The following is a 115,343-nucleotide window of genomic DNA, read 5'->3' as shown; positions in this document are numbered from 1 at the left end:
GCGATGGGCGTGCGGCGGAAGCTCACCCTGGGCCCGTGGTTCCGGCCGGCGCTGGTGGCCCTGCGCGGCCTGCGCCGCCTGCGCGGGACCGCCTTAGACCCGTTCGGCCGTACGAGGGTGCGCCGGGTCGAGCGTGAGCTGGTGCGGGAGTACGCCGGCCTGGTGGAGCGCCTCGCCGGCCGCCTCTCCCCGGACAACCTCGCGCTCGCGGTCCAGCTGGCGGAGCTGCCCGACCTGGTGCGCGGGTACGAGGACGTGAAGCTGCGCAACGTCGAGAGATACCACGAGGAGCTGGCGAGACTGCTCGCCCGGTTCGAGAACGGAGTTCAGGAGCTGTGATCAAGCAGGTTCGGCAGCTCGATCGGGTGATCATCCGGTTCGCCGGTGACTCCGGTGACGGCATGCAACTCACCGGTGACCGGTTCACCGCGGGCACCGCCGAGTTCGGCAACGACCTGTCCACGCTGCCCAACTTCCCCGCCGAGATCCGCGCCCCGGCCGGCACCCTGCCCGGCGTGTCCAGCTTCCAGCTGCACTTCGCCGACCACGACATCCTCACCCCCGGCGACGCCCCCAACGTGCTCGTGGCGATGAACCCCGCCGCGCTCAAGGCCAACCTGTCCGACCTGCCGCGCGGCGCCGACATCATCGCCAACACCGACGAGTTCACCAAACGCAACCTGGCCAAGGTCGGGTATGCCGCCAGCCCGCTGGAAGACGGGTCGCTGGCCGAATGGCGGGTGCACTCCGTGCCTTTGACGTCGTTGACGGTCAAGGCGCTGGAAGACGTCGACATCAGCAAGAAGGACGCCGAACGCGCCAAGAACATGTTCGCGCTCGGCCTGCTGTCCTGGCTCTACCACCGGCCCACCGAGCAGACCATCAGCTTCCTGGAGACCAAGTTCGCGCGGAAGCCGGAGATCGCCAAGGCCAACATCGCCGCCTTCCAGGCCGGCTGGAACTTCGGCGAGACCACCGAGTCGTTCTCGGTCTCCTATGAGGTGAAGCCGGCCCGGCTGGCGCCGGGCGTGTACCGCAACATCTCCGGCAACCAAGCTTTGGCCTACGGATTGATCGCCGCCGCCGTCCAAGCCCGGCTGCCCCTGTTCCTCGGCTCCTACCCGATCACCCCGGCCTCCGACATCCTGCACGAACTGTCCAAGCACAAGCAGTTCGGCATCCGCACCTTCCAGGCCGAGGACGAGATCGCCGGTGTCGGTGCGGCGCTCGGGGCGGCGTTCGGCGGCGCGCTCGGCGTGACTACCACCAGCGGCCCGGGGGTGGCGTTGAAGGCCGAGACGGTCGGGCTGGCGGTCACCACGGAGTTGCCGTTGATCGTGGTGGACGTGCAGCGGGCGGGCCCGTCGACGGGGATGCCGACCAAGACCGAGCAGACCGACCTGCTGATGGCGTTGTTCGGCCGCAACGGCGAGTCGCCGGTGCCGGTCATCGCGCCGATGTCGCCTTCGGATTGTTTCGACGCGGCGGTGGAAGCGGCTCGTATCGCGGTGGCCTATCGGACGCCGGTGATGTTGTTGTCGGATGGGTATCTGGCCAACGGTTCGGAGCCGTGGCGGCTGCCGGAGGTGTCCGCGCTGCCGGACATCAGTGTGCCGTTCACGACCGAGCCGAACGGCCAGGACGGGGCGTTCTTGCCGTTCCAGCGGGATCCGGAGACTCTGGCGCGGCCGTGGGCGATCCCGGGCACGCCCGGTCTGGAGCACCGTATCGGTGGTATCGAGAAGGCCGACGGCACCGGGAACATCTCCTACGATCCGGACAATCATGACCGGATGGTGCGGTTGCGCGCGGCCAAGGTGGCCGGCATCGACGTGCCGGATCTCCAGGTCGACGACCCCCACGACCCGCACAATCTCGACGTCACCGACAACCCCGACGACCCTCACGACCCCGATGTCCCAGGCGGGCCCGGCGGTCCTGGCGGGCCCGGCAGGTCCCGCGCTCACGCCGGGTCTGGCCGGTCTGGGTCTGGTGGTGCGCGGGTGCTGGTGCTCGGGTGGGGTTCCACCTACGGGGCGATCGCCGCTGGGGTGCGGCGGGTGCGGGCTGCGGGCGGGAAGGTGGCCCAGGCGCATCTGCGGCATCTGAACCCGCTGCCGGCCAACATCGGTGACGTCCTGGCGCGCTACGAGAAGGTGTTGCTGCCGGAGATCAACCTGGGTCAGCTGGCGTTGCTGCTGCGGGCCCGGTTCCTGGTCGACGTCATCAGCTACAACCGGGTGCGGGGGCTTCCGTTCAAGGCCGAGGAACTGGCCGCAGTGATCCAGGGCGTGATCGACCGTGATGATCAGCAGGTGATCGGCAGTGACTGACATGAACGGGCTCGTCAACGGCAAGGGCTTGTCGCTGGTGCCCAAGACCGACGCCAAGCAGAGCCTGAAGGACTTCAAGTCCGACCAGGAGGTGCGCTGGTGCCCGGGCTGCGGTGACTACGCCATCCTGGCCGCGGTGCAGTCGTTCCTGCCCGAGCTGGGGCTCAAGCGCGAGAACATCGTGTTCGTCTCCGGGATCGGCTGCTCCTCCAGGTTCCCGTACTACCTCAACACCTACGGCGTGCACTCCATCCACGGCCGCGCCCCTGCGATCGCCACCGGGCTGGCGGCCTCGCGGCCGGATCTGAGCGTGTGGGTGATCACCGGTGACGGGGACGCCCTGTCGATCGGCGGCAACCACCTGATCCACGCGCTGCGCCGCAACGTCAACCTCAACATCCTGCTGTTCAACAACCGGATCTACGGGCTGACCAAGGGCCAGTACTCGCCCACCTCCGAGGTCGGCAAGGTCACCAAGTCCACCCCGATGGGATCGCTGGACAAGCCGTTCAACCCGATCTCCCTCGCCCTCGGCGCGGAGGCGTCGTTCGTGGCCCGCACCCTGGACTCGGACCGCAAGCACCTACAGAGCGTGTTGCGGGAGGCGACCGCGCACCGGGGCGCGTCCCTGGTGGAGATCTACCAGAACTGCAACATCTTCAACGACAACGCCTTCGAGCCGTTGAAGGACCCGGAGCTGCGTGACGACATCACGTTGAAGCTGGAACACGGCCGGCCGATCGCCTCGGCCTCCAAGGCGGTCATCCGGGCGGCGAACGGCAGCCTGGAGGTCGTCCCCCGCGACAGCGTCGAGCAGGACCGGGTGCTGGTGCACGACGCGCACAACCCCGACCCGTCGGTGGCGTTCGCGCTGTCCCGGCTGGACGAACCCGCGTTCGACCACGTCCCGATCGGGATCTTCCGCAGCGTGGACCGGCCGGCCTACGACACGCTGATGACCAGCCAGCTCGACGAAGCGGTGGCGCAGAAGGGCCGGGGCGACCTCACGCGCCTGTTCGACTCCGGCGACACCTGGCGCGTCCCCTGAGCGACCGGCGTACCGGCGCCGCACGCCGGGCGCCGTACCGGCGCCGACGGCGCGCGGGCGCCCACGCTCACGCGGCCAGCCCCGGCAGGTCGGGCCGGACCAGTTCCTGCTCGATCGCCTCCAGCAGCTCCCGAGCAGTCCTGATCTTGCCGGCGGGCGCGGCCCGGTCGTCGACCCGGCCCGCCTCGACCGCCTTGGTGTGGGCGATCCGTTCCGCCATCCGCTTGTCGACCTTGTCCGCGATCTCCGCGCTGCCTCCGGCGGTCGTGAACACCATCCGCAGCTCCGACCTCGATACCCCGTCGAACTCGCCGAACCAGTTGCCGGGCAGCCGCCCGCAGTGCCGGTGCAGCAGCGCCAGCCGGACCAGCCCGTACCGGCGCAGCGTCGGCGTCCGCTCCGCCAGCAGGAGAGTGCGCACGATCAGCGCCTCGATGTCGCGGCGCTGCGTGGCCAGATCGCGGCCGGACCAGCGCACACCGCGCAGGGCCACCCATCGCGCGTCCAGCCAGCCGGACGGCCCCCCGGACCGCCCGGCCCGGCGCGGCGGCTGCGGCCTGGCCGACGAGTTGGCCGCGACGGCGCGCGCCGACTCGTCCCACAGGTCCGCGAAGCGGTCGGCCAGGTCCTGGTCGCGCCCCTTCCACGTGTCCTTGCGCGTGCGGGTGATACGGCCGCGCAGCAGCTCCAGTTCGCGGGTGGACGACAGACGCAGATAGCGCTCCAGCCGCCGGAACGTCCGGTGGAACCAGCTCGACCCCATCCGCTGCGACCACAGCGACTTCGCCGTCACGCCCAGCACGATCGCGGTCAGCAGGCCGAGGACGCCCCACACCATCACGTGCAGCCGGCGGTCCGCCATGAACAGGTCGTCCACGACCTGCTTGTGTTCGATCTCCATGAAAAAGTCCATAAAGGTGAGGACCGCGAAGGCGCCTATCGTCATGCTCAGCCAGAAGCCCGCCCGTTGCAGCACCTCCAGCTCCCTGACCCGGCGCTCGTCGAAGGCGTGCGCCATCGACTCGAGCAGATTCTTGTACTGCTCGGTGGCGCGGTCGGCGACGTCCCGCGCCCGCGAGCCGAACCGTTTGAGTTCGGTGAAGTGGCTGGCGTCGGCCAGCGCCTCCCGCAGCCCGCGGCCCGCCCAGCCGAGCGTCTCGGCGAACCGCTCGTCGGCGAGGTGCTCCAGCCGTTCGATCCGGCTCACCCGTTCGTCGACGTGGCTGGCCACGTCGGCGAGGTCCGCCATGCCCTGCAGCAGCATCAGGTGGATCAGCTCCACCGCCCGGTGCGCGCGGTTCAGCCGCCACCAGCGCCGGATCGGCAGGTGGGTGGCCACCCCGTCCCACAGGGCCCCGGCCGTGCGGGCGGCGTGCTGGTAGATCATCGCGTGCTCGCGCCAGACCTGGAGCTGCTCGCGGATGTCGTTGCCGGAGGCGGCCAGCGCCTCCAAGGTCAGAAGCCCCGCCACCGCGGGACGTAATCGCTCCCCCACGACCGTGCCGTTGAGATGCGGCGTGTCGGGCAGCACCACGTAGCATTCGCGTACCGTGCGCTCGTCGCGCCGGGCGGGCTCCACACACACGTCCGCGCTGCTCAGCTCCGTGGCGCCGGCGCCACCGAGCAGCCGGCGCAGCGGGAAGCGCTTGCGCGCCCCACCGGACGTGGCACCTCCGTGCACCACCTCGTACAGGTCACGCGCGTTCTTCAGGCTCGGCCGGTCCCCCGTGCCGTTGTCCTCCAGCGCGATCCAGAACTCCGGGGCCTCGTACTCCCTGATGTCCTGCTTCGCCTTGCGGAAGTGGGCTCTCACGTGGGTGCGGGCCTGCCGCTCGCAGCGCATGAACCATTCGTGCCGCCGGTGGGCGCTCGTCTCCCGCGGTGCGCGGCCCAGGGCCTCATCGGGGATCCAGTTCGGATCGCCGACCCAGAAGCTGACGCCGATGAACATCATCCGCGAGCTCCAGCGGTTGCGGAACTGGATGTCGAACAGGATCCACGGCTTCCCGCCCCCGCCCTCCCGCTTGAACGGCCCCACTTCGTGGTCGGGGTGGATCAGGACGTGGTACCAGTGGAGGCTGTCGGCCGCGTCCAGGTAACCGGCCTCGATCTCCCGGTACGCCTGGTCGACCTTCTCGTTGCCCCGGTCGAGCTCCCGCAGCGCGGCGTCGCCGGTGCGCCAGGTGACCTGGTCGAGCAGGCCGTCGGGCGACGTCGCCAGCCACACCCCGGGTTCGGCGCCCCCGTTCGACTCGAGCAGCTCCCTGATGATGCGGTCGTCCGCCTCGCCGCCCCCGGGCCCCCACGCCCGCCACTCCCGCCAGTACGTCACCAGATAGACCAGATGTGTGGACGATTCCGACGACCCCACCGAGAACCCCCCTTCACTCCCCCCTCATGTGATGATCGGTGGAGTGAAGGGACTAACGCGACACATCGTCACGATCCGATTACAGGTAGAGCCCGGGGTCGCTCCGGTCGCGGCGTTCCTCGGGGGAACGCGGCTCGGGCTTGGCCAGGACCTGCGGCTCGGTGTCCGGGCCCATCTCGGCGCCGGCGTCGAGGACGGTGATGGCCAGGTCGCCGTTCCTGACGCCGATGTGGGCGTGCTGTTCCGGCTTGAGCGTGCCGTCCAGCAGCAGCCGCGACAGCGTGTTGTCGAGCTTGCGCTGGATGGTGCGGCGCAGCGGCCGGGCTCCGTACTGCGGCTGGTAGCCCTCCTTGGCGAGCCAGTCGACGGCCGCCGGCTCGATCTCCATGACGACCTTCTGCGCGTGCAGCCGCCGCCGGGTCTCCTCCAGCAGCAGGACGGTGATCTGGCGGAGCTGCTCGGCGTCGAGGCCGCGGAAGATGATGATCTCGTCGACGCGGTTGAGGAACTCCGGCCTGAACTGCATCTGCAGCAGCCGCGAGAGCTGGCCGCGCAGCGCCTGCGGGTCCTCGCCGGCGTGCGCCATGATGAGGTCGGCGCCGAGGTTCGACGTCATGATCAGCACGGTGTTCCTGAAGTCCACCGTCCGGCCCTGCCCGTCGGTCAGCCGCCCGTCCTCCAGCACCTGCAGCAGCAGGTTGAACACGTCCGCGTGGGCCTTCTCGATCTCGTCCAGCAGGACCACCGCGTACGGCTTGCGCCGGACCTGCTCGGTGAGCTGGCCCGCCTCCTCGTAGCCCACGTAACCGGGGGGCGCCCCCACGAGCCGTGAGACGGTGTGCCGTTCCTGGAATTCGCTCATGTCCAGCCGGATCATCCGGTCCTGCTCGCCGAACAGCGCTTCGGCCAGGGCCCTGGCCAGCTCGGTCTTGCCCACGCCGGTGGGCCCGAGGAACAGGAAGGAGCCGATCGGCCGGTTGGGATCGCTCAGGCCGGCGCGGGAGCGGCGCACGGCCTCGGCGACCGCCTCCACCGCCTGGTCCTGGCCGATGACGCGCTGGTGCAGGTGTTCCTCCAGGCCCAGGAGCCGGTCCCGCTCCTCCTCGGTGAGCTGGGCGACCGGGATGCCGGTGGCGCGGGAGACCACGGCGGCGATGTCGTCCGGGGTCACCTCGGCGACTCTCCCGCGGCCGTCGCGGGTCTGCTCGATCCTGGACTGGAGATCGGAGATCTCGTCGCGGAGCTCGCGGGCGCGTTCGTAGTCCTCGCGCGTCACCGCCTGCTCCTTCTCCCGCTGCCGGTGGCCGAGCTCCTCCTCCAGCTCGCGGGTGCCGGTCGGGGCGGTGCCGGTGCGCAGGGCCACCCGGGCGCCCGCCTCGTCCATCAGGTCGATCGCCTTGTCGGGCAGGAAACGGCTGGAGATGTAGCGGTCGGACAGGTCGGCCGCCGCCACCAGCGCCTCGTCGGTGAACTTGACCTGGTGGTGGGCCTCGTACCGGTCACGCAGGCCGCGCAGGATCTCGATGGTGTCCGCGACGTCCGGCTCGGGGATCAGGATGGGCTGGAAGCGCCGTTCGAGCGCGGCGTCCTTCTCCACGTGCCTGCGGTACTCGTCCAGCGTGGTGGCGCCGATCACGTGCAGCTCGCCGCGGGCCAGGGCGGGTTTGAGCATGTTGGAGGCGTCGATGGCGCCCTCGGCGCCGCCCGCGCCGACGACGGTGTGCAGCTCGTCGATGAAGATGATGAGCTCCTCGCTGTGCGCGCGGATCTCCTCCATGACCTTGCTCAGGCGTTCCTCGAACTCGCCGCGGAACTTCGTCCCCGCGACCAGGCCGGCCAGATCCAGCTGGACCACGCGCTTGCGCTTGAGCGTCTCGGGCACCTCGCCGTCCGCGATGCGCTGCGCCAGCCCTTCGACGACCGCCGTCTTGCCGACGCCCGGCTCGCCGATCAGCGCGGGGTTGTTCTTGGTCCGCCTCGACAGCACCTCGACCGCCCGGAGGATCTCCTGGTCCCGGCCCACCACCGGGTCGATGCCGCCCTCGCGGGCCTCGCCGGTCAGGTCCCGGCCGTACTGGTCGAGCGTCGGGGTGCTGCTGGGCGGCGCCTGCTGGCCCGTCAGCGTCTCCCCGTTGCCGGCGCCTTCCTGGACGAACGACTGCGGGGTGACGTGCGCCTCCCGGAGCAGCCGCCCCGCCATCGACCGGGGGTTCGCCGACATGGCGAGCAGCAGGTGATGCGGGTCGATGTAGGAGGCGCCGGTGGCGTGCGCCACCTGCCTGGCGTCCAGCAGGGCCCGTTTGGCCGCCGGTGCGAGCGACATCGGGTCCTGCCGGGGCTCACGCTTCTCGACGGCCTGCTCGACCTCACGGGCCAGCGCGGCCGGGTCGGCCCCGGCCCGCTCCAGGAACTGCCGGGCCGTGTCCACCTGGGCGGCCGCCCACAACATGTGCTCGGTGTCCACGTAGTCGGCGCCCCACTCGGCCGCCTTCTCCGTCGCCACGCGCAGGAGGTCGATCGCGTCCTCGCTGAGCAGCCTCCCGATGTCGACGCGGCGGGGCATCGCCGGCTGGCCGTACCCGAAGAACCTGGCCAGGAGATCGTCCATGGGGCCGTAGCCGTAGTTCCAGAAATCACCCGTTGTCATGGTCCCCTCCCCCGAAGGTGACGTCGGTTACGCCCGCCTACCCCCGACGTCAGGAGGTAACCAACACCTCCCACCCAGGCGACCACGACGCTACCGGTTGCGGAACACGGGATCCCGCTTCTCCAGGAAGGCCCGGATCGCCTCGCGGGTGTCCTCGGTGGTCCCGTTGATGTTCTGGGCGGCCGCCTCACGCAGGACGCTGTCGTGGAAGCTTCCCGAGGCGGCGAGGTTGAGCATCTCCTTGGTCTGCGACAGGGCGAGGGGCGCGAGGGCCAGCAGCTCACGGGCCCACTCGTACGCCTGCGCCAGGGCCTCCCCCTCGGGCACGACCTTGTTGAGCAGCCCGAGGGCGTGGACGTCGGCGGCGGGGAGCATCCGGCCGAAGAAGGCGAGTTCCTTGGCTCGGTGGAGCCCCAGCATGTGCGTCAGGAACCAGGTCCCGCCGAAGTCGACGGAGAGCCCGCGCCTGGCGAAGATCTGCGAGAACCTCGCCGTCTCCTCGGCGACCGCCAGGTCGCAGGCGAGCGCCAGGTTGAAGCCGCCGCCCGCCGCGACCCCGGAGACCGCGGCGATCGTGGGCTGCGGCAGGTCGCGGACGGCGAGCAGCGCCGCGTTGACGATCCGCATCGCGCGGCGCGGCGAGTCCGCGGAGTCGCCACCGCGCAGGTCGGAACCGGAGCAGAAGTCGCCGCCCGCGCCGGTGAGCACCACCACGCGGTCGTCCGCCCGGCCCGCGATGTCGCCGAACACCTCGGCGAGCTCGATCCAGCCGGCGCGCGGCACGCTGTTCTTGGTGTCGGGCCGGTCGAGCGTGACGGTGACGATGCCGCTCCCGTCACGCTCCACCAGGACGACAGGGTTGTCGGACACGGATGCCGTTCCTCTCTCCCGCCGGTCAACGGACGCCGGACGCCTGGTTCTTCAGCGACACCAGCGCCGCGCGGATCTCCGGCGCGGGCGTGCCGGCCGGCGGCTGGATGTGGACCTGGTCGACCAGCCCGCCGAACCGGCGGGAGACCTCCGCCGTCACCTCCGCGAGGGAGCCGCTGACGCAGAACGTGTCGAGCACCTCGTCGTCGACGAGGTCGGCCATCCGGTCCCAGCGGTCCTCGTCGGGGGTGACCGACAGGGCGTGCAGCCGCTCGTGCAGCTCCTGCCAGCCGTGCAGGTCCAGCACGCCGCGGTAGGCCGGTGTGGAGCCGTAGAAGGCGACCCGCCCGCGCAGCATCCGCCGCTGCGCGTCGACGTCGTCGCCGGGGGCGTGGACGTGCACGAACCCCGGGCAGTGGACGGTCACCTCCGAGCGGTCGCGGCCGGCCCGCGCCAGGCCCTCCTCCAGGGCCGGGAGGGTCACCTCGCGGAAGTAGCGCTCGGTGCTGAAGCCGTGCGGGATCAGCCCGTCGGCCACCTCTCCGGCCAGCCGGGTCATGAGCGGCCCGACCGCGGCGAGGTGGATCGGCGGGTTGCCGTGACCGTGCGGCGCCGGGCGGAAGGTCGCCGTCATCAGCGTGTGCCGGTAGTGCTCCCCTTCGTGCCGGACCGGGCGGCCGGTGTTCCAGTCGTCCCAGATCGCGCGCAGGGCGGTGATGTACTCGCGCATCCGCGCCGCCGGCCGGCCCCACGGCATGCCGAACCGGCGGGTGATGTGGGGCTTGGTCTGGGTGCCGAGCCCGAGGACGAACCTGCCTCCGGACAGCGCCTGCAGGTCGTTGGCGACGTACGCCATCGTCATCGGCGTGCGGGCGAAGGCGACCGCGATCGTGGTCGCCAGCCGCACCCGGCTGGTGTCACGGGCGGCCAGCGCCAGCGGCAGGAACGGGTCGTGGTCGACCTCGGCGCTGGCCACGACGTCGTAGCCGGCCTCCTCGGCCCACGCGGCGCAGGCGGCGACGTCGGCGATGCCGGCCTCGAAGGCGTGCACGCCGGTCTTCACGGCTTCTCCCCCTCACCCGCGTAGTGGTCGCGGAGCTTGCGGCGCTGCAGCTTGCCGGTCTCCGTCCGGGGGAAGTCGGCCCGGAACTCGAAACGCCGGGGGATCTTGAACGAGGCCAGGCGCTCGGCGCAGTGGGCGCGCAGCGCGGCGGCGAGCTCGTCACCGGGGACCGCGTCCTCGGCCGGCTGGACGACGGCCAGCACGTTCTGGCCCCAGTCCGGGTCGGGGACTCCGATGACGGCGACGTCGGCGACGGCGGGATGCGTGATCAGGGCCTGCTCGATCTCCGCCGGGTAGATGTTGACGCCGCCGGAGATGATGAGGTCGGTGCGCCGGTCGAGCAGGAACACGTAGCCGTCCTCGTCGAAGTAGCCGTAGTCGCCGACGGTGGCCAGCCCTCCCTTCCGGCTTGCGGCGGTCTTGGCCGGGTCGTTGTTGTACTCGAAGAGCGCCTCGCGGCCGGGGATGCCGAAGTAGATCGTGCCCGCCGTCCCGGCCGGCACCTCCTCGCCGTCCTCGCCGAGGATCTTGACGATGGTGTTCGGCGTCGGGCGTCCCACGGTGCCGGGCTTGCGCAGCCACTCCCGCGGGCTCACCAGGGAGACGCCGCCCTCGGTCGAGGCGAGGTACTCCCACACCACCGGCCCCAGCCAGTCGAGCATCCGCTGCTTGATCGGCACCGGGCACGGCGCGCCCGCGTGGATCACCGCTTCCAGGCTGGACAGGTCGTACCTGGCCCGGACCTCCTCCGGCAGGCGCAGCATCCGGTTGAAGTGGGTGGGGACCATGTGCACGCTGGTCACCCGGTGCCGCTCGATCGCCTCCAGCACGCCCTCGGCGTCGAACTTGCCCTGGATCACCACGGTGTGCCCGAGCTGGAGGAACGCGTAGGCGTGCCCGGTCGGGGCGGCGTGGTAGATCGGCGAGCACACCAGGTGCACGCCCTTGTCCAGGGTGACCTCGTAGCGGGCGGCGAGTCCCCCGTACAGGGCGCTGATGACCGGCTCCGGCTCGGAGTCGGGGTAGAGGAGCGACCGCACGCCCTTGGGGTTGCCGGTGGTGCCGGAGGTGTAGCCCATGGTGCCGCCGAACCGGCGGTCCGGCGGCGCGTCGGACGGCTCGCCCTCGCCCAGCTCGGGGTACGGGCGCCAGCCGGCCGCCTGCCCGCCGATCACGAACCGGTGCTCGGGCAGCGACTCCTCCGGCAGCGTACGGGCCTGCTCGACGTCGGCGACGACGACCCTGGCTCCGGAGTCCTTGATGATGTAGAGCATCTCCGCAGGGGTCAGCCGCCAGTTGACCGGGACGAGGAACATGCCGACCTGCCCGGTGGCCAGCATCAGCTCCAGATACTCGTGGCCGTTGTGCACCGCCACCGCCACGCTGTCACCGGCCGACAGGCCGTGGGAGCGCAGCGCGCGCGAGACGCGGTTGACCCGCGCCAGCAGGTCGCCACAGGTGATCGTCGATCCGTCGGGGTCGATGATGGCGGGTCGGCCGGGGTCGGCGGCGGCGATCTCGTAGAAGCCGGTGGGTGCCGTGGTCGAGTGAGTGGCAGAGGACATGGTGCGTCTCTCTCCTGTCGGCGTGACGTAGCTAGACGATCCCCCGTGGCCCCCCGTGGCCCCGTGCCCCGTGTCGTGGCGGCCGGGCGGGATCGCGGCCCGCCCGGCCGGTGCGTCCCGGTGAGCGGCTGCCCGGCCGCTTCACCTGGACGCGGCCCTCACTTGGGAAGCTGCCCCATGAAGATCGACGGGTGCAGGCCGTCCGCCTTGGGCCGGAACGACGTGGTGAGCTTGGCGGCGAGGTCCTGCAGGTCCCACGGCCCGTCGGAGCTGATGGTCTCGACGACCTCGGGGTTGTTCCACAGCCGGACCTCGTGGCCGGCCGCGCCGATGGTGCGGCCCGACAGCCAGTCGGACTCGGTGCCGGCGAGGTAGGTGACGATCGGCGCGATGTTGTCCGGCGACATGAGCTGCTCCTCGCCGGGGTCCTCGCCGAGCTTCTTGTCGTCGGGGACCGTGGCGGTCAGGCGGGTGGCCGCGCCGGGGGCGATCGCGTTCGCCGTCACGCCGTACCGGGCCAGGCCGTTGGCGAGGGAGGCGGTCAGGCCGATGATGCCCATCTTCGCGGCGGCGTAGTTGGGCTGGCCCGGGGAGCCCTGGAGGGCGGAGTCGGAGGTGAAGTTGATGATGCGGTAGTGCCCGTCCGGGTTGCGCTGCTGGCGCCAGTAGGCGGCGGCGGGCTTGATCGTGCTGAAGTGGCCGCGCAGGTGGACCCGGATGACCTCGTCCCAGTCCTCCTCGGGCAGGTTGAAGATCATTTTGTCGCGGAGGATGCCGGCGACGTTGACGACGACGTCGAGGCGCCCGTAGGACTCGACGGCCATCTCGACGAGACGCCGGCCGGTCGCGGTGTCGCCGATGTCGCCGCCGTCGGAGACCGCCTCGCCGCCGAGGTCGGTGACCTCCTTGGCGATGTCCTGCGCGGGCCCGGCGTCGCCGCCGCTGCCGTCCGGGCCGGCGCCGAGGTCGTTGAGCACGAGCCGCGCGCCCTGCTGGGCGAACGCGCGGCTGATGGAGGCTCCGATGCCGCGGCCGGCACCGGTGATGATGGCGACTCTGCCGTCAAGAGATCCCATGGGACGCCCTTCCGATGTGGAGGAGTTGGAGGTGTTCGCGCGGCAGGGCCGCGCCTGTCAGAAGCCGGTCAGCGGATGACCGCGGTTCCGTGGTCGATCACTACGGCCCCGGTCTCGTCGGTCGTCCGGAACCGGACGTCGGCGCCGTCGGCCCAGATCGACACCGTGATCGTCTGCCCGGGGAGTATCGGCTTGGTGAAACGGCCGGACATGGCGCGGAAGCGCCCGGGGTCGGATCCGGCGGCGGCGTGCAGCAGCGCGCGGCCGGTGAAGCCGTAGGTGCACATGCCGTGCAGGATCGGCCTCGGGAAGCCGCCCCTGCCGCTGAAGGACGGGTCGGTGTGCAGCGGGTTCCGGTCGCCGGTCAGCCGGTAGAGGAGCGCCTGATCGGGCCGGGTCGCGTAGGTCACGACGTGGTCGGGGGCGCCGGTCGGCAGCTCCCACGACGTGCCCGGCCCCCGCTCGCCGCCGAAGCCGCCGTACCCGCGGAAGAAGAGCGAGGTACGGATCCTGGCGAGCGGTTGGCCGGCGGAGTCGCGGGCGAGCGTCTCACTGGCGACGATGGCGCCGGATCCCTTGTCGTAGACGCCGACGATCTCGCCCGTCGCCTCGACCTCGCCCGCGGCCGGGACCGTGCCCAGCAGCTCGAAGGCCTGCTCGGCGTGGAGCATCCTGGTGAGGTCGAGATCGTCAGGCAGGGACATGCCGCCGCCCATCGCCACGTTGCAGAAGGTCGGCAGGACCCGCTGCGGCTTGCCCTCGGTGTTCTCGGTGGTGAACTCCAGCTCGGTCAGCGGGTCCTCCTGGCCGGCGCCGACAGCGATCGCGTAGAGCAGCGCGTCGGCGGACGTCCAGGACCTCGTGAGGGGCTCGCTCTTGCGGCCGACCAGAGATGCGTCGATTGGCATGATCCTCATTCCCCGCGAACGCTCGGCGGACATGACCACGGGATCCGTCCAGGTCCCACAACTGACGACAAGTAGAACACGTTACGGCAAACAGAACAAGAGTCCGTACCCCCTTGACAAGGGCCGCTCCGGCTTCAACCCTGCTATAAGCAGAACATGTTGTCTTTAACTCGGCCGGGCTCGGCCCGCCGACCGTCGTCCCGCGCCGTCGAAAGGAACCGCCATGCCCGGCCCGGCCCCCGCGCCCATCCCGGAGACGCTCCCGTTCTGGGAGGGCGCCGCGGACAAGGAGCTGCGCGTCCAGCGCTGCACCCCCTGCTCGCGGCACTACTTCTACCCTCGCCCGTTCTGTCCCCGGTGCGGCTCGGAGGAGGTGGAGTGGACGACGGTCAGCGGCGACGCGCGGCTGGTGTCGTACATCATCAACTACCGGCCGTTCCCGCCCTTCGACCCCGCGACGCCGGTCGTCGTGGCGCTGGTGGAGCTGGCCGAGGGGCCGCGCATGATGACGAACATCGTCGGCGTCGCGCCCGAGCCCGAGAACCTGGAGCTGGACATGCCGCTGAAGGCCGAATTCATCGAGTACGAGGACTACACGCTCCCGGTGTTCGCCCCGGCGGTGGCCCGATGACGTCGATGCACCGCGGCGGCATCGCCGTCGTCGGCGCCGCGGAGACCACCGGCATCGGCGTCCGCCCCGAGATGTCCGTCCTCGGCCTGCACGCGGAGGCGGCCAGGAACGCCCTCGCCGACGCGGGGCTCACCGCCGCCGACGTGGACGGCGTGGCCACCGCCGGGCCGCTGGCCATGGAGGTCTCCCACCACCTCGGCATCGAGCCGCGCTGGCTCGACGGGACCCTCGTCGGCGGCTGCAGCTTCATGCTGCACGTCCGCCACGCCGCGGCCGCCATCGCGGCGGGCGCCGCCGACGTCGTGCTCGTCACGCACGGCGAGTCCGGCCGCTCGCGCGTCGGCGTCGCGCCCTGGGCGCCCGACCCGGCCTCCGCGAGCGGGCAGTTCGAGACCGTGTACGGAGCCCAGGCCCCGTACTCCACCTTCACCCTCCCCGCGCTGCGCTTCCTGCACGAGCGCGGCATGACCCGCGAGCACCTGGCCCAGGTCGTGGTGGCGCAGAGGTCGTGGGCGCTGAACAACCCGCGCGCCTTCCGGCGCAAGCCCGTCACCGTCGAGGAGGTCCTGGCCGGGCCGCCGATCGCGTACCCGTTCACCAGGGACATGTGCTGCGTGGTGACCGACGGCGGCGGCGCGCTCGTGCTCACCTCGGCCGAGCGGGCGAAGGACCTGCCGAGCGGCGACCGGGCGGTGTACCTCCTCGGCTCGGGAGAGGCGGCCGAGGGCCCCCTGGTGTCGCAGATGGCCGACCCCGGATCGTTCGCGGCCTTCCGCAAGGCGGGCGCGGAGGCGTTCAGGACCGCGGGCATCACGCACGCCGACGTGGACCATCTCATGGCCTACGACGCCTTCGCGCACGTCCCGCTCTACATGCTGGAGGACCTCGGGTTCGTCGGCCGGGGCGAGTCGGGCGACTTCGTCGCGGAGGGCAACACGGTCAAGGGCGGCTCGCTGCCGATGAACACCAACGGCGGCGGCCTGTCCTACACCCACACCGGCATGTACGGCATGTTCGCCATCCAGGAGGCGGTGCGCCAGCTCCGGGGCGAGGCCGTGGAGCAGGTCCAGGACGTCGACGTCAGCTTCGTGCAGGGCGTCGGGATGTTCTTCGCCGCGGCCGGCAGCCTCGTGCTCTCCCGCCACCGCGGCTGAGCCCGGCGGGGCGGCGCCGGGGAAGGCGCCGCCCCACTTGATAACCTGTACTCTTTGTTTCCGGCTTTCAGCCGTCGACGCCGTACCACGCGGGGTGGCCGTCGCGTTCTCCACCGGCCGGAAAGGGGGCTCTTCGTGGGCCGTGTCAGCAGGAAGGGCCGGACGCCCGAGGCCCGGGCCTTCAGAGCGGAACGCGTTTTGGATGCCGGGATGGCCCTGGCCACCAGAGGCGGCTACGAAGCGGTCCAGATGCGCGAGGTCGCCCGCATCGCGGACGTCGCCCTGTCGACCCTCTACCGCTACTACCCGTCGAAGGACGCGCTGATCAGCGCCGCCATCATGGTGCAGCTCGAAGAGCTGCGGCAGGACATCATCCGGCGCCCGCCACGGCAGCGCACCCCCGAGGGACGGGCCGCTGAGGTGCTCAACCGCGCCTTCCGGGCCATGCAGTACAACCGGGGCTGGGCACACGCCGCGCTCAGCGCCTACCACATCCCCAAGCCGCTGGGGCAGCAGCCGGAGGACGCCTCGCCGCTGGTGGAGAAGTCAGACCCGACCGCGCTCACCGACCTCCTCGCGCTCGCGGCCTGGGGCCCGTCACACCGCACCACGACGGCCGAGTACCGCGTGCTGCACATGCTGGAGTCGCTCTGGAACAGCAGCGTCATCGGCTGGCTCAACGACCAGATGACCCCCGAGTACGTCGAGGAACGGCTGAAGTTCGCCGCCAAGCGCCTGCTCGCCCCGGAGCCCGAGGCGGGCAGGTGATCCGCGTCAGCGCGCGCCCTGGCCGTCGTCGACCTTGACCACCGTCCCGGTGACGAACTCGGAGTGCGGCGAGACCAGGTAGAGCAGCGTGCTGTCGAGCTGCCGCGGGTCGCCCATGCGGGCCCGGGGGAAGTAGCCCGTCGGGTCGGCGCCGGTCCGCTCCACCATGCCGTCCATCATCTCCGAGGCGAAGGCCCCCGGCGCGATGGCGTTGACGTTGATGTGGAACCTGGCCCACTCGACGGCGAGCACCTCCGTCATCCTGGACAGGGCGGCCTTGGTCACCGAGTACAGCGCCGCTCCCCCGCCTCTGTACTCGTAGGCGCCCATGGAGGAGATGTTCACCACCCGGCCGCCGGTGCCCGCCTTGATCAGCCGGCGCGCGAAGTCGCAGGACAGGAGCCAGGGCGCGCGCAGGTTCGTGCCCAGCACGCGGTCGACGAGCTCCACGGGCATCTTCGTGGCGTACTGGGCGTCGGGGACGCCGGCGTTGTTGACCAGGATGGTGGCGGTGCCGAACCGCTCCTCGGCCGCGTCGAGCAGGCCGCCGAGCTGGGCGTCGTCGGTGAGGTCGGCGCCGAGCGGCAGGCAGGAGCCGCCGGCCGCCTCGATCTCGTCGGCGAGGTCCTTGAGCCGGTCGGCCCGCCGCGCCACCGCGACCACGTGGGCCCCGTGCTCCGCCAGGGTGACGGCGAACCGCCGCCCGAGGCCCGAGGAGCAGCCGGTCACGACGGCGGTCTGGCCCGTGAGGTCGACGATCTGAGGGGACATGGCGGTCACCTTCCGTTGCGGGTGGGTCAGTCGAGGACCTGCTCCAGAGTGCCCGACGCGGCGAGTTCCGCCACCTCGGCCCGGCTGAAGCCCAGCAGTGCGGTGAGGACCTTCTCGTTGTCCTCGCCGAGCAGCGGGGCCGCCTTGGTGACGCGGTGCGGCGTCAGCGACATCTCCGCCTGGGCGCCCTCGTAGGGCATCTCGCCCATGACGGGGTGCGGGTGCCGCCGGAAGTAGCGCCGGTGCGCCACCTGCGGGTCGGCCTGGAGCCCCCGGGCGTCGTGCACCGGCCCGGCCGGCACGCCCGGCTGGAGCGCGCCGGCCACCTCGGCGGCGGTGCGGGCGCGCGTCCAGGCGGCGAGCTCCGCTTCGAGCCGGTCCTCCTGCTCCTTGCGCCCGGCCAGGGTGCCGAGGCGGGCATCCGCCGCCCATCCGGGGTCGCCCAGCGCCCGGCGCAGGGCCGCCCACTCGGCGTCGGACGTCACCGCGATGGCGACCCACCGCTCGCGGCCGTCCTCGGGCAGGCATGGGAAGACGCCGTGCGGCGCCGCCTCGCGGCTCCGGTTGCCGTCGCGCGTCGCGACGCGCCCGGTCCGCTGGTAGTCCACCAGCTCCGGCGCCAGGAACATCAGGGCCGTCTCCATCTGCGACAGGTCGATGTACTGTCCCTCGCCGGTCCGGTCGCGGTGCTCCAGCGCGGCGATGACGGCCGCGGCCGCGAACCGCTGGGCGATGAAGTCGGTGTACGCGCCGTACGGGGAGCCCGGGTCGCGGTCGGGCCACCCGGTGAGCTCGCAGAAGCCGCTCATGGCGGCGAGCACCGTGCCGAAGCCGGCGAAGTGGCGGCGCGGGCCGGTCTGGCCGATCATGGACGTCGAGATCATGATCAGCGCGGGGTTGACCTGCCGCAGCCGGTCGTAGCCGAGCCCGAGCCGGTCCATCACGCCGGGCGTGAACGCCTCGATGACGACGTCGGCCCAGGCCGTCAGCCGGTTCGCGACCCGCTTGCCGCCTTCGGTGGACAGGTTCACCCCCAGCCCCAGCTTGGAGGCGTTGTAGTCGGCGAAGAACTGCGAGCGGTTGACGCCCGGCACGCCGTCCTTGAACGGCGGCGCCATCCGCAGCACGTCCACCGACCGGAGGCTTTCCGTGCGCACCACCGTGGCACCGTACTCCGCCAGGTATCTCGCCGTCAGCGGGCCGACGCCCACCCACGACGCGTCCCACACCTTGACGCCGCCGAGCGGCCCGGTCATCAGATCACCCCTTCGTCGCGGTGACGGCGCAGCTCCAGGGCGGAGAGCCCGGCCTCGTCCCGCCACACCGTCTCGTTGTCGGCCCCGGCCTCGGCGACCTGCCCGCCGCCCGCCAGCGGGGTCGCGGACAGGCGGGCCCACGTGCCGGGCACGCGCAGGGTCTCGCCGCCCGCGCGGACCGTGCGGAAGTAGTCGCGCCCGGCCAGCTGCTCGTCCTCCATCAGGTCGGCCACCGTGTTGACGGGAGCCACCATGAGCCGGCGCTCCAGCGCCTTGCGGGTCAGCGTCGCCTTGGTCTCGGTGCGGAAGTACGCCGCCAGCGCGCCGGCCAGCAGCTCGGGGAACCCGGGATCGCCGTCGGCCGGAGCCTCCAGCCCGGGGGTGAGGTGCCCCTCGTCGCGCAGCCAGGCGAGATACCCCTCCGGTCCTGGCCCGAAGGGGACGGTCGCCAGGACGTGCCCGTCGCGGCAGGCGTACAGCTGGCGGTAGGGCAGGCCGGAGACCGGCTCCCCGAAGGAGGCCCGGTCCACGACCGAGCCGTCCGTGTACGGGCCGGGCACCGCGTTCATGAGCGAGCGGATCGTCGCCAGCTGCGCCGACACGTCGACGTGCTGGCCCCGCCCGGTGAGCCTGGCGTGCCGGACCGCCACGAGCGTGTGCACCACGGCCTCGGCCGCGGCGTGCAGGAAGTACTGGTCGGAGCTGATGCGGACCGGCGGGCGGTCAGGGTCGCCGCTGAGCCACACCGCGCCGCCGGTGGCCGCGACGACGAGGTCGCCGGCCGCGTGGCGGGCGTACGGGCCGGTCTGGCCGAAGGGGGTGACGCCGGCCAGCACGACGCGCGGGTTCACCGCCGCGAGCGCGTCGTGGCCGAGGCCCAGCTCCTGGAGCGTTCCCGGCGCGTACGACTCGACCACGACGTCGGCGGCGGCCACCAGCCGCAGGAACAGGTCGCGGCCACGGCACAGGTCCAGGGTCACCGAGCGCTTCCCCCGGTTGAAGGCGAGCCACGCGGGACCGGACCGGGCGGGATGCCCGCCGGGCGGCTCCACCAGGGTGACGAGTGCTCCGAGGTCGGCCAGCACGCGCCCGCTCAGCCAGGCGCGCTCGGTGGTCAGGTCGAGCACCCGCAGCCCCGCGAGCGCACCGGGCGGGCCTTCACTGCCGCCGTGACCGGTCATCGCCGCACCCCGGAGGCCAGGGCCAGCATCGCCTCGGCCGCTTCCCCGTACTCGCGGGCGAGCCGGTCCACCAGCTCGGCGACGGACGGCACGTCGCGGACGCCCGAGACGGAGTGGCCGGCGCTCCAGATGTCGCGCCACCGTTTCGGGGCTCCGCCTTCGCGGCCTTCCAGCGCCGTCATGGAGAAGCGTTTCGGCCCGATGCCGAACTCGGCGGGGTCGAGCCCCTGGGCCGGCAGGGACCGGCGCAGCAGGTTGGTCTCCAGGCCGGACAGGGCGTTGGTCAGGTGGATGTCGTCGAGCTCGCTCTCGACGATGAGGTCCTTGTAGCGCGCCTCGGCGCGGGCCTCCCGCGTGGCGATGAAGCGGGTGCCCATATAGCCGAGGTCGCAGCCCAGCGCCTGCGCGGCGAGCAGGGCCGCGCCGTCCGCCTGCCCGCCGGACAGCGCGATGATGCCGTCGAACCTCTCCCGTACGGCGCGTACGAAGGCGAACGGGTTGGCGTTGCCGGTCTGGCCGCCCGCTCCCGCCGTGAGCAGGATCAGCCCGTCGGCGCCCGCGTCGGCGGCCCGCTGGGCGTGGTGGACCGTGGCCACGTCGCACCAGACCTGGATGCCGGCGTCGCGCAGCGCGGGGGCGACGGCGGCGGGTGAACCGACGGAGGTGATCACCGCGGCGGGGCGGTGGCGGATGATGACCTCCAGGTCCTGCCGCAGCCTGGGGTTCGAGCGGTGCACGATGAGGTTGGGGACGCAGGGGGCGGCGTCCGGCGTCTCGGCGCACTCTTCCCCGATGCGGCGCAGCCACTCGTCGAGCCGGCCCTCCTCACGGCAGTTCGCCGTCGGGAAGCTCCCGAAGACGCCCGCCCGGCAGGCGGCGATCACCAGTTCGGGACCGGAGACGAGCAGCATCGGGGCGGCGACGAGCGGCAGCCGCGCGCGGCGGAGTATCGCCCGTGGGTCCGTGTCGGCGGGGGCCTGCGGGTCAGCGGTCATGGTTCACCCCAGGTGGGAGGCGTGGGAAGGCGGGCGCCGTGCGGGCGCCCGCCCGTGGCCGCGTGTCAGACGCCGAGCTTGTCGGCGAGCCGGTCCTGCTGGTAGTCGGCGTCGCCGGCGAGCACGTTGCCGGCGATCGCGTTCTTGTAGAAGAAGTGGGCGTCGTGTTCCCAGGTGAAGCCGATGCCGCCGTGCAGGAGCATGGTCTCCTTGGCCGAGGTGAGGTAACCGGGAGAGGAGAGCGTCCGCGCGGCCGCGGCCGCCGTGCCGAGCTTCGCCGGCTCCTCGTCGGCCGCCCGCGTCGCCTCCCGCAGCGCCGCGTCGGCGAGCGCCCACAGGTTGTACATGTCGGCCAGCTTGTGCTTGACGCCCTGGTAGGCGCCGATGGGCTGGCCGAACGCGTAGCGGACCTTGGCGTACTCGGTGGTCATGGTGAGGCACGCGAGCATGGCTCCGCACTGCTCCGAGGCGATCGCCAGGTTCGCGAGGTCGGCCACGCGGTCGAGCGCGGCGACGGCGTCGCCCGCGACGAGCCGGGCCGGGGCGCCGTCGAGCGTCACGGTGGCCGAGCTGCGGGTCGGGTCCACGACCTCGTCCTTGGTCACGGTGAGGCCGCCGGCCGAGCGCTCGACGAGGTACAGGCCCACGCCCTGCGGGCCGCGGGCCTGCACGAGCAGGACGCCGGCCTCCGCGCCGTTCAGCACCGCCACCTTGGCGCCGGACAGGGTGACCGCGTCGCCGGAGCCGGTCGCCGTGGTCTCCGGCTCCGCGGGGATCCACCGGCGGTTCCCCGGCTCGCTGACGGCGAGCGCGCCGACGAGGGCGCCCTCGGCGATCCGCGGCAGCACCTCCCGTTTGGCCTCCTCGTCGTCCAGGGCGAGCAGGGCGCCGGCCGTCAGCACACAGGCCAGCAGCGGCGAGGGCACCAGCCCCGCGCCCAGCTCGCGCAGCGCCGCCGACAGGTCGGCCTGGGTGGCGCCGGCGCCGCCGTACTCCTCCGGGATGGTCAGACCGGCCAGGCCGAGGTCCCCGGCCAGCCGCGACCACACCTCCTGGTCGTAGGCCTGGTCGCCGCCGATGACCTCGCGGACCTTCGGCAGGGGCGTGCGCTGCGCGACGAAGCGCCTGACCGTCTCGGCGAGGCTCTTCTGGTCGTCGGTGAAGATGAGTGACACGTGAGCTCCTGAGGTGATGGCCCGGTCAGCGGGACAGCTTCAGCTGGTTGAAGGGCGTGTTCCGGTCGACGCCGGGATCCTTCGCCAGCCCGAGCACGCGCTCGCCGACGATGTTGCGCTGGATCTCGTTGGTGCCGCCCGCCACGGCGCCGCCGGGGGCGGCCACGATGGCCGAGACCACCCGCTCCAGGTCGGCGCCGCCGAGCGCGATGTCGCTGCCGATGATGTCCTGCGCCAGGTCGGCCGCCCAGAGGGCCAGCTCGGCGCCGGCGAGCTTCGCGGCGGACCCGCGGGCGCCGATCTCGACGCCGGCGGTGGTCTCCTCGTGCAGCACCCGCCCGTACGCGCCGAGCGCGGACTCCCGGGCGTACAGGACGGCGAGCCTGCGCCGGACGGCGGTGTCGGTCTCCAGGCCGCGAGCGCGGGCCAGCTCGACGAGCGAGTCGAAGCCCAGCGGGTTGGAGCGGGCGCGGCCCCCGGCGCCGATGGTGACGCGCTCGTTGCGGAGCATCACCACCGCGGCGCCCCAGCCCTCGCCGACCTCGCCGACGACCGCGTCCGCCGGCACCTCGACGTCGTCGAAGAACACCTCGTTGAACGGGGCGTGCCCGGTGGCCACGACGAGGGGCCGCACGGTGACGCCCGGGTGGTGCATGTCGACGATGAACATGGTGATGCCGCGGTGCTTGGCCACCGTCGGGTCGGTGCGGGCGATGATGGTGCCGAAGTCGCTGTACTGGGCGCCCGAGGTCCACACCTTCTGGCCGTTGATGAGCCAGCCGGTCTCGGTCCGCGTGGCCGTGGTCTGCAGGCCGGCGACGTCCGAGCCCGCGCCGGGCTCCGAGAAGAGCTGGCACCAGATCTCGTCGCCGCGCAGCAGCGGGGGCAGGTAGCGCTTCCTCTGCTCCTCCGTGCCGAGCTCCAGGATCGTCGGGCCGGGCATGCCGAGGCCGATGGTGAACGGCCCGGTGGGCAGGTCGAAGTCGGCCGCCTCCTCGTTGAAGGCGATCAGCTCCGCGGCGCCGAGGCCCTGCCCGCCGTACTCCTTCGGCCAGGTGATGCCGGCGAACCCGGCCTCCCACAGGGCCTTCTGGAACCGCTTCGACTCCTGGAGCGGGACGGCGCTCCCCTCCAGGTCGTATCCGGCCGCCTCGTCGAAGGGTTTGGCGTGCTGCTCCAGCCAGGCTCGCGCCCTGGCACGGAACTCATCGATCGACGTCATCCGCGTTCCTCTCGGAGATGGAGACGGCCGGACTGCCGGGCACATCACGACCGTTTGGTAACACGTTCTGTTTAGCGAAGGCTCACCCGTCCGGCGGCATCTGTCAAGAGTGCCGCCGAGATTCTGTTGGCAGCGGAGATATTGACAAGCCGTACTCGGCTGGTCACGCTACCTCCAACGGTAACGGGTTCTCTTTGCCAGGACGCCGGTCGGCGCTTGCGGTGGAGACGCGCCTCTCCGAGGAAGTGAGCACACATGAACCTTGCCCAAGCCGCCCATGCCCGCCCGCCCGGCGATCCCGGCGGCGCGAACGTTCTCCGCCTGGCGGACGTGACGGTGCGATTCGGCGGGATCACGGCGGTCGACGCGGTCACCCTGGACGTTCCCGGCGGCCAGGTGGTCGGCCTCATCGGCCCCAACGGCGCCGGCAAGACGACACTCCTGGACTCGGTCTCGGGGCTGCGCACCCCCACCGAAGGGCGCATCGTCCTCGACGGCGCGGACGTCACCGCCAGGACGGCCTCCTGGCTCTCCCGGCACGGCATCCGCCGGACCTTCCAGCGGCATCAGGCGTTCGGCTGGCTGACCGTCCGGCAGAACGTGCTCGTACCGCTGGAATGGCGCACCCGAGGGCGCGGGCTGCTGGGCGACCTGCTGGGCCTGCCGCACCGCAGGCGCGAGACCGAGGCCCTGCTCCAGCGGGTGGACGAGGTCGTCGAGCTGTGCGGGCTCTCCGACGTGCGCGACGTGAGCGCGGCGACGCTGCCGATCGGCCGGCTGCGGCTGCTGGAGTTCGCCAGGGCCATCGTGGACTCGCCCAGGCTGCTGCTGCTCGACGAGCCGACCTCGGGGCTGGGGCAGCGGGAGACCGAGCTGCTCCGCGAGGTCCTCCTCGGGCTGGTGCGGCGGCACGAGCTGACGGTGATCCTCGTGGAGCACGACGTCGACTTCGTGATGGGCCTGGCCGACCGCGTCGTCTGCCTGGTCCAGGGGGCGGTGCTGGCCGACGGCACGCCCGCCGGGATCCGCAGGAACCCTGAGGTCATCGCGGCCTACCTCGGCAACTGACGCTTCAGGCACGTGAGGAGTATCTGTGCAGTTCTTCAGCATCGCGATCAGCGGCGCGGTGTCGGGAGCGATCTACGCCCTGCTCGCGATCGGGCTCGTCCTGTCGCACTCGACGTCCCGCATCTTCAACTTCGGCCACGCGGCCACCGCCTTCGCCTCCGCCTACCTCTACCACCAGCTGCACGTCGCCCTGGGCTGGAACAAGTGGCTGACGCTGCTGTTCGTGGTGGTGCTGTTCGCCCCGCTCATGGGCTGGGCCTGGGACCGCCTGGTGTTCTCCCGGCTGACCGACGCCGAGGAGTCGACGAAGATCGTCGCGGGCGTCGGCGTCCTCATCGTCGTGCCTGCCTTCGTGCTGCTGGTCTGCGGTGCGCTGCGTGACCTGTTCGGGATCCCGTTCCAGGACGTGGCCGAGGTGTACCAGGTGCCCGGCGTGCTGCCCCCCGCCCAGCACGTGCTGGCCGAGGGGCTGGTCCTGAGCAACGACCAGCTCGTCGCCCTGGCCGCCAGCATCCTGCTCTTCCTCGCGATGTGGGCCTTCCTCCGCTTCACCTCCCTCGGCCTGCACATGCGGACCGCGGTGGACAGCCCGGTGCTGGCGCGGCTGCGCGGCATCGACACCGGCCGGGTCTCGACCCTCTCGTGGGTGATCAGCTTCTTCGTGGCCGCCATCGCGGGCGTGCTCGCCGCCCCGTTCCCCGGCCCGTTCGGGCTGGTCAACGACAACTACACGCTGGCCCTGTTCGTCGCCACGACGGCCGCCGTGGTGGCGGGACTGCGCTCGGTCCCGCTGGCCTTCCTCGCCGGCCTGCTCATCGGCGCCCTGCGGAACGTGGTCGTGGCGTACGTCAACGAGGACTACCTGGGCGCCGTCGGCGCCTGGGCGGCCAAGGTCTACGGCCTGACCGCCTCGGTGCCGTACGCCGTGCTGTTCATCGCGCTGATCTTCCTCGGGTACGACCGCAAGCGGCGCAAGGCGGGCACCAGCGCGTCGGCGGCCAAGCCGACCCCGGACTACCGCGACGACCTCACGCCGTTCAAGAAGGCCCTGCCGTGGATCATCAAGTCGGCGATCGTCCTGGTGCCGGCCCTGACCTTCGCCAACGGCATCTGGCGGCAGCTGATCATCTACGGGCTCGCGCTGGGCATCATCCTGCTGTCGTTCACCATCGTCACCGGGCTCGGCGGCATGGTGAGCCTGGCCCAGGGGGCGTTCGCCACCGCGGCGGGTCTCACCGTCGGCCTGCTGCTGGCCAACGGCTGGCACTACGTGCCGGCCGCCGTGGTCGGCGTCCTGGTGGCGGCCGTGCTCGGCGCGCTGACCGCGCTGCCGGCGCTGCGATTGTCCGGCCTCAGTCTCACCTTCGCCACGCTGGCTCTGGCGCTGCTCGCCACCAACGTGCTGTTCAAGATGGAGTGGTTCTCCAACGGCACGGCCGGCTGGTCGATCCCGAGGCCGCGGTTCGGGCCGATCGACCTCGGTGACGACCGGGTGCTGCTGGTCGTCTGCTTCCTCACCGTGCTGCTGATGGTCTGGATCGCCGGCAACCTCACCGACTCCGCGGCGGGACGCGCGATGATCGCGGTGCGTACGGCCGAGCCGGCCGCGTCGGCGTCGGCCGTCTCCCCGCCGGTCACCAAGCTCCTCATCTTCGTCATCTCCGCCGCCGTCGCGGGGCTGGGCGGCATCCTGGCCGTCACGGTGTACGGCACGATCCTCAACACCGCCAACCCTCCGCAGGCCACGTTCCTGTGGCTGGCGATCGTCGTGATCATCGGGATCCGCCAGCCCGGGGGCGCCATCGAGGCCGGCATCATCAGCGCCGTGCTGCCCTGGATCATGGCCCACGGCTTCACCCTCGGGCCGATCAGCTGGGGCGGCACCAGCAACGACCTCATCCCCCAGGTGCTCTTCGGGCTCGGCGCCATCCAGCTCGCGGCCCAGCCCAACGGCCTCCTCGCCGCACAGTCCAAGGCCGCCCGACACCGCCGCGACCGCAAACGAGCCGAACTCACCGCGACCGCAGCCAGCACGGCGGTGGCGGCCGAGGCGGCGGAGGAGCCGCCCCTCACGGTGCGGGAGCCGGACGCCGCCCCCGCGACCGCTGCGGCTGGGGCCGCCGCTGGGACCGCGGCCGGGAACGGTGGCGGGTCCGGACTGCTGGAGTTGGATGGGGTGCGGGCGGCGTACGGGGAGGTCGAGGTTCTGCATGGGATCGACCTGGCCGTGCGGGAGGGGACGATTCTGGCGCTGCTGGGCGCGAACGGGTCCGGAAAGACCACGCTGTGCTCTGCCATCGCCGGGCTGGTGCCGGCGACCGGCGGGCGGATCGTCTTCGACGGCGAGGACATCACGGCGCTGGGCGCGCTGGAGCGCGTGGAGCGCGGTCTCGTGCTCGTGCCCGAGTCCCGCGGTGTCTTCCCCTCGATCACCGTCGACGAGAACCTGAGCATCTGGCTCCCGTCCAAGGCCGACCGGGCCAAGGTCTACGAGCAGTTCGAATCGCTGGCCCGCCGGGCCGGGCAGCCGGCGGGCAACCTGTCCGGCGGCGAGCAGCAGATGCTCAGCCTGGCCCCCTTCCTCGTGCGCCGGCCGCGCCTGCTCATCAGCGACGAGCCGTCGCTCGGGCTGGCGCAGCTCGTCACGGCGGAGATCATGGCCGCCTTCCAGCGCCTCCAGCGGGAGGGCACCACTGTGGTGCTCGTCGAGGAGAAGGCTCGGGACGTCCTCACCGTCGCCGACCAGGTCGGCGCGCTCCAGACCGGCCACCTCCGCTGGGTGAACGACCGGTCGGAGGTCGACGAGCAGCAGGTCGCCGCCGCCTATCTCGGCATGTCGGCCGTCGTGCACTGACGCCCCCATGGGTGACCGAACCAGAAAGGCAACACCATGACCATTCCTCGTCCCCGCCGGTTCCGGCGGGTCACGTCAGCGGTGGCCGTGACCGCCCTCTTCTCCTTCACCACGGCATGCGGCGGGGGTTCAGGCACCGCCTCCTCCGGTTCGTCAGGCACGGGCGCCGCCAAGGCGGCCGCGACCGAGCCGCTGACCGCGCAGCAGGCCGGTGAGGAGATCGCCAAGCTCCTCGGCGACCTGCCGGAGCTCACCGGCGAGACGGTGCGCGGCGTCAACGGCAAGGTCATCACCGTGGGCGGGACCGGGACCAACACCAAGGCGGGCCAGCACACCCTGCCCGGCCTCGACGTGGGCGCGCGGGCCCGCTTCGAGCGGGCCAACCGCGAGGGCGGCGTGAACGGCTACACCTTCGAGTACGCCGGGTTCCAGGACGACAACGGCCAGCCGGCCGCCTCGCAGCACGCCACCCAGAACCTCGTCGAGTCCAAGCAGGTCTTCGCCCTGGTGCCGTACGTGCCGGCCTCCGGGGTGAACGGCGACTACATCGCCAAGCACAGGGTCCCGACGTTCGGCTGGCTGGGGCAGGACTTCTGCACCTGGAACGAGAACCCGTGGATGTACAGCAACCAGGGGCAGACCTCGTGCCCGGAGGTGCTGCCCGGCAAGGCGGTGGGCTCCTCCGCCTCGCTGGAGCAGTATCTCAAGGCGACCGGCAAGGACGCCGCCTCCATCAAGTTCGGCGTCTTCGCCTCCTCCGACCCCTACGGCAAGGCGGGCGTCATCTCGTCCCGGGCGACCGCCGAGAACCTCGGCCTCAGCGTCGTCTACGCCGAGGCGGACCTGCCCAGCGCCACCGAGCCGCCGCTGTCCGACTACACCCCGATCGCCTCGCGCATCATGGCGTCGGGCGCGAACGTGGTGGCGGCCAACGTCACCGCGCCGGCACTGCTGGGCGTGCTCGGCGCGCTGAAGTCGCTGGGCTGGACCGGCGACATGATCTACGGGCAGGCGGCGCAGGCGCTGCTCGAAAACCCCGGCACGGCGCAGACGGTCGACGGCATGATCGGCACCACGGCCCAGGGCGCCATGGCGTTCGGCGGGGACAGCTTCGCCCAGGTCAGCGAGGACCTCAAGGCGATCGGGTCGGACGCCCCGGCCGATGGCATCGGCACGGTGACGACGTACTGGGCGGCCGACCTGTTCCTGCAGGCGTTCGCCGAGATCGAGGGTGAGCCCACCGCGGAGAAGCTGGCCAACGTGCTCAACGGCGGCTCGTTCGGCTACGGGGCGATCCAGGGCGTCACCTGCTCGCAGTCCTGGCCCGCCGGACGGGTGCTCGCCGCCGCCTGCGCCGGTGTCGTGAAGTACGACGCCGCCGCCAAGAAGCTGACCCCGCTGGCTCCGCTGGAGAACACCGGCGGCTACTTCATCGTCGACGCCCAGTAGCGGCGGGCCCGCCGGCGGGGTGGCCGAGAGCACCCCGCCGGCGGGCGTCCACCCGGAGTCCGGCCGGATCGGGACAGCGCCTCCCGACGGGGGAATCGATTGCCGTTAGTCTTCCCCCAGACGATCCGAAACGAGGACGGGATGACGACGATCTACGACGTGGCACGCCACGCGGGGGTGTCCGCGGCGACGGTTTCGCGGGTGGTCAACGGGCGGTCGAGCGTGGATCCGGCGCTGGCCGAGCGGGTCCGGCAGGCCATGGGCGAGCTCAAGTACCGGCCCAACGCCGTGGCGCGCAACCTGCGCAGGAGCCAGACCACGCTGTGGGCCGTCATCATCTCCGACATCGGCAACCCGTTCTTCACCGCGATGGTCCGCGGCGTGGAGGACGTCGCGCAGAAGGCCGGCTTCTCGGTCGTCCTGTGCAACAGCGACGAGGATCCCGCCAAGGAGGGCAAGTACGTCACCGCCGCGCTCAACGACCAGATGGCCGGGGTGATCATCTCTCCTTCGGGCCGGGGCACGCACGTGAACCGGCTGGTGGAGGCCGGGGTCCCGGTGGTCGTCATCGACCGGCTGCCCCGCGGCGTCGCCGTCGACACCGTGATGGTGGACAACGAGCACGGCGCGCAGCTGGCCACCGGGCACCTCATCGAGGCGGGGTACGAGCGCATCGCCTGCGTCACCGGCCCGCGCCGGTTGTCGACGGCGGCCCAGCGCCTGCGCGGCTACCAGCGGGCACTGCGCGCCGCCGGCCGCAAGGTCAGGACGGAGCTGATCAGGTTCGCCGACTTCCGCGAGGAGGGCGGTTACGCGGCGATGGCGGACCTGCTGCGGCAGGATCCCCGGCCCGACGCCGTCTTCGCGGCCAACAACCTGATGACGGTCGGCGCCGTCGAATGCCTGGTCGACCAGGGGGTGCGCATCCCCCAGGAGGTCGGCGTGGCCGGGTTCGACAACATCCCGTGGGCCCACCTGGTCCGGCCCACGCTGACGACCGTGGACCAGCCCACCTACGAGCTGGGCCGTACCGCCGCCCTGCTGCTCGCCGAGCGGATCACCGAGCCGACCCGCCCGGCGAGCAGCGTCACCCTGCACACCCAGTTGCACGTACGGGAGAGCTCGCGCCGCTGAGCTGTTGACTCCGTCGGCGGGGTTCATTAGCGTCGGCGAAGTCAGCAATCGATTTCCCAGGGGTTGCTCGTGTACGTGCTCGGCGTCGACATCGGGACCTCCAGCAGCAAGGGCGTGCTGGTCGCCCCCGACGGCACGGTGCGGCGGTCGGCGGCACGCGAGCACACGGTGGACCGGCCGGGGCCGGGACGGTTCGAGATGGACGGCCGCCACTGGTGGCGGGAGTTCGCCGAGCTGGCCCGTGAGCTGGCGCGGGACGTGACGGTCGGCGCGGTCGGGGTGAGCGGCATGGGGCCGTGCGTCCTGCTCGCCGACGCCGGCGACGAGCCGGTGCGGCCCGCGATCCTCTACGGCGTCGACACCCGCGCCACCGCGCAGATCGACCGGCTCGAACGGGAGCTGGGGAAGGACGAGATCCGGCGGAGGGGCGGCTCGGACCTGTCGAGCCAGGCGGCCGGCGCGAAGATCGCGTGGATCGCCGACGAGGAGCCCGGACGGTACGCGAGGGCGCGGCGGCTGTACATGCCGAGCTCCTGGCTGGTGCGCAGGCTCACCGGCGCCTACGTGCTCGACCACCACTCGGCCAGCCAGTGCACGCCGCTCTACGACGTCGGCGGCCTCGGCTGGCACCGGCCCTGGGCCGACGCGGTCGCGCCGGGCATCGAGCTGCCCCCGCTGCGCTGGCCGGGCGAGCAGGCGGGCACGGTCACCGCCGGGGCCGCCCGGGAGACCGGCCTGCCGGCGGGCATCCCGGTGACCACCGGGACGATCGACGCCTGGGCCGAGGCGCTCAGCGTCGGCGCCCACGGCGCGGGCGACCTCATGCTCATGTACGGCACGACCATGTTCCTCGTCCACACCACCGCCGAGCACCTGACCTGGCCCGGCCTCTGGGGGACGGTCGGCGCGGTGCCCGGCACCTACAACCTGGCCGGCGGCATGGCGACCTCGGGCGCGATCACCACGTGGCTGAGCGACCTGTCCGGCGCCGGCTACGAGGAGCTCCTGGCGGAGGCCGGAGAGTCCGGCGCCGGCGCCAACGGCCTGCTCATGCTGCCCTACTTCGCCGGCGAGCGCACCCCGGTCATGGACCCGCGCGCCAGGGGCGTGATCGCCGGCCTGACCCTCTCGCACACCCGCGGCGACCTCTACCGGGCCGCCCTGGAGGCGACCGGCTTCGCCGTGCGCCACAACGTCGAGACCATCCGGGCGGCGGGTGGCGACGTGCGCCGCGCCGTCGCCGTCGGCGGCGGCACCCAGGGCGCCCTGTGGACCCAGATCGTCTCCGACATCACCGGCCTGCCGCAGGAGGTCCGGGTCACCTCCATCGGCGCCTCGTACGGCAGCGCGCTGCTCGCCGCCGGGCTCGTCGGCGAGGCCGGCGCCGACGCCTGGAACCCCGTGAGCCACGTGGTCACCCCGCGGCCGGAGTCGTCGGCCGCGTACGACGAGCTCTACCGCCTCTACCTGCGGCTCTACCCCAGCACGGCGAGCCTCGCGCACGAGCTCGCCGACCGTCAGCATCGTTGAAGGGCAGACATGTACGCATTCCCCCAGCTCATCGAGCCGCCCGCGGCGGAGCCCGGCGTGGTCTACACCGTCGCGAGCGGCGACCTGCGCCAGAGCGCCAACCAGACCTGCTGGCCGGTCCAGGAGAAGCTGGAAGCCGATCTCGCCCGGGCGCTCGGCGAGCTCGGCTGGTCGGTGCGGCGCGGGCACGAGGCCGACCCCGTCAAGGGTCACGGTTTCATCGACAGCCAGCGCGCCGGCATCGACGTCTTCAGGACCCTGCCGCCGGACGCGCCGCTCATCGTCGTCGAGGCGGTCTGGCAGTACAGCCACCACGTGCTGGCGGGGCTGCGCGGCCATCGCGGCCCGGTCCTGATCGTGGCCAACTGGAGCGGGCAGTGGCCCGGACTGGTCGGCCTGCTGAACCTGGCCGGGAGCCTGACCAAGGCGGGTCGCCCGTACTCGGTGCTGTGGAGCGAGGAGTTCACCGACGAGTGGTCGCGGCACGGGCTCAAGACCTGGCTGGAGACCGGAGAGATCACCCACGACACCAGCCATGTCACGAAATATCGGCCGGAAGGGGAGAGTCTGGAGATCGCCCTCGGCAAGGCCGTCGCCCGGCAGCTCGCCACCGAGAAGGCCATCATCGGCGTCTTCGACGAGGGCTGCATGGGCATGTACAACGCCATCATCGACGACGAGCTGCTCAACCCCCTCGGGATCTACAAGGAGCGCCTGTCGCAGAGCGCGCTCGTCGCCGAGATGCAACGGGTCGGCGACGAGGAGGCCGGGCGGGTCCGCGCCTGGCTCGACCGGGAGGGCCTGACCTTCCACCTCGGCACGGACGAGGCCACCGAGCTGACCGAGGCCCAGCTGACCAGCCAGTTCAAGATGTACGTCGCCGCGCTGCGGATCGCCGACGACTTCGGCCTCGACGCGGTCGGCATCCAGTACCAGCAGGGCCTGAAGGACGTGGTCCCGGCCAGCGACCTGGCGGAGGGCCTGCTCAACAACGTCTCCCGCCCGCCGGTGCTCAGCCGCGACGGTTCCCGTGAGCTGTACGCGGGACGGCCGCTGCCGCACTTCAACGAGGTCGACGAGGGCGTCGCCGTGGACTCTCTGATCACCAACCGCGTCTGGACCGCGATGGGCCTCGACCCGGCCACGACGCTGCACGACATCCGCTGGGGCGAGGAGTACGACGGACGGTTCGTCTGGGTCTTCGAGATCTCGGGTTCCGTACCCGCCTCGCACAACGGCGGCTACCGCGCCTCGTGGAGCATGCGGCAGCCCCCGATGTACTTCCCGCTCGGCGGCGGCACGCTCAGCGGCGTCTCCAAGCCGGGCGAGATCGTCTGGTCGCGCGTGTTCATCATGGACGGCGAGCTGCACGCCGACCTCGGCCGGGCGACCGTCGTCGAGCTGCCCGAGGAGGAGACCAGGCGCAGGCTCGACGCCACGACCCCGCAGTGGCCGATCATGCACGCCGTGCTGCACGGCGTCACCCGCGACCAGTTCATGGCCCGCCACCGGGCCAACCACCTCAACGTGGCCTACGCGGGCGACGCCGACGGCGCGGACCGCGCCCTCGCCGCCAAGGCCGCGGCCTTCGCCGAACTCGGCGTGCACGTGCACCTGTGCGGAATCTCCTTAGAAGGAGGGGCCCTGTGAAGCCCTTACGCATCGCACTGATCCCGCTCCTGGGCCTGGCGCTGACCGGGCCGGCCCAGGCCTCGACGACCCACTCCCCCGCCGTCGTGGTGAGCAAGATGACCGGTCCCGGCTCGGTCAGCGCCACCGACACCGCCTGGAAGGTCAAGGCGACCGACCTAGGCGTCATGTGGGACAACGGCCGCGGGGAGATCCTGGCCGCGTTCGGCGACACGTTCGGCGCCTCCTGGCAGCCGCCGGGCGCCAACGGCGACGACTGGCGCAGCCAGGTGCTGCTGCGCAGCACCGACCGGAACCTGGCCGACGGCATGTCCTTCAGCGGCGCGGCCACCGACCGGCCCGGCCACGCCAAGGAGCTCATCCCGAGCAGGAAGGCCGACGGCGACGAGATCACCGTGATCCCCACGGCCGGGGTGTCGGTGGGGACGCGGCAGTACCTCGCCTACATGTCGGTGCGGCACTGGGGCGAACCCGGCTACTGGGACACCAACTACTCCGCCATCGCCTACTCCGACGACAACGGCCAGACCTGGGTGACCAGCGGCGGCCCCCGCTGGGACAACCCCGGCGGCGCCGACCACTTCCAGATGGCGGCCTTCGTCCGCCGCGACGGCCACGTCTACATGTTCGGCACGCCGAACGGCCGCCAGGGCGCCGCCTACCTGGCCCGGGTGCCCGAGACCGCGGTCCTGACCAAGTCCGCCTACCAGTACTGGACGGGCAGCGCCTGGCAGTCCGGCGCCGACACGCTCGCCGCCCCGATCGTCGCGGCGCCGGTGTCGGAGCTGTCGGTCCAGTTCAACGCCCACACCGGCAAGTGGCTGATGACCTACCTCAAGGGCAGCGACGTCGTGCTGAGGAGCGCGAGCGCGCCCACCGGCCCGTGGAGCGGCCCGGCGGTGGTGGCGAGCTTCGCCGACTTCCCCGGGCTCTACGGCGGCTACATGCATCCCTGGTCGTCGGGGCCGGACCTCTATCTGGCGCTGTCGCAGTGGACGCCCTACAACGTCTACCTGATCCGCGTCCAGCTGAACCCGGACGGGACCATCGCCAACCCGAACCTCGTCCGCGACCCGAGCTTCGAACGCCAGGCCACGAACACGGTCGCGGCGCCCTGGAAGGTGCGCGGCAACGGCGGCGTCGACCAGGGCACCTGGGCCTTCACCGCCGACCGCAACGCCTTCGTCCGCTACAACCGCGGCTGGCATGACATCTACCAGACCGTCCAGGTCACGCCCCACACGAACTACACGCTGACCGGCTGGCTGCGCACCTCGCCCGACAACGACAACGGCTTCTTCGGCGTCCGCGCCCCCGGTGGCGCCCCGTTCGCGGAGCTCAACTTCCGCGCGCTCGGCGGCTGGACCAAGCGCACCGTCACCTTCAACAGCGGGAACCGCGGCTCGATCGAGGTCTTCGCGGGGATCTGGACGGACAACGGCGACATGTGGCTGCAGCTGGACGACTTCGCCCTGGTGAAGTCCTGATCGATGTGCGGGACCCGTACATCGATCGCGTAACGCTCATTGACCTGTCACCCGCGGGGCGATAGGAAGCGGCAATCGATTTCTCATATCCAGGAGGAACCGTGACGTATGGCCAGTACGGCAGCAGCCTGCGCGACCTGCCGCGGCTGCGCTCGCACCGCCGCAGGAGGGTGTCGAGCTGGGACCGTTCGGGCGGCAACGACGACCGCGTCACGGTGGCGCCGGGCGAGACCGTGACCCTCGCCGACATCCGCGGCGCCGGCTCGGTCAACCACATCTGGATGACCGTGGCGCCGCGCGACCCCGGCACGCCGGAGACGCACGACCGCGACTTCCTCCGCAAGCTCGTGCTGCGCGTCTTCTGGGACGACAACGAGCACCCCAGCGTGCTCGTGCCGCTGGGCGACTTCTTCGGCATGGGCCACGCCCGCACCGCGAACTTCGTCTCGGCGCCGCTGCAGATGAGCCCGCAGGACGGCAAGGCCTTCAACTGCTGGTTCCACATGCCGTTCGGCAGCCGGGCGAGGTTCGAGCTGACCAGCGAGTGCGAGGAAGAGGTGCTCTGGTTCTACTACTACATCGACTACGACGAGTTCGACGAGCTGGGTGACGGACTGGGCCGCTTCCACGCCCAGTGGCGGCGGGAGAACCCCGCCGACGGCGTCGACCAGGGGTCCATGACGAACGCCGAGTACCTGTTCGGCGGCACCAACCAGGACGGGGCGGGCAACTACCTCATCCTGGAGGCCGAGGGCCGCGGCCACTACGTGGGCTGCGTCCTGAACGTCACCAACCTGCGCCGCACCTCCGACTGGAACTGGTACGGCGAGGGCGACGACATGATCTTCATCGACGGCGAGGCCTTCCCGCCCAGCCTGCACGGCACCGGGACCGAGGACTACTTCAACACCGCCTGGTGCCCGAGCCAGTCCTACCACGCCCCGTACCACGGCCTGACGCTGCCCGGCGGGGAGAACTGGTCGGGGCAGATCTCGATGTACCGCTTCCACGTCGAGGACCCGGTGCCCTTCACCACCTCCATCAAGGTGACCATCGAGCACGGTCACGCCAACCGCCGCCAGGACGACCTGTCCTCGGTCGCGTACTGGTACCAAGAGCTCCCGCACCGGCCGTTCACGCTCCCGCCCGTCAGCGCCCGGCTGCCCATCCTGTGACGCGAGAGGAGACGACGTGCGCACACCACTCATCCGGCTGGTCGCGGCCGTGGCCGGCGCGACCGTGCTGGCCGCCGGCTGCGGATCGGGCGCCGGCCCGTCGGCGCCCGGCAAGTCCGAGATCACGCTCTGGCAGCAGAAGTTCACCGACCAGGAGGACGCCTGGTACAAGAAGGCCGTCGCGGCCTTCAACAAGTCCCAGGACGAGGTCGTGCTCAAGCATGTGATCGTCCCGGCGGACACCTGGGACCAGAAGATGAGGTCCGCCCAGGCCGCGGGCAAGGCACCCGACGTCTACACGGTCAACTACAGCAAGGTGCCCGGCTTCGCCCGCACCGGCGTGATCCAGGCGCTCGACCCGCTCATCCCGGCCGACAAGTGGACCGGGCTGCAGGAGCCGGTGCTCGCCTCGGTGGAGCACGACGGCAAGAAGTACGGGTACCCGATGCTGGTGGAGCCGTCGGCCGTGCTCTTCTACCGCAAGGACCTGTTCGCCCAGGCCGGGCTCGACCCCGAGCGGCCGCCGGCCACCTGGCAGGAGCTCATCGACTACGGCAGGAAGCTGACCACCAAGGACGTCGCGGGCGTCGTCACCGCCGCCAACCAGATCGACCTGGCCTGGTCGACGTGGGGCCTGCAGTGGAACGCGGCCGGGCACCTGCCGATCAGCGACGACTGGTCCGCGCCGCGCGCCGCCGACCCCGCCTACAAGCAGCTGCTGCAGGTCTACCAGACGCTCTACCAGCAGGGGATCATGCCCAAGCAGCCGCTGGCGCCGTACGCCGACGCCAACCCGCTGGGCCAGGGCAAGACCGCGATGATGGTGTGCGGCTCGTGGGCGGCCAGCGTGCTGCTGCAGGACTATCCGAAGCTGGTCGGCCAGATCGGAGTGGCGGCCCTGCCCTCCTTCGACGGCGACGCCACCAAGCCGACCGCGACGCTCGGCGGCTGGACGCTGGTCGTCGACGCCAAGTCCCGCGACGCCCGCGCCTCCGCCGGCTTCGTCTCCTGGCTGCTGGCCGAGGACACCACGCTGCTGGTCGAGTTCTTCAAGAACACCAAGTTCTCCAAGTACTCGCCGCGCGCCGCCGTCGCCGAGGCGATCGCCAAGGACCCGGCGGCGGCCGAGAACCCGTGGGCCAAGACGATCGAGGAGCGGGTCGTGCGGTACGCCAAGGCGGAGCCGGCCTATGACTGGGCCGTCAGCCTGGCCTTCGGCAAGGCCGTCGAGAAGGCGCTGCAGGGCAAGGACATCGACGAGGCCCTGCGAGCGGCCGACGCGGAGATCAAAGAGCTGATCGCCAAGAACGACCTGGCCGGACAGGGATCCTGATCCCGCACAGCCCGCCGCCGGTCCGCGCCGGACCGGCGGCGGAGAAAGGAGTGCCGGTGGCTGTCACGTCACTGCGGGCCACGCGCGCCCGGCCGCGCGCCGGCGCCCGCCCCCGGCCGAGGCGGGAGAACCGGGCCGCCTTCGTCATGCTGGCCCCGCTGCTGGTCCTGCTCGGCGTCTTTGTCGTCTGGCCGCTGCTGCACGCGGTCTACATCAGCTTCTTCACCTGGAGCTTCTACGACCCGGCCGTCTTCGTCGGGCTGCGCAACTACCTCAACGTGCTCACCGACGTGGAGTTCGTCAACTCGGTGACGCGCGGCCTGCTCTTCTCCGCCATCGTGGTGCCCGCGCAGGTCACGATCGCCTTCGTCTTCGCCAACCTGGTCAAGTCGGTCAGCCGGCGGATGGCGACCGTGATGAAGGTGACGATCTACGTGCCCGCGGTGATCTCCGAGGTGATCGCGGCCATCGTCTTCGCGCTCATCTACACCCACCGCGGCGGGCTGCTCAACTGGTTCCTCGACTTCTTCGGCATCGAGGCGATCCCCTGGCTCGGCGACACCGTCACCGCGCTGCCGGCCATCGCGGTCCCGGCGATCTGGATCGGCATGGGCGTGGCCTCCCTGATCATGCTGGCCGGGCTGCTCGACATCCCGGAGACCTACTACGAGTGCGCCTCGCTCGACGGCGCCGGCCCGTGGACGAAGATGTTCAGGATCACGCTGCCGCTCATGAAGAACGTCATCCTGTTCCTGCTGATCACCGGTTTCGCGGCGTCGCTGCAGTTCCTCATCCTGCCGTTGCTGATGACCCAGGGCGGCCCGGTGAACTCCACCAACCTGCCGAACCTGTTCATCCTTCAGCATTTCACCACCGACCTGTACGTCGGCTACTCGATCGCCGCCGCGCTGCTGCTGTTCGCCGTGCTCGGCACGGTGTCGGCGATCATCTTCCGGCTGGTCAGATCAGAGAAGGCGATGGACGCATGAGAGGCGCACCCGGCGCGATCCTGCGGTACGGCCTGGCCGCGGTCTTCGTCGTCGCCGCGTTGTTCCCGCTCGCGTGGCTGGCGATGGCGGGGTTCAAGGCCAAGACCGAGGTCGTGGCGACCCCGTTCCAGTTCTTCCCCGAGATGTGGCGCTGGGACAACTACGCGCGGCTCCTGGCCGACGAGGCGTTCCTGCGCTCGCTGGGCGTGACGTTCGCCGGCGCCGCCCTGTTCGCGGCGCTCAGCCTGGTGGTCAACGCGCTGGGCGCCTATGCCTTCGCCCGGCTGGAGTTCGCCTTCAAACGGACGATCTGGGTCATCGTGCTCACCACGATGTTCATCCCGGGGATCGCGATCATGCTGACCTCCTTCATCGTGGTGACCGAGCTGGGCATGCTCGACAGCCTGGCGGTGCTGGTGATCCCCGGCGCGGCGGCGGGCGTGCAGGTCTTCTTCCTGCGCCAGTTCTTCCTGTCGGTGCCGGCGGTGCTGGAGGAGGCCGCCCAGCTCGACGGGGCGGGGCCGTGGCGGATCTTCCGTCACATCTTCGTCCCGCTCTCGAAGGGCGCGTTCGTGGTGGTCGGGGCGACGTCGTTCCTGATGTTCTGGAACTCCTACATCTGGCCGGTGCTGACCATCACCGACCCTGAGCTCTTCCCGATCCAGCAGTATCTGGCGACCTTCCGCTCCGAGCGGACCAGCGAGCACGGCCTGCTGATGGCCGGTTCGACGCTGGCCGCCCTGCCCGTCATCGTGCTGTTCCTGATCTTCCAGCGGCACATCATCCGCGGCGTGCGCCTCTCGGGGCTCAAGTGAACGGCGCGGCCCGGCCCATCCCGCACGGGCAGGGCAGGCACGTGGCCATGCCGCTCGGCGGGATCGGCACCGGCAACCTCGCGATCGGCGCGGACGGCGGGCTGCGCCAGTGGCAGCTGCAGAACTGCGGCAACCATCGCGGCGTCCTGCCGTACACGTTCTTCGCGCTGCGCGTCAGCACGTGGGAGCCGCCCGCGAACGAGCTGTTCGTCCTTCAGGCGCGGTCACCGGACGCTCCGGCCACGCCGCTGGTGAACGACGACCACGTGCCCGCGTGGCAGCGCGATCTGCTGCGCACGCGCCGGGCGGTGAGCGGGACGACCTTCCGCGGCCTCTACCCCTTCGCCCACCTGGAGTACCACGGGCTGCCCGTCGAGGTCGGGCTGGAGGCGTTCAACCCGCTGGTCCCGCTCGACGTGGACGACAGCTCGCTGCCGGTCGCGCTGTTCACCTTCACGATCGCCAATCCGGGGCCGCTGCCGGCGCAGGTGTGGCTGGCGGCGGCCGCGCAGAACCCGGTCGGGCACGACGGGACCACGCCGATCGACGGCGTGCGCGGGCTCGGCTACGGCGGCAACGTCAACAGCGTGCGCCGCGCGGGCGGCTGGACCTCGCTGGTCATGGAGAACCCGCTGATCGACCCGGCGTCGCCCGGCGCCGGGCAGATGGTGCTGACCGTGGACGCGGCCGACGCGGCGGTGCTCCCGCAGTGGACGCATCCCGACGAGTTCCTCGCCTTCGTGGCCGGGCGCGCGGTCTACGGCGACGCCGAACGGGCGCGGCACGCGTCCTGGCAGGCCGACTACCAGGCGAGCGGGCCGCGGCAGGGGTTCGGGCCGAGCCCGGCGGGCCTGACGTGGAACGGCGGCGTGGTCGCCCCGATGGTGCTGACTCCCGGTGAGACCCGTGCCGTCCGGTTGTGCCTGGCGTGGTACTTCCCGAACCGCTACGCGAACTTCGTACAGTTCGGTCCGCCGAACCCGCAGTGGGGGCCGACCAGGTTCTGGCTCGGCAACGCCTACGCCACCCGCTTCGCCGACGCCCTCGACGTGGCGGCCCACGTGCGCGAGCGGTGGACGCCGCTCCGCGAGACCTCGCTGCGGTGGGTGGACGTCCTGGCGGACAGCAGCCTGCCCGCCCAGGCGGCCGAACACCTGGCCGCGCAGGCGTCGATCCCGCGCAGCCCGTCGTGCTTCCGGACGGCCGACGGGGCGTTCTTCGGCTTCGAGGGGGTGCTGGGCGCCTCGACCGTGATGTGGTCGGGCGACGTGGGGGGCTCCTGCCCGCTCAACTGCACCCACGTCTGGAACTACGCGCAGGCGGTGGCCAGGCTCTTCCCGTCGCTGGAGCGGAGCATGCGCGCCACCGAGTACGAGGTCATGCAGGCGCCGGAGGGTTACCTGCCGCACCGGGTGATCGCGCCGACCTACCTGCGCCAGCTCTGGGACGTGCCCGTCGGGGGGCCGGTCGAGCCCGCGCTCGACGGCATGCTCGGGGCCGTGCTGAAGACCTACCGCGAGGTACGGCACGGCGCCCCGCTGGAGCCCTGGTGGCTTGGGGTGAAGCGGCTGCTGGGGCACGTCCGGGCGACCTGGGACCCCGAGGGCAGCGGGGTGCTGCACGGCGTGCAGCCGTCCACCCACGACATCGACCTGTGCGGGCTCAACCCGTTCATGGGCACGCTCTGGCTGGCGGCGTTGCGGGCCGCCGAGGAGATGGCGGTGCCGGCCGGGGAGCCGGGCCTGGCCGCGGAGCTGCGCGAACTGTTCGACCGCGGCAGCGCCCGCTACGACGAGGCGCTGTTCAACGGCTCGTACTACGTGCAGGTCCTGGAGGAGGGCGACTCGGCCGAGTTCCAGTGGCTCGAAGGCTGCCTGGCCGACCAGCTCATCGGGCAGTGGTGGGCGCACCAGCTCGGCCTCGGCCACCTGCTGCCTCGCGAGCACGTCGTCTCGGCCCTCCGCGCGGTCGTCGGGCACAACCTGCGCACCGGTTTCCGCGACTTCGACCACCCCTACCGGGTCTTCGCCGACGAGGACGACACCGGGCTGCTCATGTGCACCTGGCCGCTCGGCGGCCGCCCGGCGGTGCCCACCCGCTACTGCGACGAGGTGTGGACCGGTAGCGAGTACCAGGTCGCGGCGCACTGCCTCTGGGAAGGGCTGGAGGAGGAGGCGCAGGCGATCCTCGCCGGGCTCTGGCGCCGCTACGACGGCGGCCGGCGCAACCCCTACAACGAGATCGAGTGCGGCGACCACTACGTGCGCGCCATGGCCGGCTGGTCGGTGCTCGACGCCCTGGCGGGAGCCTCCTATGACGCCACCAGCGGGCGCCTCACCCTGGCGCCGCGCGGGCACGGCCGATGGCCGCTGCTGCTCCCGACGGGCTGGGGAACCCTGATCCGGGACGCCGGCGGCGCCCGCGTGGTTCCCGCGCACGGCGAGCTGAGGATCAGCGAGATCATCTGTCACTGAACGCCCCGTCCTCGGCCGGACGCTGCTGACGGCATGGCAGATCGTGGAATGATCTATTCGTGATCGGTCTGTCATGCATGGTCCGCTATATTCGGCACGTCGCCGCCTCCGCGACATACGGCACCACTTCGGGGGTCATGGTCACCGCATGAGCCGCCTGGACGATTCCGGCCTGACCAGCGTCGGTCAGCTCGGAGGGCTTGGCCCGCCCCACCGCGGCCGGGGCGACGCCGACGTGGCCCTGGTCGACGCGCTGGACCCGCTGACCTGGCGCGCGGCCATGACCTGGCTCGCGGGCAGGCCCTCCACGGCCCGGCGGCGGACCTGCCTGCGGGTCCTCGCCTCATGGCTGCGCTGGCTGTACGCGGCCGAACAGGGCCTCGAACCGCTGGCCGCCTCCGCCGCCCATCTCGACGCCTACTGCTACGCCGCACTCACCACCGGCGACGGCGTCACCGCCAGGCCGCTGGCCCAGGCGACGGTGGCCGGCAGGCGCGCCGTCGTGGCCTCCTTCTACGCGCACGCCGAGCGGACCGGCGCCGTACGGGCGCAGCGCATCCTGAACGGCACGTCCCGCCTCACCCGGGACGAACGACGCCTGCTGCGCAGGGGGATCGCGCGGCTGGCCGGTGACGGCCGGCGCGCCGAGGCGCTCGCCGTCGCCCTGCTGGAGGCCACCGGCACGTCCGCGGACGCGCTCGCCTCGCTGTCGGCCCGCGACCTGCATGCGCTGCCCGGCGACGGCCCGCCCGTCGTGCTCGTCGTGCGCGACGAGCGGGACCCGGTCGCGTACCCGATCTCGCCGCAGATCCGCCGCCTGCTGGAGGCCGAGTCCGCCGGACGGGGCGCCGACGAGCCGCTGATCAGGCGGCCGGACGGCGGTCAGGTGGAGCCCGGCTGGATCGCCGACGCGCTCACGGGCGCCGCGCGGGCCGGCGGGCTGCCCCTGCAGCGGGCCGAACTCCTGCGCCCGCACCTGCTGCGGGCGACCGGGGTGCACGGGGACGCCGGGGGCGGGTAGAGGGCGGCCGGGCGCGGCGCGTGCCGGCCGCCCTGCCGCGTCAGTAGACGTACGGCCAGCCGGCCGCGTCATAGCCGATCTTGTTGATGCCCAGCCGGGACGAGTGTCCGCCGCGTACCAGTGGTAGAAGAGGACGTCGCCGTCGGTGTCGGCGAGGACCGCCTGATGGCCGGGGCCGTGGATGTCGCCGTGGCCGGCCAGGATCTGCGTGCCGCCGCCGGCGGTCAGCGCCACCCCGTTGCGGTCCACGTACGGGCCGGTCACCGAGGTGGAGCGGCCGGCCATGACGCGGTAGGTGCTGGCGGCGCCCCGGCAGCACGCGTCGAAGGAGACCAGCAGGTAGTAGTAGGCGCCGTGCCGGTAGACGGTCGGCGCCTCGATCGCGCCGCCGTTGCGGCCGGCGATCGAGTGGACGGCCGAGCCGAGCCGCCTGCCGGTGGCCGGGTCGAGCTGGATCATCTTGATGCCGGACCAGAACGAGCCGAAGCTCAGCCACCAGCGGCCCTGGTCGTCGACGACGAGGTTGGGGTCGATGGCGTTGAAGTCGTCCGAGGTCCGCGACTCGATGACCAGGCCCTGGTTGGTCCACGACCCCGACGCCCCGCTCGTGCTGGTGGCGAGGAAGATCGCCGAGCGGTTGGAGCCGAAGGTGGAGGCCGAGTAGTACATGACGTAGCGGCCGCCGGTGTAGGTGATGTCCGGCGCCCAGAGCGTGTTGCCGCCGTTCGTGTACGGATGCGCCCACGGCACGCCGCCGGGGAAGGCGGACCCGGCGTTGCGCCAGGCCGTCCGGTCGGCCGAGGTCTTCAGCTGGATGCCCTCGCCGGTGTGGGCCAGCAGGTAGCCGCCGGCGGGAGTCTTGGCCACCTCGGGATCGTGCACGTTGACGGAGCCGGTGACGGTGCCGGGGTCGGGGTAGGAGGGCGGCGGCGTGGACGAGTCGCCCAGCTTGACGAGCTGCCACTGCTGGTTGGCGCCGTTCAGGTCGGCGTACTGCGACAGCCGTCCGCCGTCGGCGGTCGACCACTCCCAGACCTCCAGGGCCTTGCCGCTGTTGCGGTTGATCAGCTTGACGAAGCCGTTGTCGGTGTCGGCGACGCGGAACTGCTGGTTGGCGCCGTTGCGGTCGCTCCACTGGACGATGTTCGCGCCGTCGGCGGTGGAGTTGTCGCGGACGTCGAGGACCTTGCCGCTGTGGCGGGAGCGCAGGCGGTAGTGGCCGCCTCCGGAGTCGACGAACTGCCACTGCTGCCAGGCGCCGTCGTTGCGGGCCCACTGGACGATGGGCGCGCCGTCGGCCGTGGCGCGCTCGTAGACGTCCATGACCTTGCCGCTGTGCCGGTTGACCAGCACGTACCAGGCGCTGGTGTCGATCGTCGCGGCGGCCGCCTGCCCGGCGGCCACGAGGGTCTGGCACATGGCCAGCAGCGCCACGACGGCTGCCGTGAGGGCGCGGCGGGGTCTCGGTCGTGAGGAAGCGGGTCTGTTCATAGAGCGCCTCTCGATGTTAGCGCTAACATATGGCTGGGCTGTCGAGAAAGGAAGGTCGATCGAGAACTACACCACCGAGGGCCGACGTCCGCGGTGCTGGTCATCCTGGTTGTGCGCCCAGTGTTAGCGCGAACACCCGGCCGGTCAAGGAATCGCGCGCAGCCCCGCCGTACCGCAGGAACGGCGCCCGCCGCCGCCCGCGGTCCCCGCCGCCGCCCGCCACCTGCCCGTGATCCCCACGGGGGATCGCCCCGCGCGGCTCCGGTCGCCCGGCGCGGCGCGCTGAAAGTTTCACCGCTCGCGACCGTCGCACGTCCGTGCCGCCGCGCCCGTGGCCGCTAGGTCGGACAGCTGACCCCTTTTTGAGGGTTGTGCGCCTCAACCAGGCATGGAGGCGAGCAAAGTCTCAACCGTATGTCCAACGATACCGTTGAGGGCATGACTAGTGGCATCAAGGACACCGCCCATGCCGTCGAGGCCGCCGCCGTCATGCGGCTGCTCCCGGCGCGGCCGCGGGTGCTCGCGCTGGGCGAGCCGACCCACGGCGAGGAGCTCCTGCTCGACGTCCGCAACGAGCTCTTCCGGCAGCTCGTCGAGCAGGAGGGCTACACGACGATCGCCATCGAGAGCGACTGCGTGATGGGCCTGGTCGTGGACGACTACGTCGCCACGGGCGAGGGCACCCTCGACGAGGTCATGGAGCGCGGCATCAGCCACGGCTGGGGCGCGGCGGCGGGCAACCGCGAGCTCGTGCGCTGGATGCGCGCCCACAACGAGGGCCGGCCCGCGCCGGAGCGGCTGCGCTTCGCCGGTGTCGACGGCCCGATGGAGATCACCGGCCCGGCGAGCCCCCGGGAGTCGCTCACCGCTCTTCACGGCTACCTCGCGGCCCTGGTGCACGAGAGCCTGCTCCCCTGCACCGCGGAGACGCTCGACCGCCTGCTCGGCGCCGACGAGCGGTGGACCGACGAGGCGGCGATGATGGATCCGTCCCGGTCCGTGGGACGGTCGGCCGAGGCCCGCGAGCTGCGGCTGCTCGCCGACGACCTGGCGGCGCTGCTCGACGAGCGGACGCCGCACCTGATCGCGGCGACCTCACGGGACGCCTGGGAACGCGCGCGCCAGTACGCCAGAGCCGCCACCGGCCTGATGCGCTACCACTTCTGGATGGCCGACGACTCGCCGGGCCGCATGGCGCGGCTGCTGGGCGTACGGGATTCGATCATGGCCGACAACCTCCTCGCGGCCGCACGGCGGGGTCCGGTGCTGGTCCACGCCCACAACCTCCACCTGCAGCGGCACGAGGCCGCGATGCGGATGGGCGACCTGCCGCTGGACTGGTGGGGCGCCGGCGCGCTGGTGAGCGCCCATCTGGGCGAGGAGTACGCCTTCGTGGCCGGGGCTCTCGGCACGATCCGGCACCAGGGGGTGGACACCCCGCCCCCGGGCACCGTCGAAGGGCTCCTGTACGCGCTCCCGGAGGACCGCTGCCTGGTCGACGCCCGCCGGCTGGCCGCCGTCCTCGCCGATGCGCCGCCCGGGCCCCGCGAGTCCTCCTGGTTCGGCTACTTCCCCCTCGATCCGGCCCACCTGGCTCAGAGCGACGGCATCGTGTACGTCAAGGACATGCCGCCGAGGTAGGTCAGCGCGACTGGACGTGTTCCCGGTCGACCAGGGCACGGGCGAAGACGACCGTGACGAGGCCCGCCAGCACGACGGAGAGCAGTCCGGCGCGGAGGCTGACGAGGTCGGCGACGAGCCCGACGAGGAGCGGGGACAGCAGGAGTCCCCCGCGCAGCAGCCAGCTGACGACGGTCAGGCCGGTGCCGGGAGGCAGCCCCGGCAGCTCGTCGGCGGTGTGCATGGCGGCGGGGACGAGCGTCGCGAAGCCGAGCCCGGCCAGGGCGAAGCCGATCAGCGCGGTCGCGATCGACGGCACGGCGAGCGCGCCGCCCATGCCGGCGGCGGCCAGCACCCCTCCCGCCCGCGCGACGGCGCGCCGGCCGAAGCGGTCCACCACGCGGTCGCCGGTGAGGCGGCCGACGGTCATGGCGGCCTGGAAGGCCACCACGGCCAGACCGGCGGTGGCGGCGTCGGCGTGCAGGCCGCTGAGGTAGAGGGCGCCCCAGGACGCGCCGGCGTCCTCGACGAGCGCGCCGCAGGCCGCCAGCACGCCGAGCGCGGCCAGCATCCGCACGGCGGGGCCGGCGAACGAGCGCCGCCCGCCGCGGACGGGCGAGGCGGCCGGATGGCCTTCGGCGGCGGCCGGGGCGGCTGGATGGCCGTCTGCGGCGGCCGGGTCCTGGGCCTCGGCGGTGCGCTCGGCGTCCTCCGGGCCGGACAGCAGGAACCGGTAGGCGACCACGGCGACGACGCTGAACAGCGCGGCGGAGATGGCCAGGTGGATCGCCAGGGGCAGCCGGAGACCGGCGGCGGCCGCGCCCATCAGGCCGCCCAGCACCGCGCCGACGCTCCACAGGCCGTGCAGCGAGTTGACGATGGAGCGCCGGTAGAGCCGCTGGACGCGCAGGCCGTGGGCGTTCTGGGCGACGTCGACGATCGCGTCGAGAGCGCCCACGACGAACAGCACGCCGCCGAACGCGACCCAGTTCGGCACGAAGGGCAGGACCAGCGTCGCGATCGTCGTCAGGACGATCCCGAACGCCGCCACCCGCGCGGAGCGGAAGCGGCGGATGGCGGCGCCGGCGAGCAGCCCGGCCAGCAGCGCGCCCAGCGGGTATCCCGCCAGCGCGGTGCCGAAGACGGCGTTGGTCACTCCGAGGTCGGCCTTGATCTGCGGGTAGCGGGGGACGATGTTGAAGAACACGGCGCCGTTGGTGAGGAACAGCGCCGCGACGGCGACGCGGGCCCGGCGGACGGGCGCGGTGACGGACATCGGCTTTCCGATCGGGGTAGAGGGGGTGGGGGTCAGCGCAGGTAGCGCTGGATGGCGTCGCGGATCTGCGCGGGCGTCATCGGCTCGGTCGACAGCGCGTTGTGCAGCGTGAGGCCCTCGATGAGCGCGTCGAGGCCCCGGGCGGTGTCGGCGTCGAAGTGGCGCTCCAGCGCCTGGCGGCTGCGGGCCATCCATTCCTGGGTGACGGCTCTCAGGACCGGGTTGCGGGCCGCGGCCACGTACAGCTCCACCGTGAGCACGAGGTCGCGCTGTGAGCCGAGCAGGTCGTCCGAGACCAGCGTGATGACGGCCTCGACCGCCGCGTCCCGGTCACGGGCGGCCGCCATCCGCTCGTCGAACACCCGGGCCACCGTGGCGGCGTACCGCTTGAACGCCTCGGCGAGCAGTTCCTCAAGAGAGGTGAAGTGGTAGGTCGTCGAGCCCAGCGGCACGTCCGCCACCCTGGCGATCTCCCGGTGGGTCGTCCCGGCGAGGCCGCGCTCGGCGATGACGGTGAGCGCGGCGTCGATCAGCCGGTCCCGCCGGCCGGGGTCATGGCGGCGGGCGCGCCGTGGCACGGCCCCGCCGTCCCCGCCGGAGACACGACTCACCCCGCGCCCGGTCCGGAGCCCGGACCAGCGCCCGGACCAGCGTCCGTCCCTGCGCTCGGTCCCGCGCCCGGTCCGGTGTGCTCGATCGTGCGGATCACCCGGGCCGGGTTGCCGGCCGCGACCACGTTGGGCGGGAGGTCGCGGGTGACCACCGCGCCGGCGCCGACGACCGCGTTCTCCCCGATCGTGACCCCTGCCAGGACGATCACGCCGCTGCCCAGCCAGACGTTGTCGCCGATGGTGATCGGCGCGGCGGACTCCCACTTCGCCCGGCGGAGGTCCGGGTCCACCGGATGGGTCGGGGTCATCAGCTGCACGTTCGTCCCGATCTGCACGTCGTCGCCGATGGTGATCGACGCGACGTCCAGGGCGACGAGGCCGAAGTTGGCGAAGGACCGGGCGCCGACGCGGATGTGGCTGCCGTAGTCGACCCGCAGCGGCGGCCGGATCTCCGTGCCCTCGCCGACCGCGCCGAGCAGCTTGGCGAGCAGCCGCCGCCGCGTCTGCGGGTCACGGGCCGACGTGGCGTTGTACGCGTCCATCAGATCCGCGGCCCGCCGCATGTGCTCGGCCAGCTCCGGGTCGTCGGCGATGTACAGGTCGCCGGCGAGCATCCGCTCACGCATCGAGCGGCCGTCCGAATCATGCGTCATAAGGACGAGTGTACACATTATATGTACATTCGTACGTAAAGGATGTTTTCCCCGGTGGAAACGCGTCGGCGGGGGTGATCTACGTGGTCGGCACGGTGACGTCGTCGTCCCGTTCGACCTCGCCGAGGCGCAGCTCCGGCGGGCGGCGGGTGAACATCCGGGTCAGGCCGAGCAGGTAGACGAATCCGGCGCCGACCCAGGACAGCCCGACGACGAACGTGAGGCCGGACAGGCTGGTCCACAGCCAGAGGCAGAGCAGCACGCCGACGGCGGGCGCCACGCCGTACTTGACCAGGTCAGGCGGAGTCCGCCGGCCCTCGTTCACGACGTAGTGCTTGATCACCGAGAGGTTGACGAAGGAGAAGGCCACGAGCGCGCCGAAGCTGACCATGGCGGACGCCAACTCCAGGTCGATGACCAGCGCCACCAGCGACAGCGCGCCGACCGCGAGCGTGGCCAGCACGGGGTTGCGGAACCTGGGGTGCACGTAGCCGAAGAACCGCCGCGGCAGCACGCCGTCGCGGCCCATCGCGTACAGGATGCGCGAGACGCTCGCCTGCGAGGTCATCGCCGAGGCGAACGCGCCGGAGATGTAGGAGGCGGTGAAGAAGGCGGCCAGCAGCGTCCCGCCGACGTGCCGCATGACGTCCAGGGCCGCCGAGTCCGGGTCGGTGAACGACTGCCAGTCAGGGAAGGCCAGGTGGCCGACGTAGGAGATGACGATGAAGAAGACGCCGCCGGCCAGGGTCGTCAGCATGATCGCCCGGGGGACCCGCCGCCGGGGGTCGTGCGTCTCCTCCGACAGCGTGGAGACCGCGTCGAAGCCCAGGAAGGACAGGCACAGGATCGCGGCGCCGCCGAGGATCATGGACAGGTCGGTGCCGTCGCCGAAGAACGGCTCGGTGATCGACGGCATCGGTTCACCGGCGATGGCGCGCAGGGCTCCGGCCAGGAACACCACGACGAACACGACCTGGATCCCGATGAGCACGACGTTCATCCGGCTGACCATCCGGATGCCCAGCACGTTCAGCCCGGTGACCAGGGCGATCGCGCCGACGACCCAGACCCAGGCCGGGATCGCCTCGAAGGCCGCGTTCAGGTAGATACCGATCACCAGGTAGTTGATCATCGGCAGGAACACGTAGTCCAGCAGCAGGGCCCAGCCCGCCATGAAGCCCAGGTGCGGGCCGAACGATTTCTGGGTGTAGGTGTAGGCCGAGCCGGCGTACGGATGCGCCCGGACCATCCGCCCGTAGCTGTAGGCGGTGAACAGCATCGCGACGAGGGTGACGACGTACGCGCCGGGCAGGTGGCCCTCGGTCATCTCGGTGACGATCCCGTACGTGGTGAACACCGTGAGCGGCACCATGTACGCCAGGCCGAACAGGACAAGCGAGGGCAGACCGAGCACCCGCCGCAGGTGTGGGGTGGGGGGTTGGCTGGACAAGGGTTCCTCCTCAGGGGCGTTCGTAGACGACGGACCCCTCGGTGATGGTGTAGTCGACGCGGGCGTCGGCGGCCGGGCCGGCGGCGCGGGCGAACAGGTTGCGGTCGAGGACGGCGAGGTCGGCGCGGTTGCCGACGGCGATGGTGCCGGCGTCGGCGTCGTGGTTGACGTACGCGGAGCCGGCGGTGAACGCGGCCAGCGCGACGGGCAACGGCAGCGCCTGTTCGGGCAGGAACGGCGCGTTGTCCCGGTTCTCCGGGTCGACGCGGGTGACGGCGACCTCGATCTCCTCCAGCGGGTTGGCGGTGGTCACCGACCAGTCGCTGCCCATCGCCAGGGTCGCGCCGGAGCGCAGCAGGTCGCCGAAGGGATACTGCAGGTCGGCGCGGTCGCGGCCGAGGAACGGCAGCGTCAGCTCCTCCATCTGCGGCTCCATCTGCGCCCAGTACGCCTGGCAGTTGGCCGTGACGCCGAGGGCGCGGAAGCGCGGGACGTCGTCGGGGTGCACGAGCTGCAGGTGCGCGATGTGGTGCCGGCGGTCGCCGGGGCCGTTGGCGGTCCTGGCGGCCTGCACGGCGTCGAGCGCGTTGCGCACGGCGCGGTCGCCGATCGCGTGCAGGTGCGTCTGGAAGCCGAGCCGGTCGAGCTCGGTGACCGCGGCGGCCAGCAGGTCGGGTTCGACGTAGGTCAGGCCGTGGTTGGCGGTGTGCCCGCCGCAGCCGTCGCAGTAGGGCTCCAGCAGCGCGCCCGTGTAGTTCTCCATCACCCCGTCGGTCATGATCTTCACGGTGGTGGGGCGGAACCGGGCGGTGCCCGTCTCCCTCTGGCCGAGGAACTCCGGGATCTGGTCCAGCCCGCGATGCCGGTCCCACCACAGCGCGCCCACGACGCGCGCGGTGAGCCGGCCGGCGGAGTCCAGGGAGCGGTAGGCGTCCAGGGTGGCCGGGGTGACCCAGGCGTCCTGCCAGCCGGTGATGCCGAGGGAGTGCAGGTGCGCCTGGGCGTCGAGGATGGCGTCCTCCCACTCCTCGCGGGAGGGCAACGGGACGTACCGGTCGTTGAAGGAGTAGGCCGCGCCCTCGTGCAGGGTGCCGGTGGGCTCGCCGGTCCGCGGGTCGCGTTCGATCCGGCCGTCGGGCGGGTCGGGGGTGGCTGCGGTGATCCCGGCCAGCGCGAGCGCGGCGGAGTTCACCCACGCGCCGTGCACGTCCCGGTTGAACAGGAACACCGGGCGGTCCGGCACGATCGCGTCGAGGTCCTCCTTGCGCGGGGTGCCGCCGGGGAAGTACTCCATCGCCCAGCCGCCGCCGACGATCCAGGGCCGGTCCGGCTCCCCCGTCGCGTAGGCGGCGACGCGGTCGAGGTAGGCCTGCCGGCCCACCAGCCCGTTGAGGTCCACGTTCAGCCGGTTGCGGCCGGCGAACGGCGCGTGGACATGCGCGTCCTGGAAGCCGGGCAGCACCATCCCGCCGCGCGCCTCGATCACCCGGGTGCGCGGGCCGACCAGCTCGCGGACGGCGGGCTCGCCCAGCGCGACGATCCGGTCCCCGCGCACGGCCACCGCGTCGGACCAGCTCCGGGCGGCGTCGACGGTGTAGACGTCGGCTCCGACGATCACGAGATCGGCGTGTGGGGTCACTCGGTGCACCTTCTTCGGGGTCAGAGGAAGTACAGGCGGGACAGGGACACCTGCTCGGCCGGTGCGGAACTGATGGGCTCGCCGTCCAGCCGGACGGCGCCGGTGCGCGGGTCGACGTGGACGTGGCCGGTGCGGGCGTTGCGCACCATGTCGGGCAGGCCGATGCCGCGCGTGCCGCGTACGGGGACGCGGCGGCGGCGGGTGGGCAGCAGATCCGACCCCGCCTCGGCGGCGGCCCGGCTGACGAAGGCGACGGCCAGCTCGGCGGGGGCGGCCCCGTACCCGCCGAACTGCGGGCCGAGGACGAGCGGCTGCGCCTCGTCCACCGCCGCGTTCGGGTCGCCGGTCACGCCCCAGGCGGGGAACCCGGCCTTGAGCACCAGTTGCGGGGTGGCGGCGAACCTGGCCGGCTCCCAGAGCACGAGGTCGGCGAGCAGGCCGGGCCGCAGCGAGCCGATCTCATGGCCGAGCCCGTGCGCGAGCGCCGGGTTGACGGTGAGCTTGGCCAGGTAGCGCAGGACCCGGGCGTTGTCGTGGCGGTCGTGCTCGGCCCCCCGCTCGGCCTTCATCTTCGCGGCCAGGGCGAAGGTCCGCCGGACCGTCTCACCGGCCCGGCCCATGCCCTGGGCGTCGGAGGAGGTGATGGGTATGACGCCGAGGTCGTGCAGCACGTCCTCGGCTCCCATGGTCTGCTCGCGGATCCGGTCGCGGGCCATCGCCTCGTCGCAGGGCAGGTCCGGAGAGAGCCCGTGACAGGAGACGATCATGTCGTAGTGCTCGGCGACGGCGTCCCGGCCGAACGGCAGCGTCGGGTTGGTGGAGGAGCCGATGACGTGCGGCTGCCCGGCCAGGCTGAGCACGTCGGGCACGTGACCGCCGCCGCAGCCCTCGATGTGGAAGGCGTGGATGGTGCGCCCGTCCAGCACCGCCAGCGTGTCACGTACAGACAGGCTCTCGTTCAGCCCGTCGGTGTGCAGCGCGACCTGCACGTCGTGCTCCTCGGCCACCCGGAGCGCGGTGTCCAGCGCGCGGGCGTGCGCGCCCATGTCCTCGTGCACCTTGAACCCGCAGGCGCCGCCCTCGGCCAGCGCCTCGACCAGCGGCTCGGGCCGCGACGAGGAGCCGCGGGCGAGGAACCCGACGTTGACCGGCCAGGCGTCGAACGTGGCGAAGGCGGTGCGCAGCGCCCACGGCGAGTTCACCCCGACGCCCCACACCGGGCCGAACTCCTGGCCGAGGATGGTGGTCACCCCGGAGGCGAGCGAGGCCTCCATCACCCGCGGCGACAGCAGGTGCACGTGCGTGTCGATCACTCCCGCGGTGGCGATCAGGCCTTCGCCGCTGATGATCGTGGTGCCGGTGCCGGCCACCACCTCGACGCCGTCGAGGGTGTCGGGGTTCCCCGCCCGCCCGATCGCGGAGATGCGGCCCTCCCGGATCCCGATGGAGGCCTTGCGCACCCCGAGCAGCGGGTCGAGGATCAGCACGTTGGACACGATGAGGTCGCACGTGTCGTGGGTCGAGGTGGCCTTCAGGTGCAGGCCGTCGCGGGCGGTCTTGCCGAAGCCGGCGAGGAACTCGTCCCCGCGCCGCTGCGCGTCCGCCTCGACCTCCACCACCAGCCCGGTGTCGCCGAGCACCAGCCTGTCCCCGGTGGCCGGCCCGTACACCGCCGCGTAGCCGCCGCCGTTCACGGTCACTCCGATCCCAGGTAGCCGCAGGCCCGAGCGCGTTCCAGCGCCGCCTCCCGGGCGCCCGGGGCGTCCAGCGGCCCGTCCACGAGGCCGGCGAAGCCGACCACCACGCGCGCGCCGCCGATCGGCGCCAGCCGCACCCCGGTGGTCTGGCCGGGGTCGAACCGCGTCGCCGTGCCCGCCGGCACGGCCAGGTGCCGCCCGTAGGCGGCGGCCCGGTCGAACCGCAGCCGCGGGTTCACCTCGAAGAAGTGGAAGTGCGAGGTGACGCTGATCGGCACCGCCGCCGTGTTGGTGACCAGGACCGTCACGACCTCGTCACCGTACGGCTCGGGACGGTCCGCCCCGGGCAGCAGGGCGCCCGGCCCGGCCGGGTCGGGCGCCGCCGGGCCGAACGGGGCGGTGACCACGGCCAGCCGGGTCCCGTCGTCGAAGACCGCCTCGACCTTCACCTCGGTGACCACGTTGATGACGCCGGGCAGCACGTCCTCGTGGGTCAGCACGGAGCGCCCGGCGGCGATCGCCTCGCTCAGCCGCCGGCCGTCACGGGCCGCCTCGCAGACCGTGTCCGCGATCAGCGCGGTGGCCTCGGGCACGTTCAGCCGCAGGCCCCTGGCCCGCCGCGCCCGCGCCAGCTCCGCCGCGGTGAACAGCAGCAGCCGGTCGCGTTCCGCAGGAGTGAGATGCACGACGACCGCCTCCATGACCTGTAGGAATCCGCCGAGGTGGGCATGATTAGAACACGTACAGGAACGTTCCTGCAATGGTCTGGAGAAACGTTCCTGCACAGGCGCGGGAACCACGGCCGCGACCGCCGTCGCGCGGGAGTACGGTTGCCCTTGATGAACGCGCCTCGACCGATCACCTTGCAGGACGTGGCCCGCGCGGCGGGGGTGTCGACGACGACCGTGTCCGACGCCCTGAGCGGCCGGGGCCGGCTGCCCGCCGCGACGCGCGAGCGGGTGGCCGCGGTCGCCCGCGACCTGGGCTACGTCGCCAACCGGAGCGCCCGCAATCTGCGCAGGGGCCGCACCGGCGCCATCGGCCTCTACTTCCCCGGCCGCACGATCGGTCTCGAGTACTACATGCACCTCGCGATCGGCGCCGCCGAGGAGGCGCTGGCCCACGATCTGGCGCTCACGCTCATCCCGGCGACGAAGGATCCGGGGCGCGCGCCGTCCCTCCACCTCGACGGCGTGGTGGTCTCCGACCCCGTGCTCGGCGACCCGATGCTGGAGACGCTGACCGGCCTGCGCGTGCCGATCGTCACCTGCGAGCGCGACCTGACGCCGGGCGCCCGGCACGCGGGCCGGGTCGAGTCCGACCACGCCGCGGCGACCCGCACGCTGCTCGGCCACCTGTCCCGTCACGGCGGCCAGATCGCGATGCTCTGCCCCGGCGAGGAGACCGCGTTCGGCCTGGACATCCGCACCGCCTACCAGAGGTGGTGCGCCGAGACCGGCCGGACGCCGCTGGTCTACGACGTGCCGCTGGTCTGCGAGCCGCAGGACGTCAGCCGCGCCGTGGCCGAGGCCCTGCGGGCGCCCGGCGGCGTCGAAGCGATCGTCTCCGTCCCCGACGGCGGCGCGAACAGCGCCGTGCAGGCCGCCTTCCAGCAGGGCCGCCACGTGCCCGGTGACCTGCGGGTGGCCTCGTACGTCGACAGCCCTTCCCTGCGCGGCCTGGCCACCCCCATCACCGCGATCGACATCGCGCCGCGCGAGATGGGCCGCCGGGCGGCGCGGATGCTCGCCGACCTTCTCACCGGCGCCGTCGCGCCGGGCGCGGTGGAGGTCCTGCCCACCCGGCTCATGGTGCGGGCCAGCACCTCACCGGCGGGCTGAACACGGCGCGGTACGGGCGAGCACGCCCAGCGGGTCGGCCAGCAGGCCGGAGAAGCCGAGTTCGGCGGCGCCGGCCAGCGTGGCGTCGTAGCCCAGGGCCGACGTGCGCAGCCGTACCCGCTCCCGGGCGACGGGCAGCGCGTTGGCGGCGATGCGGGCGCGCACCTGTGCCGCCATGCCCGGATAGATCTCGCGCAACGTACCGCCGAAGATGACCATGCCGGGGTTGAAGAGGTTGCACAGGTTCGCCACCCCGATGCCGAGCCAGTCGCCGATCCGGTGCAGCGCCTCCTGGGCCGCCGGATCGCCGCGGTCGGCGTCGTCCGCCACCGCCCGCACGGCGTCGCGGCCGAACAGTTCGGCCGGTCGCCCGGCGGCGTCGAGCAGGGCCCGCTCGCCGACCTCCGCCTCCAGGCAGCCGTGCGAGCCGCAGCCGCACGGGCGCCCGTCGTACGGGTTGACCACCATGTGCCCCAGCTCGCAGCCGTATCCGCTGTCGCCGTCGAGCAGCTTGCCGCCGACGATGATGCCGCCGCCCACGCCGACGTCACCGTGGAGGTAGATCAGGTTCTGGAAGTTCGCGCCGGCTCCGCGCTGCTGTTCGGCGAGCGCGCCGAGATGCGCCTCGTTCCCCACCGACACCGGCAGGCCGAGCCCGAGGCGGCGCCCGAGCTCGGCGCCGAACGCCTGGTCGACCCAGCCCAGGTCGGGCCCGAAGCGCACCATGCCGTCGCCGGGCCGGATCATCCCGCAGTAGGACGCGCCGACCCCGACGCACAGCGCGTCAGGAGGAGCCTCCCCGTGCAGCCGGCGACCGAACTCGGCGAGCACCTCGACCACGCGGTCGAGGTCCGCCCCGGCGCGCGGGCGGACCGCCTCCCTGCGGTCGAGCACGATCCCGCCCAGCGCGACCCTGGCGGCGACCAGTCTGTCCACCGCCACGTCGAAGGCCAGCACGTACGCCCGGCCCGACTCGGGCCGGACCACGAGCGACGGCCGCCCCGCCCGCCCGGTGCCCTGGGGAAGCTCCTCGCGCACCAGGCCGGCCCTGGTGAGCTCCGCTATCAGCGCCATGATGGTGCTGCGGTTGAGCCGCATCCGCTCGCTCAGCGCCGTACGGGAGACCGAACCGCCCAGGTGCACGTGTCGGAGCAGGGTGCCGACGTTGTTCCGGCGGATCTCCTCCTGAACCAACCTGACCTCCGCGATCGTCCGGCTTCCCAGTATCGCGGAGTATGCCCCGGAAGTGTGATCTTCGGCACCCGGACGGCCAGGGCGGCCGGTCCTCCGCCCGCCCCGCGGATACAGTGACCTGCCGTGGCCGGGGGCGCGACGGGACGCCGATCGTCGTCACCGTCCGGAGGGCACCGCGAACAAGAACGCCCGCATCGGGCAATCAGCGCCGACCCTCTTCTCGAGAAAGGCGCCGGATGCATGACCCTTCGTACCCCGCCACACGGCTGGCCGCGGAGCCGGACGACGCGTCGGTCATCGCGAACTCCCGGCACGAGCCGGAGTGGTTCTCGGTGATCTTCGACCGGTACTTCACCGCGATCCACCGCTACGCCGCCGCCCGGCTGGGGTCCGGCGCCGCCGACGACGTGGCAGCGGAGACGTTCCTGGCCGCGTTCGACCAGCGCGACCGCTACGACCTGACCCGCCCGGAGGCCAGGGCCTGGCTGTACGGCATCGCCACCAACCTCATCGGCCGCCATCGCCGCGGCGAGCTCCGCCTCTACCGGGCACTCAGCCGTTCGGCCGCCCGCGACGACGTGGAAGGCCACGCCGACCGCGTCACCGACCGGGTGACCGCCGAGCAGCTCAGCCCCCGGCTGGCGCGCGGCCTGCAGGGCCTGTCCCGGGGCGACCGCGACGCGCTGATGCTCGTGGCCTGCGCCGGCCTCAGCTACGCGGAGACCGCCTCGGCCCTGAACATCCCGATCGGCACCGTCAGCTCCCGGGTGAACCGGGCCAGGGCCAAGCTGCGCGAGGCACTGGGTCACGTGGCGAAGGAGGTCTGAATCATGGACGAGCTGCAGGAACTGCGCCGCTATCACGACGCGCTGCCGGAGACCTCCGCGGAGACCATCGGCGCGGCCCGGTCCCGCCTGGCGGATCACGCGCGAAGGCGTCCGCGGGCCCGCCGCCGGCCGGTGTGGGGGCTCGGACTGGCCGGGGCGGCCGCGCTGCTCGCCGTGGCCACGACCATGGTTCCTGGCGTCACCCAGGAGAAGGGCGGCGAGGTCGCCGGGGCGCGGCACTCCCCCGCCGTCACCGAGCTCCGGTTGCGACCGGTGGCGAACGCCCAGGATCTGGCCGACAACGCGGCGGTGCTGGCCTCCGGCGAGCCCGGATGGAGCGCCGGCCCCGAGCAGTGGGGCTACGTGAAGAGCCTGCGGGCCCGGACACGGCTGGACGGCGGGCGATGGCTGATCGGCAGGCCGGAGGTGACGAGCACCCACGAGCAGTGGCGGCGGCTCGACGACAAGGCGTTCGCCACCGTCGAGAAGGGCAGGCTCAAGGTCTCCAAGGGGTCGGAGTTCGAGGTGACCTACCCCTACCTGCTCTCCCTGCCGGCCGACGCCGGCCCCCTGCTGGCCCGCGTCTACCAGACCGTCGACACCGAGAACGCCAGGAATCGCGCCTCCTTCCTGCGCTCGGCCCGGGAACGTGCGGAGAACAGGGGCAAGACCCCCGAGGAGGCGAAGCGGCTGGCCGAGGAGTCGCTGCCCGCGTTCACCTCCCAGCACCGCGACCGGTGGGCGTTCCAGCTGATCGCGATGGGCATGAGGGAGACCGCGCTGCCGCCCAGGCTCCGTGCCGCCATGTACGGCGCGCTGGCGAAGATCCCGGGCGTCCGCTACGAAGCCGAGGCATCCGACCTGCTCAAGCGCCGAGGCGTCACCCTCTACCACGTCCTGGACGGCTACCTGCGCGACGAGATCTTCATCGATCCGAAGACCTACGAGTATCTGGGCTACCGCACCCTCCTGGTCCAGGACCACGAGGACAGGCCTTTCGGGACCATGAAGAAGGGCGAGATCCATGACTGGGACGCCCTGATCGCGGCGGCTGTCGTCGACAAGCCGGGGCAGCGGCCCGGCTGACTCCGCGTGGACCGTGGGGCTCGCCCTACATCCCCGGCGGACTCAGCCGATGCGCCAGGTGTCGCCGCCCATCAGCAGATCGGCCAGATCACCCTGGCCCTTCTGTGTCACCGCTTCGTCGAGCTGGCTGGTCATCAGGGTGTCGTAGGCCGGGCGGTCCACGCTGCGGAAGATCCCGATCGGGGCGTGGTCGAAGGCGGGTTCGTCCAGCCGGGACAGCGCGAACGCCACCGACGGGTCGGGGTTGTGCGCGTCGTGCACCAGGACCCGGTCCTCCTCCACGCTGTCGCGGGGGACCACGTCCAGGCTGCCGTTCGCGGCCCGGATGACCGCCTTGGAGGCCGAGGCGATCGGCCGGCCGTGTTCCAGCTTCAACGTGATGTCGTCGCGCAGCTCCGGGTCCTTCAACGGCTCGAAGGCGTTGTCGTTGAAGATGTTGCAGTTCTGGTAGATCTCCACCAGGGACGCGCCCCGGTGCGCGGTCGCCTCCCGCAGCACCGCCTGCAGGTGCTTGCGGTCCGAGTCCAGGGTGCGGGCCACGAACGACGCCTCGGCGCCGAGGGCGAGGGAGATCGGGTTGAACGGCTTGTCCAGCGATCCCATCGGGGTGGACTTGGTGATCTTGCCGACCTCGGAGGTGGGCGAGTACTGGCCCTTGGTCAGCCCGTAGATGCGGTTGTTGAACAGCAGGATGTTGAGGTTGACGTTGCGGCGCAGCGCGTGGATCAGGTGGTTGCCGCCGATCGACAGGGCGTCCCCGTCACCGGTGATCACCCACACGCTCAGGTCCGGCCTGGAGGCGGCCAGCCCGGTGGCGATCGCGGGGGCGCGGCCGTGGATGGAGTGCACGCCGTAGGTGTTGAGGTAGTACGGGAACCTGGAGGAGCAGCCGATCCCGGAGACGAACACGATGTTCTCGCGCTTGAGTCCGAGTTCGGGCAGGAAGCTCTGGACGGCGGCCAGGATGGCGTAGTCGCCGCAGCCCGGGCACCAGCGCACTTCCTGGTCGGACTTGAAGTCCTTCAGGCTCTGCTTGGTGTCGGTCTTGGGCACCAGCGACAGGCCCTTGCCGTTGACGAGCCCGTTCATGTCAGTCACTGCCGTTCACCTGCTGATCATCACGGTCGATCACGTCCTGGATCACTGCGGCCAGTTCCTCGGCCTTGAACGGAAGCCCGCGCACCCGGTTGTAGCTGATGACGTCGACCAGGAACCGGGCCCGCAGCAGCAACGCCAACTGGCCCAGGTTGATCTCCGGCAGCAACACCTTCTCGTAGCGCGCCAGGACGTCACCGATGTTGGCCGGCAGCGGGTTCAGATGCCGCAGATGCGCCTGGGCCACCTTCCCGCCCGCCGCCCGCACCCGCCGCACCCCAGCGGCGATCGCACCGTAGGTGGAACCCCACCCGAGCACCAGCACCCGTGCACCACCAGACCCAGACCCAGACCGGCCAGACCCGGCGTGAGCGCGGGACCTGCCGGGCCCGCCAGGACCGCCGGGCCCGCCGGGCCCGCCTGGGACATCGGGGTCGTGAGGGTCGTCGGGGTTGTCGGTGACGTCGAGATTGTGCGGGTCGTGGGGGTCGTCGACCTGGAGATCCGGCACGTCGATGCCGGCCACCTTGGCCGCACGCAACCGCACCATCCGGTCATGATTGTCCGGATCGTAGGAGATGTTCCCGGTGCCGTCGGCCTTCTCGATACCACCGATACGGTGCTCCAACCCCGGCGTGCCCGGGATCGCCCACGGCCGCGCCAAGGTGTCCGGGTCCCGCTGGAACGGCAAGAACGCCCCGTCCTCGCCGTTCGGCTCGGTCGTGAACGGCACACTGATGTCCGGCAGCGCGGACACCTCCGGCAGCCGCCACGGCTCCGAACCGTTGGCCAGATACCCGTCCGACAACAACATCACCGGCGTCCGATAGGCCACCGCGATGCGGGCGGCTTCCACCGCCGCGTCGAAACAATCGCTGGGCGACATCGGCGCGATGACCGGCACCGGCGACTCGCCGTTGCGGCCGAACAACGCCATCAGCAGGTCGGTCTGCTCGGTCTTGGTCGGCATCCCGGTGGAAGGGCCGGCCCGCTGCACGTCCACCACGATCAGCGGCAACTCCGTGGTCACCGCCAGCCCGACGGTCTCGGCCTTCAACGCCACGCCCGGCCCGGACGTCGTGGTCACCCCGAGCGCGCCGCCGAACGCCGCCCCCAGCGCCGCACCGACACCGGCGATCTCGTCCTCGGCCTGGAAGGTGCGGATGCCGAACTGCTTGTGCTTCGACAGCTCGTGCAGGATGTCCGAGGCCGGGGTGATCGGGTAGGAGCCGAGGAACAGGGGCAGCCGGGCTTGGACGGCGGCGGCGATCAGGCCGCAGGCCAGCGCCTGGTTGCCGGAGATGTTGCGGTACACGCCCGGCGCCAGCCGGGCCGGCTTCACCTCATACGAGACCGAGAACGACTCGGTGGTCTCGCCGAAGTTCCAGCCGGCCTGGAAGGCGGCGATGTTGGCCTTGGCGATCTCCGGCTTCCGCGCGAACTTGGTCTCCAGGAAGCTGATGGTCTGCTCGGTGGGCCGGTGGTAGAGCCAGGACAGCAGGCCGAGCGCGAACATGTTCTTGGCGCGTTCGGCGTCCTTCTTGCTGATGTCGACGTCTTCCAGCGCCTTGACCGTCAACGACGTCAAAGGCACCGCGTGCACCCGCCACTCGGCCAGCGACCCGTCCTCCAGCGGGCTGGCCGGATAGCCGACCTTGGCCAGGTTGCGTTTGGTGAACTCGTCGGTGTTGGCGATGATGTCGGCGCCGCGCGGCAGGTCGGACAGGTTGGCCTTGAGCGCGGCGGGGTTCATCGCGACCAGGACGTTGGGGGCGTCGCCGGGGGTGAGGATGTCGTGGTCGGCGAAGTGCAGCTGGAAGCTGGACACGCCGGGCAGGGTGCCGGCCGGGGCGCGGATCTCGGCGGGGAAGTTGGGCAGCGTGGACAGGTCGTTGCCGAACTCGGCGGTGCCCGCGGTGAACCGGTCACCGGTGAGTTGCATGCCGTCACCGGAGTCACCGGCGAACCGGATGATCACCCGATCGAGCTGCCGAACCTGCTTGATCACAGCTCAGACCGCCTCGATGATCGTGGCGTTGGCCATGCCGCCGCCCTCGCACATCGTCTGCAGGCCGTAACGCAGGCCGTTGCGGCGCAGGTGATGGACGAGCGTGGTCATCAGCCGCGCGCCGGTCGCGCCCAGCGGATGGCCGAGCGCGATCGCGCCGCCGAGCGGGTTGACGCGATCGGCCGGGGCGCCGGTCTCGCGCTGCCAGGCCAGGACGACCGAGGCGAAGGCCTCGTTCACCTCGAACGCGTCGATGTCGCCGAGCTTGAGCCCGGCCCGGCGCAGCACCGCCTCGGTGGCCGGGATCGGGCCCGTGAGCATGAGCACCGGGTCCGAGCCGACGACCGCCATGCTGTGCACGCGGGCCAGCGGCGTGAGCCCGAGCCTCCGTACCGCGTCGCCGGAGGCGATCGCCAGCGCGGCGGCGCCGTCGGAGATCTGGCTGGAGGTGGCGGCGGTCAGCCGGCCGTCGGGGACGAGCGGCTGGAGGGTCGCCATCTTCTCCAGGCTGGTCGCGGGGCGCGGGCCCTCGTCGGCCTCCAGCCCGGCGACCGGGACGATCTCGCCGGCGAAGAGCCCGGCGCCGGCCGCCGCGGCGGCCCGCTGGTGGCTGGTCAGCGCGAACTCCTCCATGGCCGCGCGGCTCACGTCCCACTTGGCGGCGATCGTCTCCGCGCCGCGGAACTGGCTGATCTCCTGGTCGCCGTAGCGTTCCGCCCACTTGCGGCCGCCCCGGGGCATGCCCATGCCGGCGTCGGCGCCCACGATGGCGGAGGAGGCGATCGGGATCAGGCTCATCACCTCGACGCCGCCCGCCACCACGAGATCCTGCGCGCCGGACGCGACCGCCTGCGCGGCGAAGTGGACCGCCTGCTGGGACGAGCCGCACTGCCGGTCGACGGTGGTGCCGGGCACCGACTCGGGCAGGCCGGCGGACAGCGCGACGACCCTGGCGATGTTGGTCGACTGGGCGCCGATCTGGCTGACGCAGCCGAAGACGACGTCGTCCACGTGCTCGCCGGCGATGCCGGCGCGGTCCAGCAGCGCGGCCACGACCTCGGCGCCGAGGTCAGCCGGGTGGACGCCGGACAGTCCGCCGCGGCGGCGGCCCACCGCGGACCGCACCGCGCCGACGATGAAGGCTTCTCGCATGGTTTCTCCTGTCAACGTCCCTGCCACACGGGAGCCCGCTTCTCGGTGAAGGCGCGGGCGCCTTCGCGGGCGTCCTCGGAGGCACGGACGGGTTCCGATATCTCGCGCTGACGGTCGAACGCCTGCTCGGGCGGCCAGTGCGCGGACTCGGTCATGATCTTCTTGCTCGCCGAGACGGCCAGAGGGCCGTTGGCGGCCACCGCCCGCGCCAGTTCGAGCGCGGACGCGACCGCCCCGCCCTCGGGGACGAGCCGGTTCAGCAGGCCGTGGGCGGCGGCGTCGGCGGCGCTCAGCCGCCTGCCGGTGATCGCCAGCTCCATGGCCAGGTGGTAGGGCAGCCGGTGCTGCAGCCGCAGCAGCGCGCCGCCGGCGGCGACGAGCCCGCGCTGGACCTCGGGCAAGGCGAACACGGCCGACTCCGCGGCCACGATGAGGTCGCAGGCCAGCACGATCTCGAACCCGCCGGCCAGCGCGTAGCCCTCGACCGCGGCGATGAGCGGCTTGCTCGGGGGGCGCTCGACCAGACCGGCGAACCCGCTCCTGGCCGTCGAGGGACGCTCGCCGCGCAGGAAGCCCTTCAGGTCCATGCCGGCGCAGAAGGTGCCGCCCGCGCCGGTGATGACGGCGGCACGCAGACTGGGCGCCTCCTCGTACGCGTCGAGGGCCTGTTCGATGCCCTCGGCGACGGCGAGGTCGACGGCGTTGCGGGCCTGCGGCCGGTTGATGGTGATGAGCCGCACCGGGCCTTCGTCGGCCACCAGGACGGGGGCGCTCATCGGGGAGCCATCCTGATCGCGCCGTCGAGCCGGATCGTCTCGCCGTTCAGCATCGGGTTGGCGATGATGTGCTCGGCCAGGGCCGCGTAGTCGGCGGGGTCGCCGAGCCTGCTGGGGTGCGGCACGGCCGCGCCGAGCGAGGCGCGCACCTCCTCCGGCAGCCGGCCGAGCATCGGGGTGTCGAACACGCCGGGGGCGATGCTGCACACGCGGATGAGCCGCCGCGACAGGTCGCGGGCCGCCACCAGGGTCATGCCCACCACGCCGGCCTTGGAGGAGGCGTAGGCGACCTGGCCGATCTGTCCCTCGTAGGCGGCGACGGAGGCGGTCAGCACGCACACGCCGCGCTCGCCGTCCACCGGCTCGGTGGCGGACATGCGGGCCGCGGCCAGCCGGATCACGTTGTACGAGCCGATCAGGTTGGTGGTGACGATGCGGGTGTAGTCCTCCAGCGAGCCCGGGGCGCCTTCCCTGTCGACGACGCGGACCGTGCCGCCGCGGCCGGCGCAGTGCACGAGCGCGCGCAGCGGGCCGAGTCCGGCGGCGGCGTCGAGGGCCGACGTCACCTGCTCGGGGTCGGTGACGTCGGCGGGCGCGAACCGGCAGCCGAGGTCCGCCGCCACCTGCTCGCCGGGCGAGCCGGGGAGGTCGGCGATGACGACCTTCGCGCCGCCCCGGGCGAGCCGGGTCGCGGTCGCCAGGCCGAGCCCGGACGCGCCGCCGGTGACGAGCGCGACGGATCCTTCCACTTTCACGGTGATGAACTCCTGTTCACAGACGTTCGACGATGGTCGCGTTGGCCATCCCGCCGGCCTCGCACATGGTCTGCAGGCCCCAGCGCCCGCCGGTGCGGCGCAGGTTCCACAGCATGCTGGTGAAGAGCCGGCTGCCGGACGCGCCGAGCGGATGCCCGAGCGCGATGGCGCCGCCGACCGGGTTCAGCACCTCGTCGGCGACCGGGTACTCGGCCTGCCAGGCCAGGGGCACCGGCGCGAACGCCTCGTTGACCTCGGCGTGGTCGATGTCCGCGAGGTCGAGCCCGGCCCGCTCCAGCACCATGGCGGTGGCGGGGATGGGGGCGGTGAGCATCGTCACCGGGTCGTCGCCGCACACCGAGAAGGCGTGGAAGCGCGCCAGCGGGGTCAGGCCGAGGCGCTCGGCCCGCTCCTCGCTCATCACCAGCACGGCGCTCGCGCCGTCGGTGATCTGCGAGGAGTTGCCGGCGGTGACCCGCCAGCCGATCTCCGGGAAGCGCCGGGCGGCCTCCTCGTCCTGGAAGGAGGGCTTGAGCCCGGCCAGCCGCTCGGTGGTGGTGCCCGGCCTGATGGTCTCGTCGCGGTCGACGACGGTCCCGCCGGGCACGGTGATCGGCACGATCTCGTCGCGGAAGTGTCCCGCGTCGGCCGCGGCGGCGGCCCGATGGTGGGAGCGGGCTGAGTAGGCGTCGAGCGTCTCGCGCTCCAGCGCCCACTTGGCGGCCACGAGCTCCGCCGCCACCCCCTGGGAGACCAGGCCGGGCGCGTACCGCTCGGTCACCGAGGGCCCGTACGGGTCGCGGCCCATCCGCGCCGACCCCATCGGCACCCGGCTCATCGACTCCACGCCGCCCGCGACGACCACGTCGTAGGCGCCGGCGAGCACGCCCTGGGCGGCGAAGTGCAGCGCCTGCTGGCTGGATCCGCAGCGGCGGTCGATGGTGGTGGCGGGCACGTGCTCGGGGAACCCTGCCGCGAGCCAGGCCATCCGGCCGGGGGTGACGGACTGGTCGGCCGCCTGGCTGACGCAGCCGACGATCACGTCCTCGACCGTGCCGGGGTCGATGCCGGTACGGTTCACGAGCCCGGCCAGCACCTGGGCGAGCAGCTCGACGGCGTGCAGCTCGGAGAGCGCGCCGCCGGGCTTGCCCTTCCCCATGGGGGAACGGACCGCGTCGACCACCACGGCTGTCCTCATGAGGTCTTCTCCAGCTCGTCGTCGGGGGTGGTCCAGCGGGGCGGGCGCCGGTCGAAGAACGCCTGGGTGCCCTCGCGCAGGTCGCCGCCGAGGAAGAACGGCAGGTTGAGGAACTGGGCGGCGTCCAGCGCCTGCCCGGCCGGCATGTCGGAGAGCAGGGTGAAGGCGCGCCTGCCGAGGCGGACGGCCGCCGGGCTGACCGCCTCGAACTTGGCCGCGTACGCGTCCAGCCCTTCCATCAGGCCGTCGCGGTCGGGGTAGACCTTGCTGACGAAGCCGAGCCGGTGCGCCTCGTCGGCGTCGATGCTCTCTCCGGTCAGCATCATCTCCAGCAGCCGCTTGCGGGGCAGCGACCTGGCCAGGTGCGCCACGATGATCATCGGGAAGAGCCCGATCTTCACCTCGGGCATCGCGAACCGGGCCTTCGGCGTGGCCAGGATGACGTCGCACATCCCGGCCAGGCCCATCCCGCCCGCGTAGGCGGGCCCGTGGACCGCGGCGATCACCGGCTTGGGCGCCTCCAGCATGAGCCGGTGCAGGTCGACGATGGCGCCGGGCCACAGGTACGCGTCCTCGACGTCGCCCTCGGCCAGCTCCCGCATCTGCCTCAGGTCGCCGCCTGCGCAGAACGCGTCCCCGTCGCCGGTCACGGCGACCGAACGCACCTGCGGGTCGGCGAACAGGCCGAGGAAGGCGTCGCGCAGCCCGGCCGCCGTCTCCTGGTCGAGGGGGTTGCGCTCTTTGGCGCGGTTCAGCGTGACGAGCCCGAGGCTGCCGCGCCGGGTCACCAGGATCTTCTCGCCGCTGCTCATCGGCTCTCCTCCGTCTCGCCGAGGACGATCAGTGCGTCGACCGCGACCGCGCCGTGGCCGGCGGGCCTGACGAGCACGGGGTTGAGGTCCAGCTCGGCGATCCGGTCCGCGTGGTCGGCGCCGAGCCGCGACAGGGCACTGACCGTGTCCGCCAGGGCGTCCACGTCGGCGGGCGGAGCGCCGCGGAAGCCGGTGAGCAGCTTCCGGCCGCGCAGCTCCGCGATCATGTCGCGGACCTCGCCGGGCTCCACCGGGGCGGGCCGCAGCACGGCGTCGGAGAGCAGCTCGGTGAGCACTCCCCCGCTGCCCAGCAGCACGAACGGGCCGAACTGGGGGTCGACCACGATGCCGGCGATCATCTCGACGCCGTCGGTGATCTGCTGCTGCACCAGCACGCCCTCGGGGGCGTCGCCGAGGTGTGCCCGCGCGCGGGCGTCGATCCCCTCGTACGCGGCGCGCACGGCGGCGGCGCCGGCCAGGCCGACCTCGACGCCGCCGATCTCGGTCTTGTGCGGGACGCGGGCGTCCGCGACCTTGAGCACGACCGGGTATCCGATCCGCTCGGCGTGCGCCACCGCGTCGTCCGCGCTCGTCGCCAGCGCCTCGGCGGGGACGGCGACCCCGTACTCGGCGAGCAGCGCCTTGGCGGCCACCTCGTCCAGCGGGCCGGCGCCGCCGGGCAGCGCGCGCGAGGCCGCCTGACCGGACTCCCCGGTGCGGGCCGCCGGGCCGGTTCCCGCCCCACCAGACTCCCCGGTGCGGATCGCCGGGACGGTTCCCGCCCCACCGGACTCCCCGGTCCGGGCCGCCGGGCCGGTCTTCCTGGTGCGGGCGCGCTCGGCGCCGCGCCGGTAGGCGGCCAGCGTGCGGACGGCGGTGAACAGCTCGCCCGCCGAGGTGAAGACGGGGATGTCCGCCTCGGCGAACGCCGCCTTCTCCTCGTCGTTGAGCTCCCCGTCCATGGAGTAGATCGCGAGCGGGGTGCGCTCCTTCGGCGCGGCGGCCGCGGCGATCCGCTCGGAGGCGCGCCGCCCGGCGTCGCCGGTCAGCTCCTTGCGCGCGTACACGACCGTGGAAATGGCCGGGTCGGCGTCGAAGGCGGTGTAGGCGGCGGTGGCCAGGCCGCTGTCCCTGGCCACCTCGCCGGTCAGGTCGCACGGGTTGATGGCGGTGCCGAAGGCCAGCAGCTCCTCCAGCTCGGCGGTGGCCGCCGGGCCGAGGTCGGGCACGGTGACGCCGGAGCGGGCGGCCCGGTCGGCGAGCGCGCCGGCCTGCCCGCCGGAGACGGACATGATGGCGACGCCGTCGTCCTGGGGCAGCCCGCGTGACAGGTAGAACTTGGCGACGGCGACGACCTCGCTGAGCTCGTCGACCCTGATGATGCCGAGCGAGTCGAAGACCGCCTGGTAGATCTCGTCGGCGCCGGCCAGCGCGCCGGTGTGCGCGGCGGCCCGGCGGGCGGCCTGCTCGGTCCTGCCGACCTTGATGAGCACGATCGGCTTGCCCAGCTCGGCGGCCAGCTCGGCGACCTTGACGAAGTCGCCGGGACGGCGGATGGCCTCGACGAACGAGACCACCATGGAGACCTCGGGGTCCTGCAGGGCGACGGACAGGTAGTCGGCCAGGCCCAGGTCGATCTCGTTGCCGGCGCTGGCGTACAGCCGGGTGCCGATGCCCTCCTCCTTGAGCCGCATGATCAGGGAGGCGGCGGTGGCGCCGCTCTGGGTGATCACCGCGACCCGGCCGGGCTCGACGCCCTGGCCGAAGATGGGCTGGATGGTGGCGAGCGCGCCGGTGGCCAGGTTGCCGACGCCGTCGGTGTTGGGGCCGACGATGCGCAGCCCGCTCTCGCGGGCGGCGGCCAGCATCTCGCGTTCCATGGCCCGGCCGTCCTCGCCGGTCTCGCCGAAGCCCTGCGAGGGCAGCACGGCCACCTTGACGCCGGCGGCGGCGCAGTCGCGTACGGCCTGGACGGTGTTCTTGGCGTTGAGCGCGATGACCGCCAGGTCGACGGGCCCGCCGACGTCGGCGAGCGAGGCGACGCAGGGCACGCCCTCGATCTCGCTGCGGGACGGGTTGACCGGGTGCACGCCGCCCGCGAAGCCGTACTGGACGAGCAGGCGCAGCGGCCACCAGCTGAGCGTGCCGGGCTTGCTCGACGCGCCGATCACGGCGACGGACCGGGGGTTGAAGAGCGTCTGGACGGCGGGTTCCGCGCCGGTGACGGTGATCACGCGACCGCCTCCGGCCGCGGTCCCGTCGGGTAGGTGGGGACGTCCTCGGCGGCGGTGATCTCCATGCGCAGCAGCCAGGCGTACATGGTCTTGCCCAGGTGGTCCGAGCGCAGCGAGCGGGTGCCGCCGCCGTCGAGCGCCCCGGTGAGCACGAAGTTGAGCGCCTTGATGCCGGGGATCTCGTAGCGGGTCACGGTGCCGCGTACGAGGGAGCCGTAGTGCTCCTTGACCCGCTCCTCGGTGAGCTCGCTCTTCAGCGTGGCGTAGCCCGCGTCGTCGTAGGCGACCAGGCCGACGTTGCACACGTCGCCCTTGTCGCCCGAGCGGCCGTGGGCGATGTCGGCGACCCTGATGTTCGCCATCTCAGACCTCCAGAATGTCGACGGCCGCGGTCACGTGCTCGCGGGGGATCAGGCAGGGCCAGAGCGAGAACAGCTCCTTCAGCGGCGGGCGGGTGCCGATGCCGCCCACGCCGGCCGGGCCGTTGTTGTAGAGGGGGACGCTCTCGGTGAAGACCTTGCGCGCCTCGGTCTCGTCCGGGCAGCGGGCGGCGTAGCGCACCACGAGCTCCAGCAGGTCGTCGTCCGCCGGGTCGGGCTCGGCCACCCGGTCGCCCCACATGGAGTTGCGTCCGACGTACTCGATCTGCACGTCGTCGGACTTGAAGCCGGCCCTGTCGAGCCGGTTCTCCAGGAACTCGATGCCGCGCCGGGCCTTGGCGTAGGCGTCGGGCCAGGTGTAGGTGAACTGGACCTCGCCGATGAAGCCGGCCCGGTAGCCCATGTTGACCTTGAGCGTGTCGGGGCGGGCGCGGCCGGTGCCGCCGGTGATGCGGACCTGGTCGGGGCCGACCTCGGTGAGGCGGACGCCGGAGAAGTCAGCCGTGACGTCGGCGGTGAGGTAGTTGGCCGGGTCGAGGATCTCGTACACGAGCTGCTCGCTCACCGTGCCGATGTCCACCCTGCCGCCGCTGCCGGGGGTCTTGGTGATGACCGCGGTGCCGTCCTCGCTGACGTCCGCGATGGGGTAGCCGAGGTTCTCCAGGCCGGGGGTCTTCCACCAGCCGCCGTCGTAGAGGCCGCCGGTGGCCTGGCCGCCGCACTCGATCGCGTGCGCGACAACGGTGGCCATGCCGAGCCGCTCCCAGTCGTCGGCGGCCCAGCCGAACTCGTGCCGCAACGGCCCCAGGTAGAGCGCGATGTCGGTGACCCGGCCGCAGATGACGATGTCGGCGCCCTGCTCCAGGGCCGTCACGATGCCGTCGGCGCCGGTGTAGACGTTGGCGTGGGTGAGCCGGTCGCGGACCGAGGAGAGAGGCTCCCCCGTGTCCATGTTGGTGAACGAGACGCCCTGCGCCATCAGCCGGTCGATGTCGCCGCTGATGTCGTCGCCGGTCACCACGGCGATGCGGACGCCGGTCAGGCCGAGGTCCTTGCACAGCTCGGCGACCCGCTCCGCGCAGGCGCGCGGGTTGGCGCCGCCGGCGTCGGTGATGACCTTGACGCCGTTGGTCACGCACTGGCGGATGCTCAGGCGCAGCAGGTCGAGCACGTCACGCGTGTAGCCGTACTCGGGGTTGCGGGACCTCTGCTTGCTCAGGATCGACATGGTCAGCTCGGCCAGATGGTCGCAGCAGAGGTAGTCGATCTCCCCGCGCTCCACCATCTGGACGGCGGGGAGCACGCTGTCCCCCCAGAAAGCCATTCCCGCACCCAGTCGGACTGTCTTCACTCGCTGCTCCCCATCACGATCTCACTTGATGCTAATCTTATGCATAGATTCGGCCGCGTCAATCGGTCAGCCTCAACGAACTTCTCCTGGTGGCGGGCTTGCGTGGCGCCGCCGCGGCCGGGGGACGCGCGGCGGCACCACGGTCATTGGAGGCCCAGGAGGCCCGCCAGGTTCCCGCCGAGGATCGCGGCCTCGTCCTCCGGCGGCAGGCCCAGCGCCCGCACCGCCGCGATCTCCGTGGCCGGGTCGGTCATCGGCCAGTCGGAGCCGAACACCACGCGATCGGCGCCGTGCCTCTCGATGATCTTCCGTACCCGCTCGGGCGGCAGGCTCCCGAGGCTGGGCGGCCAGGACGTCTCCAGCACCGCCCCGGAGCCGGCCACGACCTCCTCCGCCTCCTCCAGCCGGTGGTAGCCGCCGAAGTGGCAGGCGATCAGGGTCAGCCCCGGGATGCGCTCGGCCAGGGCGGGGATGTGCCGCGAGGCGCCCCGCTCGTTGGCCGCCTCGTCGCCGCCGGCGCCCACGTGGGTGATGACGGCGATGCCCTCCTCGGCCAGCGCGGACAGCAGCTCCACCACCCGGGAGTCGCCGAGCGACAGCTCCTGGAACAGCGGGTGCAGCTTCACGCCGGGGATCCCGTTGTCCTTCAGCGAGGCGAGGTTCTCCTCCACCGGCAGGTCCGGGTGGACGGTGCCGAACGGGATGAACCTGGTGCGGTCGATGCCGCCGATGAACCGGTTGGTGCCGGCCACGTGCCTGGCCACGTTGGCCACGGCCAGGCAGACGGCCAGGTCGATGCCGGCCGCGTCCATGGTGGCCCGCAGGCCGTCCAGGGTCCCGTCGTGCACCGGGTCCAGGCCGACCGGGCGGTCGGCCAGCACCTTGCGGGCGATCTCGTCCGGCCAGACGTGCGCGTGCGCGTCGATGATCATGTGGCGAGCTCCTTGACCAGCTTGCGGGAGAGCGAGTCGAAGATGACCTCGGTGGCGCCCTCGTAGACCCGCATCGGCCGGGCCGCACGGTAGAGCCGCTCGATCTTCGCCCCCCGGACCAGCCCGAACCGGCCCATCACCTGGACGCACCGGTCGACCACCCGGCCGGCCGTCTCGGTCGCCGCCACCTTGGCCATCGAGGACAGGTGCAGGCTGCCCAGCGGGTCGCGGGCGGCCGCCGCGGCGGCCCGGTAGGTGAACGCGCGGGCCATCTCGATCTCGGTCCACGACCTGGCGAGCTGGTCGGCCACGGCGCCGAGCTGGATGAGCGGCCGGCCGAACTGCTCGCGGTTCGCGGTGTGCACGGTGGCCTCCTTCAGCGCCGCCTGCGCGGTGCCGACCGCCGCGGCTGCCACCGACACCCGGAAGGTCGCCAGCGTGGCCAGGCCGAGCCGCATGCCCTTGCCGGGCTCGCCCAGCCGCCACGACCGGGGCACCCGGACCCCGTCCAGCACCACGTCGCCCAGGACGTGCGGGGCGATGATCTGGTGCGGGCGGGTGGTGGTCAGGCCGGGCGTGTCCGCGGGCACCAGCACCATGGACAGGCCCGCCTCCTCCTTGCCCAGCACGCAGTAGAAGTCGGCGTCGCCGCCGTTGGTGATGAACGACTTGTGACCGCCGACCACCAGCTCGTCGCCGTCCTCGGCGACGGTGGTGGCGGTGCCGCGCAGGTCGGAGCCGATGTCCGGCTCGGTCAGCCCGAGCGCGGCGATCGCGTCCAGCGCGGCCACCCGGGGCAGCCACCGCTCGCGCAGCTCGGGCGTGCCGCCCCTGGCCAGCGCGTAGCTGCCGATGCCCTGCATGGCGAAGAGCGAGTCCAGATGCGCGCTCTCGGCGGCCAGCTGCTCGCGGACGACGGCGACGGCCAGCGGGTCGATGTCCGCGTACCGGCCGCCGTACTCGGCGGGCACGCACACGGCGGCCAGCCCGCTCGCGGCCAGCGCCGCGCGCATCCCCGGGTCGATCGCGTCGGCCTCGTCCGCCTCGGCGGCCAGGTGCGCGACCGACGCGGCGAGCGCCGCGGCCTCCTCACGCAGCCCGTGGTAGCGCTCGGGCAGCTCGAACTCGGCGCCGCTCATCGGGCGGCCGCCGGACGCTGGTCGAAGCCGCGCCCGAACAGCTCGGAGGCGATCCTGACCCGCTGGATGGCGGGCGTGCCGCCGGCGATGGCCCAGCCGTGCGCGTCGCGGTGCAGCGCCTCCAGGCCGAACTCCTCGGTGTAGCCGTTGCCGCCGTGCATCTGCATGCCCAGGTCGGAGACCCGCTTGCCCATCTCGTTGGCGAAGCACTTGGCCAGCGACACCTCCAGCGGGTCCGGCAGGCCGCGGCCGGCGTTGCCCGCCGCCCGGTAGATGAGCAGCCGCGCGGCCTCGACCTGGAGCGCCATGTCGGCGACGGTCATCTGCACGTTCTGGAACTCGACCAGCGTCCGGCCGAACTGCTTGCGCTCCTGCACGTACGCGACGGCGCGGTCCAGCGCGGCCTGCCCGAGGGCCAGGCTCATGGTGGAGTTGCCGAGGCGCTCGATGGAGAAGACGCCGAACAGGTCGCGGAACCCGCCGGGCCCGACCACCAGGTTCTCGGCGGGCACCCGGGCGTCCTCGAAGATCAGGTCGGCGGACGGGATGGTGCGCCAGCCCATCAGCCGCTCCCGCTGCCCGAACGACAGGCCGGGCGTGTCGGCGGACACGATGATCGCGCCGATGCCCTTCGACCCGGGCGCGTCACTGAGCCTGCAGTAGAGCAGGTAGTGGTCGGCGTGGCCGCCGTTGGAGATCCACCGCTTGGTGCCGTTGATGACGTACTCGTCACCCTCCAGCCGCGCCCGGGTGGTCATGTCGGTGGCGGCGGAGCCGGCGTCGGGCTCGGAGATGCCGATGGCCATCGTCACCTCGCCGGTCACCACCTTCGGCAGGTACTTCTGGCGCTGCTCCTCGGTGCCGAAGAACTCCAGCACCCGGGCCGGGCCCACGTTCGCCTCGAACACCTGGAACGCGGCGGAGCGGCACTCCTTGGCCAGCTCCTCGATCACGATCAGGGCGTCCAGCAGGGTGCCGCCCGCGCCGCCGTACTCCTCGGGCAGGGCCAGGCCGAGGAAGCCCAGCTCGGCCAGGCGCGTCACCTCCTCGGCGGGCAGCGGCGCGCGCTCCAGGTCCCACTGCGCGGCCTTGGGCGCGTACACCTCCTTGGCCACCTTCGCGGCGACCTCGCGCAGGTGGAGTTGCTCATCACTGAGCCGAAAACCGTTCACAGCAGTCTCCTCAGATCTTGGCGGTCTCGCCGCCGTCGATGACGTACGTGGCCCCGCTGACGAAGCCGCTCAGCGGCGAGGCCAGGTAGCAGACCAGGGCGCCGATCTCCGCCGGGTCGGCGACCCGGCGGGCGGGGATCTTGGCGACCCGGCGGCGCAGCGTCTCGGGGTCGTCGAGCACCGCGCGCTGCGCCTCGGTGGCGAACGCGCCGGGGGCGATCGCGTTCACCTGGACGCCGTGCCTGGACCATTCGGCGGCCAGCGCCTCGGTGAGCCGGACCAGCGCGCCCTTGGACGCCGAGTAGACCGCGAGGCTGCCCTTGCCGCGCACGCCGGAGATGGAGGCGACGTTGACGACCTTCCCCGAGCCCTGCCCGACGAAGATCTCGCCACAGGCGCGGGCGAGCAGGGCGGGCGCCACCACGTTGACCGCGAAGACGTCCTCAAGCAGCTCGGCGGTGGCGTCCAGGAACTTCCCCGCGGGCGCGATGCCGGCGTTGTTGACCAGGATGTCCAGCCGGCCGAACTCCCGCAGCGCCCGCTCCGGCAGGGCCGCCAGCCCGGCCGCGTCGCGCATGTCGCACACGACGCCGGCGATGCGGCCCGGCGCCTCGGCCGCGAGCTTGTCCAGCTCGTCGCCGGAGCGGGCCGCGGCCACCACGTTCACGCCCTCGGCCACCAGGCTGCGCACGGCCGCGGCGCCGAGGCCGCGGCTGGCTCCGGTGACGATGGCGACCTTGCCGTCGAGTTCCAGGTTCACGCGCGCGCTCCCGGCTTGGATGGACGGCGGTGCCGGTCCATGGACTTCCAGCCCAGGGCGTCGTCGGCGATCAGGACGGCCTGGATGTTGGCCGAGCCCTCGCCGGTCTGCCAGAGCTTGGCGTAGTTGAGATAGGTGCTGATCGGCAGCTCGTCGCTGAAGGCGTAACCGCCGAAGATCTCGGCGGTGGCCTGGGCCGCCCGGTTGCACACCTCGCCGGCGTAGTACTTGGCGATGGAGCTCTCCCGGGTGGGGATGACGCCCTCGTCGTAGCGGGCGGCGGCGTCCTGGACCAGCGCCCTGGCGGCCGACACCTCGCAGGCCATGTCCGCGATCTGCTTCTTGACCATCTGGAAGGAGCCGATCCGCTGGCCGAACGCCTCGCGCTGGTTCGCGTACTCGACCGAGGCGTCCAGGCATGCCTGGGCGAGGCCGACCGAGCGGGCGGCGACGGAGAGCCTGCCGTAGTCCATGGCGCTCATGGCGACCTTGAAGCCCTCGCCCTCCTCGCCGAGCAGGTTGGCGGCCGGCACCCGGACCTCGCTGAGGATGACCTCGTTGGTGGGCATCAGCTTGCCGAGCACCCGGCAGGGCACCCGGCTGGTGGCGAAGCCCGGCGTGCCGGTGGGCACCACGAACGCGCTCACCCCGCGGTGGCCCAGCTCGGGATCGGTCTTGGCGTAGACCACGGCGACGTCGGCGACGTTCGCGTTGGTGATCCACATCTTGCTGCCGGTGATGACGTAGTGGTCGCCGTCGCGCACGGCCCTGGTCCGCATGGCGCCCAGCAGGTCGGAGCCGCCGTCGGGCTCGGTCATCGCGTTGCAGCCCAGCAGCGTGCCGGAGATCAGGCCGGGCACGTACCGCTCGACCAGCTCGGCGGCGCCCCAGTTGGCGATGGTCAGCGGCACGGTCGCGGCCTGGAGGTTCATCGCGGCGCTCAGCGGCGGGTAGGCCCAGGCGAGTTGCTCGGCGACCGCGGCCAGCGCCTGGTAGCCGGCGTCGGTCCCGCCCACCTGCTCGGGGAAGCAGCAGCCGAAGAAGCCCAGCTCGCCCATCTGCCGGTAGAGGTCGCGGGGGAACTCCCCGGCCTCCTCCAGCTCCCGGATCCGGGGGCGGATCTCCTTGAGACCGAAGTCGCGCACGAGCGCTCCGAGCTCCTGCGCCGCCTCGCCGGCCATGTCGGTGGCTGTCACCATCTGATCCTCTCTGCGTCTCAACCGGCCAGCTCGGGAAGCACCCGGGTGCCGAACAGCTCAAGCTGGCGCATCGCCTCGGCGTGCGGGAGCCCCTGCCAGTGCGACTTGTACATGAAGTGCGTCATCCCCAGCTCGTCGCGGAGGCGGCCGAGCTGGTCGACGATCTCGGCCGGTGAGCCGAGCAGGAACTGCCGCTCGACGTCGATGCCGGGCGCGTCCGCCTGGACCGGGGTGTTCTCGCCCGACAGGCCCCACGAGCGGTAGGTCTGGTAGCGCAGGGCGCTGCGCCGCCGGGCCAGCTCCTCGGCCTCGCGGCGGGAGGAGGCCACGATGAGCTCGCGGCGCAGCGGGAAGTCGCCGTCGAGGGACAGGCCGTGCGCGGCGCGCTCCTCCAGGAAGATCTCGCGCAGGCCGGCCAGCTCGTCGTGGCTGGGGAACGGCGGCGCGTACCAGGCGTCGCCCAGCCGTGCGGCGCGCCGCACGGCCGCCGCCGACTGGCCGCCGATCCAGACGGGCGGCCCGCCCGGCCGCGCCGGCTGGACGGCCGGGAGCACGTCCTCGACCTTCCAGTACGGGCTGTCGAAGTCGACCTTCTCCCCCGACCACAGGGCCTTGATGAGGGCGAGGCCGTGCTCGAACCGCTTGACCTTGGAGCGGGAGTCGATGCCGAAGGCGCGGAACTCCCGCTCGGAGTAGCCGAGCCCGGCGCCGAAGACGCAGCGGCCGTCGGTGACCACGTCGAGCGTGGCGATCTGCTCGGCCAGGTCGACCGGGTTGGCCATGGACAGCAGCATGATGCCGGTGACGGCGGTCATGCGGGGCGCGGCGCCGTGCAGGTATGTGAGGTACGGGACCGGCTGGTAGTAGCGCAGCTCGGTGCCGAGGAAGTGCTGACCCGCCACCATCATGTCGAAGCCGAGCTGGTCGGCGACCCTGACCAGCTCGCGGTGCTCTCTCAGTTGTTGCCCGTACGGCGTCTCGGCGCCGTGGATCGGCGTGGTGAGGATGCCGAACCGCACTCCAGAACCCATCCTGACTCCTCTGCAATCCCTCCTATTGATACACATGATTATCCTCGTCCTGCAACTCGGGTCCGGCTGCTGAGAAGGACGAGGGCCGCGGACACCGCCGTGCAGGCCGTCACGGTGAGCCAGGCGGCGGGCAGGCCCACGACCTCGGACACGGCGGCGAACAGCAGCGGCCCGGTGGCCGCGCCCAGGGCGGTGCCCAGCTGGAACCTGGCCCCGGCCACTCCCGGCCGGTCCGGATGCTGCGCCAGCACGCCCATCAGCAGCAACGCGGGCCAGCCCCACGCGCCGCAGAAGGCGACGACGGTGCCGGCCACGGTGAGCGCGGTGCCGCCCGAGGCCATCGCGAGCATCCCCAGGGCGCAGGCGGCGATCATCACGGCCGCGGGCCTGAACCCGTCCGACCCGCGCCGGTCCGCCAGCCGCCCCGCGCCGAGCCGCACGACGAGCGACACGAGACTGGTGACCGAGATCACCAGCCCCGCCGTACTGACATCGAGCCCGGCCCGCGTGAGCGTGCTCACAGCAAAGGTGGTGAGCGAACCAATAGACAACGTCCCAAGCCCGGCGACAACCGAAACCCGCACCAACGACGTCACCGCCCTCGGACCTGCGCTCCCGACCCGCACCTCCCCAGCAACCGCCGCGGACCCTGGACTCGCGGGCGCGGACCGCACGTCTCCAGCGGCCGCCGCAGGCCCCGCACTCGCCACAGGCCCCGGAGTCGCGCTTACGGACCGCACCTCCCCAGCGGCGCCCGCAGACCCCGCCCCCGCAGGCGCGGACCGCACGCCTCCAGCGGCCGCCGTCGGCCCCGCACTCGCCAGAGGCCCGGGCCCCGCAGGCGCGGGCCGCGCCTCCCCGACCGCCGCCACAGACCCCGAACTCGCCACAAGCCCCGAACCCGCGCTCTCAGACCGCGCCTCCCCGACCGCCGTCACAGACCCCGAACTCGCCGCAGGGCCCGGACCCGCAGGCATGGGCCGCGTCTCTTCTGCGGTCCCCGCCGAATCTTGATCTTTGCGTGCGGGTTGCGTCGTGGGCGTAGTCGTCGGCGGGGTTTGGTTCGCGTGAGAGGAGCTTGCGGCCGGTGACGTGGACGCGGGGGTGTGCTCCGGACGGGTGGCCCGAAGTGAGGGCCGGGTGCGGGGGAGGCTGGTTGCGGCTGCGGCCACGGTCAGGAGGGTGGCGAGGACGAAGGCCCATTGCCAGCCGATGGTCAGGGCCACCAGGGGGACGGCGAGCCCGGCCAGGAGGGCGACGACGGGGGTCGCCGACTGCTTGGCGCCCAGGGCCGTGCCGCGCAGCCGGGCGGGGATCTCCCGGACCACGACCAGGTTGCTGGCGGGCGCTACCACCCCGTACCCCGCGCCCGCGACGACCAGCCACGCCAGCAGCGCCGCGACCGACCCGCTCGTGGCGACGCCGAGCTGGCTCACCAGGCTGACCGCGAGCCCCGCCAGGGCCGCGCGCCGCCAGCCGGCGCGGTCGATCAGACGGCCGCCGGCCAGGGCGGTGAGCCCGGTGCACGCCCAGAACGCGGTCACGCACAGCCCGAGCGCGCCGTCGCCGATGCCCAGGTCGGCCTGGATCTCGACGGCCAGGACACCCACCAGGATCGGGGTGGACACCACCGCCGCCAGCATGAGGATGGCCGCCCACCACGCCCGCCCGCCGGCGGGCGCCGGCCGGGACGCCTGGACGGTCTCGGCCGGTTCCACCCGTTCCCGCTACAGGGTCACGGGCACGGTACGCGGCCCGCGCATCTTCAGCCCGACGTCACTCGCCGCCTCGGGGTCGGCCAGCCGCATCTCCGGGAACCGGTCCAGGAAGAGGTTCACGCCGATCTCCAGCTCCGCCTTCGCCAGCATGGCGCCCAGGCAGAAGTGCCGCCCGGAGCCGAACGCCAGGTGGTCGGCCGCTCCCGAGAACGCCTTGGTCGCGTCCAGGTCATCGCGTTCGAGCACGAACCGGTCGGGATCGGCGTAGCGCCGGTCGTCACGGTTGGCCGAGCCGATGAGCACCAGCACCGTGGACCCCGCCGGGATGAGCACGCCGCCGAGCTCGACGTCCTCCGTCGTCTCCCGCGTGTTGATCTGCGTCGGCGGGGAGAACCGCAGCGTCTCGGCGACCGCCTTGACGACCAGCGAGCGGTCGTGCCTGATCCGCTCGAACTGGCCGGGGTCGGCGAGCAGGTTGCGGAACAGGCTCGCGAAGGTCTTGTCGGTCGTCTCCGCCCCGGCCGTCAGCAGCAGGCTGACGTACGCCCTGATCTCGTCGTCGGCGAGCGGCTCACCGTCGATCTCGGCGGTGGCCAGGACCGACAGCAGGTCCTCTCCCGGGTTCGCCCGCCGTTCGGCGATGAACGGGGTGACGAACTCGCTGATCTCCGCCCGGATGGCGGCGGCCTCGGCGATGATCTCGGGGTCGCGGCCGAGGTTGGAGATGACCCGGATCACGGCGGTGTACCACCGCAGGAACCTCGGGTGGTCCTCCTTGTCGAAGCCGAGCAGGTCGGCGATCACGTACACCGGGAAGTAGTTGGCGAAGTCGCGCACCAGATCGACGTCACGCCGCCCGGCCAGCTCCCCGGCGAGGTCCGTCGCGGCGCGCAGCACGATCTCCTCCACCACGGCGCCCGCGTTGCGCATGAGCATCGGGTGCAGCCGGTCCAGGCTCTTGCCCCGGAAGGCGGGCGACACCAGGGCCCGGTGCCTGGCGTGCTCGGTGCCGTCCATCTGCAGGATCGTCTTGCCGTGCACCGGTTCGAGCTGCCACTCGTACGCCTTCGTACTGAAGACCGGGTTCTTGTACACCCGCGCGACGTCCTCGTACCTGCTGACCAGGTACGCCCGCACGCTCTCGTCCCAGACGACCGGCGCCTCGGCGCGCAGGCGGCGGTAGAAGGCGTGCGGGTCGGCGGCGACCTCCGGGGACAGCAGCTCCGGCAGACCACGATCAGTCATCACAACTCCTCACGACTCCAGCTCGGACCCGGTGGCCTTCCAGGCCGTGAACCCGCCGTCGACGCTCCACACCGCGCCGTTGACGAACGCGGCGGCGGGGCTCGCCAGGAAGCAGACGACCTCGGCCACGTCACGCGGCTTGCCGATGGAACGGCTGAGGTAGTTCGCCAGGACGTCCCGGCGGGTGGCCTCGGGGTCGGGGCGGGAGGCGATGTAGCGCGAGGCCATCTCGGTCTCGATCATCCCGGGCGCGTAGCAGTTGACCCGGATGCCGTCGGGGGCGAGCTCCAGCGCCAGGCTGCGGGTCAGCTGGGCCACTCCGGCCTTGCTGGCCGCGTACGCGAGGGTGTGCGGCCGGGCCAGGCCGGCGGCGATCGAGGCGGCGTTGATGATGGAGGGGTTCTCGCTGCGCCGCAGGTACGGCAGCGCGGCGCGAGCGGCGAGGTACGGGCCGCGCAGGTTGACGGCGTGCACCCGGTCCCACTCCTCCGAGCCGAAGTCCTCGATGCCGAGGGTGCGGCTCACCACGGCGTCGGCCACGCCGGCGTTGTTGTGCAGCACGTCGAGGCCGCCCATGAGAGCGGTGGCACGTTCCACCATCTCGGTGATCGAGGCGGGGTCGCTCATGTCACCGCGCACGTAGTCGGCGCGGGGGCCGATCTCGGCGGCCAGCCGTCTGCCCGCGTCGTCGGCGATGTCCGCGATGACCACCGTGGCGCCGCGGGCCGCGGCCAGGCGCGCCGTCTCGGCGCCGATGCCGCTGGCGCCGCCGGTGATGAGGAACCGCAGACCTGACACGTCTGACATCAGCCGGGGACCTTTCTGAAGTAGTTGGCGTGGCGGGGCCCGGTGAGCGCGTCGCTCACCGGGACCTCGGGCTCCCGGCCGGCGCGGGCGGCGCGCTCGCGCTCCTCCCCCACGGCGATCCGGCGCTCCTCGCACCGGCCGATCCCGCCTTCGGGCACCGCGTACAGGGTGAGGTAGCGGTAGGGCGGGCTCTGCCCGCCGACCGGCTCCAGGGCGAAGCGCTGGGCGCCCTCGAATCCCATGTGCTCGAAGGTGTGGGCGAGGTGCACCTGGTCGTACCAGCGGGCGTACTCGTCCTCCCGGCCCTGGACGGCGTTGTTGAAGACCACGAAGATCTCCCGATGGTCCTCGGGCAGGGACTCGGACGCCGAAGGGCTGACCCATCCGGTCTGCGGCACGGCCCGCCAGGCGACGTCACCGAACCCGGGGTCGAGCGCGCCGGGACCGGTCACGCGGGCGAGCGCCAGGACGGGGAAGACGGCGTCGTTCTCGCCGATGTCGCGCGCCAGCGACCAGACGGCGGCCCCGTCAGGGGCGGGCAGCCCGGCGGGGCCGAGCGCGATGAACGTCTCCATCAGGCCCGCCCGGTCGGCCGCTTGGGCTTCCAGCGGAGCAGCCACATCTCCATGAGCCGGATCAGCAGCATCAGGGCGATGCCCACGATCATGAGCACGAAGATCGCGGCGAACGTGCCGGCGGTGTCGAACTGGTTGGCCGACTGCACGAGCAGGTATCCGAGCCCGCGGTTGGACGACATCATCTCGGCCGTCACCGCGACCACGAGCGCGTACGGGGCCGACACGCTCAGGCCGGAGATGATGAACGTCATCGCCGAGGGCAGGGTGGCCTTCAGGTGCACCTGCAGGCGGCTGGCCCGCATGAGCCGGAGCTTGTCCACCAGCAGGTGGTCGACGTCCTTGACCCCCGCGTACGTGGAGTAGAAGACGAGGAAGGCGACCACGCTGATGACCAGGGCCAGCTTGGAGCCGATGCCGATGCCGAACCAGAGCATGAACAGCGGCACCAGGGCCAGCCGCGGGATCGCGTAGATCGCGTCCACGAAGGGCTGGCAGACGGAGGCGAGGAACGGGCTGACGCCGAGGACGAACCCGGCCACGAGGCCGGCGAGCGCGCCCAGCACGAACCCGATCACAGTCGTCTGCAGCGTGACCCACAGGCTCGGCCACAGCAGGTTCTGCGAGACCCAGAGGCCCATGGCCTCCCAGATGAGGGACGGCTTGCTGACGTAGTACTGGTCGATCAGGACGTGCGGCTCGCCGGGCTTGCCGGCGAAGTACTCCCAGGCCGCGAGCCCGGCGACGAGCAGCGCGACCTGGATCGCGGTGATCAGCAGGCGCCGGGTCAGCCTCGGGTTGAGCCCGCCGGAGACCGCCGGCGCGCCGACCGGCTTCGGGGCGGCCTCCGGCCGGCCGGCCTCGATCGTGTCGGACCTGGTCATCAGTGATCCTCCATCTGCGGGCTGAGCAGCGCCCACAGCCGTGACCAGACCGCGGCGAACTCGGGGTCCGTGCGCAGCGATCCGAAGTCGCGGGGCCGGGCGAAGGTGATGGGCTCGACGTGGATGATCCGCCCCGGGTTCGCGCCGAACACCACGACGCGGTCGGCCATGAGGATGGCCTCTTCGAGGTCGTGGGTCACGAACAGCACGGTCTTGCGCTCGCGTTCCCAGATCTCCAGGGTCTGCCGCTGCAGGTTGAGCCGCAGCTGCGCGTCGAGCGCGCCGAAGGGCTCGTCCATCAGCAGCGTGTTGGGACGGTAGACGAGGGTCTGCGCGAGGGCGGCGCGCTTGAGCATGCCGCCGGACAGCTGCGACGGGTACCTGTTGCCGTACTGGCCGAGGCCGACCAGGTCGAGCACCTGGGCGACCCGCTCCTTGCGCTCCCGGCGGGGCACCTTCTGCACCTCCAGCGGGAGCGAGACGTTCTTCTCCACGGTCCGCCAGGGCAGCAGGGTGTCCTTCTGGGTGACGTAGCCGACGTCGTTGTTGATGCCGTTGATGGGCTTGCCGTCGTAGAGCACCTCGCCCGTGCTCTGGGTGAGCAGGCCGGCGGCCATGTTGAGCAGGGTGCTCTTGCCGCAGCCGCTGGGGCCGATGATGCAGATGAACTCGCCCTTGCGGATCTCCAGGTCGATCCCCTGCACGGCGGTGAACGTGCGCTTGGCGGTGGTGAAGGTGCGCCCGACCTGGTGGTAGCTCACCGCGATCGGACGGTCGTCCGCCTGTGCCGCCGCGGCGGACGCGCGCTCGGTCGATGTTCCGATGCTGGACACGGGTCTCTCCCTCACTCAGGCGTCCGGCAGGGCCTTGACGAGCTCGGTGTCGTAGAGCTCCTCGAACGGCACGGAGACCGGGTCCGGCTTGCCGATGTTGTAGACCTTGATCAGGTTGTCGGCGAGCTCCTGGGTGGGCACGATGCTGCCGGTGAAGACGGGCAGGATCGCCTCGATGCCGGTCTTCCACGCGGCGTCGCTGGTGCTGGCGAAGAACTTCTGGTGCAGGGCGTCGCTGTGCTCCTGGCTGAAGTCCTTGGCGTCGTCGCGGGCCTGCGTCATCGCCTTGAGGAACTTCGTCACCGCGTCGGGCTGGTTCTTCAAGAAGTCAGGGTTGACGGCCACCACGATGTAGGGGATGTTCGCCGCTTCGGGGGCGTCCTTGACGATGTCGATGAACACCTTGCCCCAGCCGTCGGCCTCGGGGCCGGTCGTCTGGCTGGGGAACCCGGCGAGCCCGTCGGACGCGCCCTGCTTGACCGCGGCGGTGCCGGCGGCGGCGTCGCTGAACGGCTGGATCGTCACGTCGCTGTCCGGCTTGAGGCCGCCGAGGGTGAGGATCTGCCGGAACAGGAGGTCCGTCGTGGAGCCGGTCGCCGCTGAAGCGATCTTCAAACCCTTGAGCGCCGCGAGCTTCTCCTGGTACGGGGACTCAGGCGTGACGCCCTTCTGGGCGAGCTTCTCCAGCGTCTGGTTGTTGAGCGTGATCTGCTCGGGCGCCGGGGCGCCGAGCACCGCCACCACCTTGACCAGCTTGCCGGCCGCGGCCGAGGCCAGCGGAGCGGTCCCGCCGGTGAGCGCGATGTCGGCCTGACCTTGGGCGACGGCCTGGATCAGCTGGTTGGCGTTGAAGATGGAGGTCTTGTTGTCGATCTCGATGCCCTGCTGGGCGAAGTAGCCCTGGGCTTCCGCCTGCAGCCTGGGATAGCTGCACAGACAGGCCGAGCCGGCGTCGATGTAACTGATCGTGGTCAGCCCGCCATCGCCGGACGCGGCGCTCTCGCCACCCTCCGGCGAGGAGGATGCGCATCCGCTGACGAGAACCGTGAGCAGGACCGCGAGGGCCGAGGCAATGAGTTTTGTGGAACGAACCATAGGAGCGCTCATCTCCGGGGGGCGTGCAGGTAGGCCTCAATAATTCCTGATAACGATAGGGACAGTAGAGCACAACGTCAACGATTTCTCGGCGTCGACTTGGCGTCACCGGAACGTCTGCGAGCAGCCAGATCTTGCCGGTGACGGACTCGGCAGGCCCGGACGGACCCTCATGAGGGCAGGGTAAGCGACGGCCGGAGCGCGCCGCGCCCTGGCCCTGCACCCTCTGTGGATTCCGTACGATTGGTTATCACTGATAGCGCGGCAGGTCCCGCAGCGGGGACGCCCCGGCGACCGAGGCGCCCGGATCCCCGTCCGGAGACGCCTCGATCTGTTGACGTGATCTTCAACAGGCCCTCGGCGGGCCGTACTCAGGAGAGGGCGCCGTCGGCGCGCAGCCGGGCCGCGGCCTCGGTGATCCAGGAGGTGACCTCGCCGACCTCCGCCACGGCCCTGGGCAGGTTCAGCACCACCTCGTCCACGTCCCGTTCGGCCAGCGCCCGGACGCCGGCGAGCGGCTCGTCCTCCGGGGCCCGCGCCACGATGTGGAAGGAGGAGCGCTCGCGGCCCTGGCGCTCCAGCTCGGCCTGGAGCGCGGTGACGTAGGTAGCGGTCTGGTCCGCCGTGCCGGGAGGGCCGTACCAGCCTTCGCCGTGCTGGACGGCGCGGGCCAGGGCGCGCTCGCTGGCTCCGCCGATGAGCACCGGCACCGGCGCGGTCACCGGCGGGGCGACGGTGAGCTCGGGGAAGGAGTACCACCGGCCCTCGTGCCGCACCGGCTCTCCGGTCCACGCCCGGCGCATGACGTCCAGCATCTCCTCGGTGCGGCCGCCGCGGCCGGAGAACTCCTGGTCCAGGGACTCGAACTCGGTGCGCATCCAGCCCACGCCGACCCCGAGCACGAGCCGTCCGCCGGACAGCTCCTGGGCGGACATCACCGAGCGCGCGGCGATGAGCGGGTGGCGCAGCGGCAGCACGTAGACGCCGATGCCCAGCCGGATCCGGGAGGTCGCGGCCGCCAGGTGGCCCGCCATCACCAGCGGGTCCGCGAACGGCGTCGCCGGGTCGAAGCTCGGCCGGCCGTGCGCGCTGTACGGGTACTTGCCGTCGGTCATGGTCGGCGAGACGACGTGGTCGGGGATCCACAGCCCGTGGAACCCCTCCTGCTCGGCCGTCTCCGCGATGGGCCGGTACCACGTGAGCGGGAAGCCGAAACAGCGCACCGACACCTTCATGACGCTCTCACCTTTTCTTGACATGGCAACGTGGTCACCATACTAATCATGCATACCAATTATGACCCCGGGAGGGCACAACCATGACGAAGCGCCCAGGCGTGATGGTCGCCATGTTCGACATCCCCGACTCCTTGGACGAGGAGTTCAACACCTGGTACGAGGAGGAGCACATCCCCGAGAAGATCGGCCGGGTGCCGGGCTTCCTGAGCGCGCGCAGGTACAAGGCGCTGGACGGGCGGCCGAACTACCTGTGCATCTACGAGCTGGAGGACGTCTCCGTCGTCGACAACCCCGACTACCAGCAGAACTACCGTAACGGCACGGTGGCGACCGAGCGCATGAAGGCCAAGGCCAAGACCTTCTACCGCAACGTCTACGTCCAGATCCACGAGGCCGCGAACGGCCTGCCGCTGCCGGAGTGAGGACGGACATGAGCGACCTGGAGAGCCGGATCCGCCGGCTGGAGGACCTGGAGGAGATCCGCGGCCTGGCCGTCCGGTACGGGTTCGCGGTGGACGAGCGCGACCTGGACGGCGTCTGCGCGCTCTTCACCGAGGACGCCGAGCTGCGCACCATGAGCGGGCCAGGCAAGGGCAAGGGCGTCGCGGCGATCGCCGCCTACTTCGGCGGCCGGTTCGCCGCCCTCGGGCCGACGAACCACTTCACCCACGGCCACGTCGTGGACTTCGACGACGAGGACCCGGACGTGGCCACCGGGCTGGTCTCCTCGCACGCCGAGGTGTGGCGGGACGGCGCGCCGATGATCACCGCGCTCCGCTACCACGACCGCTACCGGCGCGGCCCTGACGGCTGGCGGTTCAGCGAGCGGGTGCAGGCCTACATGTACTTCGTCGACGTCCGCGAGTATCCGCAGGCGCTGGGCGACCGGCTGCGCATGCGGGCGGGCGACCCCTGGAAGAAGGCGGACTGGCCGGCCGGTCTGTGACCGGGTGGAGGGCCGCTCGCGGCCCTCCACCTCAGGACCGCGCGTCCCAGCGGATGGTCTGCTCCAGCAGCTTCGGATGCTTGCGCTCGACGTAGCGGACGTAGGCGTCGATGTGTTCCTGCATGCGGGCCTCCGCGCCCGCCGCGTCGCGGGCGGCGATCATGGCGTAGATCTCCTCGTGGGCCTTGAGGATGGCCTTGCGCCTGCGCTGCGGATAGTCGCTGCCCACGGCGCTGTAGTCGACGGCGGCGACGGTGCCGTCGAGGATGCCGAGCAGCGAGTCGACGATGTAGCCGAAGAGCGCGTTGCCCGACCCCCAGGCGATGATGTCGTGGAAGCGCTGGTTGGTGTCGAAGAAGATGTAGTCGTCGTCCATGTGGTCACGCATGTCGGCCAGGCACCGGCCCAGCTCGGCGATCTGGTCGTCGCTCATGCGCTCGGCGGCCAGGGCGCCCGTCTTGGGCTCCAGCGTGGCCCGCACCTCCATGATCGCCCGGAACGGGGCCTGCTTGACCTGCATGAGCAGCAGCATGGTGCTGGCCAGGTGGGACGGGTCGGGGTCGAGCAGCACCGGGCCGCCCTTGGGGCCGGGCTTGAGGGCGATGACGCCGTGGAACTCCAGCAGCCGCAGGGCCTCACGGAGCGTGCCGCGCCCGATCTCGTACTTCTCCAGCATGATGCGCTCGGGCAGGAGCATGTCGCCGGGGTGGAGGTCGTCCCGGCTGACGTCACGCATGATCCGCTGGGCCACCAGCATCGCGGCCTTGGGCGGCCGGGTACCGTTCGTCATGTCGCCCCTTCGTGGAGGTGATCGCCCGAGGTCCTGAATCTATGCTAACCATAGCGGTTGATACACCCCTGGTGGCGACGTCGGCGAAGCCGGTCCCGGCCGGGCGGGGTCAGCAGTCGCAGCCGATGGCGTGCGCGGGAGCGGTGAGCGGGTCCACCGCGCGGACGACCCGGCCGTGGTCGTCCTCGACAGGGTAGCCCTCGCGGGCCCAGTACTCGAACCCGCCGATCATCTCCTTCACCTGGTAGCCGAGCTTGGCGAACTCCAGCGCGGCGCGGGTGGCGCCGTTGCAGCCGGGTCCCCAGCAGTAGGTGACGACCGGCATGTCCAGGGGGATCTCCAGAGGCGCGCGACGGGCGATCCGCGCGGTCGGCAGGTGGACGGCGCCGGTGACGCGGCCCTGGGTCCAGGCGTCGTCCCCCCGGGAGTCGATCAGCACGAACCGGGCGCCGCGTTCCTGGTCGGCGTGCACGTCGGAGGGGTCCGTCTCGAACTGGAGCTTGCCGGCGAAGTGGGCCACGAGAGCGCTCGCGGCGGAAGTGACGGGTGACATGCCTCGACGATACTGACGGCTCCGGCCTCGGTTGAAGAGCCGATCACCGGCATTCCACCGCTATAGCGGGGAATTTGATGCAATATCTAGGACATGACCTTCAGTGTCCCTTACGAGCTCGACAAGGTCGACGCGAGCATCCTGCGGGCTCTCCAGGCGAACGGCCGGCAGAGCGTCGCGGACCTGGCGCGGAGCATCAACATGAGCCACAGCGCGACGGCGGAGCGCGTCCGGCGGCTCGAACAGGCGGGCGTGATCACCGGCTACGGCGCCCAGGTCGACCCGGAGCGGCTCGGGTTCACGATCATGGCCTTCCTGCGCCTGCGCTACCCGAGCAGCGCCTACGAGCCGCTGCACAGCCTGCTCGCCGAGCTCCCCGAGGTGATCGAGGCCCATCACGTCACGGGCGACGACTGCTTCGTGATGAAGGTCGTCGCCACGGACATGAAGCACCTGGAACGGGTGAGCGGCCGGATCGGCGCGCTCGGCGGCGTCACCACGAGCGTCGTCTACTCGTCCCCGCTCCCGCCGCGACCGCTGCTGCCGCCGGGACCACCCGCCGGGCCGGACGGTCCTCCGCTCAGCGGCGGGCGGGCGCCGGTGTGATCGGGTTCGCGGCCAGGTGGCGGCCTCGCGGGGTGGCGTCGGCGAGCACGCCGTCGTGGACCACCACCCGGCCGCCGACCAGGACGGTGCGCGGCCTGCCGGTGACCGTCATCCCCTCGTACGGCGTGTAGTCGGTCGCCATGTGCAGGTCGCCTGAGGTGATCGTCCAGCGGGCGGACGGGTCCCAGATCGCGATGTCGGCGTCGGCGCCCGGCATGAGGGTGCCCTTGCGGGGATACAGGCCGTTCGTCCGGGCGGGGTTGGCCGCGGTCAGCTCGACGAACCGGCTGACCGGCAGCGCGCCGCCCGCCACGAACTCCGAGAAGATCACCGGCAGCCGGGTCTCGACGCCGGGCAGCCCGTTCGGCATGGCGCGCACGTCGGACCGGCGTGACTCCTTCTGCGCCACGTCGTAACAGCAGTGGTCGCTGCCGATCGTGGTGATCTCGCCGGTGGCCAGGTGGCGGGCGAGACCGTCCACCACCGGGCGCGGGCGCAGCGGCGGGCAGCACACGAACCGCTCGGGGGCGGCCCCGGCGTAGAGCCCGTCGTCCAGCACCAGGTGGTGCGCGACGGACTCGGTGTAGGCCGCCAGGCCGCGCCGCCTGGCCGCGGCCACCAGCTCGACGGCCTCCGGCGTGGACTGGTGCACGAAGTAGACCGGCGCCTTCAGGGACTCGGCGATGGCCAGCACCTCGGCCACGGACGCGGTCTCGGCCAGCTCGGGCCGGGTCGCCGCCATGTGCTCGGCGCCGATCCGGCCGTCGTGCGAGCAGCGCGTCTGGGTGTCCTCGATGATGTGGTTGGCCTCGCAGTGGATCACCACCATGCCGCCCAGGTCACGCAGCGTGGACATGGTGCGCAGGATCGTGTCCTCGTCGGCCATCGTCTCGCCGCGGTAGGTGGTGAACATCTTCACCGTCGGCATGCCGTCGGCGACCAGTGAGCGGAGCTGGTCGGGCACCGTCTCGTCCCAGTCCACGACGCAGGCGTGCAGCGCGCTGTCGCACAGGCCGCCCGCCGCCTTGGCCCGCTGGGCGTGGGCGGCGTCGGCGGGGGCCTGGCCGGGGCGCGGGATGGCGAAGTCCACGATGGTGGTGGTGCCGCCGAACACCGCGGCCGTCGTGCACTGGGCGTAGTCGTCGAGTGAGGTGAAGTCACCCGAGGTGAAGCCGACGTGGCAGTGCGGGTCGACGCCGCCGGGCAGCACCAGCATGCCGCCGGCGTCGATCTCGGCGGTGCCGCGCGGCGCGGGCGTGCCCGGCTCGGCCAGCGCGGTCACCCGTCCGTCCACGACGAACACGTCGGCGGGGGCGCACCAGCTCGCCTCCGCCACCGTGCCGCCGCGGATCACCACGGGGTCGCTCATCCGCCGGCTCCGGCCAGGTGCGCGCGCCAGCCGCCGGCCTCGCTGATGTCCACGACGCCCGGCGCCTCCAGCGCCTCGGCGCGCATCCGCATCGACAGCGAGCCGCTGCCGTCGGCCAGCTCGATCACGCCGAGCTCCAGCTCGGGCGGCTCGCCCGGCAGCAGGTGGTCGCGCAGGATCTCGTACGTGACCTCGTACAGCTCGCCGGGCACCGCGTAGCCGTCGCCGACCGGGTGGAGGCCGGGAAACTCGTCGCGTACGGAGTAGAACCGGTAGCGGGGCGCCGTCGTCGCCGGCCCCAGGAACCGCGCGCCGGCCAGCGCGGCGTTCAGGCTGCCGCCCGACATCGCCTGGCCGTTGACGAACATGCGCAGATTCTCCACGTGGTGCTCCTTCATGCGGTGGTGTGGCGCCGCTTGGCGAGCGCCGGGTCGGGGACGGGCACGGCGTCGAGCAGCGAGCGGGTGTAGGGGTGGCTCGGCTCGCCGTAGATCTGCTCGCGGGTGCCGATCTCGGCCAGCTCGCCGTCGAGCATGACCGCCACCCGGTCGCAGAGGTAGTAGACGACCGCCAGGTCGTGGGCGATGAACAGGATGGACAGGCCCAGCCGCTCGCGCAGGTCGCGCAGCAGGTTCAGCACCTGGGCCTGGACCGACACGTCCAGCGACGAGACCGGCTCGTCGCAGATGAGCAGCCGCGGCTCCACCGCGAGGGCGCGGGCGATGGAGATGCGCTGGCGCTGCCCGCCGGAGAAGGAGCGCGGGTGGCGGTCCAGGTGCTCGGCCGACATGCCGACCGTCTCCAGCAGTTCCGCGGCCCGTTCGCGGCGCCGCCGGCGATCGGGTTCCAGCCCGTGCACGAGCAGCGGCTCGCCGACGAGCTCGGCCACGGTCATGCGCGGGTTCAGCGACGAGTACGGGTCCTGGAAGACCATCTGCATGTCCGCCCGCAGGGCGCGCAGCTCGCGCCGCCCGGCGGTGAGCACGTCGCGGCCGCCGAGGAGGACCCGGCCGCTGTCCGGGCGGGTGAGCCGGGTGACGCACCGCGCGGTGGTGGACTTGCCCGACCCGGACTCCCCGACCAGGCCGAGCACCTCGCCCGGCGCCACGTCGAAGGAGACGCCGCCCAGCACACGCCGCCCGCCGAAGGTCTTGACCAGGTCACGGACCTGGAGCAGCGGCTCGCTCACGATTCCTCCTCCTCGGGCGCGTTCCCGGCGGCGCCGATGACGGCCAGCGGCCGGGTGACGTCGCCGCCGATGCGCGGGACGGCGGCCAGCAGCGCCCTGGTGTAATCGTGCCGGGGCGCGTTGTAGATCTGGTCGACGGTGCCGGTCTCGACGGCCCGGCCGTGGCGCATCACCACCGCCCGCTCGGCGAACCCGGCGACGATGCCCAGGTCGTGGGTGATCAGCAGGATGGACATGCCGCGTTCGGCGGCCAGCTCGTGCAGCAGTTCCAGGACCCGTGCCTGCACCCGCACGTCCAGCGCGGTCGTGGGCTCGTCGGCGATGAGCAGCGCGGGCTCGGCGATGACCGCGATGGCGATCACCACGCGCTGCCGCATGCCGCCGGAGAACTGGTGCGGGTAGTCGTCGACGCGGTGCTCCGCGTCGCGCACGCCCAGCCGTTCCAGCAGCTCGATCGCCCGGCGGCGGGCCACCCGCCGGGACACGCCCCGGATGACGAGCGGCTGCATGACCTGGCGGCCGATGGTCATGACCGGGTTGAGCGAGGCCAGCGGGTCCTGGAAGACCAGGCCGACCCGGCCGCCGCGGATCTCGCGCATCCGGCGCTGCGGCAGCCCCAGCAGGTCGACGCCCTCCAGCTCGATCCCGCCGGACAGCCGGGCGTCCGGATCCAGCCGCAGCACGGCACGCGCCGTGACCGACTTGCCGGACCCCGACTCGCCGACCAGGGCGACCCGCTCGCCGGGCGCGAGGTCGAGGTCCACGCCGTGGACGACCTCGGCCATGCCTCCCGCGCCTCCCGCCGCCGGGTAGGACACCCGCAGGTCCCGGATGCGGAGCAGGGGGTCGGTGCTCATCGCGCCTCCTGACGGATCGTCGGGTCGTTGCGCACCCGCAGCCAGTCGCCCACCAGGTTGAACGCCAGGGCGGTCAGCAGCAGGGCGAGGCCCGGGAAGGCCACGGCCCACCAGGCGTTGGTGAGGTTGTTGGCCTCACCGGCGATCATCGCGCCCCACTCGGACGAGGGCACCTGGGCGCCCACGCCGATGAAGGACAGGCCGGAGATCACCAGCATCACCGCGCCCACGTCCACCGTGGTCTGCACGTAGAGCGTGTTGAGCGCGTTGGGCAGGATGTGCCGGAAGATCAGCCGTCCCTGCGGGACGCCCATGACGCGGGCCGCGTCGACGTACTCGGCGTCCTTGACCTCGCGGACGAGCGTGCGCACCAGCCGGGCGTAACCCGGCCACCAGGTGAGCGACAGCGCGATGACCGCGGAGGAGAGGCCGGGCCCGAGCGCGGCGGCCAGGCCGAGGGCCAGGATGATCGCCGGCAGCGACAGCCCGATGTCGGTGATCCGCATGAGCACCTCGTCGACGACCTTCCCGCCGAGCGCCGCGAGCGTGCCGATCAGCAGGCCGATCAGCGTGGAGGCGGCGATGACGACCAGGGTCGCCGGCAGGGTGACGCGGGCGCCGTACAGGACCCGGCTCAGCACATCCCGGCCGTTGGAGTCGGTGCCGAGCCAGTGCTCGGCCGACGGCGGCAGGAGCGACCGGGAGAGGTCCACCGCGTACGGGTCGTACGGGGCGAGCAGCGGCCCGGCGACGGCCATCAGCACCACGAGCGCCGCCACGGCGAGGGCGATCCCCTCCACGACGGGCACCCGGCGCCGGGTCCGCGGCTTGGCGGCGGCGTGCGCGCTCATGCCGGCACCTCCGTCGCGGGGGCCTCTGAAGGTACGGTCGTGCGCCGGGCGCGGGCGCCGGTGTGGCGCAGCCTCGGGTTCAGCCAGAGCTGGACGAGGTCGACGGCGATGTTCGCCAGCACGAAGACCACTCCGATCACGAGAACCGTGCCGATCACGGCGTAAAGGTCGTTCTGCAGCACCGCGGTCACCGCGTAGGAGCCGATGCCGGTCCTGCCGAAGACGGACTCGACCAGGACGGTGGAGCCGAGCATCCAGCCGAGCTGCATGCCGAGGATGGTGCTGGCGGGCACCAGCGCGTTACGCAGCCCGTGCCGCACCACCACGCGGAACTCCGACGCGCCGGTCGCCCGGGCCAGCGCGATGTAGTCGCGGCTCAGCGCGGTGAGCATGGAGGAGCGCACGGTCCTGGCCACCACCGCCACGAACGACGCGGCGAGCGTCACGGCCGGCAGCAGCAGGTGGGCCATGGCGTCGCCGAAGGCCGCCATGTCTCCGCTGAGCAGCGCGTCCACCGAGGTCATGCCGGTGATGGCCGGCACCTGGCGGCCGAAGGAGAGCTGCCCGGTGAGGGGCAGCACCCTGAGCTCGGCGGCGAACACCAGCTGGAGCATCAGGCCGAGCCAGAACACCGGCACGGCCGCGCCCAGCAGGGTGATCAGCCGGGCGGCGGCGTCCGCCGCCCGGCCGCTCCGCCAGGCGGCGTACGTCCCCAGCGGCACCGCCACCACGATGTTGATCACCATGGCGGCGAGCACCAGTTCCAGCGAGGAGGGCAGCATGGCCGCGACATCCTCCAGCACCGGGCGCTGGGTGAACACCGACGTCCCGATGTCTCCCTGGAACAGCCGGCCCATGTAGGCCAGGAACTGGTCCCACACCGGCTGGTCCAGGCCCAGCCGGGCGGCGACGGCGGCCACCTGCTCGGCTGTCGCGTTGCGCCCGGCGGCGGCGCGGGCCGGGTCGCCGGGCAGCACCTGGGTCATCAGGAACGTGACGACGGCCAGGCCGACCAGCACGACGACGCTCGTGACGAGCCGCCGGAGCAGCAAACGGGCCATGCGGGGTCCCTCCTCGTACCGCGGCTCAGCCGACCTGGATCTTGTAGACGTCCACGGTCTGGTGGTGGGCCGGCTGGTAGGTGTAGCCGGTCAGGCCCTGGCGCAGGACCGTCACGTACTGCGAGTTCGCCAGGTTGACGGCGTAGTGGTCGGCGGCGATGAGCTTCTGGGCCTCGCTGTACGCGGCGCACCGCTCGGCCTCGTCGGTCGCCTGCTGGCCCTGCTCGGTGAGCTTGTCGACCTCGGCGTTGTCGTAGCCGCCGCTGTTCAGCCCGCCGTTGGCGAAGCTGGAGTGGAACTGCAGGTACAGCACCGCGTCCGGGTCCGGGTACGGCGGGAAGCCGTAGATCATGCCGAGGTCCGGCGTGGTCTCGTTGGTCTTCAGCCGCTCGACGTACTGCGGGTAGGTGATGGCCTCCAGGTTCAGCTTGACGCCGATCTCGGACAGGTTGGACTGCAGCAGCGTGGCGGCCTGCTCCATCTCCGCCGTGGCCTTCAGGTACGTCATGGTGAGCGTGACGCCGCTCAGCCCGGCGTCGGCCAGGATCTGCTTGGCCTTGGCCACGTCCCTGACCGGCTGCGGCGTGGTCTCGTCGAAGCAGGTCATGCCGCTGGGCAGGACGCCGACGGCCTTCTTGCCGGCTCCCTTGAGGATGGCGCTGACGTGCTGGTCGTAGTCGTAGGCGTGCGCGATCGCCTCACGCAGCTTCGGGTTCGACACCGCCGAGTCCTTCATCTTGAAGAACACGTACAGCTGGACGTTGGTGTCGGCCTTGTCGACCGTGAACCCGGAGCCCTCCATCCCGGCCCAGTCGGTGGGCGCGATGTCCATCGCGATGTCGACATCGCCCGAGGCCAGCGCCGTCTTCTGGGTCGCGGCCTGCGGGAGGTAGCGGAACACCACGTCCTTGGCCTGGTTGGTGAAACCGCCCCAGTAGCCGTCGTAGCGGGTGAAGCGCGCCTCCTGGTTGGCGGTGTAGCCGGCCAGCTTGTACGGGCCGGACCCGGCGTCGTTGGTGGCCAGCCACTTCTGGCCGTCGTCGTCGCCGGCGTTGGCCGTCACGAGCTTGGAGTTGAGCAGGTAGACGCGGGTGAGCGCGGAGGCGAACGGCGCGTTCGGCTGCTTGAGGTTGATCCGCACGTGGGTGTCGTCCACGACCTCGGTGGAGTCGTAGGCGCTCACCAGGGACGCGACGCCGATGCCGAGCCGGGCGACGCGGTCGAGCGTGTACTTCACGTCGGCGGCCGTCAGCTTGGCGCCGTCGTGGAAGGTCACGTCGTCGCGCAGCGTCAGGTCGAGCGCGGTGCCCTTCTCGTCGAACTTCCACTCCGTGGCGACCGACGGCGACAGCTCGTTGCCCTCGTACCGCAGCAGCGTGTCGTAGGCCGGGATGGACACCTCGTCCACGGTGGAGTTGTCCGCCTGGACGGGGTCGAAGGTCGCCGGGGGCTCGTTCTCGGCGATGATCAGCGTCTGCTTGCGCGCGTCCGCGCCTGCCCCGGTGGAGCCGGCGCCGCCGCCGCCGCACGCCGCGAGGGCGAGGGAGGCGGCCAGGGCGGCCGCGACCAGACGCAGGGGACGGACCCGGCGGGACGGTCCCGCTGATGGGGGGATGCGGTGGTGCATGGATCTTCTACCCTTCATGAGTACGCCGTTGAGGCGAACACCTGCTTCCGGCCACGGCTCCTTGCCGTGTCCCACGTGGTCAGGACTCCGGGGCGGCCGTTCGCGCCGCTCTGGCCGGCGTGGGCCGCCAGGCTCCGGAGTCGTCCACGACGACGCCGTAGACCCGCTCCGCCGCCTCCGCGCTGACGTAGCCGTCGAGCACGTCGGCGACCACGGCGGCCGGGTCGCGGTCGAGCGGGTCGCCGTATCCGCCGCCGCCCGCGGTGCGGTTGACGAAGCGGTCCCCCGCCCGCATCGCCGCCCGGTACATGCCGACCCGCTTGGCCCGGTCGGTGCCCGGCCACAGCACCATCTCGCTGGGCTCGGGCTCGTGGCCGCCGTCCAGCGCCCAGGGGCGGGTCTTGCTCTTCTTCTTCATCGACAGCACCTCGCCGTCGGCGAGGTAGCGGACCTGCCGCAGCACGCCCACGCCGCCACGGAAGCGGCCCGCCCCGCAGGAGTCGGGGATCAGCTCCAGCCGCTCGTGGAACACGGTCGACTTGTGCTCCAGCACCTCGATCGGGGTGTTGCGGACCACGCTCTGCGAGGGGTGCTGCTGGGCGTTGGCGCCGTCGCGGTCCTTGCGCGCGCCCCAGCCGATGCCCTCGTTGTTGCTGATGACGAAGTCGGCGCCGGTGCGCGGGTCGTTGCCGAGCGCCATGAAGCCCGGCTCGTCGCCGCCGGAGGAGGCCGGGATGGTGTCGAGCACCTGGGCCAGGGCCTTGTGCAGCAGTTCGAAGGCGACGATGGCGCTCCACTGGGTGAACGTCGCCACCGGATACTGCGCGTTGAAGAAGTTGCCGGGGTCGGCCACGACGGACAGCGCCCGGTAGTGCCCGGCGTTGGACGGCTCGTCCGCGCTGGTCAGCTCCTTGAACGTGGCCTTGGCCAGGCTCTCGGTGGCGCCGATGGGCAGGTTGACCGGGCCCAGCACGGCGCCGTCGGAGCCGTTGAAGTCGACCTCCATGTGGTCGCCGTCGATGGTGACCTTGACTTCCATCCGGATCAGGTCGTCGGTGATGCCGTCGTCGTCGCAGTAGTCCACGGCGGTCCAGGACCCGTCGGGCAGCGCGGCCACGGCCTTGCGGGCGACCCGCTCGCCGTGCTCGATGAGCTGACGGATGGCCTGGTCCACGGTCTCGCCGCCGAACTTCTCCCACACCTGGGCCAGCCGGTTCTCGCCGGTGCGCAGCGCCGCGAGCTGGGCGTGGAAGTCGCCGATGGTCAGGTCGGGCAGCCGGGAGTTGAACCGGATCAGCTCGATGATGTCCCGCACCGGCTCGCCACCGCTGACGATCTTCGTGCCGGGGAAGATCAGGCCTTCCTGGTGCATGTCGGTCGAGTCCAGGACGTAGCCGGGGGCCTTGGCGCCCAGATCCATCCAGTGGGCGCGGACCGCCAGGTAGGCCGCGGGGCCGTCGTGCCCGTCCCGGAACACCGGGGCGAAGAGCATCGCGTCGTAGGAGTGCGCGCCGCTCCAGTACGGATAGTTCAGCAGGTAGACGTCGCCGGGCGCGAGGTTCTCGCGGCCGACGTACTCCACGCCCTTGACGATGGCGTAGTCGTTGGCGCCCAGGAACGAGGTGATGCCGGCCGCCTCGGCGGTCAGGTCCAGGTCGGCGTTGTAGATCGAGATGCCGAAGTCCAGCACCTCGTAGATGACCGGGTTGAACGCCGCCCTGACCAGGGTGCGGCGCATCTGCTCGCCCACCGAGACCAGGTAGTTCCTGATCACCTCGACGGTCGCGCCGTCCAGCCGCTCGCCCGTGCTCATGCCTGGCCTCCCGTGATCACCAGTTGCCCGTATCGGTCGACGGTGAGCCGCTGGTCTCCGAAGATGACCGTGGTGGAGGTGCCTTCCTCCACGATGGCCGGCCCGCTCACCTCGTGGCCGGCGCCCAGGGTGGCCCGCGCGTACACCGGGAACGGGACCGTCTCGCCCGTCGCGACGTCGAACGCCGGGCGCTCGGCGATCGGCTCAGGGGTGGCGGTCCCGGCCGGCGGCAGCTCGCGCAGGCCCGGCTTGGCCAGCCGGCCCACCGCGCGCACCCGCAGCGTCAGGATCTGGCCCGGCTCCGGCATCGCGTGGCCGTAGCGGGCCTCGTGCTGCTCGCTGAAGCGGGCGAGCACGGACGCCGCGGTGTCGCCCGGCACCAGGTCGATGCCGAGGCTGTGCTCCTGGCCGTGGTAGCGCACGTCCAGGCGGCGGATCAGGGTGCGGTCCTCGGGCTTAACGCCCTGGGCGGACAGCACCTCCTCGCCCTGCCCTTCCAGTTCGGCGAACGTGTCCTCCACCGCGGCCAGCGTCTCGTCGGTCAGCGGGCGCAGGACCGTGGTGGCGAACTCGTACTCCAGGTCCGACATCAGCATGCCGAAGGCGGAGAACGCGGCCGGGACCTGCGGCACGATCGTGGTGGCGATGCCCATCTCGCGGGCCAGCATGGGCGCCAGGAGCGGCCCCGCCCCGCCGAACGCGAGCAGCGCGAACTCCCTCGGGTCCAGCGCCCGCTCCACGGTGATCTCGCGCAGCGCGCCGACCGTGCGGGCCAGCAGAACCTGGAAGACGCTCGCCGCCGCCTTGGTGACGTCGACGCCGAGAGGCTCGGCCAGCTCGGTCCGCACGGCGGCGCGGGCGGCGTCGGCGTCGATGGTCATGTCGCCGTCCAGGAACCCGGAGGGGTCCAGGTAGCCGAGGACCAGCGCCACGTCGGTGACGGTCGGCTCGGTGCCGCCGGCGCGGTACGCCACCGGGCCGGGCACCGCGCCCGCGCTGTGCGGGCCGACCTTGAGCAGGCCCTCGTCGATCCAGGCGATCGAGCCGCCGCCGGCGCCCACGGTGCGGATGTCGAAGATCGGGATGAGCAGCGGGAAGCCGTCGATGGCGGCCTCGTGCACCTCGCCGGGCTCGCCGTCCTCGATCACGCAGCAGTCCAGGCTGGTGCCGCCCACGTCGAAGGTGATCACCTTCGGCAGGTTCTGCTCGCGGGCCAGGAAGGAGGCGCCGACCACGCCGCCCGCGGGCCCGGACAGCACGGTCATCAGCGGCGCCTGCCTGGCCAGCTCGGAGGTCATCGCGCCGCCGCCCGAGCGCATGATGTGCAGCGGGTGGGTCAGCCCGGAGTCGTTCAGCCGCGACTCCAGGGTGGCGATGTAGTCGTTCAGCACCGGCCGGATGTAGGCGTCGAGGGTGACCGTGCTGGTCCGCTCGTACTCGCGGTACTCGCGGGTGATGTCGGTGGAGGTCGAGACCGACACCTCGGGGTACGCCTCGCGCAGGATGCGCGCCGCCAGCCGCTCGTGCTCGGGGTTGGCGTACGAGTGCAGGAAGCAGATGGCCAGCGAGCGCAGGCCGTGCTCCTCCACCAGCACCCGGCCCGCCTCGCGCACCGCGTCCTCGTCCAGCGGCTCGATCACCGTGCCCTGGGCGTCCACGCGGCCGGGCACGCCGACGCGGTGCCGGCGCGGGACGAGGGGCGGCGGCGGGGCGTAGGAGAAGTCGTACATGTACTGGGAGGGCACGTTCGCGCGGGCGATCTCCAGCAGGTCGCGGAAGCCCTCGTTGGTGATGATCCCGACGTCGGCGCCGCGCCGCTGGAGGATCGCGTTCAGGCCCAGCGTGGTGCCGTGGACGAACGCCTCCACGTCGTCCAGCCGGTCGGCGAGCCCGCCGACCGCGTCGAGGACGCCGCGTGCCGGGGCGTCGGGGGTGGTGGAGGCCTTGTGCAGCCGCAGTTCGCCGGTGGCGTCGTCGTAGGAGATGGCGTCGACGAAGGTGCCGCCGATGTCGACGGCGAAGCGGGTGCGGCCGGAGTCCTGGCTCACTGTGCGCCCTCCGTGGCGTGGTGGTCGGGTACGGCGGGCAGGTCGTCGCGGACGACCCGCCCGGCCTGCATGACGAAGGTGATCCGGCGCAGCGCCGACAGGTCGCTCAGCGGGTCGCGCTCGGTGACGATCAGGTCGGCGAGGTGACCCTCCTCCACCACACCCGCCTGCCCTTCGAGGCCGGTCAGGCGGGCCGCGTCGAGGGTGCCCGAGCGCAGCGCCTGGTGGGTGTCGAGCCCGGCCTCGGCCAGGAACTCCATCTCGCGGACCGCGACCACGGTGTCCTCGATCGGCGCGCCGGGCGGGTAGTCGGTGCCGGCCAGGAAGGTGATCCCGGGCTTCTCCGGGTCGGACGGGTCGGCGACGCCGGCCGCGATGGCGGTGCGGATGCTGGCGAGATGCCCGGGGCCGACCTCCAGGGCCCGCTCGATCTGCCACGGGGTGAAGGCGTGCTCGGCCATCCAGTCGGGGCAGCGGGTCACGCACAGCGTCGGGGTCAGGTAGACCCGCTGCGCCGCCATCTGCCTGGCGGTGGCCTCGTCGAGGTCGTAGGCGTGCTCGTAGCCGCGCACCCCGGCGGTGAGCGCCTCGCGGATGGCCGAGCCCGCGCCGGCGTGCGCGGTCACGTACGTGCCGTGCTCGTCGGCGGCGCGGACCACGGCGCGCATCTCGTCGACGGTCATCTGCGCGCCGTTGAACGACTCGCCCTGGTGGGCGATGCCGCCGGTGATGAAGATCTTGATGAGGTCGGCCCCGGCGGCCAGTTCCGTGCGGGCGGCGCGCAGGAAGGCGTCGTAGCCGTCGGCGTAGGCGCAGCCGCTGCCCTGCCCGTGGCCGCCGGTCGTGGAGATCGCCCGGCCGGCGCCCACGATCCGCGGCGCCTCCACCCAGCCCTGGCCGGCGGCGGTGCGGACGAGGAGGTCGGCACGGTTCTGCTCGTGCACGGTCCGGATCGTGGTGACTCCCGCGTACAGCGCCTCGCGAGCTCTGGACAGCGCGCGCAGAGCCGTGATGCCGGGGTTCTCCGACTCGTCGTTGTCCGAGAACGGGTAGACCACCGACAGGTGGGTGTGCACCGAGATCAGCCCGGGCAGCAGGTAGCGTCCGCCCAGGGGCACGGTGCGCGCTCCGGGGGGCGGGGCGTCGCTGGTGATCCGTTCGATCCGGCCGTCGCGTACGACGACGTTGGTGTCCCGCCGGATCGATCCGGATCGCACGTCCACGACGTGACCGCCGGACAGCCACACGGGCTCGGTCACGGGCGCTCGCCCGTCTATCGCTGTCACCGTTTCCTCATCTCTTCTTCTCGGGGAGGTTGTGCATGAGCCGATCCGGCCCCAGGTCGGAGACGTCCACGGGCGGCTCCGCACCGGCCACGAGGCAGCGCAGGGTCTCGGCCCACAAGGGGGCGAAGGTGAAGGCGTACGTGCCGCCCGCGACGAGGAACCCCGGCCTGCCCGGCACCTCGCCGATCACCGGCATCTCGTCGGGCGTGGCCGCGAGCGGCCCGGCCCATGCCCGCAGCAGCCGCAGCCGGCGGACGAACGGCAGGATCCGCACGGCCAGGGCCAGGTTGCCCACCATGCTGTCCACGCCCGCGTCGCTGCGGCCGTCGAGGTTCAGCCGCCGGGCCGGCCAGCCGCCGCCGACCAGCAGGTTGCCCGCGTTGACCTGTTTGACCGACAGTCCTTCGCCGATGTGCTGGACCAGGTGCGGCAGGCCCGACGAGCAGCGCACGGTGGCGTGCATCTGGATCGCCACCGGGGCCATGTCGAGCGCGACCCCGGTCAGGGCGGCGATCTTGTGCAGCCACGGCCCGGCCACGTCGATCACCACAGGGGTCTCGATCTCCCGCGCACCGGCGCGCACCCGCCACGAGCCGCCCTCGCGGGCGATCGCGGTGACCGGCGCGAACGGCACCACCTCGGCGCCGTGCCGCACCGCGTCGTCCAGGTAGGCCGGGGTGACCTTCAGCGGGTTGGCGTAGCCGTCCTGCGGGCACCAGGTGGCGGCGGCGACGGTCGGCCCGAGCTGCGGCAGGGCGTCGCGGGCCGCGTCGCCGCCGAGGATCTCCGTCTTGATCCCGGCCGCGTTCTCCCAGGCCTGCTTGTCGTACAGCTCCTGGACCTGCTCGGGGGTCTCGGCGACGGTGAACCCGCCGCTGCGGCGCAGCTCGACCGAGGCGCCCAGGTCGTCCTCGACGGTCTCCCACAGGTCGCTCGCGGCGCGCTGCAGCGGCGCGAACCGCGCGCTGTCCAGGGGGACGGCCTGGCCGGGACGCCGGGTGTGCACCGCCTGCACGTGCAGGTTCCCGGCGGTGGTGCCGGAACCCTCACGTCCGGGGGCGCCGCGTTCCAGCACCACGACCCGGTGGCCGTCGCGGGCCAGCCTGCTCGCCGCCGACGCGCCCAGCACGCCGGCGCCGACGATCACCACGTCCGCCGTCCTCATGCCGGCTCCCCTTCGCCGGCCATCTCCAGCAGCGTGGCCACCGGCACGGGGCGGACCGGGAGCCGGGACGGGAAGACCCCTGCGGGCAGCCCGTCCGCCGGGGACGCCCGGGTCACGGCGGTGACGGCGAAGCCGCACTCCCGGCCCTGGCACGGTCCCATGCCGGCGCGGGTCCACGCCTTGGCGGCGTTCACGTCGCGGCCGGCGGTCCTGGCGATCCCGCGGACCTCTCCCGCGGAGACGGCCTCGCAGCGGCAGAGCGTGGCGGCGTCCGGCAGCGCGGACGGCAGCAGCCGCGCCAGCTCGGCCGGAGCCGGGTAGAGCGCGTCGGTCAGCCGCTTGAAGTGCGCGAGGCGGCGACCGGCCGCGGCCAGCCCGCGCGCCTCGCCGGCACGGGGTTCGTGCCCCTCGCGGCCCAGGATGTCGAGCGCGGCGGCGAGGCCGCGGACCTCCGCGACGGGCGCGCCGCCGATCCCCGCCGCCTCGCCGATGACGTACACGTCGTCGCGCGAGGAGCGCCCCGAGTCGTCGAGCTCCGGTGTCGCGTCCCCCGTCGCCGGGTCGGTGCGCACCGCGCAGCCGAGCATCCTGGCCAGGTCGGTCTGCGGGCGGAAGCCGTACCCGACGCAGAGCGCGTCCACCTGGACCGTGCGCACCGGCCGGGTGGGCGCGGTGGCGGCGGCCAGCGTCACGGAGGTGATCCGGTCGCCTCCGTCGGCGCGCACCACCACGGTGTTCTGCCAGAGCGGCACGCGTGCCCGGGCCAGGCGCGCGGCGTATCCGGCCAGCTCACGCAACCGCGCGGGATGCCGTACGGTTCCGAGCGCGCGGGTGCTGGGCCGGTAGGGACGGCCCGCTTCGGCGATCCCGGCGACCGTCACGCCGAGGTCCAGCAGCGAGCAGGCCACCGGCAGCAGGAACGGTCCAGAGCCGGCCAGCACGACCCGCTCGCCGATCGGCGTGTGGTCGGCGGCGGCCAGATGCTGGGCGAAGCCGGGCGTGGTCACGCCGGGCAGTTGCCAGCCGGGGAAGGGAAAGGGGCGCTCGTGGGCGCCGGTGGCGATGATCAGGTAGCGGCCGCGCAGCCGCACGGGGCGCTCCGCGGGGTCGCAGACCAGCAGTGTGCGCCCGTCGTCGCCGACGCCCCAGACCAGGTGGCCGGTGCGGCACTCGACGCCGGCCGCGCGCACGGCGCCGACCAGGCGCCCGCCCTCGGGGCGGTGGTCGCCCCAGACGCGGGCGACCTCGGGGGCGGGCCGCCTGAAGTACTGGCCGCCCAGCTCCGCCTGCTCGTCGACGACGGTGACACTCAGCCCGGCGGCGGCCAGCCGGTGCGCGGCGGCGAGCCCGGCGGGGCCGCCTCCGACGATCAGCACGTCGCGCTCGTGGACGGTCACGCCCGCTCCTCCTCGGTCTCGACGCGCATGCCGGGGCGTACCGGGGTCAGGCAGGCCCGCACGCCGGGCCGGCCGTCCACCGTCACCTCGCATTCGAGGCAGACGCCCATGCCGCAGAACGGGCCGCGCGGCTCCTCGCTGACCGGGTTGTAGCGGAAGGTCCAGGTGCGGTCGCCGACGAGCGCCGCCGCGAGGCTGACGCCCTCGATGACGCTGACCGGCCGGCCGTCCACGTGGATCGTGACCGTGCGCGGCGGCGTCCCGATGACGGCCTTCGCTCTCATGCCCGGGCTCCCGCCGCGGCCTTCAGGCCGGATTCGGTCAGGACGGCGTCGATCGCCCGCAGCGTCGCCTCGTCCTCGATCGGCAGGAGCGGCGGGCGGACGTGCCCGCCGGGCTGGCCGAGCAGGTTCATCGCGGCCTTGAGCTGGGCGATGGGCGTGCCGTAGACGCCGCTGTAGTCCGGGTTGATGAGCCGGGACGACAGCGCGCCGTAGCGGCCGGCCCACTCGCGGGCGGCCTGACGGTCGCCCGCGGCGACCGCCTCGTAGTAGGGGACGGCGAACGGGGCTCCCATGCCGCCGCCGTCGATGTTGCCGTCGCCGCCGATCTCCATGAGCACGGCCAGGCCGCGCCGGTGCAGGAAGCTGCCGAAGACCCGCACCCGGTCGCAGACCGCCTCGACAGTGCCGAGCATCCGCAGCCAGTCGCCGGTGCTGTCCTTGATGGCGACCACGTTGTCGAGCGCCGCCAGCCGCTCGGCCAGCCCGGGATGGGCGGAGATGTCCACGGCGACCCCGCGCGGCCAGTTGTAGACCATGAACGGCAGCGCGGTGGCGGAGCTGATGCGGTCGTAGTAGTCCACGATCTCGTCGGGGCCCGGGTGCACGTACGGCGGCGGCGTGGCGAGCACGCCGTCGGCGCCGGCGGTGGCGGCGTGGCGGGCCAGGCCGATCGCCTCGTCCGGCGTGTAGGCGGTGATGCCGGCGACCACGGGGAAGCGCCCGGCGACCTCCTCCGCCGCGATCTCGACGACCCGCCGGCGCTCGTCCGGGCTCTGGCTGAACCACTCGCCGGTGCTCCCGTTGACCAGGACCCCGTGCACGCGCTGCTCGGCGTAGAGGCGCAGCAGCGCGCGCCACGCGTCCTCGTCGAGGCGCCCGTCGGCGGTGAAGGGAGTGGGAGCGGCAGGCCAGTAGCCGTGCCAGGTGACGTCGTCGCGGTCCATGCGGTTCTTCGACCTCTAAAAAGTTGGAATGGGATCGATTGCATAAGGTTGTAGCATCCGCCGGTTTCCGGTCAAGGGCGAAACCAGGTTTTTACCGGCGAAATCTCGGCGTTACGTCGACGTACGAGTGATCTTCTGGAAGGATCACCGTGCACGATGGGATCGATCCCAAAGATCCACGCCAGGCAGGAGGACGATGCGGATCGGACTGAAGGAGGTCGCCGCGGAGGCGGGGGTGTCGCGCAGCACCGCCTCTCGCGCCCTCAGCGGCTCCCCGCTGATCTCCGCCGAGACACGAGCGGCCGTCGAGGAGGCGGCCGCCCGGCTCAACTACCGCCCCAACCGGCTGGCCGGCGCCCTGCGCACGCGGCAGTCCCACCTGGTGGGCCTGGTGCTCAACAACCTCATCAACGCGTCGTTCCACACGATCGCCGAGGTCGTCCAGCGCCGCGCCGCGGCCGAGGGATACCAGGTCATGCTGGGCATCACCGACGCCGACCCGGCGCGGGAGAAGGCGTTCCTGCTCACCCTCGCCGCCCACGGTGTGGACGGGATCGTCATGATCGGCACGGGCAAGAACGGCGCGACCACCAACGCGCTGCGCGCCGAGGGCGTGGCGGTGGTCAACGTCATCCGCCGTCCGATCGACAGCGCCGCCCCAGCCGTGCTGGCCGCCGACCGGGAGGGCGCCCACGCGGCGACCGCCCACCTGCTCGACCTCGGTCACGAGCGCATCGGGTTCATCGGAGGCGAGCCGACGGCCAACTCCGGGCGGGAGCGGTTCGCCGGATACGAGCAGGCGCTGCGGGAACGCGGCCTCGACCCGGACGCGTCACTGATCGAGCGCGGCCCCTTCACCCCCGCCTTCGGCACCGAGGCCATCGCCCGGCTGCTGGGGCGCACGCCGCGGATGACCGCGCTGTTCGCCGCCAACCACGAGGCCGTGTTCGGGATCCTGCCCACGCTGGCGAGCACCGGCGTCGCCATCCCCGGCGACCTGTCGCTGGTGTGCTACGAGGACATCCCGTGGCTGCGCTACTGGTCCCCCGCCATCACGGTGGTCGACAACGGCGCCAGCGAGCTGGGCGAGCTGGCGATGAACCTCCTGCTGCACCAGCTGAAGCAGGCCCGGGGCGCGGAGAACGGCGAGACCCCCAACGGCCGCGCCTACCGGGTGGGCGCGCAGCTCATCCTCCGCGACTCCACCGCTCCCCGCGCGCGGAACGGCGACCGCCCGTCGGGTCCCACCGCGGCGGCCGTCGAGGCGTAGAGATCGGGACTGAGCCGCGGGCGAGTTTTCGTCCGCGGCTCTGCTGTTCCATGCGCGCCGGCGCCGGTCTGGAACGTACCGAACGGCTTGGGCTACTGAATTCGATTTCGACAGCACGCGCTCATCGCCCCGATGCATGGGCCCGCATCCGGCGGCGAAACCGCCGCGGAGAAGCCTTTGCCGGGCCCCGCTCCGGGGGATCGGGGAAACCGCCGGACGGGCTTTTCTCAATACGGCCGGGAATCAGGCTGGCGGAAGAGATGCCGAGCTGATATGGACGCTGCACCGGGCCTCCGCCGTTATCGGCTACGCACTGGTCACGCCGGGTGGGACGGACGGATCGGGCGCGCGGGACCGCCCGGCTCCCAAGCGCTCAGGACAACCTTCTCCCGCCATGAATCGGCCCGTTCTCCCGTCGACATGCCCGCCCGCTCCGGATGGTTCAATGCGCGCCCCGGATGACTTCACGCTCCGGTCTCCGCGTTTCGCACGCACCATAGTCACGGGAGGACAACCCGTCTACTGAAGACCGCTACAGTAGACCGCAAGCCTATGACTATGGAGCTGCAGCATGGCTAAGCAGATTCGCGAGATTTACATTGACGACCTCGACGGAAGCCGGATGTCGTCCGAGAACGTCGTCAAGTTCGGCCTCGACGGCGTCGCCTATGAGATCGATCTGGGAGAGAAGAACGAAGAAGCGTTGCGCAAGGCGCTGTCGCCCTTCATCACCAAGGCTCGCCCGGTCAAGAGCGAGCGGGCCGGGCGCGGCCGTCGCGGGTCCGGCGGCGCCGCCCGCGCGCTGAGCCGGGAGAAGTCCGCCGAGATCCGGCAGTGGGCCAGGGCCCAGGGCCTGCCGGTGAGCGAGCGCGGCCGGATCGCCTCCTCGGTGGTGGAGAAGTACGAAGCCGCCCACTAGGGCGCTCCTGGCATCGCCCGAGAGGTGGCCGGCCGGCCACGGGCTCGGGCGAGCTTCAGGCCCCGGCGGGGCCGGAGCGGCGGCGGCCCACGGCGCGAGGGCGCCGGCCACAGCCATAGGTCCCGGAAACCAGGGGCGTTCGCCGCTTCCCCCGGCCCGCCCGGGAAACCATCCTGACGGTGTCACGGCATGTGGAGGTGAACCGATCATGATCGGTGGACGCGTGATCATGGAAGCCCCGGCGATCGACGCCGAACTGCTGACCCTGAAGAAGCGGGTCGACGACCTCGACGAACAGGTGCGCACGCTGACGGCCGCCTGCCTCGCCCTCGCGCGCGCCGTCGAGAACGCGCCGCGCCGGACCCCGTCCGGCTGAGCGCGTGGCGCGCTGACCAACGACCGTCCGGCAGAGGACTTCCGGCCCTTCGATCCGCCTCCTCCATGAGGTGCGATGGAGGGGACGACAAAGGAGACCCCGATGCGGATGACCGTCGCGGACGTGATGACGACCGAGGTCGTCTCCGTCACCGCCACCACCCCGTTCAAGGACATCGCGGAAGCGCTCATCACCGGCGGCATCAGCGCCGTCCCCGTCGTGGACGACGACCGCCACGTGATCGGCATGGTGTCCGAGGCCGACCTCCTGCGCAAGGAGGAGTTCAGGGAGCAGTTCTACCGTGAGGGCTACCGGCCGCCGCTCCGCGCCCGGCTGCGCAACCCCAAGGGACGGCAGAAGGCCGAGGGCGACACCGCCGCCGACCTGATGACCGCTCCCGCGGTGGCCGTCTCCCCCCAGGCGTCGGCGGTCGAGGCCGCTCGCCTGATGGACGCGCACGACGTCAAGCGGCTGGCCGTCGTCGACCCCGACGGCCGGCTGGCGGGCGTCGTCAGCCGTCGTGACCTGGTCAAGCTGTTCCTGCGCGGCGACGAGGAGATCGCCGCCGAGGTCCGCGAGGACATCCTCGACCGCGCGCTGTGGGTGGAGACCTCCGGCGTGCGGGTGGAGGTGCACCAGGGCGTCGTGACGCTGTCCGGCTGGATGGAGCGCCGCACCGAGGCCGCCATCGCCGTCCGGATGACCCGTCGCGTCAACGGCGTCGTCGATGTCATCGACAAGCTCACCTGGAAGCAGGACGACTCCGCGTGGGAGGGCAGGTAGCCATGCTGGTGCGCGAGGTCATGAGCAGCCCGGTGGTCACCGTCCGCGGCGCCGACCCGGTGCGGCGGGCCGTCCGGATCCTGCACGGCCACGACATCACCGCCGCTCCGGTCGTCGACGACGCGGGCCGCCTGGTCGGCGTGGTCAGCGAGCTGGATCTGCTGCGCGGGGAGTTCGAGCCCGACCCCCGCGCCACCGTGACGCCCGTCCCCCGGACGGACGGGCCGCCGCCGCACCAGGTGAACGAGGTGATGACCGGCGACGTCGTCACCGTCACCGAGACGACCGACGTCACCACCGCCGTCGACCTGATGGTGGGCAAGCGGATCAAGAGCCTGCCCGTGCTCCGCGGCAAGGAGATCGTCGGCATGGTCAGCCGCCGGGACCTGATGGCCATGCTCGCCCGTACCGACGACGAACTACGCGCGGCGGTCGAGGCGGCGCTGCGCGAGCAGTATCCCTCCGGCCCGAGCTGGGACGTCACCGTGCGCGACGGCGTGGCCGAGCTCAGCGGGCCGCCCTCCGAGCACACCGGTCAGATCGCCGGGCTGCTCGCCCGCACCGTGCCCGGCGTCGTCCGGGTCAAGCTCCTGAGGAGATCGCCATGACCGCCATCGTCGAGAACGTGATGACCACCGACGTCGCCGCCGTCAACAGGAACGCGTCCTTCCACACCGTGGCCGAGCTGCTCATCAGCCGGGGCGTCAGCGGGGTCCCGGTCCTGGACGACGAGAACCGCGTGCTGGGCGTCGTCTCGGAGGACGACCTCCTGGCCAAGCACGAGTTCAAGCAGCTCTACTACGGCGACGACTACCGGCCGCCGCTGCGGGCGCGCATCCGCCACGGCGCGGGGGCCGGGGGCAGCGGCTACCGCAAGTCGCTCGGCGAGACCGCCGGAGCGCTGATGACCAGCCCCGCCCGCGTCACCACCCCCGACACGCCGGTCGTGTCCGCGGCGCGCGTGATGGACCGCTACGGCGTCAAGCGGCTGCCCGTGGTCGACGCCGGCGGACGCCTGGTCGGCATCGTCAGCCGGCGCGACCTGATCAAGATCTTCCTCCGCCCTGACGGGGACATCGAGCGGCACGTACGGGAGATCGTCCGCGCCGGCGACCACGACCTGGACGTCGCCGTCGCCGAGGGCGTGGTCACCCTGACCGGCACCCTGCCCGAGCACAGCCAGGCCGTCACCGCCGTCCGCCTGGCCGAGAACGTCGACGGCGTCGTCTCCGTCCGCGACGAGCTCAGCTGGAAGCACGACGACATCGCCGACGTGCCCATGTGGGGCGGCGCATGACACACGCGCCGGAGCGGACCACACCAGCACCGCGCCCGAACCTGTCACCACCGGCGACGCACGCCGACGGCGGAACCACCAAGGTCACAACCTTCGGCCGCCGCACGAGTCCTCGTTGACACCCGATCCGCCGATGCTGTATGAAACCAGGTGGTTATTGAACTTCTAGGTTATGGATGAGTGTGCTCGACGACACCTTCGCCGCCCTCGCAGATCCGACGCGCCGGGCGATCCTCGCCCGGCTCAGGTCTGGCGAGGCCACCGTGACAGAGCTCGCCCGCCCGTTCAACATGAGCCAGCCGGCGATCTCCAAGCACCTCAGAGTGCTCGAACGCGCCGGGCTCGTCTCCCGGAGCCGGGATGCGCAACGACGGCCCTGCCGGCTCCAGGCGGGTCCGCTCAAGGCCGCCACCGACTGGCTGGAGGGCTATAGCCGGTTCTGGGAGGACCGCTACCAGAACCTCGACGAACTGCTGGACGAACTCAAAGGTGAAGAGGCCAACGATGGGTGAGATCGCCGACCGCTACCGGCGGCGCGCGGACGCCTTCGACCGCAAGGTCGCGACCGTACGCCCTGATCAATGGAACAACCCATCCCCGTGCGAGAAGTGGACCGCCCGGGATGTGGTGCGGCACATCATCGACATGCACGGCGTGATACTGCGCCAGCTTGACCGCACCCCCAGCGCCGCGCCGTCCGTGGACGAGGATCCGGTCGCCGCGTTCCGTTCCGCGCGGGCCGACGTCGAGGCGATCCTGGACGACCCTTCGCTGGCGAGCCTCGAGTGTGAAACGCCCACCGGCAGGATGACGGCCGAGGAGCACATCGACAAGGTCCCGAGCGCCGATCTTCCGTTGCACGGATGGGACCTCGCCCGAGCCACCGGCCAGGACGACACGATGGACCCCGCCGATGTGGAATACCACTGGTCGGCCATCACCGCGCTGCCGGCGGACCTGCTGGAGAAGTACCGCACGCCCGGCGCGTTCGGTCCGGGCGTGGAGGTGTTCGGCCCGGAGGTGCGGATCGAGGAGGACGCCCCGCCGCAGGACCGGCTGCTCGCCCTCATCGGCCGCGATCCGCGGTGGTCCGCATGACGGCTGGGGTCACCGTTCTGACGCCTTCCGACCGGACTGTGGTGATGCTGCGGGTCTTCAGCGCCCCACGCCATCTGGTCTTCGACGCCTGGACCCGACCTTCGCTGCTGGTCAAGTGGTACGGCGCGCACGGCTGGAACCTGGTCGTGGCCGAGGTCGATCTCCGTCTCGGCGGCGAGTGGCGCTTCGTCTGGGATGGGCCGGACGGCGCCTCGATGTCCTCCGGCGGGGTCTACCGGGAGATCGATCCGCCCGCCCGCCTCGCTTACACGGAGTCCTTCGACGACCACTGGTACCCGGGCGAGTCGCTGGTCAGCCACGACTTCACCGAACAGGACGACAGGACGACGCTGACCACCACCATGCTGTTCGATTCGCAGCACACCCGCGATCTCGTCGTCTCCTCCCCCATGGCCCGCGGTGTGGCCGAGGGCTTCGACCGACTTGATGCAGTGCTGTCCCCAAGACGTGCATCCTGATGCATTCGTACTCGGCACAAGCCCGGCATGATCATGTGGTGGCTGTCCTATGTCACGCCGCCACACCCAAGATCACGACCTCCGGCTGCCGTACCAGGCCGCGGTGCCGCCGGTCGTGGGCAGGCCGGCCGCGCGCCAGGCGTGGAAGCCGCCGACGACGTCGGTGGCCTTGGTCAGGCCGAGCTCGTGCAGCGAGGCGGCGGCCAGGCTGGAGGTGTAGCCCTCCGAACACAGGACGATGATCTCGACGTCGTAGCCGGTCGCCACCGGCAGCCTGGCCTCTCCCGCGGGGTCGAAGCGCCATTCGAGCACGTTGCGTTCGACGACGAGCGCGCCCGGCACCTCGCCCTCGTCCGCCCGCTGGGCCGCCGGGCGGATGTCGACGATGAGCGCCCCGGCGAGGGACCGGGTGTGCGCCTCGGCGGGCGGCAGCCGGCGCAGCAGCCTCCGCCTGTCGTCGAGGATCTGGTCGATCGTGCGCGCGCCGGGCGGCGGTCCCGTCACCACTGCTCCGCCGTCTCCTCCACCAGCTTGACCAGGCCGTGGTCCGTGAGCTCGTAGCGGTTCATCGTGGACAGCGGAGGCGAGTAGACGTGCACGCTGACCGCTGGCGCGGCGGAGCCGTTGTGGACCTCGTGCACGTAGCCGGGGCCGAACGCGCGGGCCTCACCGGGGGCGAGGTCGCGTTCGGCGGTCAGGTCGTGCTCCCGGAGGGTGCCGAGGGCGACGGCGAAGGCGCCCCGCGAGCCGCCGTGGTCGTGGAAGCCGGTCGTCTGCCCGGGGAGCCAGCTGATCAGCCAGACCTCGTGGTCGTCGTCCTGGTGGAGTCGCTCGTACCAGCGCTCCCCGGTGTTCAGCCGCACGCGCCCCACCCACGCGTCGAGGTCGGCGGCGATGGCGCGGGCCCTGCTCTCCAGGCTGGGACGGGCGGGCGCGGATGTCGTCACGGTCATGTCGGTGTTCCTGATCTGGTCGATGCCGGTCGTCGTCACGCGGATGCGGGCGCCGTACACAGCGCGCTCGCCTGCCGTCCGAGATCGACGGGCAGGTCTGACCAGAGAAGGGACCCGGAGTGCATGCGTCACAGGTTGGCCGAAATTCCCCACTAAGTCAACCTGGAATTAAGGGTTTTGCCGCGAAGGCCCCCACGTCAACGGCCGGCGTCGTCCCGGCGTGGCGTCTCGAAGCAGGCGAGCCAGGTGGCCAGCAGCGACTCCAGCTGGGCGGCCTCCTCGGGCGGCAGGCAGTCGAGCAGCCGGCGCTCGTTGCGCATGTGCTCGGTGAACGCCTCGTCGATCAGCTCCCGGCCGGCGGCGGTCAGGGCGACGACCCGGCCGCGGCCGTCGCTCGCGCTGCGGCGGCGGGTGACCAGCCCCGCGCGTTCGAGCCGGTCGATGCGCTTGCTCATCGCCCCCGTGGTGACCATGGTGTGCGCGGCCAGCTCGCCGGGCGCGCGCTCGAAGGGCTCGCCGGCGCGCCGCAGCGTGGCGAGCACGTCGAACTCCCCCTCCGCCAGCCCGTAACGGCGGTAGACCGCGCAGAGCTGCTCGGTCAGATGTCCGGCGAGGCGGTGGAGGCGCCCGATCACGCCCTGCGGCCGCACGTCCAGGTCGGGCCGTTCGCGTTCCCACGCTCGCTGGATCCTGGCCACGTGGTCCGAGTACTCGCTCATGGTTCCAATATATCTTCCCGGGAAGTTATATTGCTTCCATGGAAGCTACCTTCCGCTGGCTGCCCGTCACCGCGATCGCGCCCGTGGCGTGGGGCGCGACCTACTACGTCACCCAGCAGTTCCTGCCGGCCGACCACCCCATGTACGGCGCCGCGATCCGGGCGCTGCCCGCGGGCCTGCTGCTCCTCCTCGTCCGCAGGAGACTCCCCCGGGGATCATGGTGGTGGAAGTCGGCGGTGCTCGGCACGCTCAACATGGGCGCCTTCTTCGCCCTGGTCTACCTGGCGGCGCAGACGCTCCCGACCAGCGTCGCCTCCACCATCATGGCGACCTCCCCGATGGTGATGATGCTGTTCGCCTGGGCCGCCCTGTCCGAACGGCCCCGGGTGGCCCATCTCGCCGGGGCGTGCGTCGGGATCGCGGGCGTCGGCCTGATGCTGCTGGAGGACATGGGAGCGGCCGGTCTCACCGGCATCCTCGCCTCCGTCTCCGCCATGACGATGTCGTCCCTGGGATACGTGCTGGCCAAGCGGTGGAGCGGCGACGTCGACGTCTTCTCTCTCACGTCCTGGCAGCTCATCGCGGGTGGCGCCGCGCTGGTGCCCGTCGCGGTCGCGGTCGAGGGCGCGCCGCCTTCGCTGGACGGGCCCGCGCTGCTCGGCTTCGGTTACGTCACGGTCATCGCGACCGCGCTCGCCTTCGCGGCCTGGTTCGCGGGGCTGCGCCACCTGAGCGCCGGCACGGTCGGGCTCATCGGGCTGCTCAACCCGGTGACGGGAGTCCTCCTCGGTACGGTGCTCGCCGGCGAGACGCTGACCGGCCGGCAGATCTTCGGACTCGTCCTGGTCTTCCTCGGCATCCTCCTGGGACAACCCATCGCGGCCCGCCTCACCAGACGCCCCCCGGACCGGAAACCGGCGGATCATGCCCCGTGGCGGGTCGCGGAGAAGGAGCCGCCGGGCGGTGAGGCCCCGCGGCAGGTCGCGGAGAAGGGCGCCGCCGGGCGATAACGCCCCGCTGCAGGTCCCGGAGGGACGCCGCCAGGCGATAACGCCCCGCTGCAGGTCGCAGAGAGGGGCACCGCCGGGCGATAACGCACCGCGACAGGTCGCAGAGAAGGGCGCTGCCAGGCGATGACACATCGCGGCAGGTCGCGGTGAAGAGGGCCACCGGGCGATGACGCACTCCGGGAGGTCGCGGAGAAGAGGGCTGCCGGGTGATGACGCATCGCGGCAGGTTGCGGAGAAGGGGGTCACCGGGCGGTGACGTCACGGAGAAGCGTGCCATGCGCTGCCGGTCCGCACGTAACGGCGGCGGAAGCGGAAGGCGCTTTCGGCGGTTGCCCGCCGTTTCGGGGCGGGTGTTCGAACGCGACGTCGGCGGGCGAAGTACCCTGGGCCGATGTTCTCGCCTCAGGGTCCGTCGCTGCGTGAACTGGTGGTCCAGGCGCTGTCCTCGGTGGAGCGGGGTTACGACCTGCTGGCCCCGAAGTTCGACCACACGCCTTTCCGCACCCCCGACAGCGTCCTCGACGCCACGGCCGACGTGCTGCGCCCGCTCGGGCCGTTCGGTCAGGCGCTGGACGTGTGCTGTGGCACCGGCGCGGGCATGCGGGTCCTCGCGCCCCTGTGCCGGGGACCGATCACGGGCGTCGACTTCAGCGCCGGCATGCTCGCGCGGGCGCGCCGGACGCACCCGGACGCCGCGTGGGTCCAGGCCGACGCCCGGGCCCTGCCCTTCGCCGGGTCCTTCGACCTCGCGGTCAGCTTCGGGGCGCTCGGGCACTTCCTGCCCGCCGAACGGCCGGCGCTCTTCGCCGGGGTGCGTCGCGCGCTGCGGCCCGGCGGGCTCTTCGCCTTCCCCATCGGCGCGCCGCCACCCGTCACGTCGGGCATGTACTGGGCGATGCTCGGGTTCGACCTCGCCATGCGGGCCCGGAACGCGCTGTGGCGCCCGCCGTTCGTCATGTACTACAACACCTGCCCGCTGAGCGCGGTCCGCGCCGAGCTGGCGGCGGCCGGGTTCACCGTGACGACGGCCCCCTTGACGGCTCTGGGCCGACGCGACGACGGCAGCCCACGGTGCCTCCTCGTCCTCGCCCGCACGATCAACCACCCGGCACCGTAAGCATCCGGCACCGTACGCGAACCCCCACCCTGGGTGGACGCCACCCGGCACCGTGAAGGTTCGGTACCGTACGCGAACTCCCCCCGGGTTCGTGGAGGAGCCGCCCAGCACCGTGAGAGTCCGGTCCGTACGCGAACCCCCGCCCTGGGGTGGTGGAGGCTGCCCGGCGCTGTGAGTATTCGGTACCGTACGCGGGCTTCCATGTGGGTTCGTGGGGAGGCTGCCCCGCGCCGTGGGGGTCCGGTCCGTACGCGGACCCCCACTGGAGGCCGCCCGCCACCGTGAAGGTCCGGTACCGTACGCGAACCCCCGCCCTGGGTGGAGGCCGCCCGGCACCGTGAAGGTCCGGTACCGTACGCGAACCCCCGCCCTGGAGGCCTGTATGCGGCCATCTAAAACTCCAGGTCGGCGGACAGGTGACTCCAGGTAGATGGCCAGAAGGGTCCCGGTAGACGGACATCGGAAATCCTGGTCGATGGCCACGTAATCTCTTGATCTTGCTCGTGTGTCCCGGGCGCACAGCGACGCCTCACCCGGTTGGAGTGGCAGACGAGGTAACCAGCCGTTTCGACCGGGAGGAACCTTGTGACCAAGTCCGACGCGGAGTTGATGGAGATCTTCAGCGCCTACGATCTGACCGGATGTGCCTGGTCAGCGGCGCAACTGGCCGGGTGTGACCCCAAGACGGTGCAGCGCTACGTCACGATGCGCGATACGGGCGGCGTCCCACCGGAGCGAACCTCGCGGGCCCGGTCGATCGACGCGTTCCTGGCCAAGATCGAGGAAAAGATAGAGCGCTCGGGCGGCAAGGTCCGCGCCGACGTGGTGCACAAAGACCTGGTGGCGATGGGCTTTCGCGGCTCGGAGCGGACCACCCGGCGAGCCGTGGCGGCGATCAAGGAATCGTGGCGGACCGGCCGGCGGCGCGTCTACCGGCCATGGGTTCCCGAGCCGGGCATGTGGCTGCAGTGGGACTGGGGCGAAGGGCCACGCATCGCCGGACGCCGTACCCAGCTGTTCTGCGCCTGGCTGGCCTGGTCGAAGTACCGGGTGGTGCTGCCGGCCTGGGACCAGACGCTCGGTTCGCTGACCGCCTGCCTGGACGCGGCGCTGCGGACCATCGGCGGAGCGCCCACCTATCTGCTGACCGACAACCCCCGCACGGTCACCGTCGAGCACATCGCCAAGATCCCGGTCCGGCACCCGCAGATGGTCGAGCTCGGCCGCCACTACGGATGCGTAGTGCACACCTGCGAGCCGTTCGACCCCGAATCCAAGGGCGGCGTGGAGAACACCGTGAAGATCGCCAAAGCCGACCTGGTGCCCACCACCACGAACCTGCGCTCCAGCTACGGCAGCTTCGCCGAGTTGGAGGACGCCTGCGCCGGCTGGACCGAGCAGATCAACCACCGCTCGCACCGGGCCACCCACCGCCCGCCCATCCACATGCTCGAAGAAGAACGCGCTCACCTGCACCCGCTGCCCGCCGAACCCTACGCGCTCGCGCTCGGCGAGGAACGCCTGGTCGGCGAGGACCGCACCATCCGCTGGGGCGATGTCCGCTACTCGGTGCCGCCCGGCCACGAGGGCCGCAAGGTCTGGTGCCGAGTCCACGGCGACGAACTGGTCATCGTCGGCCGGCGAGCACACGACGGGCCGGGCCAGCAGATCGGCGGCGCAGGCCTGGCCGAACTCTGGCGGCACCAGCTGTCGACCCCGGGCCGGCCCCGCATCGTCGAGGCGCACTATCCCGACCATCCCGGCGGCAACGGGCCGCGTCAGCCCAGACCGCGCCCGCAGACCAAGGCCGAAGAGCGCTTCCTGGCCATCGGCCCGGGCGCCGAGGCCTGGCTGATCGAAGCCGCGGCCACCGGCGTGGCCCGCATCCGCGCCAAGATGGCCCGCGCGATCGAACTCGCCTCGCTGGTCGGCGTCGAACGTGTCGACGCCGCGCTCGGCCTGGCCGCCATCCACGGCCGCTTCGGCGACGGCGATCTGGCGTCCATCTGCGACCACCTGGCCCGCAGCTCGACCATCGGCCCCACATCCAGGGCCGATGAAAACCACTCCGCCCAGCCCGGCACCGCCTCCTGGGCCGCCATCCGAGCAACACCTCAAAACCGCGACAACAGGGACTGACCAGGAACCGATCAGGCCGCCGACATCAACCACCATGCCGATTCGGCGGCCCGACCATCACACCAACACTCGGAGACTACACATGAGCGTTTCGCTGCCCAAGGCGCCACCCATCCCGGCCGAACTGGAAGTCCTGTTCACCCGGATGCGCTTCCCCTACGCCCGCAAAGCCGCACCCGACGTGCTGGCCACCGCCCGCGCTCAACGCTGGGATCCCGCCGAAGTGGTGCGGGTGCTGCTCGCCGAAGAGGTCGTCGGCCGGGACAACGCCACCCGGCGCAGCCGCCGTAAGAGCGCCGGCATGCCCAACGGCAAGACCTTCGGCTCCTGGAAGAGCGAACTGTCGTCCATCCCGCAGGCCACCCAGAACGCCCTGCGCACCCTGGAATGGGTCAGCCGCCGCGAGAACTGTGTGATCTCCGGCCCGTCCGGCACCGGCAAGAGCCACTTCATGGAAGCGCTCTGTCACCAGGCCATCGACGCCGACCTGCGCGTGTCCTGGTTCACCCTGGAAACCCTGGCCGTCACCATCGGCCGGGCCCACGTCGACGGCAGCATCGCCCGGACCATCGCCAAGATCTGCCGCTCCGACATCATCGTGATCGACGAC

At 72.0% G+C, this 115,343-nt stretch carries 103 protein-coding genes (1 of these 103 running past the window's edge); 38 read left to right on the top strand and 65 right to left on the bottom strand.

The features are described from left to right. The 3 genes in view from AB0K05_RS32645 to AB0K05_RS32635 are tightly spaced (at most 1 nt apart) and all read left to right on the top strand, a layout consistent with a single transcriptional unit that may run on beyond the window. Window positions 1–339: the 3' end of an indolepyruvate ferredoxin oxidoreductase family protein gene (locus AB0K05_RS32645; RefSeq protein ID WP_364234301.1), read on the top strand. 3,069 nt of this gene lie to the left of the window's left edge; the window shows 339 of its 3,408 coding nt (coding positions 3,070–3,408); the start codon falls outside the window, past its left edge; its stop codon occupies window positions 337–339. Further along, the gene (locus AB0K05_RS32640; RefSeq protein WP_364234298.1) at window positions 336–2,333 is read left to right on the top strand and encodes a 2-oxoacid:acceptor oxidoreductase subunit alpha; all 1,998 of its coding nucleotides are present in this window, start codon (window positions 336–338) and stop codon (window positions 2,331–2,333) included. Before AB0K05_RS32645 ends, AB0K05_RS32640 begins: the two co-directional genes overlap by 4 nt. A gap of 1 nt (window position 2,334) precedes the next feature. Further along, window positions 2,335–3,381 (top strand): 2-oxoacid:ferredoxin oxidoreductase subunit beta, encoded by a 1,047-nt coding sequence (locus AB0K05_RS32635; protein ID WP_364234490.1) that lies wholly within the window; start codon window positions 2,335–2,337, stop codon window positions 3,379–3,381. A gap of 67 nt (window positions 3,382–3,448) precedes the next feature. Here AB0K05_RS32635 and AB0K05_RS32630 read toward each other — a convergent pair whose 3' ends face one another. The 7 genes from AB0K05_RS32630 to AB0K05_RS32600 form a co-directional block, all read right to left on the bottom strand. Then, entirely contained in the window at window positions 3,449–5,713 is a 2,265-nt protein-coding gene (locus tag AB0K05_RS32630) for a hypothetical protein (RefSeq protein WP_364234295.1), read from the bottom strand. Between the two features lie 118 nt (window positions 5,714–5,831). Then, window positions 5,832–8,399: an ATP-dependent Clp protease ATP-binding subunit gene (locus AB0K05_RS32625; protein ID WP_364234292.1), complete on the bottom strand. Its 2,568-nt coding sequence runs from the start codon at window positions 8,397–8,399 to the stop codon at window positions 5,832–5,834. A gap of 90 nt (window positions 8,400–8,489) precedes the next feature. Next, entirely contained in the window at window positions 8,490–9,269 is a 780-nt protein-coding gene (locus AB0K05_RS32620) for an enoyl-CoA hydratase-related protein (RefSeq protein ID WP_271277511.1), read from the bottom strand. A 25-nt stretch (window positions 9,270–9,294) separates the two neighbouring features. Continuing rightward, window positions 9,295–10,332: a TIGR03617 family F420-dependent LLM class oxidoreductase gene (locus AB0K05_RS32615; RefSeq protein ID WP_364234288.1), complete on the bottom strand. Its 1,038-nt coding sequence runs from the start codon at window positions 10,330–10,332 to the stop codon at window positions 9,295–9,297. Then, window positions 10,329–11,897 carry an AMP-binding protein gene (locus AB0K05_RS32610; RefSeq protein WP_364234285.1) on the bottom strand — a complete coding sequence of 523 codons (1,569 nt, stop codon included), beginning with the start codon at window positions 11,895–11,897 and terminating at the stop codon, window positions 10,329–10,331. Before AB0K05_RS32610 ends, AB0K05_RS32615 begins: the two co-directional genes overlap by 4 nt. Before the next feature lie 158 nt (window positions 11,898–12,055). Continuing rightward, window positions 12,056–12,973: an SDR family NAD(P)-dependent oxidoreductase gene (locus AB0K05_RS32605; RefSeq protein ID WP_219549557.1), complete on the bottom strand. Its 918-nt coding sequence runs from the start codon at window positions 12,971–12,973 to the stop codon at window positions 12,056–12,058. 68 nt (window positions 12,974–13,041) lie between these two features. Further along, entirely contained in the window at window positions 13,042–13,881 is an 840-nt protein-coding gene (locus AB0K05_RS32600) for a MaoC family dehydratase (protein WP_219549555.1), read from the bottom strand. A 223-nt stretch (window positions 13,882–14,104) separates the two neighbouring features. On the opposite strand from AB0K05_RS32600, the gene AB0K05_RS32595 reads away from it, so the two are divergent. From AB0K05_RS32595 to AB0K05_RS32585, 3 genes are all read left to right on the top strand, one after another. After that, on the top strand, window positions 14,105–14,512 hold the full coding sequence (locus AB0K05_RS32595) for a Zn-ribbon domain-containing OB-fold protein (RefSeq protein ID WP_364234280.1): 408 nt from the start codon (window positions 14,105–14,107) through the stop codon (window positions 14,510–14,512). Beyond that, window positions 14,509–15,666, top strand: a complete 1,158-nt coding sequence (locus tag AB0K05_RS32590; RefSeq protein WP_364234277.1) for a thiolase — start codon at window positions 14,509–14,511, stop codon at window positions 15,664–15,666. The genes AB0K05_RS32595 and AB0K05_RS32590 overlap by 4 nt, the downstream gene beginning before the upstream one ends. A gap of 210 nt (window positions 15,667–15,876) precedes the next feature. Further along, entirely contained in the window at window positions 15,877–16,434 is a 558-nt protein-coding gene (locus tag AB0K05_RS32585; protein WP_148031111.1) for a TetR family transcriptional regulator, read from the top strand. A 6-nt stretch (window positions 16,435–16,440) separates the two neighbouring features. On the opposite strand, the gene AB0K05_RS32580 is transcribed toward AB0K05_RS32585, so the two are convergent. The 6 genes from AB0K05_RS32580 to AB0K05_RS32555 form a co-directional block, all read right to left on the bottom strand. Then, on the bottom strand, window positions 16,441–17,205 hold the full coding sequence (locus AB0K05_RS32580; protein WP_364234273.1) for an SDR family NAD(P)-dependent oxidoreductase: 765 nt from the start codon (window positions 17,203–17,205) through the stop codon (window positions 16,441–16,443). 26 nt (window positions 17,206–17,231) lie between these two features. Beyond that, entirely contained in the window at window positions 17,232–18,461 is a 1,230-nt protein-coding gene (locus AB0K05_RS32575) for a CoA transferase (protein ID WP_364234270.1), read from the bottom strand. Further along, window positions 18,461–19,642: a CaiB/BaiF CoA-transferase family protein gene (locus tag AB0K05_RS32570; RefSeq protein ID WP_364234268.1), complete on the bottom strand. Its 1,182-nt coding sequence runs from the start codon at window positions 19,640–19,642 to the stop codon at window positions 18,461–18,463. The genes AB0K05_RS32575 and AB0K05_RS32570 overlap by 1 nt, the downstream gene beginning before the upstream one ends. Then, window positions 19,639–20,637, bottom strand: a complete 999-nt coding sequence (locus AB0K05_RS32565; protein ID WP_364234266.1) for a nitronate monooxygenase — start codon at window positions 20,635–20,637, stop codon at window positions 19,639–19,641. Before AB0K05_RS32565 ends, AB0K05_RS32570 begins: the two co-directional genes overlap by 4 nt. Before the next feature lie 65 nt (window positions 20,638–20,702). Then, entirely contained in the window at window positions 20,703–21,812 is a 1,110-nt protein-coding gene (locus AB0K05_RS32560; protein WP_219549539.1) for an acyl-CoA dehydrogenase family protein, read from the bottom strand. 25 nt (window positions 21,813–21,837) lie between these two features. Further along, complete coding sequence (locus tag AB0K05_RS32555) at window positions 21,838–23,034, bottom strand: acyl-CoA dehydrogenase family protein (protein WP_364234263.1); 1,197 nt, start codon at window positions 23,032–23,034, stop codon at window positions 21,838–21,840. Window positions 23,035–23,289: 255 nt separating this feature from the next. Between AB0K05_RS32555 and AB0K05_RS32550 the strand changes: the two genes are divergently transcribed. From AB0K05_RS32550 to AB0K05_RS32495, 12 genes are all read left to right on the top strand, one after another. Beyond that, on the top strand, window positions 23,290–24,102 hold the full coding sequence (locus AB0K05_RS32550) for an ABC transporter ATP-binding protein (protein ID WP_271277524.1): 813 nt from the start codon (window positions 23,290–23,292) through the stop codon (window positions 24,100–24,102). 25 nt (window positions 24,103–24,127) lie between these two features. Then, window positions 24,128–26,956: an ATP-binding cassette domain-containing protein gene (locus AB0K05_RS32545; protein ID WP_271277525.1), complete on the top strand. Its 2,829-nt coding sequence runs from the start codon at window positions 24,128–24,130 to the stop codon at window positions 26,954–26,956. A 36-nt stretch (window positions 26,957–26,992) separates the two neighbouring features. Next, window positions 26,993–28,405, top strand: coding sequence for an ABC transporter substrate-binding protein (locus AB0K05_RS32540; RefSeq protein ID WP_364234259.1), 1,413 nt, complete (start codon window positions 26,993–26,995; stop codon window positions 28,403–28,405). Window positions 28,406–28,546: 141 nt separating this feature from the next. Then, complete coding sequence (locus AB0K05_RS32535) at window positions 28,547–29,539, top strand: LacI family DNA-binding transcriptional regulator (RefSeq protein WP_219549532.1); 993 nt, start codon at window positions 28,547–28,549, stop codon at window positions 29,537–29,539. Window positions 29,540–29,608: 69 nt separating this feature from the next. Then, the gene (locus AB0K05_RS32530; protein WP_271277527.1) at window positions 29,609–31,069 is read left to right on the top strand and encodes an FGGY family carbohydrate kinase; all 1,461 of its coding nucleotides are present in this window, start codon (window positions 29,609–29,611) and stop codon (window positions 31,067–31,069) included. A 9-nt stretch (window positions 31,070–31,078) separates the two neighbouring features. Further along, entirely contained in the window at window positions 31,079–32,719 is a 1,641-nt protein-coding gene (locus AB0K05_RS32525; RefSeq protein ID WP_364234255.1) for a hypothetical protein, read from the top strand. Further along, on the top strand, window positions 32,716–34,206 hold the full coding sequence (locus AB0K05_RS32520) for a DUF4185 domain-containing protein (protein ID WP_364234253.1): 1,491 nt from the start codon (window positions 32,716–32,718) through the stop codon (window positions 34,204–34,206). The genes AB0K05_RS32525 and AB0K05_RS32520 overlap by 4 nt, the downstream gene beginning before the upstream one ends. Window positions 34,207–34,307: 101 nt before the next feature. Next, window positions 34,308–35,381 (top strand): glycoside hydrolase family 172 protein, encoded by a 1,074-nt coding sequence (locus tag AB0K05_RS32515; RefSeq protein ID WP_364234250.1) that lies wholly within the window; start codon window positions 34,308–34,310, stop codon window positions 35,379–35,381. Between the two features lie 16 nt (window positions 35,382–35,397). Beyond that, a complete protein-coding gene (locus AB0K05_RS32510) occupies window positions 35,398–36,714 on the top strand; it encodes a sugar ABC transporter substrate-binding protein (protein WP_364234247.1) in 1,317 nt (438 codons plus the stop codon). Between the two features lie 56 nt (window positions 36,715–36,770). Next, window positions 36,771–37,703: a sugar ABC transporter permease gene (locus AB0K05_RS32505; protein WP_364234244.1), complete on the top strand. Its 933-nt coding sequence runs from the start codon at window positions 36,771–36,773 to the stop codon at window positions 37,701–37,703. Further along, window positions 37,700–38,518 (top strand): carbohydrate ABC transporter permease, encoded by an 819-nt coding sequence (locus AB0K05_RS32500; RefSeq protein ID WP_219549518.1) that lies wholly within the window; start codon window positions 37,700–37,702, stop codon window positions 38,516–38,518. Before AB0K05_RS32505 ends, AB0K05_RS32500 begins: the two co-directional genes overlap by 4 nt. Then, complete coding sequence (locus AB0K05_RS32495) at window positions 38,515–40,992, top strand: GH116 family glycosyl-hydrolase (RefSeq protein WP_364234241.1); 2,478 nt, start codon at window positions 38,515–38,517, stop codon at window positions 40,990–40,992. The genes AB0K05_RS32500 and AB0K05_RS32495 overlap by 4 nt, the downstream gene beginning before the upstream one ends. Window positions 40,993–41,335: 343 nt before the next feature. Here the strand turns inward: AB0K05_RS32495 and AB0K05_RS32490 are convergent, their stop codons facing one another. After that, window positions 41,336–43,447 (bottom strand): family 43 glycosylhydrolase, encoded by a 2,112-nt coding sequence (locus tag AB0K05_RS32490; RefSeq protein ID WP_364234237.1) that lies wholly within the window; start codon window positions 43,445–43,447, stop codon window positions 41,336–41,338. A gap of 495 nt (window positions 43,448–43,942) precedes the next feature. Between AB0K05_RS32490 and AB0K05_RS32485 the strand changes: the two genes are divergently transcribed. Beyond that, a complete protein-coding gene (locus AB0K05_RS32485) occupies window positions 43,943–45,145 on the top strand; it encodes an erythromycin esterase family protein (RefSeq protein ID WP_364234234.1) in 1,203 nt (400 codons plus the stop codon). A 1-nt stretch (window position 45,146) separates the two neighbouring features. Here the strand turns inward: AB0K05_RS32485 and AB0K05_RS32480 are convergent, their stop codons facing one another. The 7 genes from AB0K05_RS32480 to ureA form a co-directional block, all read right to left on the bottom strand. Beyond that, window positions 45,147–46,400 carry an MFS transporter gene (locus AB0K05_RS32480; RefSeq protein ID WP_364234231.1) on the bottom strand — a complete coding sequence of 418 codons (1,254 nt, stop codon included), beginning with the start codon at window positions 46,398–46,400 and terminating at the stop codon, window positions 45,147–45,149. A 32-nt stretch (window positions 46,401–46,432) separates the two neighbouring features. Continuing rightward, entirely contained in the window at window positions 46,433–46,978 is a 546-nt protein-coding gene (locus AB0K05_RS32475) for a TetR family transcriptional regulator (protein ID WP_271279963.1), read from the bottom strand. Window positions 46,979–47,007: 29 nt separating this feature from the next. Beyond that, the gene (locus tag AB0K05_RS32470; RefSeq protein ID WP_271279962.1) at window positions 47,008–47,664 is read right to left on the bottom strand and encodes a sugar O-acetyltransferase; all 657 of its coding nucleotides are present in this window, start codon (window positions 47,662–47,664) and stop codon (window positions 47,008–47,010) included. A gap of 79 nt (window positions 47,665–47,743) precedes the next feature. Then, window positions 47,744–49,114 carry an APC family permease gene (locus AB0K05_RS32465; protein WP_271279961.1) on the bottom strand — a complete coding sequence of 457 codons (1,371 nt, stop codon included), beginning with the start codon at window positions 49,112–49,114 and terminating at the stop codon, window positions 47,744–47,746. Between the two features lie 10 nt (window positions 49,115–49,124). Next, window positions 49,125–50,753 (bottom strand): amidohydrolase, encoded by a 1,629-nt coding sequence (locus AB0K05_RS32460; RefSeq protein WP_364234226.1) that lies wholly within the window; start codon window positions 50,751–50,753, stop codon window positions 49,125–49,127. 20 nt (window positions 50,754–50,773) lie between these two features. Further along, a complete protein-coding gene (locus AB0K05_RS32455; RefSeq protein WP_364234223.1) occupies window positions 50,774–52,453 on the bottom strand; it encodes an urease subunit alpha in 1,680 nt (559 codons plus the stop codon). Next, complete coding sequence (ureA, locus tag AB0K05_RS32450) at window positions 52,450–53,136, bottom strand: urease subunit gamma (RefSeq protein WP_364234220.1); 687 nt, start codon at window positions 53,134–53,136, stop codon at window positions 52,450–52,452. Before ureA ends, AB0K05_RS32455 begins: the two co-directional genes overlap by 4 nt. 153 nt (window positions 53,137–53,289) lie before the next feature. Here ureA and AB0K05_RS32445 point away from each other — a divergent pair, with 153 nt between their 5' ends. Beyond that, the gene (locus tag AB0K05_RS32445) at window positions 53,290–54,291 is read left to right on the top strand and encodes a LacI family DNA-binding transcriptional regulator (protein ID WP_187281124.1); all 1,002 of its coding nucleotides are present in this window, start codon (window positions 53,290–53,292) and stop codon (window positions 54,289–54,291) included. Here AB0K05_RS32445 and AB0K05_RS32440 read toward each other — a convergent pair. Continuing rightward, the gene (locus tag AB0K05_RS32440; RefSeq protein WP_271279957.1) at window positions 54,277–55,485 is read right to left on the bottom strand and encodes an ROK family transcriptional regulator; all 1,209 of its coding nucleotides are present in this window, start codon (window positions 55,483–55,485) and stop codon (window positions 54,277–54,279) included. The two genes, AB0K05_RS32445 and AB0K05_RS32440, sit on opposite strands and share 15 nt — an antisense overlap. Window positions 55,486–55,721: 236 nt before the next feature. Here AB0K05_RS32440 and AB0K05_RS32435 point away from each other — a divergent pair, with 236 nt between their 5' ends. Further along, window positions 55,722–56,312, top strand: a complete 591-nt coding sequence (locus AB0K05_RS32435) for an RNA polymerase sigma factor (protein WP_271279956.1) — start codon at window positions 55,722–55,724, stop codon at window positions 56,310–56,312. Between the two features lie 3 nt (window positions 56,313–56,315). Next, on the top strand, window positions 56,316–57,398 hold the full coding sequence (locus tag AB0K05_RS32430; RefSeq protein ID WP_364234215.1) for a CU044_5270 family protein: 1,083 nt from the start codon (window positions 56,316–56,318) through the stop codon (window positions 57,396–57,398). 42 nt (window positions 57,399–57,440) lie between these two features. Here the strand turns inward: AB0K05_RS32430 and AB0K05_RS32425 are convergent, their stop codons facing one another. From AB0K05_RS32425 to AB0K05_RS32310, 24 genes are all read right to left on the bottom strand, one after another. Then, window positions 57,441–58,487 (bottom strand): 2-oxoacid:ferredoxin oxidoreductase subunit beta, encoded by a 1,047-nt coding sequence (locus AB0K05_RS32425; protein ID WP_364234487.1) that lies wholly within the window; start codon window positions 58,485–58,487, stop codon window positions 57,441–57,443. A 1-nt stretch (window position 58,488) separates the two neighbouring features. After that, the gene (locus tag AB0K05_RS32420; RefSeq protein ID WP_364234213.1) at window positions 58,489–60,501 is read right to left on the bottom strand and encodes a 2-oxoacid:acceptor oxidoreductase subunit alpha; all 2,013 of its coding nucleotides are present in this window, start codon (window positions 60,499–60,501) and stop codon (window positions 58,489–58,491) included. A 3-nt stretch (window positions 60,502–60,504) separates the two neighbouring features. After that, the gene (locus AB0K05_RS32415) at window positions 60,505–61,653 is read right to left on the bottom strand and encodes an acetyl-CoA C-acyltransferase (RefSeq protein WP_364234210.1); all 1,149 of its coding nucleotides are present in this window, start codon (window positions 61,651–61,653) and stop codon (window positions 60,505–60,507) included. 11 nt (window positions 61,654–61,664) lie between these two features. After that, entirely contained in the window at window positions 61,665–62,429 is a 765-nt protein-coding gene (locus AB0K05_RS32410) for a crotonase/enoyl-CoA hydratase family protein (protein ID WP_271280221.1), read from the bottom strand. Beyond that, the gene (locus AB0K05_RS32405) at window positions 62,426–63,184 is read right to left on the bottom strand and encodes an SDR family NAD(P)-dependent oxidoreductase (RefSeq protein ID WP_219551448.1); all 759 of its coding nucleotides are present in this window, start codon (window positions 63,182–63,184) and stop codon (window positions 62,426–62,428) included. The genes AB0K05_RS32410 and AB0K05_RS32405 overlap by 4 nt, the downstream gene beginning before the upstream one ends. Before the next feature lie 16 nt (window positions 63,185–63,200). Continuing rightward, the gene (locus AB0K05_RS32400) at window positions 63,201–64,382 is read right to left on the bottom strand and encodes a thiolase family protein (protein ID WP_271280220.1); all 1,182 of its coding nucleotides are present in this window, start codon (window positions 64,380–64,382) and stop codon (window positions 63,201–63,203) included. After that, window positions 64,379–65,194, bottom strand: a complete 816-nt coding sequence (locus AB0K05_RS32395) for an enoyl-CoA hydratase-related protein (protein ID WP_271280219.1) — start codon at window positions 65,192–65,194, stop codon at window positions 64,379–64,381. The genes AB0K05_RS32400 and AB0K05_RS32395 overlap by 4 nt, the downstream gene beginning before the upstream one ends. Next, window positions 65,191–67,428, bottom strand: coding sequence for an acetate--CoA ligase family protein (locus AB0K05_RS32390; RefSeq protein ID WP_364234205.1), 2,238 nt, complete (start codon window positions 67,426–67,428; stop codon window positions 65,191–65,193). The genes AB0K05_RS32395 and AB0K05_RS32390 overlap by 4 nt, the downstream gene beginning before the upstream one ends. Then, entirely contained in the window at window positions 67,425–67,790 is a 366-nt protein-coding gene (locus AB0K05_RS32385) for a hypothetical protein (RefSeq protein WP_187281122.1), read from the bottom strand. Before AB0K05_RS32385 ends, AB0K05_RS32390 begins: the two co-directional genes overlap by 4 nt. 1 nt (window position 67,791) lies before the next feature. Beyond that, a complete protein-coding gene (locus AB0K05_RS32380) occupies window positions 67,792–69,132 on the bottom strand; it encodes an acyclic terpene utilization AtuA family protein (RefSeq protein ID WP_148031088.1) in 1,341 nt (446 codons plus the stop codon). Window positions 69,133–69,302: 170 nt separating this feature from the next. Next, window positions 69,303–70,091, bottom strand: coding sequence for an amidohydrolase family protein (locus AB0K05_RS32375; RefSeq protein WP_271280437.1), 789 nt, complete (start codon window positions 70,089–70,091; stop codon window positions 69,303–69,305). Then, window positions 70,088–71,230 carry an acyl-CoA dehydrogenase gene (locus AB0K05_RS32370; RefSeq protein WP_364234200.1) on the bottom strand — a complete coding sequence of 381 codons (1,143 nt, stop codon included), beginning with the start codon at window positions 71,228–71,230 and terminating at the stop codon, window positions 70,088–70,090. Before AB0K05_RS32370 ends, AB0K05_RS32375 begins: the two co-directional genes overlap by 4 nt. After that, window positions 71,227–72,402, bottom strand: a complete 1,176-nt coding sequence (locus AB0K05_RS32365) for an acyl-CoA dehydrogenase family protein (RefSeq protein ID WP_271280435.1) — start codon at window positions 72,400–72,402, stop codon at window positions 71,227–71,229. The genes AB0K05_RS32370 and AB0K05_RS32365 overlap by 4 nt, the downstream gene beginning before the upstream one ends. A gap of 10 nt (window positions 72,403–72,412) precedes the next feature. Next, window positions 72,413–73,162, bottom strand: a complete 750-nt coding sequence (locus AB0K05_RS32360; protein WP_148031084.1) for a glucose 1-dehydrogenase — start codon at window positions 73,160–73,162, stop codon at window positions 72,413–72,415. Further along, a complete protein-coding gene (locus AB0K05_RS32355) occupies window positions 73,159–74,361 on the bottom strand; it encodes an acyl-CoA dehydrogenase family protein (RefSeq protein ID WP_148031083.1) in 1,203 nt (400 codons plus the stop codon). The genes AB0K05_RS32360 and AB0K05_RS32355 overlap by 4 nt, the downstream gene beginning before the upstream one ends. Before the next feature lie 17 nt (window positions 74,362–74,378). Continuing rightward, window positions 74,379–75,392 carry an LLM class flavin-dependent oxidoreductase gene (locus AB0K05_RS32350; RefSeq protein ID WP_345483238.1) on the bottom strand — a complete coding sequence of 338 codons (1,014 nt, stop codon included), beginning with the start codon at window positions 75,390–75,392 and terminating at the stop codon, window positions 74,379–74,381. A gap of 38 nt (window positions 75,393–75,430) precedes the next feature. Further along, window positions 75,431–77,110 carry an MFS transporter gene (locus AB0K05_RS32345; RefSeq protein ID WP_271279539.1) on the bottom strand — a complete coding sequence of 560 codons (1,680 nt, stop codon included), beginning with the start codon at window positions 77,108–77,110 and terminating at the stop codon, window positions 75,431–75,433. A 9-nt stretch (window positions 77,111–77,119) separates the two neighbouring features. After that, complete coding sequence (locus AB0K05_RS32340) at window positions 77,120–78,355, bottom strand: cytochrome P450 (protein ID WP_219551430.1); 1,236 nt, start codon at window positions 78,353–78,355, stop codon at window positions 77,120–77,122. A gap of 9 nt (window positions 78,356–78,364) precedes the next feature. Beyond that, window positions 78,365–79,162 carry an SDR family oxidoreductase gene (locus AB0K05_RS32335; protein ID WP_219551428.1) on the bottom strand — a complete coding sequence of 266 codons (798 nt, stop codon included), beginning with the start codon at window positions 79,160–79,162 and terminating at the stop codon, window positions 78,365–78,367. Next, entirely contained in the window at window positions 79,162–79,782 is a 621-nt protein-coding gene (locus AB0K05_RS32330) for a hypothetical protein (RefSeq protein ID WP_364234195.1), read from the bottom strand. The genes AB0K05_RS32335 and AB0K05_RS32330 overlap by 1 nt, the downstream gene beginning before the upstream one ends. After that, window positions 79,737–80,621 (bottom strand): ABC transporter permease, encoded by an 885-nt coding sequence (locus tag AB0K05_RS32325; protein WP_271279541.1) that lies wholly within the window; start codon window positions 80,619–80,621, stop codon window positions 79,737–79,739. The genes AB0K05_RS32330 and AB0K05_RS32325 overlap by 46 nt, the downstream gene beginning before the upstream one ends. Continuing rightward, on the bottom strand, window positions 80,621–81,454 hold the full coding sequence (locus AB0K05_RS32320) for an ABC transporter ATP-binding protein (RefSeq protein ID WP_148031076.1): 834 nt from the start codon (window positions 81,452–81,454) through the stop codon (window positions 80,621–80,623). Before AB0K05_RS32320 ends, AB0K05_RS32325 begins: the two co-directional genes overlap by 1 nt. A gap of 15 nt (window positions 81,455–81,469) precedes the next feature. Beyond that, on the bottom strand, window positions 81,470–82,549 hold the full coding sequence (locus AB0K05_RS32315) for an ABC transporter substrate-binding protein (protein ID WP_271279543.1): 1,080 nt from the start codon (window positions 82,547–82,549) through the stop codon (window positions 81,470–81,472). A 371-nt stretch (window positions 82,550–82,920) separates the two neighbouring features. Then, on the bottom strand, window positions 82,921–83,784 hold the full coding sequence (locus AB0K05_RS32310; RefSeq protein ID WP_364234191.1) for a TIGR03619 family F420-dependent LLM class oxidoreductase: 864 nt from the start codon (window positions 83,782–83,784) through the stop codon (window positions 82,921–82,923). Window positions 83,785–83,867: 83 nt separating this feature from the next. Here AB0K05_RS32310 and AB0K05_RS32305 point away from each other — a divergent pair, with 83 nt between their 5' ends. Together AB0K05_RS32305 and AB0K05_RS32300 are read left to right on the top strand one after the other, a co-directional pair. Further along, window positions 83,868–84,209, top strand: coding sequence for a hypothetical protein (locus AB0K05_RS32305; protein WP_364234189.1), 342 nt, complete (start codon window positions 83,868–83,870; stop codon window positions 84,207–84,209). Window positions 84,210–84,217: 8 nt separating this feature from the next. Further along, window positions 84,218–84,733, top strand: a complete 516-nt coding sequence (locus AB0K05_RS32300; RefSeq protein WP_148031072.1) for a nuclear transport factor 2 family protein — start codon at window positions 84,218–84,220, stop codon at window positions 84,731–84,733. A gap of 31 nt (window positions 84,734–84,764) precedes the next feature. Here AB0K05_RS32300 and AB0K05_RS32295 read toward each other — a convergent pair whose 3' ends face one another. Further along, the gene (locus tag AB0K05_RS32295) at window positions 84,765–85,523 is read right to left on the bottom strand and encodes an FCD domain-containing protein (RefSeq protein WP_148031071.1); all 759 of its coding nucleotides are present in this window, start codon (window positions 85,521–85,523) and stop codon (window positions 84,765–84,767) included. 109 nt (window positions 85,524–85,632) lie between these two features. Beyond that, complete coding sequence (locus AB0K05_RS32290; RefSeq protein WP_219551420.1) at window positions 85,633–86,076, bottom strand: rhodanese-like domain-containing protein; 444 nt, start codon at window positions 86,074–86,076, stop codon at window positions 85,633–85,635. Window positions 86,077–86,169: 93 nt separating this feature from the next. Here AB0K05_RS32290 and AB0K05_RS32285 point away from each other — a divergent pair, with 93 nt between their 5' ends. After that, complete coding sequence (locus tag AB0K05_RS32285; RefSeq protein WP_148031069.1) at window positions 86,170–86,682, top strand: Lrp/AsnC family transcriptional regulator; 513 nt, start codon at window positions 86,170–86,172, stop codon at window positions 86,680–86,682. On the opposite strand, the gene hydA is transcribed toward AB0K05_RS32285, so the two are convergent. The 14 genes from hydA to AB0K05_RS32215 all read right to left on the bottom strand — a co-directional run bounded on the left by hydA (window position 86,657) and on the right by AB0K05_RS32215 (window position 102,573). Next, entirely contained in the window at window positions 86,657–88,051 is a 1,395-nt protein-coding gene (gene hydA / locus AB0K05_RS32280) for a dihydropyrimidinase (protein ID WP_271279546.1), read from the bottom strand. The genes AB0K05_RS32285 and hydA overlap by 26 nt on opposite strands. Further along, a complete protein-coding gene (locus AB0K05_RS32275) occupies window positions 88,048–88,434 on the bottom strand; it encodes a gamma-glutamylcyclotransferase (RefSeq protein ID WP_148031067.1) in 387 nt (128 codons plus the stop codon). The genes hydA and AB0K05_RS32275 overlap by 4 nt, the downstream gene beginning before the upstream one ends. Window positions 88,435–88,445: 11 nt before the next feature. Then, window positions 88,446–89,240, bottom strand: a complete 795-nt coding sequence (locus tag AB0K05_RS32270) for an ATP-binding cassette domain-containing protein (RefSeq protein WP_261808486.1) — start codon at window positions 89,238–89,240, stop codon at window positions 88,446–88,448. Next, window positions 89,237–90,097, bottom strand: a complete 861-nt coding sequence (locus AB0K05_RS32265) for an ABC transporter ATP-binding protein (RefSeq protein ID WP_148031065.1) — start codon at window positions 90,095–90,097, stop codon at window positions 89,237–89,239. The genes AB0K05_RS32270 and AB0K05_RS32265 overlap by 4 nt, the downstream gene beginning before the upstream one ends. Beyond that, a complete protein-coding gene (locus tag AB0K05_RS32260) occupies window positions 90,094–90,948 on the bottom strand; it encodes an ABC transporter permease (RefSeq protein ID WP_148031064.1) in 855 nt (284 codons plus the stop codon). Before AB0K05_RS32260 ends, AB0K05_RS32265 begins: the two co-directional genes overlap by 4 nt. Further along, on the bottom strand, window positions 90,945–92,009 hold the full coding sequence (locus tag AB0K05_RS32255; protein WP_345483235.1) for an ABC transporter permease: 1,065 nt from the start codon (window positions 92,007–92,009) through the stop codon (window positions 90,945–90,947). Before AB0K05_RS32255 ends, AB0K05_RS32260 begins: the two co-directional genes overlap by 4 nt. Before the next feature lie 25 nt (window positions 92,010–92,034). Further along, a complete protein-coding gene (locus tag AB0K05_RS32250) occupies window positions 92,035–93,636 on the bottom strand; it encodes an ABC transporter substrate-binding protein (RefSeq protein ID WP_271279142.1) in 1,602 nt (533 codons plus the stop codon). Window positions 93,637–93,715: 79 nt separating this feature from the next. Further along, entirely contained in the window at window positions 93,716–95,449 is a 1,734-nt protein-coding gene (locus AB0K05_RS32245) for a hydantoinase B/oxoprolinase family protein (RefSeq protein ID WP_219551905.1), read from the bottom strand. Further along, window positions 95,446–97,497, bottom strand: coding sequence for a hydantoinase/oxoprolinase family protein (locus tag AB0K05_RS32240; protein WP_271279143.1), 2,052 nt, complete (start codon window positions 97,495–97,497; stop codon window positions 95,446–95,448). Before AB0K05_RS32240 ends, AB0K05_RS32245 begins: the two co-directional genes overlap by 4 nt. Beyond that, window positions 97,494–98,756 carry an amidohydrolase family protein gene (locus tag AB0K05_RS32235; protein ID WP_271279144.1) on the bottom strand — a complete coding sequence of 421 codons (1,263 nt, stop codon included), beginning with the start codon at window positions 98,754–98,756 and terminating at the stop codon, window positions 97,494–97,496. The genes AB0K05_RS32240 and AB0K05_RS32235 overlap by 4 nt, the downstream gene beginning before the upstream one ends. A 34-nt stretch (window positions 98,757–98,790) precedes the next feature. Further along, the gene (locus AB0K05_RS32230; RefSeq protein ID WP_364234178.1) at window positions 98,791–99,948 is read right to left on the bottom strand and encodes an FAD-dependent oxidoreductase; all 1,158 of its coding nucleotides are present in this window, start codon (window positions 99,946–99,948) and stop codon (window positions 98,791–98,793) included. Continuing rightward, a complete protein-coding gene (locus tag AB0K05_RS32225; protein ID WP_271279146.1) occupies window positions 99,945–101,345 on the bottom strand; it encodes an NAD(P)/FAD-dependent oxidoreductase in 1,401 nt (466 codons plus the stop codon). The genes AB0K05_RS32230 and AB0K05_RS32225 overlap by 4 nt, the downstream gene beginning before the upstream one ends. Continuing rightward, window positions 101,342–101,629, bottom strand: a complete 288-nt coding sequence (locus AB0K05_RS32220; protein ID WP_364234174.1) for a (2Fe-2S)-binding protein — start codon at window positions 101,627–101,629, stop codon at window positions 101,342–101,344. The genes AB0K05_RS32225 and AB0K05_RS32220 overlap by 4 nt, the downstream gene beginning before the upstream one ends. Beyond that, window positions 101,626–102,573 (bottom strand): dihydrodipicolinate synthase family protein, encoded by a 948-nt coding sequence (locus tag AB0K05_RS32215; RefSeq protein WP_271279147.1) that lies wholly within the window; start codon window positions 102,571–102,573, stop codon window positions 101,626–101,628. Before AB0K05_RS32215 ends, AB0K05_RS32220 begins: the two co-directional genes overlap by 4 nt. A 196-nt stretch (window positions 102,574–102,769) precedes the next feature. On the opposite strand from AB0K05_RS32215, the gene AB0K05_RS32210 reads away from it, so the two are divergent. From AB0K05_RS32210 to AB0K05_RS32170, 9 genes are all read left to right on the top strand, one after another. Next, window positions 102,770–103,843 carry a LacI family DNA-binding transcriptional regulator gene (locus tag AB0K05_RS32210; RefSeq protein WP_364234171.1) on the top strand — a complete coding sequence of 358 codons (1,074 nt, stop codon included), beginning with the start codon at window positions 102,770–102,772 and terminating at the stop codon, window positions 103,841–103,843. A 571-nt stretch (window positions 103,844–104,414) separates the two neighbouring features. Continuing rightward, entirely contained in the window at window positions 104,415–104,762 is a 348-nt protein-coding gene (locus AB0K05_RS32205) for an Lsr2 family protein (RefSeq protein WP_148031054.1), read from the top strand. Between the two features lie 208 nt (window positions 104,763–104,970). Next, entirely contained in the window at window positions 104,971–105,138 is a 168-nt protein-coding gene (locus tag AB0K05_RS32200; protein ID WP_364234166.1) for a hypothetical protein, read from the top strand. A gap of 102 nt (window positions 105,139–105,240) precedes the next feature. Continuing rightward, a complete protein-coding gene (locus AB0K05_RS32195; protein ID WP_364234164.1) occupies window positions 105,241–105,921 on the top strand; it encodes a CBS domain-containing protein in 681 nt (226 codons plus the stop codon). Further along, the gene (locus AB0K05_RS32190) at window positions 105,906–106,529 is read left to right on the top strand and encodes a CBS domain-containing protein (protein WP_271279150.1); all 624 of its coding nucleotides are present in this window, start codon (window positions 105,906–105,908) and stop codon (window positions 106,527–106,529) included. The genes AB0K05_RS32195 and AB0K05_RS32190 overlap by 16 nt, the downstream gene beginning before the upstream one ends. Further along, window positions 106,526–107,218: a CBS domain-containing protein gene (locus tag AB0K05_RS32185; protein ID WP_364234161.1), complete on the top strand. Its 693-nt coding sequence runs from the start codon at window positions 106,526–106,528 to the stop codon at window positions 107,216–107,218. Before AB0K05_RS32190 ends, AB0K05_RS32185 begins: the two co-directional genes overlap by 4 nt. Window positions 107,219–107,394: 176 nt before the next feature. Then, window positions 107,395–107,730, top strand: a complete 336-nt coding sequence (locus tag AB0K05_RS32180) for a metalloregulator ArsR/SmtB family transcription factor (protein ID WP_148031051.1) — start codon at window positions 107,395–107,397, stop codon at window positions 107,728–107,730. Further along, on the top strand, window positions 107,723–108,316 hold the full coding sequence (locus AB0K05_RS32175) for a TIGR03086 family metal-binding protein (protein ID WP_271279152.1): 594 nt from the start codon (window positions 107,723–107,725) through the stop codon (window positions 108,314–108,316). The genes AB0K05_RS32180 and AB0K05_RS32175 overlap by 8 nt, the downstream gene beginning before the upstream one ends. After that, window positions 108,313–108,795, top strand: coding sequence for an SRPBCC family protein (locus AB0K05_RS32170; protein ID WP_271279153.1), 483 nt, complete (start codon window positions 108,313–108,315; stop codon window positions 108,793–108,795). The genes AB0K05_RS32175 and AB0K05_RS32170 overlap by 4 nt, the downstream gene beginning before the upstream one ends. A gap of 72 nt (window positions 108,796–108,867) precedes the next feature. Here the strand turns inward: AB0K05_RS32170 and AB0K05_RS32165 are convergent, their stop codons facing one another. The 3 genes from AB0K05_RS32165 to AB0K05_RS32155 all read right to left on the bottom strand — a co-directional run bounded on the left by AB0K05_RS32165 (window position 108,868) and on the right by AB0K05_RS32155 (window position 110,467). Then, window positions 108,868–109,299 carry a rhodanese-like domain-containing protein gene (locus AB0K05_RS32165; RefSeq protein WP_187281112.1) on the bottom strand — a complete coding sequence of 144 codons (432 nt, stop codon included), beginning with the start codon at window positions 109,297–109,299 and terminating at the stop codon, window positions 108,868–108,870. Next, entirely contained in the window at window positions 109,296–109,808 is a 513-nt protein-coding gene (locus AB0K05_RS32160; RefSeq protein WP_271279154.1) for a cysteine dioxygenase family protein, read from the bottom strand. Before AB0K05_RS32160 ends, AB0K05_RS32165 begins: the two co-directional genes overlap by 4 nt. A 137-nt stretch (window positions 109,809–109,945) precedes the next feature. Further along, window positions 109,946–110,467: a MarR family transcriptional regulator gene (locus AB0K05_RS32155; RefSeq protein ID WP_148031047.1), complete on the bottom strand. Its 522-nt coding sequence runs from the start codon at window positions 110,465–110,467 to the stop codon at window positions 109,946–109,948. A 38-nt stretch (window positions 110,468–110,505) separates the two neighbouring features. Between AB0K05_RS32155 and AB0K05_RS32150 the strand changes: the two genes are divergently transcribed. From AB0K05_RS32150 to AB0K05_RS32135, 4 genes are all read left to right on the top strand, one after another. Then, entirely contained in the window at window positions 110,506–111,477 is a 972-nt protein-coding gene (locus AB0K05_RS32150) for a DMT family transporter (protein WP_364234154.1), read from the top strand. A 391-nt stretch (window positions 111,478–111,868) separates the two neighbouring features. After that, the gene (locus AB0K05_RS32145) at window positions 111,869–112,594 is read left to right on the top strand and encodes a class I SAM-dependent methyltransferase (RefSeq protein WP_271279156.1); all 726 of its coding nucleotides are present in this window, start codon (window positions 111,869–111,871) and stop codon (window positions 112,592–112,594) included. Between the two features lie 585 nt (window positions 112,595–113,179). Next, window positions 113,180–114,733 carry an IS21 family transposase gene (istA, locus tag AB0K05_RS32140; protein ID WP_271280534.1) on the top strand — a complete coding sequence of 518 codons (1,554 nt, stop codon included), beginning with the start codon at window positions 113,180–113,182 and terminating at the stop codon, window positions 114,731–114,733. Between the two features lie 82 nt (window positions 114,734–114,815). After that, a partial coding sequence (locus AB0K05_RS32135) for an ATP-binding protein (protein ID WP_364234150.1) occupies window positions 114,816–115,343 on the top strand: 528 nt, incomplete at its 3' end.

Source organism: Nonomuraea sp. NPDC049486, from assembly GCF_040676925.1.
Classification (GTDB): Bacteria; Actinomycetota; Actinomycetes; order Streptosporangiales; family Streptosporangiaceae; genus Nonomuraea; species Nonomuraea ferruginea.
Note: the sequence above shows the minus strand (reverse complement) of the source record. Positions and strands in the feature narration are given on the sequence as shown.

Coding starts and splice junctions, on each gene's coding strand:
- AB0K05_RS32300 (WP_148031072.1), top strand. CDS start 84,218: ATGAGCGACCTGGAGAGCCGGATCCGCCGGCTGGAGGACCTGGAGGAG.
- AB0K05_RS32435 (WP_271279956.1), top strand. CDS start 55,722: ATGCATGACCCTTCGTACCCCGCCACACGGCTGGCCGCGGAGCCGGAC.
- AB0K05_RS32205 (WP_148031054.1), top strand. CDS start 104,415: ATGGCTAAGCAGATTCGCGAGATTTACATTGACGACCTCGACGGAAGC.
- AB0K05_RS32245 (WP_219551905.1), bottom strand. CDS start 95,449: ATGAGCACGGGCGAGCGGCTGGACGGCGCGACCGTCGAGGTGATCAGG.
- AB0K05_RS32425 (WP_364234487.1), bottom strand. CDS start 58,487: ATGAACGGGCTCGTCAACGGCAAGGGCCTGTCGCTGGTGCCCAAGACC.
- AB0K05_RS32585 (WP_148031111.1), top strand. CDS start 15,877: ATGGCCCTGGCCACCAGAGGCGGCTACGAAGCGGTCCAGATGCGCGAG.
- AB0K05_RS32305 (WP_364234189.1), top strand. CDS start 83,868: ATGACGAAGCGCCCAGGCGTGATGGTCGCCATGTTCGACATCCCCGAC.
- AB0K05_RS32145 (WP_271279156.1), top strand. CDS start 111,869: ATGTTCTCGCCTCAGGGTCCGTCGCTGCGTGAACTGGTGGTCCAGGCG.
- AB0K05_RS32310 (WP_364234191.1), bottom strand. CDS start 83,784: ATGAAGGTGTCGGTGCGCTGTTTCGGCTTCCCGCTCACGTGGTACCGG.
- AB0K05_RS32555 (WP_364234263.1), bottom strand. CDS start 23,034: ATGACGTCGATCGATGAGTTCCGTGCCAGGGCGCGAGCCTGGCTGGAG.
- AB0K05_RS32200 (WP_364234166.1), top strand. CDS start 104,971: ATGATCGGTGGACGCGTGATCATGGAAGCCCCGGCGATCGACGCCGAA.
- AB0K05_RS32375 (WP_271280437.1), bottom strand. CDS start 70,091: ATGATCATCGACGCGCACGCGCACGTCTGGCCGGACGAGATCGCCCGC.
- AB0K05_RS32185 (WP_364234161.1), top strand. CDS start 106,526: ATGACCGCCATCGTCGAGAACGTGATGACCACCGACGTCGCCGCCGTC.
- AB0K05_RS32170 (WP_271279153.1), top strand. CDS start 108,313: ATGACGGCTGGGGTCACCGTTCTGACGCCTTCCGACCGGACTGTGGTG.
- AB0K05_RS32355 (WP_148031083.1), bottom strand. CDS start 74,361: ATGGTGACAGCCACCGACATGGCCGGCGAGGCGGCGCAGGAGCTCGGA.
- AB0K05_RS32415 (WP_364234210.1), bottom strand. CDS start 61,653: ATGCGAGAAGCCTTCATCGTCGGCGCGGTGCGGTCCGCGGTGGGCCGC.
- AB0K05_RS32400 (WP_271280220.1), bottom strand. CDS start 64,382: ATGAGGACAGCCGTGGTGGTCGACGCGGTCCGTTCCCCCATGGGGAAG.
- AB0K05_RS32370 (WP_364234200.1), bottom strand. CDS start 71,230: ATGAGCGGCGCCGAGTTCGAGCTGCCCGAGCGCTACCACGGGCTGCGT.
- AB0K05_RS32255 (WP_345483235.1), bottom strand. CDS start 92,009: ATGGCCCGTTTGCTGCTCCGGCGGCTCGTCACGAGCGTCGTCGTGCTG.
- AB0K05_RS32485 (WP_364234234.1), top strand. CDS start 43,943: ATGACTAGTGGCATCAAGGACACCGCCCATGCCGTCGAGGCCGCCGCC.
- AB0K05_RS32430 (WP_364234215.1), top strand. CDS start 56,316: ATGGACGAGCTGCAGGAACTGCGCCGCTATCACGACGCGCTGCCGGAG.
- AB0K05_RS32595 (WP_364234280.1), top strand. CDS start 14,105: ATGCCCGGCCCGGCCCCCGCGCCCATCCCGGAGACGCTCCCGTTCTGG.
- AB0K05_RS32635 (WP_364234490.1), top strand. CDS start 2,335: ATGAACGGGCTCGTCAACGGCAAGGGCTTGTCGCTGGTGCCCAAGACC.
- AB0K05_RS32610 (WP_364234285.1), bottom strand. CDS start 11,897: ATGTCCTCTGCCACTCACTCGACCACGGCACCCACCGGCTTCTACGAG.
- AB0K05_RS32220 (WP_364234174.1), bottom strand. CDS start 101,629: ATGAGAGCGAAGGCCGTCATCGGGACGCCGCCGCGCACGGTCACGATC.
- AB0K05_RS32180 (WP_148031051.1), top strand. CDS start 107,395: ATGAGTGTGCTCGACGACACCTTCGCCGCCCTCGCAGATCCGACGCGC.
- AB0K05_RS32350 (WP_345483238.1), bottom strand. CDS start 75,392: ATGGGTTCTGGAGTGCGGTTCGGCATCCTCACCACGCCGATCCACGGC.
- AB0K05_RS32315 (WP_271279543.1), bottom strand. CDS start 82,549: ATGGTTCGTTCCACAAAACTCATTGCCTCGGCCCTCGCGGTCCTGCTC.
- AB0K05_RS32525 (WP_364234255.1), top strand. CDS start 31,079: ATGTACGCATTCCCCCAGCTCATCGAGCCGCCCGCGGCGGAGCCCGGC.
- AB0K05_RS32295 (WP_148031071.1), bottom strand. CDS start 85,523: ATGACGAACGGTACCCGGCCGCCCAAGGCCGCGATGCTGGTGGCCCAG.
- AB0K05_RS32605 (WP_219549557.1), bottom strand. CDS start 12,973: ATGGGATCTCTTGACGGCAGAGTCGCCATCATCACCGGTGCCGGCCGC.
- AB0K05_RS32265 (WP_148031065.1), bottom strand. CDS start 90,097: ATGAGCACCGACCCCCTGCTCCGCATCCGGGACCTGCGGGTGTCCTAC.
- AB0K05_RS32150 (WP_364234154.1), top strand. CDS start 110,506: ATGGAAGCTACCTTCCGCTGGCTGCCCGTCACCGCGATCGCGCCCGTG.
- AB0K05_RS32250 (WP_271279142.1), bottom strand. CDS start 93,636: ATGCACCACCGCATCCCCCCATCAGCGGGACCGTCCCGCCGGGTCCGT.
- AB0K05_RS32535 (WP_219549532.1), top strand. CDS start 28,547: ATGACGACGATCTACGACGTGGCACGCCACGCGGGGGTGTCCGCGGCG.
- AB0K05_RS32480 (WP_364234231.1), bottom strand. CDS start 46,400: ATGTCCGTCACCGCGCCCGTCCGCCGGGCCCGCGTCGCCGTCGCGGCG.
- AB0K05_RS32215 (WP_271279147.1), bottom strand. CDS start 102,573: ATGGACCGCGACGACGTCACCTGGCACGGCTACTGGCCTGCCGCTCCC.
- hydA (WP_271279546.1), bottom strand. CDS start 88,051: ATGAGCGACCCCGTGGTGATCCGCGGCGGCACGGTGGCGGAGGCGAGC.
- AB0K05_RS32385 (WP_187281122.1), bottom strand. CDS start 67,790: ATGGCGAACATCAGGGTCGCCGACATCGCCCACGGCCGCTCGGGCGAC.
- AB0K05_RS32565 (WP_364234266.1), bottom strand. CDS start 20,637: ATGACCGCTGACCCGCAGGCCCCCGCCGACACGGACCCACGGGCGATA.
- AB0K05_RS32590 (WP_364234277.1), top strand. CDS start 14,509: ATGACGTCGATGCACCGCGGCGGCATCGCCGTCGTCGGCGCCGCGGAG.
- AB0K05_RS32285 (WP_148031069.1), top strand. CDS start 86,170: ATGACCTTCAGTGTCCCTTACGAGCTCGACAAGGTCGACGCGAGCATC.
- AB0K05_RS32290 (WP_219551420.1), bottom strand. CDS start 86,076: ATGTCACCCGTCACTTCCGCCGCGAGCGCTCTCGTGGCCCACTTCGCC.
- AB0K05_RS32445 (WP_187281124.1), top strand. CDS start 53,290: ATGAACGCGCCTCGACCGATCACCTTGCAGGACGTGGCCCGCGCGGCG.
- AB0K05_RS32570 (WP_364234268.1), bottom strand. CDS start 19,642: ATGACCGGTCACGGCGGCAGTGAAGGCCCGCCCGGTGCGCTCGCGGGG.
- AB0K05_RS32410 (WP_271280221.1), bottom strand. CDS start 62,429: ATGAGCGCCCCCGTCCTGGTGGCCGACGAAGGCCCGGTGCGGCTCATC.
- AB0K05_RS32470 (WP_271279962.1), bottom strand. CDS start 47,664: ATGACGCATGATTCGGACGGCCGCTCGATGCGTGAGCGGATGCTCGCC.
- AB0K05_RS32580 (WP_364234273.1), bottom strand. CDS start 17,205: ATGTCCCCTCAGATCGTCGACCTCACGGGCCAGACCGCCGTCGTGACC.
- AB0K05_RS32175 (WP_271279152.1), top strand. CDS start 107,723: ATGGGTGAGATCGCCGACCGCTACCGGCGGCGCGCGGACGCCTTCGAC.
- AB0K05_RS32625 (WP_364234292.1), bottom strand. CDS start 8,399: ATGACAACGGGTGATTTCTGGAACTACGGCTACGGCCCCATGGACGAT.
- AB0K05_RS32195 (WP_364234164.1), top strand. CDS start 105,241: ATGCGGATGACCGTCGCGGACGTGATGACGACCGAGGTCGTCTCCGTC.
- AB0K05_RS32340 (WP_219551430.1), bottom strand. CDS start 78,355: ATGACTGATCGTGGTCTGCCGGAGCTGCTGTCCCCGGAGGTCGCCGCC.
- AB0K05_RS32210 (WP_364234171.1), top strand. CDS start 102,770: ATGCGGATCGGACTGAAGGAGGTCGCCGCGGAGGCGGGGGTGTCGCGC.
- AB0K05_RS32550 (WP_271277524.1), top strand. CDS start 23,290: ATGAACCTTGCCCAAGCCGCCCATGCCCGCCCGCCCGGCGATCCCGGC.
- AB0K05_RS32325 (WP_271279541.1), bottom strand. CDS start 80,621: ATGACCAGGTCCGACACGATCGAGGCCGGCCGGCCGGAGGCCGCCCCG.
- AB0K05_RS32380 (WP_148031088.1), bottom strand. CDS start 69,132: ATGGCTTTCTGGGGGGACAGCGTGCTCCCCGCCGTCCAGATGGTGGAG.
- AB0K05_RS32600 (WP_219549555.1), bottom strand. CDS start 13,881: ATGCCAATCGACGCATCTCTGGTCGGCCGCAAGAGCGAGCCCCTCACG.
- AB0K05_RS32500 (WP_219549518.1), top strand. CDS start 37,700: ATGAGAGGCGCACCCGGCGCGATCCTGCGGTACGGCCTGGCCGCGGTC.
- AB0K05_RS32575 (WP_364234270.1), bottom strand. CDS start 18,461: ATGACCGGGCCGCTCGGCGGCGTCAAGGTGTGGGACGCGTCGTGGGTG.
- AB0K05_RS32260 (WP_148031064.1), bottom strand. CDS start 90,948: ATGAGCGCGCACGCCGCCGCCAAGCCGCGGACCCGGCGCCGGGTGCCC.
- AB0K05_RS32540 (WP_364234259.1), top strand. CDS start 26,993: ATGACCATTCCTCGTCCCCGCCGGTTCCGGCGGGTCACGTCAGCGGTG.
- AB0K05_RS32155 (WP_148031047.1), bottom strand. CDS start 110,467: ATGAGCGAGTACTCGGACCACGTGGCCAGGATCCAGCGAGCGTGGGAA.
- AB0K05_RS32395 (WP_271280219.1), bottom strand. CDS start 65,194: ATGAGCAGCGGCGAGAAGATCCTGGTGACCCGGCGCGGCAGCCTCGGG.
- AB0K05_RS32335 (WP_219551428.1), bottom strand. CDS start 79,162: ATGTCAGACGTGTCAGGTCTGCGGTTCCTCATCACCGGCGGCGCCAGC.
- AB0K05_RS32230 (WP_364234178.1), bottom strand. CDS start 99,948: ATGAGGACGGCGGACGTGGTGATCGTCGGCGCCGGCGTGCTGGGCGCG.